Genomic DNA, 114,808 nt, shown 5'->3' on the forward strand with positions numbered 1-114,808 from the left:
AAGTTTTCTTCGATGCGTGCGGCCGAACTCGCTTTCGGAATGACGATGTTCCCGAGCTGTACGTGCCAGCGGATGATGATCTGTGCCGGAGTGCGGCCGTGCTTTTCCGCGAGCGCCCGGATGGCAGGGTCCTCAAGGACCTGTCCACGGCCCAGGGGGCTCCACGCTTCGGTACGGATGCCGAGCTGTCCGTGCAGGGTCCGCAGCCTGGTCTGCTGCAGCCACGGGTGGAGTTCGATCTGGTTGACCGCCGGGACCACTTCGGCGGTTTCCATGAGGGCTTCGAGGTGCGCAGGCAGGAAGTTTGAGACGCCGATGGCCCGTACGCGGCCTTCGCGGTACAGGGTTTCCATGGCTTTGTAGCTTTCGCGGAAGAGGCCACGGGCCGGGCAGGGCCAGTGGATCAGGTAGAGGTCCACGTGGTCCAGGCCGAGGCGGGCCATAGAGTCATCGAAGGCCCGCAGCGTGGCGTCGTAGCCGTGGTGGTCGTTCCACAGTTTGGTGGTGACGAAGATGTCGTTGCGGGAGAGGGCGTGGAACTCTTCCCCGGAGCCTCCGGTGCCGCCGTCTTCCGCCGACGGTGCGAGCGCCCGGCCGATTCCCTTGCCCACGCCGGTCTCGTTGCCGTACATGGCCGCCGTGTCGAAGTGGCGGTACCCGGCGGCTATGGCCGTGGACACCAACCCTGCGGCATCGGCCGGCGGGACCTTGTACAGGCCGAACCCCAGCTGGTCGATCAGGACACCGTTGTTGAGGCTGAGCCGCGGCGAGGGTTTCATAGCAAAGACTCTACCCATGCGCCGCGTTTAACCCATGCACTGTGCTCACCCCGCCTCATCGAAACTCACCAGGCGCCGTGCCGTGGCCTCGTCCACGATCAGGTCCGTGGCCAGGCGGGCCGCGAGCGCCCCGCGCAGGCCGTTGATTTTGGATGCGCCGGAAACCACGCAGATGCGCCGGCGCACCTGGCGCAGCTGCGCGTGGCCGGGGCCCGTGCTCCTTTCGTTCAAGGTGATGCCGTCCGAGGAGCCGTCGGCGCGGAAGAAAACGGTGGCGACGTCGCCCACCACGTCGGAATTGGCGAGCAGGCGGAGGTCGTCCTCGTCCAAGTAGCCGCCGGCATAGACATGGCTGGGGTAGGAGGAATCCACGGAACCAACGCCGAAGATGGCAATGCTCATCCGGTCCTGCAGGTCCAGGACGCGACGCACGCTGCGTTCCTTCCACATGGCGGTCTTGGTGGAGGCGTGGTCGAAGAAGGCTGGAACCGGGAACTGCTCCACCCGTGCCCCGTAAGCGAGGCCGAAACGGCGCATGATGTCGCTCGCGTAGGTGATGCCCGTGGTCTGCATGTTCCCGGCTCCGTTGAGCTGGACCACCACGCTGTCGTGGGTGATTTTCCGCGTGAGGTGGCGGCTGACCGCGCTGATCGTGGCGCCCCAGGCAACGCCGATGATCGCGTTCGAATCCACCAGCGGGCCGATGGTGCGGGCGGCCTGCATTGCCACCCGGTCCAGGGTTTCCGCTTCATTGAGGGTGTCCAGTACGGGCACCACGTGGACGTCCACGTTGTACTGTTCGCGGATCATCCGTTCAAGTTCGGGTGCTGAATCCAAGGGGCTGCGGATCTGGATCTGCACCAATCCGGTGTCCCTGGCGGACGACAGGAGGCGGGACACGGTGGAGCGGGAAGTCCTGAGTTCCCGCGCAATTGCGTCCATGGTGAGGTCCTGCAGGTAGTACATCTGTGCGGCCCGGAGCGCTTCCGAGTGACGTGATCGTGGCATCTCACTTCCGTTCTGCACGTTTGTGCAAATAGCTTGATTTCATTTTCCACCATTTCCAAGAATGGGTGTGCAAGGTGCGCCGAAGTGATACGGCGCACAACCCGAGCGTCACAACCCAGCCCAGGAGAGCCATTTTGGGACACACCACGAATTCCCCTTCCGCAAGCGAACGGGCCTCTGTCGCAGCCCTGCGCAGCCGGCCCCAGGCCAAGGTCCTGATCATCGGCGGCGGCATCAACGGCGTCGGCACTTTCCGGGACCTGGCGCTGCAGGGCGTGGACGTTGCCCTCGTCGAACGCGGTGACTTCTGCCAGGGCGCCAGCGGCGCCTCCTCGCACATGATCCACGGCGGCATCCGCTACCTCGAAAACGGTGAGTTCCGGCTGGTGCGCGAGTCCGTCGTCGAACGCAACCGCCTACTGAAGATCGCACCGCACTACGTCAAGCCGCTGCAGACCACCATCCCGATCTTCAGCACCTTCTCCGGCGTCCTCTCCGCTCCCATCCGCTTCCTCACCCACAAGCAGGGCAAGCCGAAGGAACGCGGCGCCTTCCTCATCAAGCTCGGCCTGAGCCTCTATGACTCTTTCTCCCGCGACGGCGGCACTGTTCCGCGCCACCAGTTCCGCGGCCGGGACGCCGCGCTGGCAGAGCTGCCGGCGCTGGATCCCAAGGTGAAGTACACCGCCACCTACTTCGACGCCTCAGTGCACAACCCCGAGCGCCTCACCCTGGACGTACTGCAGGACGGCGCGAAGGCAGGAGCGGTCAGCGGCCTCGCCGGCGGCTCGGCCCGCGCCAGCAACTATGTCTCCCTCGTGTCCATGTCCGACGGCGAAGCCCGGCTTCGCGACGAACTCACCGGTGAGGAATTCACCTTCCAGGCGGACGTCATCGTGAACACCACCGGCGCGTGGGTGGACCTGACCAACGATGCGCTCGGCCAGCCGAGCACCTTCATGGGCGGCACCAAGGGTTCGCACATCGTCCTGGACCACCCGGAACTGCTGGCCGCCTGCAAGGGCCGCGAAATCTTCTTCGAACACACCGACGGCCGCATCGTGCTGATCTACCCCATGGGCGACCGCGTCCTGGTCGGCACCACCGACGTCAACGCCGACATGGCCGAAGACGCCGTCTGCACCGAAGAGGAAATCGACTACTTCTTCGACCTCGTGGGGCACGTTTTCCCGGCGATCAAGGTCGACCGCAGCCAGATCGTCTACAGCTTCTCCGGCGTCCGTCCGCTGCCGCGGCACGACGACACCCAGCCGGGCTTCGTCTCCCGCGACTACCGCATCGAGCGGAGCGTCCCCGGCGGCCCGGGCTCCGCCGTCGTCCTATCCCTGGTGGGCGGCAAATGGACCACCTTCCGCGCTCTCGCTGAACACCTCAGCAACGACGTCCTCGCCGAACTGAAGATGGAACGCAAGGTCTCGACGGCGAAGCTCGCCATCGGCGGCGGCGCCGGCTTCCCGTCCACCGAGGAAGGGGTCCAGGACTGGATCAAGCGCCACATGTCCCCGGGCTTCGGCGCCGACCGCGTCGCCGGCCTGCTGTCCCGCTACGGCACCCGCGCCGAGGCCGTCCTGGACTACCTGAAGGCCGGCAACGACGAACTCCTGCGCTCCACCCATGAACTGAGCGTGCGCGAAGTCCAGTTCATGGCAGAGCACGAACAGATCGGCCACCTGGTGGACGTGCTGATCCGCCGGACCTCCCTGGCCTTCCGGGGCCTGGTCACCGGAGAACTGCTCAACGAACTGGCCGCCGTGCTCGCCGGCCCGCTCGGCTGGGACGACGCCCGCAAGGCGCAGGAAATCCAGCACGCACAGGAAGTCCTCCGCCGCTTCCACCGCGTCACGGTGCACAGCCTGGTGGCTTAGCACCCCCAAAAGCTGTTCGCCGCCGTCGTGCGGGGAACATGGCCGGGGCGTCCGCCGCTCGCGCGGACGGCCCCGGCGCAAGGCCTGCGGCACCCTGCAGGCCTGACGGCCCCAAGAACCCGCGGGGCCGCACCAAATGAAAATGAGGAGTCAAAGATGTCTCTTGGAACTGTGTTCCTGTCCGAAGTGTTTGGCACAGCCATGCTGACCCTGCTGGGCTGCGGCGTCGTGGCCAATGTGGCCCTGAAAGGCACGAAAGGCAACAACGGCGGGTTCCTGATGGTTACGTGGGGGTGGGGCATCGCCGTGTTCGCGGGCGTGTTCGTCGCCGTCAAGTCCGGCGCCCACCTGAACCCCGCCGTCACCCTCGGCCTGCTCGTCAACGGCAAGGCTGAATATGCCCCCGGCGTCGCCGTCGATTTCGCCTCCACCCTGACCTACTTCGGCGGGGAAATGCTCGGCGCCTTCCTCGGTGCGGTGGTGTGCTGGCTGGCCCACAAGCAGCACTTCGATGCCGAACCGGAAGCCGCCAACAAGCTCGGCGTATTCTCCACCGGCCCCGCCATCCGCTCCACCCCGTGGAACCTCGTCACCGAAATCATCGGCACCTTCGTGCTGGTCTTCGTCATCCTGACCTTCGGCGGCACCCCCTCCGGCCTCGGCCCGCTGGCCGTTGCCCTGCTCGTCGTCGGCATCGGCGTCTCCCTGGGCGGCCCCACCGGCTACGCCATCAACCCGGCACGTGACCTCGGCCCGCGCATCGCCCACGCCATCCTGCCCATCAAGGGCAAGGGCTCCAGCGACTGGGCGTACTCCTGGGTTCCCGTCGTCGGTCCGCTGATCGGCGGCGCCCTCGGCGGCCTCGTCGCACTCTGGGTCCCGATCATCGCCACCGCGGCCCAGTAATCTCCCACACCATCCGTCAGACAGCACCAAAAGGACAAGGACGTCACCGTGAACCAGTACGTAATCGCCATTGACCAGGGAACCACCAGTTCCCGCGCCATCGTCTTCGACCACGCAGGAAACATCGTCTCCACCGGCCAGATGGAGCACGAACAGATCTTCCCGCAGGCCGGCTGGGTGGAGCACAACCCGGTGGAAATCTGGGACAACGTGCGCGAAGTCATTGGCTCCGCCCTCTCCAAGGCGAGCCTGACCCGGCACGACATCGCCGCCGTCGGCATCACCAACCAGCGCGAAACCGCCGTCGTCTGGGACAAGAACACCGGTGAGCCGGTGTACAACGCCATCGTCTGGCAGGACACCCGCACCCAGTCGATCGTCGACGAACTCGCCGCCGACGGGGGAGTGGAACGCTTCAAGCAGAAGGTCGGCCTCCCCCTGGCCACCTACTTCTCCGGCACCAAGATCAAGTGGATCCTGGACAATGTCGAAGGCGCCCGCGCGAAGGCCGAAGCCGGCGACCTCATCTTCGGCAACACCGACGCCTGGGTGCTGTGGAACCTCACCGGCGGCCCGGACGGCGGCGTGCACGCCACCGACGTCACCAACGCCTCGCGCACCATGTTCATGGACCTCGAAACGCTGCAGTGGGACCAGGAGATCCTGGACGCGTTCGGCGTGCCGGCCTCCATGATGCCCGCCATCCTGTCCTCCTCCGAGGTCTACGGGCAGGTCCACAGCTCCCAGCTGCTGCGCGAAGTGCCGGTTGCGGGCATCCTCGGCGACCAGCAGGCAGCCACCTTCGGCCAGGCCGCCTTCCAGCCCGGCGAAGCCAAGAACACCTACGGCACCGGCTGCTTCCTGATCTTCAACACGGGCGAAGAAATCGTCCACTCGAAGAACGGCCTGCTCACCACGCTGGGCTACAAGCTCGGCGACGACAAGCCACACTACGCCCTGGAAGGCTCCATCGCCGTCACCGGTTCCCTGATCCAATGGCTGCGCGACAACCTCGGCATGATCTCCACCGCGCCCGAGGTCGAAACCCTGGCGGCAGCAGTGAAGGACAACGGCGGCGTGTACATCGTCCCGGCCTTCTCCGGGCTCTTCGCTCCCTACTGGCGTGCCGACGCCCGCGGCGCCATCGTGGGCCTCACCCGCTTCGCCAACAAGGGACACATCGCCCGCGCGGCACTGGAGGCCACCGCCTTCCAGACCCGCGAAGTGCTCGACGCCGTCAACGCCGACTCCGGCGTTCCGCTCACCGAGCTGAAGGTCGACGGCGGCATGGTCGCCAACGAGGCCCTCATGCAGTTCCAGGCCGACATCCTGGGGGTGCCCGTCGTCCGCCCGAAGGTCGTGGAAACCACGGCACTCGGCGCAGCCTATGCGGCCGGCCTCGCCGTCGGCTTCTGGAAGGACCTCGGCGAGCTGTCCGCCAACTGGGGCGAGGACAAGCGCTGGGAACCGCAGCTTCCGGCCGAGGAGCAGGAACGCCAGCTGCGACTCTGGAAGAAGGCCGTCACCAAGTCCATGGACTGGGTGGACGAGGACGTTAAGTAGTTCCAGCCTCCGGCCTTCGGGGCCGGTGACTCCCGCCCGCCCGCTTCGCGGTGCCCACCACACCATGGCGGGGAGTCACCGGCCCCTTCGGCTGGTTGCGTAGTACCAGCGCCCGGGCCATGGGATTGGTGCGATAGCGCCCGGGCCATGGGATTGGTGCGATAGAGTGTGTTTATGCGTGCGATCCTTCTGCTTAGCTAGCCGCCCGGTACCGGAGTTACCGAGCGGCCGCCCCTCCTTGTCGAGGGGCTTTTGTGTGTCCGGGGATTTCCCTGGGCTGCAGCAGGAGGCCAAACCGCCAAGGAAGAACAGAAGAGGGCAGCAGTGAGCGTTCACCCGGAAACCGAAACCGGAGCAGCACAGGCAGGCACGGCGAACACCCCCGAAGAGGGTGTCTACAGCTTCGCCGCAATGGAGGCCAAATGGCCGCAGGTGTGGGAAGACCTCAAGGTCTTCACCCCCCTCGACGACGGCTCCCGCGAGCGCCGCTACGTGCTGGACATGTTCCCGTACCCCTCCGGCGACCTGCACATGGGCCACGCCGAAGCGTTCGCCATGGGCGACGTCGTTGCGCGCTACCTCCGCCAGAAGGGCTACGACGTCCTGCACCCCATCGGCTGGGACTCTTTCGGCCTGCCCGCCGAGAACGCCGCCATCAAGCGCAACGCCCACCCCAGTGAGTGGACCTACGCCAACATCGACACCCAGGCGGCCTCCTTCAAGCGCTACGCCATCTCTGCCGACTGGTCGCGCCGCCTGCACACCTCGGACCCCGAGTACTACCGCTGGACCCAGTGGCTGTTCAAGCGCTTCTACGAGCGCGGACTGGCCTACCGCAAGGATTCCCCGGTCAACTGGTGCCCCAAGGACCTCACCGTGCTGGCCAATGAGCAGGTCGTCAACGGCGCCTGTGAACGTTGCGGCACCCCGGTCACCAAGAAGTCCCTGAACCAGTGGTACTTCAAGATCACCGACTACGCCGACCGCCTGCTGGATGACATGTCCCAGCTGCAGGGCCACTGGCCCGAACGCGTGCTGGCCATGCAGCGGAACTGGATCGGCCGCTCCGAAGGCGCCCACGTCCGCTTCGTCATCGAAGCCGCCGGCGAGCGCCCGGAGAAGGAAGTCACGGTCTTCACCACCCGCCCGGACACCCTGTACGGCGCAACCTTCTTCGTCGTCGCCGCGGACGCGCACCTGGCACTGGACCTGGTGACCCCCGAACAGCATGACGAACTGATGGCCTACCGCGAGAAGGTCAAGGCCCTCTCCGAAATCGAACGGCAGTCCACCGAACGCGAAAAGACCGGCGTCTTCACCGGCCGCTACGCCGTGAACCCGTTGAACGGCGAGAAGCTGCCCGTATGGGCCGCCGACTACGTCCTGGCCGACTACGGCACCGGCGCCATCATGGCTGTTCCGGCGCACGACCAGCGCGACCTCGACTTCGCCAAGGCCTTCGACCTGCCGGTCCGCGCCGTGCTGGACACCGACGGCGACGATCCCGCCGAGAGCGGCATCGCCACCTCCGGCGAGGGCACCCTGAAGAACTCCGGCGAACTGGACGGACTCTCCAAGGCCGAAGCCATCCCGGCCGCCATCGCCATCCTCGAAAAGCTGGGCACCGGCGAGAAGTTCGTGAACTTCCGCCTGCGCGACTGGCTGCTCAGCCGCCAGCGCTTCTGGGGCACGCCCATCCCGATCATCCACTGCGCCGAATGCGGTGAAGTCCCGGTCCCCGATGACCAGCTGCCCGTCGTCCTGCCCTCCGACCTGCGCGGCGAAGCCCTGGCCCCCAAGGGCACCTCGCCCCTGGCCGCAGCCGCCGAATGGGTCAACGTCGAATGCCCCAACTGCGGCCGCGCCGCCCAGCGGGACACCGACACCATGGACACCTTCGTGGACTCCTCCTGGTACTTCCTGCGCTTCGTCTCCCCGCACTTCACCGAGGGTCCCTTCGACCCGGCGAAGATCAACGAATGGATGCCGGTAGGTCAGTACGTTGGCGGCGTGGAGCACGCCATCCTGCACCTGCTGTACGCCCGCTTCTTCACCAAGGTGGTCCATGACATGGGCCTGCTGGAAGCCAGCGAGCCGTTCAGCGCCCTGCTGAACCAGGGCCAGGTGCTCAACGGCGGCAAGGCCATGAGCAAGTCCCTCGGCAACGGCGTGGACCTCGGCGAGCAGCTGGACAAGTTCGGTGTGGACGCCGTACGCCTGACCATGGTCTTCGCGTCCCCGCCTGAGGACGACGTCGACTGGGCCGACGTTTCGCCGGCCGGTTCGGCGAAATTCCTGGCCCGCGCCTGGCGCCTGGGCCAGGACGTCAGCAGCGAACCCGGTGTCGACTTCGCCGGCGGTGACCGCGCCCTCCGCACCGTCACCCACCGGACCATCGCCGAGGCTGCGGAACTGTTGGACAACAACAAGTTCAACGTGGTCGTGGCCAAGCTCATGGAACTGGTCAACGCCACCCGCAAGACCATCGACTCCGGTGCCGGCGGCGCGGACCCCGCAGTCCGCGAAGCCACCGAAGCCGTCGCCGTGATCCTGAGCCTCTTCGCCCCGTACACGGCCGAAGACCTCTGGAACCTGCTGGGCCACCCGGCTTCCGTGGCCAACGCCGGCTGGCCGGCACATGACGAATCCCTGCTGGTCCAGGAAACCGTCACCGCCGTCGTCCAGGTGCAGGGCAAGGTCCGCGACCGCCTTGAAGTTTCCCCGGACATCGCCGAGGACGAACTCCGCGAACTGGCCCTGGCCAGCGGGAACGTCCAACGGGCACTCGACGGGCGTGGCATCCGCACAGTGATCGTGCGGGCACCCAAACTGGTGAACATCGTTCCGGCCTAGCCGGAAAGGGCCGCCGGCTTCCGGCCGGCGGCCCTTCGCATCTTCCCGTCCGATGCCCGAGCCCAGGAGGTGGCCTTGCCCGACCGCGAACCGCCCGCATGGTTGTGGCTGAAACAGCGTCTGTCCCGGCTGCGCCAGCCGACGACGGCGGGTCGCGCCTCAGGTGCCCCGGCCGCCGTCGTACGCACCGCCGTCGTGACTGATTCCGCCGCTGCGCTGCCCGCCGACTGGGTGAAGGCTTTTGTCGAGGACGGCCGGCTGGCCGTCGTGCCGATGCCGGTGATGGTGGGCGAGGAGATCTTCGGCGAGGGCGAGGACGACATCATCACCACGCTGGCCCTCGCCCTTGCCGCAGGATCTCCGGTCAAGACGTCGCGGCCGTCGCCGGGACAGTTCGAGCAGGCGTACCTCGCCGCTGCGGCCCGGGGATTCGAATCGGTGGTGTCCATCCACATCTCGGCGGAGCTCTCGGGGACCGTGGAGGCCGCCACGCTCGCGGCCGGCCGGGTTCCGATTCCGGTGGAGGTGCTTGATTCCCGGACGGTCGGGATGGCGCAGGGCATGGGCGTGCAAAGCGCCCTGCTCGCCGCGGCGGACGGCCGTGCGGCTACGGCCGTGCGTGAGTTCGCGGAGGAACGGCTCCAGCGGACCAAGGTGTATTTCTATGTGCCCAGCCTCGAGCAGTTGAGGCGCGGCGGGCGCATTGGCGCCGCAGCCTCGCTGCTGGGCACCATGCTGGCCATCAAACCCATCCTCGCGGTCGACGGCGGCAGGATCGTTCCGCTCGAAAAGGTCCGTTCCGCGGCGAAGGCTATCGCCCGGCTCGAGGAGATCGTGGCCGCTGACGTCGCCGCCCGGCCTTCCGGGGAAGCGCGCTTGGCGGTCCACCACTTCGGAAACCTTTCCGAAGCCCAAGGGCTCGCCACGCGGCTGGCCGCGCTGTGCCCGGACATCCCCGAAGCTCAGCTCAGCGCCCTCCCCGCGGTGCTCGGAGCCCACGCGGGCCTTGGCGTCCTCGCCGTCATCGTGGGGGAGAGCAGCACTCCCGGCGCAGCGGCTGCAGCGTCCTAGCCGCCACTCGTCCTCCACAAGGCCGTGGTAAGGGAGTCTTTCCACATAAGCCGTCCCGCGGACGCCGCGGCGGCCGCTGCGATCCTAGGCTCGGAGGCATGCCGCGCCGGAACCATGACCCGCTAGCCGGCGATGCCGCGCGCGCAGCACGGCACCGGCTGAGGGCGCGGCTGGCACCGGAAGAGCCTGCCGACCAGCCCCTGTTGCCGCAGGCCTCCTTTCCGGAACTGCAGGAGGAGACTTCCGACGCCGGGCGGGCTAACGAGCATGACCGCGGGACGGCCCGGTTCCGCTGGCGGGTGCCGTGGCGCGTACCCGCCTTGTTGCTGGTTCCCGTCGTTCTTCTGGGGCTTTGGCTGGGCTGGCAGGCGTGGTCGGGTACGTGGGCCGGAGGGGAACTGCTGCCCTCGGCGGGAACGGAGGTCGTTGGCACTGCGTCCGATGCAGCTGTGGCTGGCGGGACGCCGTCCGCGGACGCCACGGAAGGGCTCGAGGGCAGCATGGTGGTGCACGTCGCCGGGGCCGTGAAGAAGCCCGGAATCGTCCGGCTTCCCGTGGGCTCCCGTGTCTTTGAAGCGATTGCCGCTGCCGGTGGCGCCGTCGATGGTGCCGCGCTGGACAGTTTGAACCTCGCCGCCGTCATCCAGGACGGCGCCAAGGTCCATGTGCCACGTCCGGGCGAGGCGCCGGCCGCGAATGCCGGCGGAGGGAACGGTTCCTCGGGAACCGGGGCGCCTGGTGGCGGCAGCGCAGCCCATAGCGGGGACGGCGGCAAGGTCAATATCAATTCGGCGTCCGTGGAGGAACTGGATTCCTTGCCCAGGGTGGGCCCCGTGCTTGCCGAACGCATCGTTGCGTGGCGCGAGGAACACGGGCCGTTTGCCGCCGTCGAAGAGCTCGATGCCGTGGACGGCGTTGGACCGAAAATGCTCGAAGCATTGCTTCCCTTGGTGACGGTATGAGCCGCGCGGCAGAAGATCCGGAACGGCGGCTCGACCTGAGGCTCGTACCTGTAGCGGCCGTAACGTGGATTGTGGCATTGGCTGGTACGCGCCTCCCGGCAGTGTGGTCGGCGGCCCTTATGGGGTTTCTTCTGCTCTGTACCGTTCTGCTGCTCTTGGGCGGTGCGAAGCGCCGGGTGCGTCCTTCCCGCGCCTTTCCCCGCAGCCTGACGGCGGGCCTGGCGCTGGCGTGCCTGCTGGGAAGCGCTGTGGCGGCACATACCTTCGCCGTGGCCACGGACCGCTCCGGGCTGGCGCATCTGGGACAGCACGCGGAGGGGGACTCCGTCCTTGTGAACCTCCTGGTGACCGGGGATGCCCGGCAGGCCCGTGCCGGGGCCGGGGGGACGGAGCGCTGGTTGATCGGCGCCGAGTTGCTGGACCTCGCCGTCGACGGCCGGATGTACCGGCCGGGCACACGGCTCCTTGTCGCCGGAGGTTCCGACTGGAAGGATATGCGGGCCGGCCAGCGCGTCCGCGCGGCGGGAAAACTGACGGCGGCAGCTCCCGGGCAAGCCGAGGCCGCCGTGTTCTCGGCCCGCACTCGCCCCTTACCCCCTGTAGACAGTCCCGAGCGCACGGCGGACCGGCACGGCGCTGGAAGAGGCCATGATGACGGCGACTGGGCCGCAGCGATGCGGGAACGCTACCGGAAGGCGGCCGGCGCAGTGGGAGGCGATGCCGCAGGACTGCTGCCTGGGATGGTCATCGGCGACACCGATGGCATGGATGAGGGTTTGCTCGCTGCCATGAGGGACACGGGGACCACGCACCTGACGGCGGTCAGCGGCGCCAATTGCAGCCTGATCCTCGGGATGCTCGTGATGCTGGCGCGATCATTCCGCCTGGGCCGGGCAACGGCGGCCGCCGCCGCACTGGCCGGGCTGGCGGCGTTCGTGTGGCTGGTGGGCCCGGAACCGAGCGTCCTGCGTGCCGCCGTCATGGGTGCGATCGGGCTCATGGCCCTGAGCAACGGCAGGCCGGGTCGCAGCCTTGGTTTTCTCTGCGTGGCCGTTTCTGTGCTCTTGGTCATCGAACCGACGCTGGCTGGAAGCGCCGGCTTCCTGTTGTCGGTGCTCGCAACCTTGGGCATCGTCCTGCTCGCCCGCCCACTCATGGACGGGGCTCCGTCCTGGCTGCCACGGCCGCTTTCGGCGGCCGTCGCCGTCCCGCTCTCGGCCCAGCTGTTCTGCGCACCCGTGCTTGTAGGGATCCAGCCGCAGTTCACCACCTTCTCCTTGCCTGCCAACGTCGTGATGGCGCCCTTCGTCGCCCCGGTCACCATCCTCGGCACCCTGGCCGTTCCCGTGCTCCCGCTGCACGCCGGAGCTGCCTCGCTCCTGATTGCCCCCGCCGCGGTGTGCGGAGGCGCGATCGCCGCCCTGGCGCGCTTCTTCGCCGGGTTGCCCGGCGCGGTACAGCCGTGGCCCGAGGGCCCGTGGGGTGTGTTCACCATGGTCATGGGCTCTGCCGTGACGCTGGTGCTGTTGTGGATCGCAGCGCATCCGCTGAGCTGCGTGGACGCCGTCCTGCGCCTTCACCGCCAGCTCGAGCTGTGGATCGACTGCGTCGCAGCGGCAGCGCGCCACCGCGCCGGACCCGGCTCGGGCCTGCCGGGCAGACGTGGGAGACTGGAACCCTGCACCAAAACCACCGGAAGGAAGCACAGTTGGCTGCTGCTCCGGCCTCCAAGGCCAAGACCCCGTCGGCGAACCAGGCCAGCTGGCGGGACGTCACCCCGGCCGCCGTAGTACTTATCACCGGACCCGAGGAGTACCTGGGCATCCGGGCCATGGACCGCCTCCGTACCCTCGTCCGCGATTCCATGCCCGACGTCGAAGTCACCAAGCTGAACGCCGGCGCCTACGAGGCCGGCACCTTGGCCATGACCGTGACGCCGTCGCTCTTCGGCGAAGGAAAGCTTGTGGAGGTCGAAGGCCTCGAAGCCATGAACGAGGCGTTCCTCGCCGACGCTCTGGCCTACGTGGCGAAGCCCGAGGACGATGTTGTTCTTATCCTCCGCCACAGCGGCGGTACCCGGGGCAAGAAACTGCTCGACGCCGTCAAAGGCGCAGGCTGGCCCGTGGTCGACTGCCAGCCGCTGAAGAAGGACGCGGAGAAAACGGCGTTCGTGGTGGCGGAGTTCAAAGCGGGCGGCCGGCGGATCGACGGCGAGGCCGTCCAGGCCCTCGTCAATGCCGTGGGGGCATCCTTGTCCGAGCTTGCGGCGTCCTGCCGGCAGTTGATCGCAGACGCGACCACGGCCGTCGATGCCGCCATGGTGGAGCGCTACTACGGCGGGCGGGTTGAAGCCACGGCGTTCAAGGTGGCGGACGCGGCCATGGCCGGCAACGCTCCCTTGGCCCTGTCCAGCCTCCGGCACGCCTTGGCCACGGGCGTGGACCCCGTTCCCCTGGTCGCAGCCCTGGCCGCGAAACTGCGGACCCTGGCACGGGTCGCCGGTGCCCAAGGCTCCTCCGCGCAGATCGCCAAACAGCTCGGGATGCAGCCCTGGCTTGTCGAGCAGGCACAGCGGGACGTCCGCCGTTGGACTCCGGAGGGCTTGATCCGCTCCATCCAGGTCACAGCTGAGGCGGACGCCCAGGTGAAGGGCCTCTCGAGGGATCCCGTCTACGCCGTCGAACACGCCGTCACGGTCATCGCCACCTCGGCCCGCGGCCGCTGACCGCCGCCGCGCCCGGCGCGAGCAAAGGCAGCGCTTAAATGCGATGAGGCCGGCCCGAAAGGGCCGGCCTCAATTTCAGCTCAGTCGAACTGGAAAAACCTTAGAGTGCGTTGACCTTCTTGGAGATCGCCGACTTGCGGTTCGCAGCGTTGTTCTTGTGAATAACGCCCTTGCTGACAGCCTTGTCCAGCTTACGGCTGGCAGCAACAAGAGCAGTCGTTGCAGCATCCTTGTCAGCAGACTCAACGGCGGTGTTGACGGCGCGGATGGCCGTCTTCAGCTCAGACTTGACGGCGTTGTTACGCAGGCGAGCCTTCTCGTTGGTGAGGATGCGCTTCTTCTGGGACTTGATATTAGCCACGTGTGTGAACTCTCTTTTTAATGCGGAAATGGTCTAGAGGGTTGTCAGGTTGGCCATCGACTGAGCGGCGTGGGGATGCCTATGGCAGCCAACCATGCATGCCCGTCGACCTGCACGGACATACAGCCATCAATGCTAGCAGAAAGACGGGCCGCACCGCACGGCGGTTCAGCGGTGACGGCGTGGCGCGGATGGCCGGGCCGTCCGCAGCGCATCCGCCACCCGGCGGAACGCCCGGGCGTCCAGCACCGCACCCTCGCGGCGGATGCCCTGCGGGTCCACCCTGATGATCCTGTCCAGCCGCACCTCGCTTGGCCGCCGCCGCGGATCCCAGGCGCCGGATCCGACGTCGACATAATCCTGCGAACGGTGGCTGTTGTCATGGTCCTTGCTGGTCAGCATCAGCCCCAGAAGCCACGGCCCGTCGCTGCCGATCAGCAGCACCGGCCGGTCCTTCCCCTGGCTGTGGTCCTCTTCAAAGGGCACCCAGGACCACACCACCTCGCCGGGGTCGGGCCGCCCGTCCGGCGCGGGGGAGTAGCGCGGCGTCACCGCTCCCTGGAAGTCGCCCGGATAACGCCCGACGCCGGCGCGCGTCAGGGCGGGCCGCTTGGCGGAGATTTTCCCTGGTGCGGTTCCCGGCCGGCGCCGTGCCGCTGTCGGGGCCTTGTTTCCGGAGACCAGGCGGACAAGGAGCCGGAAGGGTGCGGTGAGGATCCTGCCTGCAAGGGAACGCTTCGCTGGTGCCATGCCACCACCGTATCCGGCTCGACAGCGGGGAAGGCGGATGCCGATGCGCGCCGGAGCCATGGTTCGTGGGACACTATGAGTTCAGATATTGCGGTGCATGCCAGGGCGGGGACGTCCGGGCACTATTCCGCGTGAGTGTCGACAGTAAGGACCCTGCGTGTCTCCCATGGCCCGCACCGCCCCGGTGCCTGCCGCAACAGATCCGGCCATCATCCGGAACTTCTGCATCATTGCCCACATCGACCACGGCAAGTCGACCCTGGCCGACCGGATGCTCCAGTTCACCGGTGTGGTGCAGGCACGCGACATGAAGGCCCAGTACCTGGACCGCATGGACATCGAACGTGAGCGCGGCATCACCATCAAGTCCCAGGCCGTCCGCATGCCGTGGGAAGTGGACAACACCGCCTACGCGCTGAACATGATCGACACCCCCGGCCACGTCGACTTCACGTACGAAGTCTCCCGCTCCCTGGCTGCCTGCGAAGGCGCAGTGCTGCTCGTGGACGCCGCGCAGGGCATCGAGGCGCAGACCCTGGCCAACCTCTACCTGGCCATGGAGAACGACCTCACCATCATCCCGGTGCTGAACAAGATCGACCTTCCGGCGGCACAGCCCGAAAAGTACGCCGAAGAACTGGCGAACCTGATCGGCGGCGACCCCGAGGAAGTCCTGAAGGTCTCCGGCAAGACCGGTGTCGGCGTCGAGGCCCTGCTGGACCGCATCGTCCGCGATATTCCGAACCCGGTGGGCGACGCCAACGCTCCGGCCCGTGCCATGATCTTCGACTCCGTCTATGACACTTACCGCGGCGTGGTCACCTACGTCCGCGTTGTGGACGGGCAGCTGACTCCGCGCGAGCGGATCCAGATGATGTCCACCAAGGCCAGCCACGAGCTCCTCGAAATCGGTGTCAGCTCGCCCGAGCCCGTCCCGTCCAAGGGCCTGGGCGTCGGTGAGGTGGGCTACCTCATCACCGGTGTGAAGGACGTGCGCCAGTCCAAGGTGGGTGACACCGTCACCAACCTTGCCCGGCCCGCCACCGAATCCCTGGGCGGCTACCAGGACCCCAAGCCCATGGTGTTCTCCGGCTTGTACCCGCTGGACGGCACGGATTATCCGAACCTGCGCGAAGCCTTGGACAAGCTCAAGCTCAACGACGCCGCGCTGGTCTACGAACCCGAAACTTCCGCAGCCCTGGGCTTCGGTTTCCGCGTGGGCTTCCTGGGCTTGCTGCACCTGGAAATCGTGCGCGAACGCCTTGAGCGCGAATTCAACCTGGACCTGATCTCCACCGCCCCGAACGTGGTCTACGAGGTCACCCTCGAGGACAAGTCCGTGGCCACCGTGACCAACCCCTCGGAATTCCCGTCGGGCAAGATCAATGAAGTGCGCGAACCGATGGTTGCCGCGACCATCCTGGCCCCGAACGAGTTCGTCGGCGCCATCATGGAACTCTGCCAGGGCCGCCGCGGCCAGATGCGCGGCATGGACTACCTGTCCGAGGACCGCGTGGAGATGCGCTACTGGATCCCGCTCGCCGAAATCGTCTTCGACTTCTTCGACCAGCTCAAGTCCAAGACCCGCGGCTACGCTTCGCTGGACTGGAAGGCCGACGGCGAACAGGTGGCCGACCTCGTCAAGGTGGACATCCTGCTCCAAGGCGAACAGGTGGACGCCTTCAGCGCCATCACCCATCGCGACAAGGCCTACGCCTACGGCGTCATGATGACCTCCAAGCTGCGCGAACTCATCCCGAGGCAGCAGTTCGAGGTGCCCATCCAGGCCGCCATCGGTTCCCGCATCATCGCGCGTGAAAACATCCGCGCCATCCGCAAGGACGTGCTTGCCAAGTGCTACGGCGGTGACATAACCCGTAAGCGCAAGCTGCTCGAAAAGCAGAAGGAAGGCAAGAAGCGCATGAAGATGGTGGGCCGCGTCGAGGTCCCGCAGGAAGCCTTCATCGCCGCGCTCACCACCGACGAGTCCAAGGACAAGGCCAAGAAGTAGTGCCAGGCGCCCTTCCCCTCGGCGATCCGGCACCCGCGGACGGCCTGCTGCCCCCGCAGGTGCTGGACGGCGTCGGTTCCCGCCACTTCGGGTTGTACGTCCACATCCCGTTCTGCGCCGTGCGCTGCGGGTACTGCGACTTCAACACCTATACGGCGAAGGAGCTGGGCGGCGGCGCCTCCCAGGACGCCTACGCCGAAACGGCCGTCGCCGAAGTCGACTTCGCGGCACGCGCACTGGAGGCCTCCGGCCTGCCGCCGCGCAGGATCAGCACTGTCTTCTTTGGGGGCGGCACACCCACGCTGCTCCCGGCGGAAGACCTCGCACGGATCCTGGGCGCCGCCGTCGGGCACTGGGGCCTGGAACCCGGAGCGGAAGTCACCACGGAAGCGAACCCGGATTCGGTGACGCCGGAATCCCTCCAATTGCTCGCGGAAGCCGGTTTCACCCGGGTGTCCTTCGGAATGCAGTCGGCCGTGCCGCACGTGCTGAAGGTCCTGGACCGTACCCACAGCCCCGAACGCGTCCCGCAGGCAGTCCAGTGGGCCCGCGAGGCCGGCCTCGACGTCAGCCTCGACCTCATCTACGGCACCCCGGGCGAGTCGATGGACGATTGGCGTACCTCCCTGGAAACCGCCTTGTCCTACGGTCCGGACCACATCAGCGCCTACGCGCTGATCGTCGAGGACGGCACCAAGCTCGCCGCGCAGATGCGGCGCGGCGAAGTTCCCGGAATCGACGACGACGACCATGCCGCCAAGTACGAGCTCGCCGACGAACTCATCACCGCCGCCGGGCTCGCCTGGTATGAGGTCAGCAACTGGTCAAGGACGCCGGAGCACGCCTGCCGTCACAACCTGGCCTACTGGCGCGGCGACGACTGGTGGGGCATCGGTCCCGGCTCACACTCCCATGTGGGCGGTGTGCGCTGGTGGAACGTCAAGCACCCGGTGGCCTACGCGAACCGGCTGGCCGCAGGGGAGTCCCCGGCGGCAGGACGGGAAACCCTCGACGCAGGCACCCGGGAGATGGAACGGATCATGCTGGAGGCCCGCCTGGGCAGCGGACTGGAAGTCGACGCGCTCGACGCCGTCGGGCGGCATGCGGTGGCTGGCCTGATCGCAGACGGGCTGGTTGAGCCCGCGGCGGCGTTCAAGGGACGGCTGGTCCTTACGCTGAAGGGGCGGTTGCTCGCGGACGCGGTGGTCCGGAGGTTGCTGCCGGAGTAGCCTCGGCCGTCGCCCGCCCGCTTGATACGGCTATGTGATCCGACTATTTGATCCAGCGCAGGTTGAAGCGGTAGCGGTGCGGCTGGCCGTGGTTCACGCGGATCCCGGCCGAGACTGCGAAGCAGGTCAGCACGATCCAGATGCCCGTGGCGATGAGGGCAAAGATGTTGCCGATTCCCGGCAGGATCACCAGGATGTTCGCGATCACCGCGGCGATGGTGGGCGGCAGGGTGAAGTTGAGGGCTTCCTTGGATTCCTGCGCAGTGAACGGCCCGCGGTCCTTGAAGATCAGGTAGATCAGCAGGGCCGGAATGCAGCCCAGGATACCGCCGAAGTGGGCCAGCGTTGCCCACTGCCGGTCTTCGCCCGCGGTCAGTGGAAGCGCGTTGGCAGGGACGCCGTGGTACTGGGGACGGCCCTGCGGGGCGTCCATCCCGTCGGGAGCGTTCTCTGCCACTGTTTCTTCCTTAGGAGCTTGGTTCCAGTGATGGTGCTGTCCCAGAATACTGGGTCCGGCGGACTTCCGGAGACACCCCGGCGGCATGGCGTGGGAGGCATCCGGACGCGGGGCCGGGGGAGGCTCAGGGAGCGGTGAGGAAGTCGATGACTTCTTCCACCCTGCCGAGCATGGATGCTTCCAGGTCTGCGTAGCTGCGCACCGCGCCGAGCAGTTTCTGCCAGCCCAGTCCGATGTCCTCCGCGGTGGAGTGCGGCCAGCCGAAGGCTTTCAGGATGCCGGTCTTCCAATCGGTGCCCCGCGGAATGTCCGGCCAGCGTTCAATCCCGAGGGTCTTGGGCCGGATGGCCTGCCAGACGTCGACATAAGGGTGGCCGACGATCAGCACGTTGCCGGCGGCACCCGGAAGGGTCATGGCCTCGGCGGCAATCCGCCATTCCTTGGAGTCGGGGACCAGGTGGTCCACCAGGATGCCGAGCTTGCGTCCCGGGCCGGGGGAGAAGTCCGCGATGGCGGCCTTGAGGTCGTCCACGCCGTGCAGGGGCTCGACGACGATGCCCTCCACCCGGAGGTCGTCACCCCAGACCTTCTCGACGAGTTCGGCGTCGTGCTTGCCTTCCACCCAGATGCGGCTCGCCTTGGCCACCTGTGCGCGCTGGCCGGCCACTTTGACCGAACCGGAGGCCGTGCGTCCGGCGGGTACCGGACCGTTCGCGCGCGGCGCGGGCGGCAGGAGCTTCACCGGCTGCCCGTCGAGCAGGAAGCCGAAGCCGAGCTGGAAGGACTTGGTGCGGCCGTGCCGGTCCTCCAGGGCCACGATGTGCATGCCCCCGGACTTTTCGATGCGTACCACCGCGCCTACCCAGCCGGACTGGACGTCTTCGAGGACCATCCCGCGCTCCGCAGGCACCTCGGGCAGTACCCGTTTGGCCGGAGCCGAAAGCGCCCCGGGGCCCCAGTTGTCGTAGGACACAGCGTCACACCACTTCGTTCTCAAGGGGTTGGTTCCGGCTGCGGAGTGCCGCCGGAAGCCGCAGAAACCGTGTTCGCTGCGGGCGGTACCAATGCTAACAACGGCCCGGCGCATAATAGACTTGTTAGCACTTGGGCATGTTGAGTGCTAAGAGACCGACGGGAGGGCAGGGCATGAGCGAGCCACGCAAGCTGGAAGTGCTGCGTGCCATCGTCGAGGACTACGTGCATTCGCGCGAACCTGTCGGCTCGAAGGCCCTGGTCGAGCGGCATCACCTGGGCGTCTCCAGCGCCACGATCCGCAACGACATGGCCCTGCTCGAGGAAGAAGGGCTGATCGCCGCGCCGCACACCAGCGCCGGCCGCATCCCCACGGACAAGGGCTACCGTCTTTTCGTGGACCGCATCTCCGCGGTGAAGCCGCTCTCTGCCGCCGAACGGCGGGCCATCCATTCCCTGCTGGAGGGCTCCGACGACGTCGAGGATGTCCTGGAGCGCACCGTCCGGCTGCTGTCGCAGCTGACCAACCAGGTCGCCGTCGTGCAGTACCCGCACTCCAGCCGCGCGAAGGTGCGGCATATCGAGTTTGTCCTGCTGGCACCGCGGCAGGTGCTGGTGGTGCTGATCGCGGACAGCGGCAAGGTGGAACAGCGGGTCGTCGACGCCGGAGCGGACGTCAGCGACGAAGACCTCACCGTATTGCGCGGCCGCTTCCTCACGGGCATCTCGGGTGCCCCGCTGGAGAACCTGCCGCAGCTTCTCGCACCGGTGGTGGCCTTGTGCCCGCCGGCTCTCCAAGGGGCCGCCGCCGTGCTTGCGCGGGGCCTGGACAAACTTGCGGAGAGCAGCCGCGACGAACGGATGATGCTGGCCGGAACCGCCAACCTCGCCCGTTCCAACGTGGATTTCCCCTTGAGCATCGGCCCGGTGCTTGAGGCGCTTGAAGAGCAGGTCGTGATGCTGCGACTGCTCTCCGAAATGGCCGAAGATCCGCGCGGGGTCACGGTCAGCATCGGCCGGGAGAATCCCTACGACGGATTGTCCGAAGCGTCCGTGGTCGCTACGGGCTACGGGCCTGGCGCTGCGGCGAAGATCGGCATCATCGGCCCCACCCGCATGGACTATCCCAGCAGCATGGCCGCCGTCCGCGCGGTGGCCCGTTACCTTTCGAGGATCCTGGGCAGCTAGCCCGGAGACCGCAGCAAGAACAGCAGGACAAGAAGGAAGAGATACCGACTTTGAGCAGCCATTACGACGTCCTGGGCGTCTCCCCGGAAGCCACCGGCGAGGAGATCAAGAAGGCGTACCGCAAGCTCGCCCGCAAGCTGCATCCCGACGTCAACCCGGGGGAGGACGTCGCCGAACAGTTCAAGGCCGTGACGCACGCCTATGAGGTCCTGTCCGATCCCCAGAAGCGCCGCGTCTACGACGCCACCGGCAACGAGAACGGCACGGACAACGGCTTCGGCGGCGGCTACGCCGGCCAGGGCTTCGCCTTCCAGGACATCTTCGATACCTTCTTTGGCGGTGGCGGCGGCATGCAGGGCCCGGCCTCACGCACCCGGCGCGGCCAGGACGCCCTGATCAGCGTCCGCGTGGACCTGCGCGACGCCGTCTTCGGCGTGAACAAGAAGCTCGAGGTGGACACCGCTGTCATCTGCCCCAGCTGCGACGGATCCTGCTGCCGCCCGGGTACCCACCCGGAACGCTGCGACATCTGTGGCGGCAGCGGCCAGGTCCAGCGCGCGGTGCGGTCCATCCTGGGCCAGGTCATGACCGCGGCCCCCTGCGGCTCCTGCGAAGGCTTCGGCACGGTCATCAAGGACCCGTGCAACGAGTGCAACGGCCAGGGCCGCATCCGCAGCCGCCGCTCGCTCACCATCAAGGTGCCCGCCGGCGTCGGCACCGGCACCCGCATCCAGCTGTCCGGCCAGGGCGAGGCCGGTCCCGCAGGAGGCCCCTCCGGTGACCTGTACGTCGAGATCCGGGTCAACAGCGACCCCACCTTCACCCGTGAAGGCGATGACCTGCACGCCACCCTGAGCGTCCCGATGACAGCGGCCGCGCTTGGCACGGAGCTCACTTTTGAAACCTTTGACGGTCCGCAGGAAGTGGACGTCAAGTCCGGCACCCAGTCCGGCGAGGTCATCACACTCCGCGGCCTTGGCGTCACGCACCTGCGCGGCTACGGCCGCGGCGACCTCAAGGTGCACTTGCACGTCGAAACCCCGGGCAAGCTCGATGCCGCCCAGGAGGACCTGCTCCGCCAGCTCGCGAAGCTCCGCGGCGAACAGTTCACCGAAGGCAAGCTCGTAGCGAGCGGCGGCATGTTCGCGAAGCTGCGGGACAAGCTCGGCAACCTGTAGCCCCGATAGCCTGTACCAATGAGCAACCCCGTCTTTTTTGCCCCTGCCGGCGCCCTTGACGGACTCGTGCCCGGAAGCGTTTTCGAGCTCGACGGCGTCGAGGCCCGCCATGCCGTGACGGTCAAGCGGCTGGAAGCCGGCGAAGCCGTCGACATCACGGACGGCGCGGGCGTACGCCTCGTCGGCACGGTGCGCCAAGCGGCACAGGGAACCTTAACGGTCGAGGTCGTGGAACTGCGGGACGAGCCCCGTCCCGCAGTGCGGCTCGTGCTGGTCCAGGCCCTCGCCAAGGGCGACCGTGACGAACTCGCCATTGAGACTGCCACCGAGCTTGGTGTTGACGCCGTCATCCCATGGCAGTCGGAGCGCTCCATCGTCCGCTGGAAGGGCGAGCGGGCCGCGAAGGCCCATGCCAAATGGCAGTCCGTGGTGGCAGCGGCCGCGAAGCAGGCCCGCCGCTCATGGATTCCCGAGGTGCGGCCCGCCGTCGACGGTTCCGGACTGGCGAAGGCAGTTGCGGGAGCGGACCTGGCCGTAATCCTGCACGAGGACGCCAAGCGCCCTTTGCGGCAGGCGTTGACCACCTGGCTTGATGGCCTGCCCGACGGCGGCACGCTGTCTGTCGACGACACTGCCCAGGTGCGCGAGGTGCTGTTGATCGTGGGTCCGGAGGGCGGGATCTCACCCCGCGAGGTTACGCGCCTCGCGGATGAGGGCGCCGTGACGGCGCTGCTTGGAACCCATGTGCTGCGTTCCTCGACGGCAGGTCCCGCGGCGGTGGTTTTGGCCAGCGACATCCTCGGCCGCTGGTAGCCGGCCGCTTCAGCCTACGTTGAAGGAGCGGGTGTCCGTGGATCCCGGATCGCCGGCCCGGGCCGGCAACGACACGCGCAGTTCGTAGCGGCCGGCGCCGAGCGCCACGGTGAAGGTGAACGTACCGCCCTGGCCCGCTACTTCGGAGGACGTGGTCTCACCGTCAAGGTAGAGGGCCTTTTCGCTGTTGGCAGCTTCCCGGAAAAGCTGCCACTTCAGCTTGGCGCCCTCGACAGTCGCGCGGCCATTGAACTTGACCGGTCCTGCGCCGAGCGTCAGGTCTTCCTGGGGGTCGATGATCCACACCGGCGCCACCTTGGAGGCATCGCGGACCATGGGTTCACCGAGTTTGACCTGGCCGAAGGCCATGAAGTCCTTATGCCCGTCCACCAGGATCACCACCTGGATCTGCTGGCCGGAATCGATCAGCCCTGAGCTCGCGGCGGCTGCGGTGGCCGTGTACACCAGCTGCTGGACGGCAAGCTGCGCCATGCCGGCGTCGAGGTTCGAGTTGAACGCGTCCCGGGAGATGTCCACCGTCACAACGTTCTTCCCGGATACGGAGGTCGCCAGGTCGGCAGGTTCCTGCCACGGGGTGAAGAAGTCGTGGTCCAAGGGCTTTTCGGTCATCATCGCCCGCAGCGCGGTGGTGATCGGGTTCTCTGTGCCGGGGTTGTCACGGAACTCCCGGTGCAACGCCACAGTGCTGCCGTTGCGCCCGATCCAGTAGACCGGAATCTTGTTCGAAGCCTGGGTTGTCTCCAAGGGAGCGTTGCTGCCGAGGCCGCTGTCAGCGGGCTGCTGTTGCTGTTGCCGTTGTGACTCCGGGGTACCCGCAGTCTGGGGGGTGGGACGGTCTGCGATGCAGCCGTTGAGCAGCAGGGCAGCGGACAGTGCGCAGGCGAACAGGACGGAATGCCTCCGCCTGCCTTCTCCCCGCATGTTCATCGCTGTCCTGGTTCCTTGTCCGCGCCCGGCTTCCCGTGGCTTCCTTGCTGTTGATGCCCGCCCCTGGACAGGCGTCAATGACGCCCTCCAACGGGCTTCATACCCAGCTTGGCACAGCGCAGGATGCCGGAAAGGCGGTTCTACCGGCGGAGGCTGAACTGAAACGGTATTGATACGTGGCCGATACTGAGTTGATACCAAACATGTTTTCCATGAAGGGCCGGCTGTTTGGGACGTCGTCGCGCTGTTGCCGCCCCCGCGCGGGGCTGCTGGCGTAGGATTGGAAACAATTCCGGGGCGGACCCGGGAGCCACACATCCATAGCGGAGGAGCGCAGGCCACACGGCCAACACCATGACAGATTTGAACGGGCGGCCACGGGCTGGCAGCGCCGAGACGGCTCCGGCCGAGTTTCCGCATTCAGTTCCGGGCAGCCGGACGGAGGTAGTCGTCTTCGACAACGCGGATCAGATGGTCCAGTCGCTCGGCAGCCACGATGAAGCGCTGCGGTACATCGAGGAGCAGTTCCCCGGAATCGACTTCCACGTCCGCGGCAACGAACTTTCCTTCAGCGGTCCGCCCGCGGATGTTCCCCGGATCATGCGCCTCCTCGAAGAGGTCCGCGCGCTCGTGGACAAAGGCACGGTCATGACCCCGGAGGCCCTCAAGCAGCTTGTGGCCCTCCTGCGCAGCCAGACCATCCAAAGCCCCGTGGACGTGCTGACCCACAACATCCTTTCCAGCCGTGGCCGGACCATCCGGCCCAAGACGCTGAACCAGAAGAACTATGTGGACGCCATCGATGACAACACGGTGATCTTCGGGATCGGGCCGGCCGGCACGGGCAAGACCTACCTGGCCATGGCCAAGGCCGTCCAGGCGCTTCAGATGAAGGAAGTCACCCGCATCATCCTCACGCGCCCTGCCGTGGAAGCGGGGGAGCGGCTTGGCTTCCTCCCGGGCACGCTCAACGACAAGATCGACCCGTACCTCCGTCCGCTCTACGACGCACTGCACGACATGATGGACCCGGAGTCGATTCCTCGCCTCATGGCCGCCGGCACCATCGAGGTCGCCCCGTTGGCCTATATGCGCGGACGCACCCTCAACGACGCCTTCATCATCCTGGACGAAGCCCAGAACACCACGCCGGAACAGATGAAGATGTTCCTGACACGCCTTGGCTTCGGTTCGAAGATGGTGGTCACCGGCGACGTCACCCAGGTGGACCTGCCCTTCGGCGCGAGCTCCGGTCTCCGGGTGGTCCAGGAAATCCTGGACGGAATCGACGACGTCAACTTCTCGGTCCTCGATGCCGGCGACGTCGTGCGCCACCGCCTCGTGGCGGACATCGTCTCGGCCTACAGCAGCTGGGACGAGAAGCACCGCCAGCCGGAACGGACAACTGACAGCCAGAAGAAGCGGGGAACGCAGCGATGAGCATCGAGGTCAACAACGAATCCGGCGTCCAGGTGGACGAGTCTCAGCTGGTGACGCTGTCCCGCTTCATCTTCGAGCGTCTGTACATCCACCCGCAGGCGGAACTCTCCATTCTGCTGGTGGACGAAGCCGCCATGGAGAAGCTGCACATCGAGCTCATGGATGAGCCCGGTGCCACGGATGTCCTGTCGGTTCCGATGGACGAACTCACCCCGGGCACCCCGGACAAGCCCACTCCGCAGGGCATGCTTGGCGATATCGCGATCTGCCCGCAGGTCGCCGAAGTCCAGGCCCGCAATGCCGGGCACTCCACGCAGGAGGAAATGCTGCTCCTGGCCACCCACGGCATCCTGCATTTGCTGGGCTACGACCACGCCGAGCCTGAGGAGAAGGAAGAGATGTTCTCGCTCCAGCGTGAGCTGCTTTCGGCCTTCCTCGGCAAGGACGCCCCCATGGAGACCATGCAGTGACCTCGCTCATCCTGGTCGGGATGGCGGTTGTCTTCCTCGGCTTCGTCGCGGTCCTCACCGCGGCGGAGGCCGCCTTCAACTTCCTTCCCCGCCACGAGGCGGAGCTGGCCGTCAGCAACGGCAAGGGTGTTGCCCTCCGCCGGATCCTGGCCAAGCCCGTGGCGCATATGCGGGCCCTGCGGTTCTGGCGCGTGTGGTTCGAAATGGCAGCGGCCGTCGCCGTTGCGCTCGTCCTGCACAGCCTTTTGGAGAACATCTGGCTGGCCGGTCTCGCGGCCACGGGCATCATGGCGGTCATCGGTTTCGTCCTGGTGGGCGTCTCACCCCGGCAGCTGGGCCGGGCGCACGCCAGCGGCGTCGCGAAGTTCACGGCACCGCTCATCCGCTTCCTCTGCTGGGTCCTCGGCCCCATACCGGCGTGGCTCGTCTCGCTCGGCAGCGCAGTGGCGCCCGGCGCGCCCGGAGGCGACGAGTTCTTCTTCAGCGAAGAGGAATTCCGCGAACTGGTCGAGCGTGCCAGCGAGTCGGATGTGATTGAAGACGACGAGGCGGAGCTGATCCAGTCGGTCTTCGACCTCGGCGATACCTTGGTCCGTGCTGTCATGGTTCCGCGGACGGACATCGTGAGCATCGAATCCGGATCCGGCCTCGAGGATGCGATGGCGCTGTTCCTGCGTTCGGGCTACTCACGGATTCCGGTCATCGCAGGTGATGCCGACCAGATCCGGGGGATCCTCTACCTCAAGGATGTTGCCGCCGCGCTGCACCGGCCGGACGCCCATCCTGGCACGCACGACGTCGATGCGCTGGCCCGTGAGACCCGCTTTGTTCCCGAGTCCAAGCCGGTGGACGAGCTGCTGAAGGAATTGCAGCAGGAATCCACCCACGTGGCCATCGTGATTGATGAATACGGTGGAACCGCCGGGTTGGTGACACTGGAGGATCTGATCGAGGAAATCGTCGGCGAGATCGTCGACGAGTATGACGCCGGCGTCGAGGACGCCACCGAACTGGGTGACGGCAGCTACCGGGTCAGTTCCCGGATGAGCATCGACGACCTCGGCGAGCTGTTCGACGTCGACCTCGACGACGACGAAGTGGACACCGTCGGCGGCCTGCTCGCCAAAGCCCTCGGCCGGGTGCCGATTGTCGGCAGCGCTGTCGAGGTAGCGGGAATATCGCTGCGGGCCGATAGGCTGGAAGGCCGGCGGAACCGGGTCAGCCACATCATTGCGGCCGCTGTGCCGAAGGAAGACACTGACCTTGACGGGCTTCTGGATGAAGCCGAGACAAAGCAACAGGGAGCACCACGTGAGCAAGCACAGTAAGACCTTCGACACCAGCCAGGACTTCAGCGGCTTCCACGCGGGCTTCTCCGTTCTGGTCGGCCGGCCTAATGCGGGAAAATCCACCCTGACCAACGCGCTGGTAGGCCAGAAGGTGGCTATTACCTCGGCCAAGCCGCAGACCACCCGCCACACCATCCGTGGAATCGTGCACCGCGAAGATGCCCAGCTGGTCCTGGTCGACACCCCCGGGCTGCACCGGCCGCGCACCCTCCTTGGCAAGCGCCTGAACGAACTGGTCGCTGACACGCTTGCGGAAGTCGACGCCATCGGCTTCTGCATTCCGGCGAACGAAAAGATCGGCCCCGGCGACAAATTCATCGCCACGCAGCTGGCCGGCGTCGGACGCAAGCCGATCATCGCCGTCGTGACCAAAACCGACCTCGTCGACAAACAAGCGCTCACTGAGCAGCTCCTCGCCGTGGCGGCGCTCGGGAAGGAAACCCTCGGCGGCGAGGGCTGGGCGGACATCGTTCCGGTGTCGGCCGCCGACGGCTTCCAGGTCAACACCGTCGCCGATGTCCTGATCAGCCACATGCCGGAATCCCCGCCGCTGTACCCGGACGGCGAGCTCACCGATGAACCCGAAGCGGTCATGGTGGCCGAACTGATCCGCGAAGCGGCATTGGAAGGCGTACGCGACGAACTTCCGCACTCGCTCGCCGTCGTGGTGGAGGAAATCGTGCCCCGGGAAGGACGCACCGAGGACAACCCGCTGCTGGACGTGCGCGTCAACCTTTTCGTTGAGCGGCCCTCGCAGAAGGCCATCATCATCGGCAAGGGCGGCAGCCGTTTGCGCGAAGTGGGAACCAACGCCCGCAAGGGGATCGAGGCACTGCTGGGGACCAGGATCTACCTGGACCTGCACGTGAAGGTCGCCAAGGACTGGCAGCGCGATCCGAAGCAGCTGGTGCGGCTCGGTTTCTAGTCCGCCGGGCAAGTTCCCAGATTCGGGCCCTAAAATGTCCCGGGTCCCATGTTCCGACGAAAGGTTGACCGTCTAGTGCGACGTCGTGATGCGCGCGTGCAGGAAATCAGCGGGAGCGCCAAGGCTGCGCCTGCACGCCACGGAGAAAGCGGCGCCCCACGCCACATGCGGATCAGCAGGTATCCGCTGTGGATGAAAGTCAGTGCCGGAGTGATGAGCGTACTGCTGGTCGCCGGCCTGGCCTTCGCGGCGTACTGGTTCATCCGGCTGCAGTTGAATATCAACAAAGCTCCGCTGAACGCCGGCGCCCAGAAGACCGAAGGCAACATCAACGATGCCAAGGACCGCCTGCAGATCCTGATTCTCGGTTCGGATACCCGCGACGGCAAGAATTCCAAGTACGGCAGCGTCAACGACTCCACGGGCTACGGCCACTCCGACGTCATGATGCTCATGGACATCTCCGCGGACAACAAGCGGGTGAGCGTCATCAGCTTCCCGCGCGACCTGCTGGTGGACGTTCCGGAATGCACCGACCAGTCAACCAACAAGACGTTCCCCGCCCGCAGCGGCGAGATGATCAACCAGGCCATGGCAGAGGCCGGCATCGGCTGCGCCGTGGACACGGTGAACAAGCTCACCGGGCTGGAAATCGACCATTTCATGATGGCCGACTTCAACGCCGTCAAGGAGCTCTCCAAGACCGTGGGCGGTGTGTCCGTCTGCGTCAGCGATCCCATCTTCGACCCCGATTCCGGGCTGCGCCTTCCGAAGGGCACCTCCCAGGTGGAGGGCGAGCAGGCGCTTTCCTTCCTGCGGACCCGCCACGCGTTCGGCGACGGCAGCGACCTTGGCCGCATCCAGGCCCAGCAGGGCTTCCTGTCGTCCCTGGCCCGCAAGGTCAAGGACGACGGCACCTTGGGCAACCCGCAGAAACTCCTGACCATCGCGGACGTCATCACCCAGAACCTCACCGTTGACGAAGGCATGGCCAACGTCCAGTCGCTCCTGACGATCTCCTCCAGGCTGAAGGACATCGACCTTTCCAAGGTCGCGTTCATCGCCGCGCCCAACCGGCCTGCCGCCGTGGATCCCAACCGCCTCGAACTGATGCAGCCGCAGGCTTCGCAGCTGTTTGCGGCCCTGCGGGCGAACCTTGACCTCACGACGCCCGGCGCGACGTCAACGCCGAGCCCCTCGCCGACGCCGACGACGGTTCCGGCAGGCGGTCCGTCCGCCTCCGCGACGCCGCCCGGGGGCACCGCCAAGCCTCCGGTCGCTGCACCCACCACGTCTGCGCCGTCGTACGACAAGGCGCTCCAGCCGGTGACCGTGGCCGATGGCTCCGCCGTTCCCGAACACGCCCAGGAGCTGGTAACCGCCCTCGTCAAGGGCGGTTTCACCCAGGCCTCACAGTTTGCCGCCGACCCCGTCACGAAGACCACCGTCTACTACGCCGACGGATTCGAGGACGTGGCGGCCGATGTCGCCAAGCTCTTCGGCATCCCCGCCACCCAGCTGGAAGCATCCACCGCGGTCAACGGCGTGCAGTTGTACCTCGGCTCGGACTTTACCGCCGGCCTGAAGTTCGGGACCGCGTCAGTACCGGACGACGTCGTCAACCAGACGGCGGGCGACGTCAAGTGCCAGACGGCGAACCCCGCCCTGATAGTGCAGCAATAGCGCCAAGCCCACGGGCTTGGTTTGAGGGACGAAACGGCGATGGGCCGGACCTGACGGTCCGGCCCATCGCCGTTTCGGGCTGTGCCGAAGCTACCAGATGGTCACGCGCTCTCCGGGTTCGAGCCACATCCCGTCGCCCTCCACCACGCCGAAGGCCTCGTGGAACTCGCTAAGGTTCCTGACGATGGCGTTGGTGCGGAATTCGTTGGGGGAGTGCGGGTCCGTGGCAACCCTGCGGATGGCCTCCTCCGGCCGGATCACCTGGCGCCAGCCGGCAGCCCAGGACATGAAGAACCGCTGCTGCCAGGTCAGGCCGTCAATCACCGGAGCCTCTGCACCGTCCAGGCTGAGCAGGTACGCCTTGTAGGCGATGCCGAGGCCGCCAAGGTCACCGATGTTCTCGCCGAGCGTGAGTTTGCCGTTGACCTTGTGGTCCGGGGCCTCATGGGGTGCCAGGGCATCGAACTGCGCCACAAGCTTGGCGGTCAGCTTCTCGAACGCTTCGCGGTCCTCGGTGCTCCACCAGTTCCGCAGGGCGCCGCTGCCGTCGAACTGCGAACCCTGATCATCGAAGCCGTGACCGATTTCATGCCCGATGACCGCGCCAATGCCGCCATAGTTCACGGCGTCGTCGGCTTCGGCCGTGAAGAACGGCGGCTGCAGGATCGCTGCCGGGAAGACGATCTCGTTGAGCAGCGGGTGGTAGTAGGCATTGACGGTCTGGGGAGTCATAAGCCACTTATCCAGGTCCACGGGCTTGCCGACCTCGTCGAGGTGCCGGTCGACGTCGGCGTTATGGGCGCGTTCGACGTTGCCGAGGAGATCCCCGGGATCGACTTCCACGGCCGAATAGTCGATCCACTTGTCCGGGAAGCCGATCTTGGGCCGGAAGGCATCCAGCTTCTTCAGCGCCTCGACCTTCGTTTCCTCGCCCATCCAGGGCAGCGCCGTGATGCTCTGCCGGTAGGCCTCGATCAGCCGGGCGACGAGCTCCTGCATTCGGGCTTTGTGCTCGGCGGGGAAGTGCCGCTCCACATAGATCTGCCCCACAGCCTCGCCCAGGGCGGCTTCGACGACGGCGACGCCGCGCTTCCAGCGTTCCTTGTTCTGCGGAGTCCCGCTGAGGGTCGTGCCATAGAACGCGAAGTTGGCGTCCACGAATGCGGCCGAGAGGTATGGTGCGGCGGCGTTGATGACCCGGAGGGCCAGCCATTCACGCCATGCCTGCAACGGTTCGGAGGCAAGGAGTGCCGCGGCGCCTTCGAAGAAGTCCGGGGTGCTGAGCACGAGTTCGCTGTATTTGCTGCCGTCAATGGCTGCTGCCTCGAACCAGGAAGTGAAGGGCGGGAAGAGGGCGGCAGCCTCCTCGATGGTCTTCAGGTTGTAGGTCTTCTGCGGGTCGCGCAGGGTCACCTTGTCCCAGTGGTGGGAAGCAAGCGCCCGCTCCAGGTCGACAACGCGCCCGGCAGCCGCGGCGGCGTCGGGAATTCCGGCCAAGGCGAAAACACTGGCTACATAAGCGGTATAGGCCTCCACGATCGGCGCGAACTTTTCCTCGCGGTAGTAGGACTCGTCCGGCAAGCCGAGACCACCCTGGCCGGCGTACAGCAGTACGCGGTCCGGATTGCCAGCGTCCGGGGCGGGATAGATCGAGAAGAGGCCGCCGACGTCGGCGCGGAAAAGCCTCCCGCTGAGCTCCACCAAGGCGGCGGCGTCAGCCACTGCGAAGACATCGGCGAGGCGGTCACGGATGGGCTCGAAGCCCTTGGCCTCTGCCGTGGTTTCGTCCATGAAGCTGCTGTAGAGGGCGCCGATCTTGCGCTCAATGCCGCTTGCGGAGTCGCCCTTTGCCGCGGCTTCCTCGATGATCGCTTTGACTGCCAGTTCCGAGTTGTCACGCAGGGAGGTGAACGTTCCCTCCAGGGGCCGGTCGTCAGGGATCGTGGTTGAGCTGAGCCAGGCGCCGTTGACATGCCGGTAGAGGTCGTCCTGAGGCCGCACCCCGGCGTCGATGTTGGACAGTGTGATCCCGGACTGTGGCACGGAAACTCCTTCGATGACGCGTGCCGCCGGCGAAGCACCGTGGCCGCGTCTGCATAGTGGACGTTGCTTCAGGTATTGCATTGTCATCATACGCACCCGTGTTACTGTGAAATGGTGCGCGCAGGACTGCTTCTCCTTAGCTGCCGCGGCGAGGCCTCAACAGCGATCATCCGCTAGGCCAACCCTCGCTGCGGAGTTTGCTATGCCCGGCCAATCTTCCTCCAAGAATCAAAGAAAAGGCCCTTAGCCATGCGCAACGCACAAAAGCCCTCCGGTATGCCGATCCACCGCTACGTCCCTTTCCAGGACCAGATCAAGGTGGAGCTGCCGGACCGTACCTGGCCGGACAAGGTCATCACCAAGGCGCCCCGCTGGTGCGCCGTAGACCTGCGTGACGGCAATCAGGCGTTGATCGACCCCATGAGCCCGGCCCGCAAGCTGAAGATGTTCCAGCTGCTGGTGAAGATGGGCTACAAGGAAATCGAGGTCGGCTTCCCCTCGGCGTCCCAGACCGACTTCGACTTCGTCCGCCAGCTGATCGAGGGCGGGCACATCCCGGACGACGTCACCATCCAGGTCCTGACCCAGGCACGCGAGCACCTGATCGAGCGCACCTACGAATCGCTGGTCGGCGCCAAGCAGGCCATCGTGCACCTGTACAACTCCACGTCCGTGCTGCAGCGCCGCGTGGTCTTCAACCAGGACGAAGACGGCATCCTGGACATCGCCCTGCAGGGCGCCCGCCTGTGCAAGAAGTACGAGGAAACCCTCACTGACACGCACATCACCTACGAGTACTCCCCGGAATCCTTCACCGGGACCGAACTCGAGTACGCGGCCCGGGTCTGCAATGCCATCGCAGACATCTTCGAGGCTTCCGCGGACAAGCAGGTCATCATCAACCTGCCGGCCACCGTCGAAATGGCCACCCCCAACGTCTACGCCGATTCCATCGAGTGGATGAGCCGCAACCTGCACCCGCGCGAGGGCATCATCCTGTCCCTGCACCCGCACAACGACCGCGGCACCGGCGTCGCAGCTGCCGAGTTGGGCTATCTGGCGGGCGCAGACCGCATCGAAGGCTGCCTCTTCGGCAACGGCGAGCGCACGGGCAACGTAGACCTGGTCACCTTGGGCCTGAACATGTTCGTCCAGGGCGTCGACCCCATGATCGACTTCTCGGACATCGACGAAGTGCGCCGTACCGTGGAGTACTGCAACCAGCTGCCCGTCCCGGAGCGCGCTCCCTACGGTGGCGACCTGGTCTTCACCGCCTTCTCCGGCTCGCACCAGGACGCCATCAAGAAGGGCTTCGAAGCCCTCGAAAAGGACGCCGCGGCGGCGGGGAAGGCCGTGGCCGACTTCACCTGGCAGGTTCCGTACCTGCCGATCGATCCCAAGGACCTGGGACGCAGCTACGAAGCCGTCATCCGCGTCAACTCGCAGTCGGGCAAGGGCGGAGTGGCCTACCTGCTCAAGAGCGAACACAGCCTGGACCTGCCGCGCCGCGCCCAGATCGAGTTCTCCGGCGTCATCCAGCACCGCACTGACACCATGGGTGGCGAAGTCAGCGGCGCCCAGCTGTGGGCCATGTTCCAGGACGAGTACCTGCCCTCGAGCAGCGAAGACGGACAGTGGGGCCGGTACTCCCTGGGTGCCAGCCGCACGGAAACCGATGAATCCGGTGAACTGACCTTGCACGCCTCCCTGCGCATCGATGGCAAGGAAGTCGAGCGCACGGGCACCGGCAACGGTCCTATCGCGGCGCTGCTGAGCATCCTGCGCGAAGACGGTGTGGACGTCCGCGTGCTCGACTACAGCGAGCACGCCCTCTCCGAAGGCGGCAGCGCCAGTGCCGCAGCGTACGTCGAATGCGCCGTGGGGGAGCGCGTCCTGTGGGGCGTGGGCATCGACCCCAACACCAGCACGGCGGCACTGAAGGCCGTCATCTCGGCCGTAAACCGCGCCGTCCGTTCGGTCCGCGCCTAGCAGCGGCACGTTCATCGGGCCGTGCGGCGGAACATCCTTCCGCCGCACGGCCCTGCCGGGCGCCTTTGCGTCCGTCCCGGTGCGAAGATTAACTGTGGCCAACCCATCCTCCTTTGCAGCACGGTCCTACCGTGACGACGCCGTCGTGCTGCGCACCCACAAGCTGGGCGAGGCGGATCGCATCATCATCCTGCTCACCAAGCACCACGGCCAGGTCCGCGCCGTTGCCAAGGGAGTCCGCCGCACAAGCAGCCGCTTCGGTGCCCGCCTGGAACCCTTCATGGTGGCGGACCTGCAATTGATCTCCGGCCGCACCCTCGACGTCGTCACCCAGGCGGTTGCCAAAGGCGCCTACGGCACGGCGATCGCTTCCGATTACACGAGCTACACCGCGGCGGCCGCCATGGTCGAAACCGCGGAAAAGCTCAGCGATGCCGATGCCGATTCCGGCACCGCCCAATACAACCTGCTGGTGGGGGCACTGGCGTCCCTCAGCCGTTCGGCACATCCTCCCGAGCTGATCCTGGATTCGTACCTGCTGCGCGCCCTGGCCACCGGCGGGTGGGCCCCGAGTTTCACCGATTGTGCGCGTTGCGGCGCACCCGGTCCGCATGACGCCTTTTCCGCGCCCTTGGGCGGCATGGTGTGCGGCGGCTGCCGCCCCCCGGGATCGCCTGCCCCCGCCCCCGAAACTGTTACCTTGTTGGGTGCCCTGCTCACCGGAGACTGGACGACGGCGGACGCCTCCGACAGTGTCCATCGCCGTGAAGCGGCGGGCCTGGTGGCGGGCTACCTGCAGTGGCATCTTGAACGGTCCTTGAAATCCCTTAAACACGTGGAGCGTAGCTGACAGTGGCATTGTCCAAGAAGAATCCGTCGTCCCGCAGGACGAAGCCGGTGCTGGCACCGTATCCTCATCCGTCCGGAGCCGTTCCGCCGGCGATCCCTGCGGAACTTGTCCCGCAGCACGTGGCGATCGTCATGGACGGCAACGGGCGCTGGGCGAACAAGCGTGGCCTTCCGCGGATCGAGGGCCACAAGGCCGGCGAACCGGCCTTGCTGGACGTCATGGCCGGTGCCATCGAGATGGGCATCAAGTACGTCAGCGTCTACGCGTTCTCCACGGAGAACTGGCGCCGCTCGCCCGAAGAAGTCCGCTTCCTCATGGGATTTAACAAGGATGTGCTTCGACGCCAACGCAACCAACTGGACGACTGGGGCGTCCGGATCCGCTGGGCCGGTCGCCGCCCGCGGCTGTGGGGTTCCGTGATCAAGGAACTCGAAGAGGCCGAGGCGTACACCCGGAACAACGACACCTGCACGTTGACCATGTGTGTTAATTACGGCGGCCGGGCCGAGATCGCCGACGCCGTGGCAGCGATCGCCCGCGACGTCGCCGATGGCAGGCTCAAGGCTTCCTCCGTGTCGGAGAAGACCATCCAGCGGTACCTGGATGAGCCGGACCTGCCGGATGTCGATCTGTTCCTGCGAAGCTCGGGGGAGCAGCGCCTCTCCAATTTCCTGCTCTGGCAGTCGGCCTACGCCGAATTCGTCTTCATGGACACGCTCTGGCCGGACGTCGACCGACGGACGCTCTGGGACGCCGTCGAGATTTTCGCCAAACGGGACCGCCGTTACGGCGGCGCAGTGGACGCCGCGGCCCAGGCCTGATTTTTAACCCAGGCGTGCTGGGACGTCACACGGGGTATGACTCCAACCAGAGCACGAGGTCGCGGTAGGCCTGCTGCCGTACTGTCCGGCGTGAAAGAAACACGTCGTGCAAGGCGCCCGGATACCGGAAGACCGCTGTACGGCGGCCCAGGCCGAGGGCACGGCGTGCTGTTTCCTCGACGTCGATCACCGCGTCCACCCGCATGAGCTCAGCACTCCATTCGGTCTGGATCCGGGTGCGTCCGGAGAGCATGACCAGCACGGGCGCGTCGATATCGAGCTTGCGTTCGACGGCGGCGTGCCCGGCCAGGACTGCCTTGCTCCAGCCCGCGCGGATGGGGAAGGAGGCCTTGGGGCGCCACAACGGGTCCAGCGTCCACTCGCCGTGGGCGAGGCTGCTGACGCTCTCCCAGTACGCAGGCATCTCCGGCAGGCGGAACGCCCGCCTGGGATCGGTGCGTGCAAAAGGCTCAACCAGGTGCATCGCGATGCTGCGGATCAGGCTGCTTCCCTGCAGCTCCAACCACGGTGAGTTCAGGATCAGCGTGGCGATCCGGCCCGGGTGCCGGTCCGCCCACAGCGTGGCGATGAGGCCGCCGAGTGAATGGGCCAGCAGGTGGAAGACCGGCGATTCGTCGCTTCCGGTGCGCACGGCAAGGTCGTCCGTGATCGCGGACAGTGCGGCGTCGAGGTCCTCGTCGTACACGGCAAGGTCGGTGGTGTATCCGGGCGTCTGCCATTCGCGAAGGCTGCGTCCGAACTTGCGGAGATCCAGCGCGTAGAAATGGAAACCGGACGCCGCCAGGGTTTCCGCGAGCTCCTGCTGGAAGAAGTAGTCCGCCCAGCCGTGAAGATAGAGGACAACTCGCGGCGCCTTGTTCGGATGGGTCGCTTCCCGACGGATCGCGTGCCTGGTGAGTTCTGCGAAAGCATCCCTGAGCCTGTGCGGCCGCGTGTTCTCCGGCGGGGGAACGGTGTAGCGCACCAGGGTGGCGCAGACCGGCCCTTCGTCGTCATGACCGAGTCCGAGCTCCAGGGACTCGAAGTTGCTGCCAAGGAAGTCCTCCGTCCACAGGGCCTGGCCGGTTTCCGCGCTCATGAGTGGCCCCCTTCGCGGGTACCGGAACCGTCCGGTCCGGCGTCGAGGATCACGCCGCGGATCCAGCGGCCCAACCGGGCATAGGCATCCGCACGCACCGGTGGCGCCGACAGGAAAACGTCATGCAGTCCGCCGTCGACCCGTTCCAGGGTGACGCTCCGGCCCAGGGTCATGGCACGCAAAGCCATGATGTTCACGTCCAGGACCGCGTCCGAGTGCCGCATGGATTCCCTCCAGATCATTCCGTTGGCGCTGGCCCCGGAAAGCAGGACCAGGATGGGTATGTCGATGGCAAGGCCGCGGGCCACCTCGGTATGCCCGCTGAGCACCGCGCTCAGCCAGCCCGCACGCAGCGGAAACGCATACGGGGGCCGGTACTTCTCGTCCACGGACCATTCGCCTTCTGCGTTGCTGCTGATGCTGCGGTAATAGAACCCCCGCTCGGGCAGCCGGAGCACGGTGAGCGGGCGCAGGCGGGCTACCGGCGCGACCATCAACTGGGCGGCCTTGCGCACCAGGGAACTGCCATGCATTTCAAGCCAGGGGCTGTTCAGCACCAGGAACTGCACCATCCCGGGATGGCGGCTGACCCACAGGGCGGCTACGAGGCCGCCGGTCGAGTGGCCCATGAGGGTGAGCGGGAGACCGCCCTCCGGAACCTCGGAACGGATCATCCCGATGGCGGCGGCGACCTCGGCGTCGTAATCATGCAGGTGCTCCACGTAGCCGCCGGTGCTGCCGTCCTGCAGGTTCCGGCCGTGGTTGTGCATGTCCAGTGCATAGAAGCGGAACCCTTGCCGTGACCAGAACGAAGCCAGGTCCACATTGAAGAAATAGTCGCTCCACCCGTGCAGGAAGAGGACCGCACCGTTCACAGCGTTCCGGCCGGATTCGGGAACATGCCGTACGAGGGTGGCCTGCCTGGCCACACCGTCGCTGCCGCGCGCCTCAAAGCTGCAGCTTTCGAATCCGGTGCCGAGGATGTCGCCGTGCCACTCCACGGGTCCAGCTTAGACAGAAGAAGAGGCATTCGGCCCGGCTGCCGGCCGCGGACACGGGGAGGCCGGATGCCGGCTTCGGTTTGGTGGGAGGCCCTGGAGACGGAAAACTAGGGGTATGCGTGTCTACCCCACATTCTTCAAGCTGGCCTTCTCCTGGATGGATGCCGAAAAGGCCCACAAGATCGGTTTCCGGGCGATCCGGCTTGCCCACTCCTGCGGCGCCGGCCAGATCCTTGGCAAGCTGACGGCCCCGCACCCCTCCCTCCGGACCGAGGCCCTTGGCCTGAGCTTCCCGTCGCCCTTCGGCCTCGCCGCCGGTTTCGACAAGGAAGGCCACGGCATCGAGGCCCTCACCGAGCTCGGCTTCGGACACGTCGAGGTGGGAACCATCACGGGCCAGGCCCAGCCCGGCAATGACAAGCCCCGCCTGTTCCGCCTGGTCGAGGACCGGGCCGTCGTCAACCGCATGGGATTCAACAACGACGGCGCCGCCGCCGTGGCTCCGCGCCTGAAGGCCGCACGCGCGGGCCTGCAGAAAGCCCATCCGGGCGTCCGTCCGGTCATCGGCGTCAACATCGGCAAGACCAAGGTGGTTGAGCTGGAGGACGCGGTGGAAGACTACCTCGTCAGTGCACGCAGCCTGGCTCCGGCCGCGGATTACCTGGTGGTGAACGTGAGCTCGCCGAACACCCCCGGGCTTCGCCTGCTGCAGAATGTCGACACGCTTCGTCCGCTGCTCAGCGCCGTGGGGGAGGCCGCAGACCAAGCGGCCGGCCGCCACGTTCCGCTGTTGGTCAAGATCGCTCCGGACCTCAGCGATGAGGACATCGACGACGTCGCCCGGCTCGCCCTCGACCTCGGACTGGACGGGATCATCGCAACCAACACCACCATCGGCCGCGAAGGCCTCACTTCGGATCCGGGCAAGGTGGAGGCCTGTGGCGCCGGCGGGCTCTCGGGTGCGCCGCTGAAGCAGCGGTCGCTCGAGGTACTCAAGCGGCTCAAAGCCGCCGTCGGGGAGCGGCTGGTGCTGATCGCCGTCGGCGGTGTGGAAACTGCGGCGGACGTCCAGGAACGCCTGGACGCCGGCGCCACCCTCGTACAGGGCTACACGGCCTTCCTTTACGAAGGGCCGTTCTGGGCCGCCCGCATCAATAAGGGCCTGGCCAAGGCCCGGCGCTAAAAGCTCCGATACGCAAAGAAGGACCCCGGAACTCATGTTCCGGGGTCCTTCTACGTCTTGGCGGCTCCGCGCTAGGACGGGTACTCGCCGCGGCTGACCAGCGGCTTCGGCAGGCGCAGCTTGCGGAACTGCAGGGAGCGCATGCTGCCGTACCAGACCGTGCCACGTTCGATCTCGCCGAACTTCGCGGCGAGGGCCTTGCGAAGCTTGCGGGAGAGGATGAAGACGTCCACGAAGACGGCCAGGAACATGACCCAGAACGCCACGAGCACGTAGGTCAGCGCGTCGCTGGACTGCGGAATGATGAAGGAAACCACCACGAAGGCCAGGGCACCGAACATCAGGTACTCGCCGAGGTTGAAACGGGCGTCGACGAAGTCGCGGGCGAAACGCTTCTGCGGACCCTTGTCGCGCAACGGCAGGTATCGTTCGTCACCGGTGTCCAGGGCCTGGCGCATGCGCAGCCGCTGCTCCTGGATGGCGGCCCGCTCGGCTTCCTTCGAAGCCTTCCGGTCCGTCGGGACCAACGGGCGCTTGCGGGCGGCCTCCTGGTCCTTGCGCTTGGGTGTGGGCGCGCCCTTGCCCGGTCCCTTGGCCGCGGCATCGGCGGCAAGCTGATCTACTGAGTCCTGAGCGCTGGGCTCTTCCTTTTTACGTCCAAACACCAGTACAGAATACCGGTCTGCGAGTGACCGGGGCGACACCGCGCTGCGCGAGGCTGCCCGGGCGTCCGGTACCGCCGTCGGCTACCCGGCGGTAGTGTTTTCGCCATGACTTCCCTTCACGCGGAGACCCCGCAGAACCAGTCCGGCACATCCGGCGCCGTTGACGCCGCCGCCCTGAAGGCCGCCGTCGACGCGTCCTTCGAGCAAACGCTGGAACGACTCAAGGCACTCGTCGCCATCCCCGGCATCGCCTGGAGCAGCTTCGACCCCGCAGAACTGGACCGCAGCGCAGAAGCCGTCGCCTCGCTTGTCCGTGAAGCCGGCTTCGCCGACGCACAGATCCTGCGCTGCGACAAGGAGGATGGAACGCCGGGCGGCCCCGCCGTCGTGGCCAGCCGTCCCGCGGCGCCGGGCAAGGCGACCATCCTGCTGTACGCCCACCACGATGTGCAGCCTCCAGGGGACCGCGCGCTGTGGGATTCGGAGCCCTTTGCCGCCGAAGAACGCGACGGCCGCCTGTACGGCCGCGGTGCCGCGGACGACAAAGCCGGCATCATGGCCCACCTCGCTGCGTTCGCGGCCGTGAGCGAGGTCCTCGGCGACAGCTTCGGACTGGGCGTCACCCTCTTCTTCGAAGGCGAGGAGGAAGCCGGTTCGCCCACCTTCCGGACCTTCCTGGAAACCCATCGGGAGCTCCTGCGGGCCGATGTGATCGTGGTGGCCGACTCGAGCAACTGGAAGGTCGGCGTGCCCGCCTTGACCACCAGCCTGCGCGGCCTGGTGGACGGCACCTTCGAGGTCCGCGTGCTCGACCACGCCGTGCACTCCGGCATGTTCGGCGGCCCGGTCCTGGATGCGCCCACCGTCCTTGCGCGGCTGATCGCCACGCTGCATGACGACACCGGGAACGTCGCCGTGCCCGGCCTGCTCGCCAAGGACGAAGTGCAGGTGGACCTGGACGAGGCCCAGTTCCGTGCCGATGCCTCAGTGCTCGACGGCGTCCGGCTGGCCGGGAGCGGCAGCATCGCTTCGCGTTTGTGGACCAAGCCGGCGCTCTCGATCATCGGCATCGACGCCCCTGCAGTCGACGTCGCATCGAACACGCTGCTTCCTGCCGCCCGTGCGAAGTTCAGCCTGCGGTTGGCCCCGGGCCAGGATCCGGAAGCCGCCATGGCCGCCGTCGAAAGCCATCTCACCGCCAACGTGCCGTTCGGCGCGAAACTCACTTTCACGCCGGGGGAGCGGGGCAGCGCCTTCGCCACGGATACTTCCTCGGCCTCGGCCCGGATCGCCATGTGGGCACTTGGTGAGGCATGGGGTGTTCCCGCGGTGGAGATGGGGATCGGCGGCTCGATTCCCTTCATTGCAGACCTCACCGAGGTGTACCCGGACGTGCAGATCCTCGTCACAGGAGTCGAGGATCCGGACTCCCGCGCACACAGCGCCAATGAATCCCTGCACATCGAGGACTTCCGGCGCGCTGTGCTTGCGGAGGCCCTGATGCTGGCGCAGCTGGATTCCACCGGCCTGGGCGGCTGACGGGAACAAGCGAAGGCGCCCGCTGGTTACGGTTGGAGTTATAGCTATGCGTCCATGCGACGTAGCATTGAGCTGTAACCCGAATGCAAGTGGGTAAGGGCATGCGGCGCCCCCGCGCCGCATGCCGCAAGCGTCATAGTTAGGTAGGCCAATGAGCACCGCAACAAACGAAAACACCACCGCAACCAGCGGGGAACTTCCTGTGCACGGCGTGAATCTCACCGACGTCGCTGCCGGCAAGGTCCGCAGCCTCCTCGAACAGGAAGGCCGCACCGACCTGCGCCTGCGCGTGGCAGTCCAGCCGGGCGGCTGCTCGGGCCTGATCTACCAGCTTTACTTCGACGAGCGCCTGCTCGACGGCGACTCCGTCCGCGACTACGACGGCGTTGAGGTCGTCGTGGACAAGATGAGCGTGCCGTACCTTGACGGTGCCAGCATCGACTTCGAAGACACCATTTCGAAGCAGGGCTTCACGATCGACAACCCCAACGCCGGCGGCTCCTGCGCCTGCGGCGATTCGTTCCACTAAGCAGGGGAGCGGCCGCTACGTGGCAGTGCGGAGGACAGCCTTGCAGCTGTTCCGACGCACTGCCGCGCCATGTCAGCGAAAACCCCTGCATAGCGGTAAGCTCTACATCGGGTAGTAAAACTTAGTGTGCCCGGCGTGCCTTTGGCCTGCCGGGCTGCAGCAACAAGAGGAAGGGCCGTCTGTGAGTTCGCAGAACCGAACCGGCAGCCGACGCACAAAGATCACTTCGATCACTGGCTTGGCACTAGCCGGCGCGTTGGTTTTGACCGGATGTTCGTCAGAGGTTGAGAAGGGTTGGCTCCCCACTGAACGGGGCACCACCAACCACACCGACCGCATCATGGACCTCTGGGTCAACTCATGGATCGCGGCCCTCGCGGTCGGCATCATCACCTGGGGCCTGCTGGTCTGGTGCATCATTGCCTACCGCCGCCGCAAGGGCACCGTCGGGTTCCCGCGCCAGCTCAGCTACAACCTCCCCCTGGAGGTCTTCTACCTGACGATCCCGCTGTTCATGATCCTGGTGTTCTTCTACTTCACCGACCGTGACCAGCAGGCCATCGATGACCGCTCCAAGCCGGCAGACGTCGTCGTCGACGTCCGCGGCAAGCAGTGGGCCTGGGACTTCAACTACAAGAAGGGCTCCGTGGTCAGCGAAGACCTGCACGAAGCCGGTGTCCAGGCACACCTCACGGGCAACACCATCGACAAGGAGAAGCTGCCCACCCTGTACCTGCCGGTCGGCAAGTCCGTCGATCTGGAGCTCAACGCCCGCGACGTCATCCACTCCTTCTGGGTCCCCGCCTTCCTGCAGAAGCGCGACATGATCCCGGGCAAGACCAACTACATCCGGTTGACCCCCACCAAGGAGGGCACCTACGACGGCAAGTGCGCCGAACTCTGCGGTGAATACCACTCCGAGATGCTCTTCCGCGTCAAGGTTGTCTCCGAGGCCGAATTCAAGGCCCACATGGAGAAGCTGCGCCAGGAGGGCAACACGGGCCTTCTCGACGAGAAGTACGACCGCAACCCGAACCTGAACGAAATTAAGTAAGGGAAGCGACGTGTCTACCTACACCCAACCTGCCGGAGTCCTCGAGGCTCCCGTCGTTCCGAAATCCAAGGGACGCATCGTCGTCAACTGGATCACCTCCACGGACCACAAGACCATCGGGTACATGTACCTGATTGCCTCCTTCGTGTTCTTCTGCCTCGGCGGCGTCATGGCGCTGCTGATCCGCGCAGAGCTCTTCGAGCCGGGCATGCAGATCCTGCAGACCAAGGAGCAGTACAACCAGCTGTTCACCATGCACGGCACGGTGATGCTGCTGATGTTCGCAACCCCGCTCTTCGCGGGCTTCGCGAACGTCATCATGCCGCTCCAGATCGGTGCTCCCGACGTCGCCTTCCCGCGACTGAACGCCCTGGCCTTCTGGTTCTTCCTCTTCGGATCCACCATCGCCGTCTCCGGCTTCATCACCCCGCAGGGTGCCGCCTCCTTCGGCTGGTTCGCCTACGCGCCGCTGTCGAACACCACCTTCAGCCCCGGCGTCGGCGGTGACCTCTGGGTCTTCGGCCTCGGCCTCTCCGGCTTCGGCACCATCCTCGGTGCGGTCAACTTCATCACCACGATCATCTGCATGCGTGCCCCGGGCATGACCATGTGGCGCATGCCGATCTTCACCTGGAACACCCTCGTCACGGCCATCCTGGTCCTGATGGCGTTCCCGCCGCTGGCAGCCGCCCTGTTCGCGCTCGGTGCCGACCGCCGCTTCGGTGCACACATCTTCGATCCGGAAAACGGCGGTGCCGTCCTCTGGCAGCACCTCTTCTGGTTCTTCGGCCACCCTGAGGTGTACATCATCGCCCTGCCGTTCTTCGGCATCGTTTCCGAGATCTTCCCGGTCTTCAGCCGCAAACCGATCTTCGGTTACAAGGGCCTGGTCTACGCGACCATCGCCATCGCCGCCCTCTCGGTCACCGTGTGGGCCCACCACATGTACGTCACCGGCTCGGTCCTGCTGCCGTTCTTCGCCTTCATGACGATGCTCATCGCAGTGCCCACCGGCGTGAAGTTCTTCAACTGGATCGGTACCCTCTGGCAGGGTTCCATCACCTTCGAGACTCCGATGCTCTGGAGCATCGGCTTCCTGGTGACCTTCCTCTTCGGCGGCCTGACCGGCATCATCCTGTCCTCCCCGCCGCTGGACTTCCACGTCTCCGACTCCTACTTCGTGGTGGCACACTTCCACTACGTGGTGTTCGGTACCGTCGTGTTCGCCATGTTCGCAGGCTTCTACTTCTGGTGGCCCAAGTGGACCGGCAAGATGCTCAACGAACGCCTCGGCAAGATCCACTTCTGGCTCCTGTTCCTCGGCTTCCACGGCACCTTCCTCATCCAGCACTGGCTCGGCGTCGAGGGCATGCCCCGCCGTTACGCCGACTACCTGGTGGAAGACAACTTCACGTGGATGAACCAGTTCTCCACGATCTCCTCCTTCGTCCTGGGCGCCTCCCTGCTGCCGTTCTTCTGGAACGTGTACATCACCTGGCGCAGCGACAAGAAGGTGGAAGTGGACGATCCGTGGGGCTTCGGCGCCTCCCTGGAGTGGGCAACTTCCTGCCCGCCGCCGCGCCACAACTTCACCTCGCTCCCGCGTATCCGTTCGGAACGTCCGGCTCTCGATCTGCACCACCCGGAGCTGTCGCAGGCCCACACGGTCCAGTCCCCGGAACCCGCAGCTGAACTGCTGGGCAACGCTGATCAGAAGGACGTCCGCTAGTGAAAATCGAATCGTGGCTCTTCGGAGCCGGAGTCTTCTTCTTCGTCCCCGTCTCGCTTGCCTACGGCTTCCTGACCAACTGGTCAGAGTGGGTCGGCATCCTGGGCATCCTCCTGGTCGGCGGCCTCGCCGGCATGATCGGCGCGTACCTGGGCTTCACCGGCAAGCGGATCGGCCTGCGTCCTGAGGACCGCCCCGACGCCGAAATCCATGAGGGTGCCGGCGAGCAGGGCCACTTCAGCCCGTGGAGCTGGTGGCCGCTGGTCCTCGGCCTCGCCTGCGCCGGTGGCTTCCTCGGCCTGGCGGTCGGCTTCTGGATTGTGTTCGTCGCGGCCGGCCTGGCGCTCGTCGCCCTGGTTGGCTGGGTGTTTGAATACAGCCGCGGCGACCACGCCCACTAAGTAACCGCAGTACGACGACGGCGGCCCTCACCGAAAGGTGAGGGCCGCCGTCGTCGTATTGTCCGCCGTGCCCGTGGTGCGGCATATAAGCCTAGCGGGCGTCAGGAGCCTCCAGGAGCGCCGCGAGGGCTGCCAGCGCGTCATCGACCTCCTTCAGGGTCCGGTCGGACGGCAGAGCGTCGACAGTGACGTCGAGGACCACTTCGCAACCGTGGGCGAAGTCTTCGGTCATGACCTCGAGCAAAGAGCGGGCGTCGACGGCGGCATGGCCGGGTTTGCGGATGGTGACCGGAAGTCCCGTTGCTGTCACCGCCCGGACGAACACGGCAGCCGCACGTGCATGAAGGCCGATCTCCGCGGCGACTGTTGCTTTGTGCTCGGGCAAACCGGCTCCTTTGCTCTGGCGGTGCAGGCCCGCCCGGTGAAAATGATCCTTAAAAGCTTAACGCAGCGTAGCCCGTCCCAAGGCCCGGCAGGGGCGCCACAGCTGGCAAGTCGCCTACGCTTGTCTTATGGAAATTCCCGCTTACGCATCACCGGTGTGCTGTGCCCGCTGATGCGTCGAAGATCGCCGGCGAAATCGATCGCAGCAGCGGCGTTCCCATCTATGTCCAGCTGCGGGAGATCCTGCGCGCCTTCATTACCGATTCATGCCGCCCTGGCGCCGCCCTTCCATCCGAACGCGATCTGTCGGAGAGGTTCGGCCTTGCCCGCATGACCGTACGACAGGCCATCGACGCGCTGGTGGGGGAGGAGATTATCGAGCGGGTTGTTGGCTTGGGCACGTTCGTACGAAAGCCGAAACTGGACCTCCAGGTGAAACTGACCTCGTACAGCGAGGAAATGCAGCGCCGTGGCATGGTCCCTGCGGCGAAGGTGCTCAGCTTCGAACAGATCGCCGCCAGCGCTTTCCTTGCCCGCGAACTCCAGCTCGAGGAGGGCACGCCTGTGGTGCGCTTCCGCCGCCTTCTGCTGGCCGACAACGAGCCCATGAGCGTGGACGAGAACTTCATCCCGGCCCACCGCGTCCCGGGCTTCCTGGACGAAGCTCCGCCCACCTCGCTCTACAACGTCCTGAGTGAACGGTACGGCCTGGTGATGGAGTGGGGCGAGGACATGATCGAGGCGACCGCCGCCTCGCCCTCAACCGCCCGCCTGCTGAATGTCGATGTCGGTTCGCCCCTGCTGAAGATCCAGCGCCACGCTTTTGTGGCCAGGGCGATGGTGGACTACTCGGTGTCCTACTACCGGGCCGACCGGTACAAGCTGTGGGTGCCGCTGCAGCGACCAGGCGTGCGGCCCACGAGGGGCCAGCGGACCGGTTACTGAACCGCCTTCGCGGCCTGGCCACCGGCAACTGCTTCCAGACATAAGAAGGGCCCCGTCCATGCGGACGGGGCCCTTCTTTGCAAGCCGTCTTAGTGGCTCAGGCTCTTCTGTTCAGTGCCTTCGATTGCTTCGTGGTGGCCGTGCGAGTGCGCGGCTTCCACTTCGGCGGGCGTTGCCGGGGCAACGCGGTCCTCGAAGAACCACTTGGAGAGCGCGGCGCGGCGCTTTTCCTTGCGGGTGACCACGCCATGCTCGTTCGGCTGGGCCGGGATCGGGGCGGGGGACTCGAAGCCAACCAGCTTGTACTGCTTGTACTCGTCCAGCGGAGCGTGGACCTCGATGAATTCGCCGTGCGGCAGGCGAACGATGCGTCCCGTTTCGCGGCCGTGCAGCGAGATCTCGCGGTCCTTGCGCTGAAGAGCGAGGGCCACGCGCTTCGTGACAACGAAAGCGATGATCGGGCCGACAAAGAACAGCGCACGCAGCCAGTAGGTCACGTCGTTCAGGGAGACCATGAAGTGGGTGGCGATGAGGTCGGAACCTGCAGCGGCCCACATGACGCAGTACCAGGTGAAGCCGGCGACGCCGATCGCGGTGCGGGTCGGGGCGTTGCGCGGACGGTCCAGGACGTGGTGTTCGCGGTTGTCCTTGGTGATCCAGCGTTCGATCCACGGGTAGGTGAACAGGACCGTGAAGATGATGCCTGCGGGCACGAGTGCCGGGAGCAGGACGTTCAGGGTCAGTGTCTGGCCGAAGATGACGTACTCGAAGTGGAAGTCGTTGACCACGCCGGGCATGAGGCGCAGGGCGCCGTCGACGAAGCCGATGTACCAGTCAGGCTGGGTACCGGCGGACACCGGGGAGGGGTCGTACGGGCCGTAGTTCCAGATCGGGTTGATCGTGAAGGCCGCGGCCATCAGGGCGATCACACCGAAGACGATGAAGAAGAAGCCACCGGCCTTGGCCGCGTAAACCGGGCCGAGCGGGTAACCGACAACGTTGCCGTCGTTACGGCCGGGACCGGGGTACTGGGTGTGCTTGTGGACCACAACCATGAACAGGTGGATCACGATCATCAGGAGGATGAGTGCCGGAACCAGCAGGATGTGCAGCACGTACAGGCGGCCGATGATGGCCGTACCCGGGAATTCACCGCCGAAGAGGAAGAACGAGATGTACGTTCCGACCACCGGGATGGACTTGATCACGCCGTCGATGATGCGCAGGCCGTTGCCGGACAGCAGGTCATCGGGGAGGGAGTAGCCGGTGAAGCCGGCAGCCATGGCGAGGATCAGCAGGACGCCGCCGACAACCCAGTTCATTTCACGGGGCTTGCGGAAAGCGCCGGTGAAGAACACGCGCAGCATGTGGACACCAAGGGAGGCCACGAAGAGCAGGGCTGCCCAGTGGTGTACCTGGCGCATGAACAGACCGCCGCGGACATCGAAGGAGATGTTCAGCGAGGAGTTGTAGGCCACGGACATTTCGACGTTGTACAGCGGGGTGTAGGAACCCTGGTAATGGGTTTCCGCCATGGACGGGTCGAAGAAGAATGTCAGGAAGGTACCCGACATCAGGAGGATGACGAAGGAATACAGCGCCACCTCACCGAACATGAAGGACCAGTGGTCGGGGAAGACCTTCCGGCCGAACTCACGCAGGATTCCGGAACCGCCGACGCGCTCGTCAACGAAGTCCGTAAAGCGGCCTACTTTGGTCTTGGCGACGAAGGGGGCTTCAGCTGTTGATGCGGCGCTCATGCTCGTCACGCTCCCAGTAACTCGGTCCTACAGGTTCTTTGAAGTCGCTCGTGGCGACGAGGTAGCCCTCAGCGTCAACTGCGATAGGCAGCTGGGGGAGCGGGCGGCTGGCCGGGCCGAAGATGACCTTGCATTCCTGGGTCAGGTCGAAGGTCGACTGGTGGCAGGGGCACAGCAGGTGGTGGGTCTGCTGCTCGTAGAGGGCAACAGGGCAACCGACGTGGGTGCAGATCTTGGAGTAGGCAACGATGCCGTTGTAGCTCCAGTCCTCGCGTCCCGGGGTGATCTTCAGGGAGTCCGGGTTCAGGCGCATGAGCAGGACGACGGCCTTGGCCTTTTCGTTCAGCTTGCCTTCGTGGAGCTCGTTGAGGCCTTCCGGGATGACGTGGAATGCCGAGCCGATGGTGACGTCCGATGCCTTGATCGGGGTGCCGTCGGGATCACGGGTGAGGCGCTTGAGCTTGCCGTCCTTCGGGGCCCACATGGTGTGTGCGAGCTTGTCGTCCGGACGGGGACCGAGGTCACCGAAGACAGCGATGGCCGGCAGCGGAGCCAGTGCAACAGCACCCAGGAGGGTGTTGCGGATCAGCGGACGGCGCTTGATGCCGGTTTCCTCGACGATGTCGTCCACGATGCGTACCGCAGCCTGGCGGTCTTCCTCGGTGCGGATTGCGTGGCGCTCTTCGGAGACCTCGTGGTCCGGCATGAGGGCCTTGGCCCAGTGGACAATGCCCGTACCGATGCCGAGCATCGCGAAGGCGGTGCCCAGGCCCAGCAGCAGGTTCTGGTTGCGGATCGTGGCGATCGTGGAGTCGACGCCGAGATCGATGGCGAAATACGCGCCAAGGAAGATCAAGGTGCCGACAATGGAAACGCCAAACAGAATGGCTACCTGACGCTCGGCTCGCTTCGCGGCCTTCGGGTCCGTGTCAGCCAGGCGCAAACGATGCGGAGGAAGTCCAGGATCCTGGAACTTCTCCACGTCATTCTGACCAGCCGTAGCTACGGTGCCCGAGTGGTTCGGACTGCCGTCACTATGGTTGCCCATAATTCGCCTCATCCTTCTCTCGTTGTCCCGGCATGTGCCGGGGGGATTTTCAATTCAAAGCTGCTGCGCGCACGCAGCAGAAGTTCCTGGACGCGCCGCTTAGGACGTGCGGGAGGTGAGCCAGATGGTGAACGCGATGATCACACCGAGGCCTGCGACCCACACGAAGAGGCCTTCGGCAACCGGGCCAAGCGAACCGAGGTCGGCGCCGCCCGGCGAGCCGTTGGCTTCGATCTTCTTCAGGAAGGAGATGATGTCGCGCTTGCCCTCGGGGGAGATGTTGGCGTCGTTGAAGACGGGCATGTTCTGCGGGCCGGTGACCATGGCTTCGTAGATGTGCTTGCCGCTGACGTCGGCCAGGGCCGGGGCGAACTTGCCGCGGGTCAGGGCGCCGCCTGCTGCTGCGGCGTTGTGGCACATTGCGCAGTTGACGCGGAAGAGCTCGCCGCCTTCGGCAGCGTTGCCCTTTTCGTCGAGCAGGTGCTCTTCGGGGATGGCCGGGCCGGCGCCGAGGGAGGCGACGTAGGCGGAAAGCTGGTGCGTCTGGTCTTCGTTGAACTGCAGCGGCTTCTTCTGGGCCTGGGGGCCGTTCATCTGCATGGGCATACGGCCGGTGCCAACCTGGAAGTCAACCGCAGCTGCACCAACACCGACCAGCGAGGGGCCGTCCTTGGTGCCGCTGGCGCCCATGCCGTGGCAGGTGGCGCAGTTGGCCTCGAACAGCTTCTTACCCTCTTCGGTGTCGCTTGCACTGAAGGTCGTGGTTTCTGCCTTGGCCTGGTTGACCGTCGTGGCGACGGCGTACAGCCCACCAGTGAGGAGGAGGCCCATCAGCAGCAGCGCAATGGCTGCCAGTGGGTGACGTCGCTTCTGCGAGAGTGCCTTCACGTGGTGGTTCCTTAATTCGATCCTGCGTCGGCTCGGGGAGCCGCTTCTTTGTTGTTCAGGTCCTTGGGCGGCAAGGACCAAGCCTTGCTACTTGAGGACGTAGATGACCAGGAAGAGGCCGATCCACACAACGTCCACGAAGTGCCAGTAGTAGGAGGTGACAATCGCCGAAGTGGCTTCGAAGTGCCCGAACTTCTTGGCGGCAAAGGCGCGGCCGATGATGAAGAGGAAGGCGATGAGGCCGCCGATGACGTGCAGGCCGTGGAAGCCGGTGGTCATGTAGAAGGCGGAGCCGTAGGCGTTGGAAGACAGGGAGACGTGCTCGGAGACGAGCATGGCGTATTCCATGGTCTGACCGGCGACGAAGAACGCGCCCATAAGGAAGGTGAGGACGAACCATTCGTTCATGCCCCAGCGGCTGATCTGGAAAACTCCGCCACGGCGGCGCGGCTCGAGGCGTTCCGCGGCGAAAACACCCATCTGGCAGGTAAAGGAGCTTGCTACCAGGACGATGGTGTTCACGAGCGCAAACGGGAAGTTGAGCTTGGCGGTCTCTTCAGCCCACATCTCTCCGGAAGTGGAGCGCAGGGTGAAGTACATGGCAAAGAGGCCGGCGAAGAACATCAACTCACTGGACAGCCAAACAACGGTTCCAACAGAAACCAGATTGGGGCGGTTCAGCGTCGGGTGCGCCGGGGTACTGGGGGCATGGGTCGCAGATGTCACAAGGACATTATGTCTGTAAAAGTCCTGAGTTCCCAACGCGAACCGCCTTTTGGGAGCACTTTTTCTACAAACACGCGAAATCGCGCGGAAAAGTTCCCGCCGTCTTTCACATTGGTCATCGGCCGGTCCCGCTCGCTAGCATCAAGTGGTGACTTCACCGGCATCCGCGCAGCAGGCAAGCAACTCCTGGCCAGGCCTCATTTCCGCCCTGATCAGGAAACAGGATCTCTCTTTGGAGAACACGGCGTGGGCGATGAACACGATCATGTCCGGGGAGGCGACTCCGGCGCAGATCGCCGGCTTCCTCGTTGCCTTGCGCGCCAAGGGCGAAACCGTGGAGGAAGTGACCGGCCTGGTCGAGGCGATGCTCGCCAATGCCAATCCCGTGTCGATTCCGGGGGAGAAGCTGGACATCGTCGGCACCGGTGGTGACCAACTTAACACCGTCAACATTTCGACGATGGCTGCGCTTGTTGCGGCCGGCGCCGGGGCGAGGGTCGTCAAGCACGGCAACCGCGCGGCGTCGTCCTCTTCCGGCTCGGCGGACGTGCTGGAAGCGCTCGGCGTCCGCCTTGACCTGCCGATCGACCGTGTGGCGCGCAACGCCGAAGAGGCGGGCATCACCTTCTGCTTCGCCCAGGTCTTCCACCCGTCCTTCCGGCACACCGCGGTACCCCGCAAGGAACTGGGCATCCCCACCGCCTTCAACTTCCTCGGCCCCATGACCAACCCTGCCCGCGTTCAGGCGTCCGCGGTGGGCGTCGCGAACGCCGCGATGGCTCCGCTGGTGGCCGGCGTGCTCGCGCGGCGGGGGAGCAGGGGGCTCGTCTTCCGCGGTGAGGACGGCCTCGATGAATTGACGACGACGGGCCCCTCCACCGTATGGGAGATCCGCGACGGCGAGGTCCGCGAACAGAGCTTCTCCCCCCTTGAGCTGGGAATCGCGGTCTCGACCGTGGACGAACTGAAGGGCGGCGACGCGAAGGCGAATGCCGCCGTCGTACGCGATGTCCTGGGAGGTGCGCCGGGCCCCGTGCGGGACGCCGTGCTGCTCAACGCCGCCGCCGGCCTGGTGGCGTTCGCCGAAACGGCGGAAGGAAGCCTGGTCGAGCGGATGGCCGATGCCTATAAGCGGGCCGGCGAATCGATCGATTCCGGCGCGGCCGCGAAGGTCCTGGAGACTTGGATCGGGCTCAGCCAGGGCTAAGCCCGATCCCGGGAGCTACTGTTCGAAACCGAGGGAGAACGCGGCGTCGAGGTCGTGCTGCGAGTATGCGCGGAAGGCGATGTGCGTGGTGGTGTGCACCACCGCCGGAACCTTCGACAGGCGGTCGGCGATGACATCGGCAAGTTCTTCGTGCTTGGCCACGCGTGCCACCGCGATAAGGTCCCACTCACCGGTGACGGAGTAGACCTCACTGATGCCCTGGATCGCGGAAATCTCCTCGGCTGTCTCCGGGATGCGGGAAGCGTCGGTCTTGATCAGGACAAAGGCAGTGATCACTGGTGGGCCTTTCCTCGGGATTGCTGCGGGCAGCTGACGGTCGTTGCAAGCCTACTGGCCGCCTACCGCTTCGTGGAACTCCGCAGCCGCAAAGCCAGCGCCCACAGGAGCCGGTAGCCGAGCAGGAAAACGGCCAGCGTGATCAGTGCGACGATGACGAACGCGGGGGCGGCGGTATGTCCGCTGGCGAGGCGCAGCAGCATGCCGCCGGCAACCGCCGCAATCCATACGACGACGCCGGCCGGCCATGCTGCCAGCGGGGCACGCCATGCGCGGGCTACCAGCCAGCCCGCGGCGGCTCCCGCGAGGAACGGCCAGGCGGTTTCGAGGACTCCTGCCAAGGATTCGCCGCGCTGATGGGTGTCGCGGCCGATTGCCGCGAAGAGCAGGACCAGTGCTGCATCCAGGACGGCGGCAGCGATGACGGGCACGGGAAAGGCGCGGGAATCGGAAACCATGCCCCGACACTATCCCCGGCCCTGTGCCCTCGCCGAATTCCGGAATGCCTTGAAGCCGGCGGGCCAAGGAGGCACCATGGCTGCAGACATGAGGGGAGCACGCATGAAACTGGTCCAGATCGCGCAACGTGCCGTGGATCTTGAGCGGGCAACGGCCTTCTACTCCCGCTTGCTGGGCCAGGAACCAGCCGCACGTTTCGATCCTCCGGGACTGGTGTTCTTCGATCTCGGCGGGGTCAGGCTCCTGCTTGAACGCGGCGCGCCATCCGCCCTGCTTTACCTCGAGCAGCCGGCACTGGCAGAGACCGTCGCCCGGCTCGAGGCCGACGGGGTCCGGATAATTTCCGGGCCGCAGCTGGTCTTCACCCATCCGGACGCAACCCTCGGCCCCGCAGGCACGGAGGAATGGATGGCGTTCATCGAGGACAGCGAAGGCAATACCGTGGCGCTTGTGGCGCATATGCAGCCGGCGGGGGATTGAACCGTTGTCACGGAGGGCCGCGCCGACTAGCCTCGGTGCGGGGGCTCAAAGAGCCGCCCTCGAATGGGAGGGATTCACAGTCATGCAGAAGATTTCCACCTGCCTATGGTTCGACGGCCGGGCCGAAGAAGCGGCCGAGTTCTATGCCGGGATCTTCCCGGATTCAACCATCGGAGCCACCATGCCCGGCCCGGACGGCAAGGCGCTCACCGTCGAGTTCACCCTGGAAGGCCGGGAATTCCTCGGGCTGAACGGCGGGCCGCAGTTCAATTTCACGGAGGCCGTATCCTTCATGATCAACTGCGACACCCAGGAAGAGGTTGACCGCTACTGGGATGCGTTGACCGCGGGGGGCGAAGAGAGCCAGTGCGGTTGGCTCAAGGACAAGTTCGGTGTTTCCTGGCAGGTTGTACCGACGGCCCTCCCGGGCTTGTTGTCCGGTCCCGACCCGGAGGGTTCGCAGCGGGCAATGGAGGCCATGCTCAAGATGCAGAAGCTGGACATCAACGTCCTGCAGAACGCCTACGACGGTAACTGATACAGACCACAGATCCGGCAAGACCAACGAACAAGGAGAAGCATCCACATGGCAACACGTCTCAACCCGTACCTTTCGTTCCGCGACAACGCCCGGGACGCGATCACCTTCTACGAGTCGGTGTTCGGCGGGGAGCTCACGATCAGCACTTTTGGCGATTTCCAGGCAAGCCAAGACCCGGCGGAGGCCGACAAGGTCATGCACGCGATGCTGGTATCGGACAACGGGCTCGTGCTGATGGCGTCGGATACTCCGAACGGGATGTCCTACAACCCCGGCGATAACATCTCCGTTTCCTTGAGCGGAGAGAGCAGCGACGAGGCCGAGCTGCGGGGCTACTGGGAGAAGCTGTCCGACGGCGGCACGGTCGCCATGCCGCTCGCCCCGGCACCCTGGGGCGACATCTTCGGCATGTGCACGGACAAGTTCGGCATCGCATGGCTCGTGAACATTGCGGGAGAGCAGCAGGCCGCAGGCTAGTTCCCAAGGAAGCGCAAGGCCCGTTTCGCGGCACCCGGCCACCGCAGGCCGGGTGCCGCTTTTTCGTCTGCCGATGAAACGAATCAAGTAAGCGTTGACGTAACGCGTATCACGTTCTATGGTTGCTAATGAATCGATTCAAAAACGCGCTGAAGGCACCGTTCCGAGAAGCCTGCACCAGCGATCCAGCTTTCCAAGCCGCCCGGAATGGACGAGTTCCGGCCCCCTTGCCAAAGACGACGAAGGATGAGCCAATGAGCACTATGCCTCCAGGGGATGTCCGCCCCAGTATCGATGAGACCGTTGACCACAGAGATCCGAAGAAGGCCGCGCTCAGTGGCTGGATCGGCAGCGCGTTGGAGTACTACGACTTCGCGCTGTACTCCCTGGCCGCGACCCTGATTTTTCCCACGGTCTTCTTCCCCTCCGAAAACCCGACCGTTGCGATCATCGCTTCACTCGCTACCTACGCCGTGGGCTACGTGTCCCGTCCCGTGGGTGCCGTAGTCCTCGGGGCTTACGGCGACAAGCGGGGCCGTAAACACGTCCTCGTGTTCGCGATGCTCCTCATGGGCTTTGCAACGTTCGCGGTAGGCCTGCTGCCCACCTACGGCCAGGTGGGCCTGCTCGCACCGGCGCTGCTGGTCGGACTGCGCTTGATCCAAGGCTTCGCGGTGGCCGGTGAACTCGGCGGTGCCAGCGCCATGATCGTCGAGCACGCACCGGATGCACGACGCGGATTCTTTGCCAGCTTCAGCCTCCAGGGCACCCAAGTCGGTTCCATCCTGGCCACAGGCGTCCTCCTTCCGTTGGCCGCGCTGCTTCCGGCAGAGCAGTTCCAGGCCTGGGGCTGGCGTATTCCGTTCCTGCTCAGTGCCTTCGTGATCCTGGCCGGCTACTACATCCGCCGCCGTGTGCAGGAGCCCCCGGCATACCTGGCCCAGGCCACCGACGCTCCCGTGAAGCAACGCTTCCCGTTCTTCGAACTGCTCCGCTCGCACCCGTGGGTGCTCGTCCGCTGCATCATCATGACCTTCACGAACGTCATCGGCATGGCGACACTCGTCTTCGGCGTCTCCTACGCCACCCAGAAGGGGTACGGCATCGGCTTCTCAAGCAGTGACTTCCTTTGGGTTTCGCTGTTGGCCAACGTGGCTGCCGTCCTGACGATTCCGTTCTTCGGCGCATTGTCCGACAAGATCGGGCGGAAGACCCTCATGGTGGCAGGTGGCCTCGGCGGCGGACTGCTGGCCGGGGGATACCTCTGGGCGGTTGAACAGCGGAGCCTGGTGTTGGTTTTCGTAGCGGTGGTCCTGGTCCAGGGCATCCTGTTCCAAATGTGGAACGCAACCTTTGCCACCTTCTTCCAGGAGCAGTTCCCGATGCGGATCCGGGTCACCGGCTTCGCGGTCGCCCAGAACATCGGCCTGATGATCGCGTCCTTCTTCCCGAGCATCTTCACCGCCATCGCGCCCCCCGGCACCGCCAACGTTCCGCTCGTGATCGGCACGGCCACACTGGGCATCTGCCTGGCCGCGGTGCTCGCTACCGCGCTTTCCTCCGACACCAAGGGAAAGTCGCTCGAAGACCTCGAAACCGGCAAGGGCCGCTCTGTCCGGCTCTAGGGCCCGGACCGGAACTAAGACAATCACGCGAAAGAGGGAGAACGGCGATGGCCGAACCGAACGAAGCAAACCAGGCAGCATGGCCGGTGAAGCACAGCCCGCTCCTGCGGGCCCCTGAACGCTTCATCGCCAGGGATGAGCTTCACGGGCTGGTGCACCGCCTGACCGACAACCTGGTGAACATCAAGGACGAAACGGGAGAGTTCCTGCTTCGGCTGGACGACGGGCGCGTCATCGACACCAAAGGCTGGGCAGGCTGGGAGTGGACCCACGGCGTCGGGCTGTACGGCATGTGGCAGTACTACGACCAGACCGGCGACCAGGCTGTCCGGGACATCATCGACTCATGGTTCACGGCCAGGTTCGCCGAAGGCACCACCAAGAACGTCAACACCATGGCCCCCTTCCTCACTCTGGCCTACCGGTACGAGGAAACCCAGGACCGCACGCTCCTGCCGTGGCTGGATTCCTGGGCCGAATGGGCCATGAACGCGATGCCGCGCACGCCCAGGGGCGGCATGCAGCACATCACGCTCGCCGAGGAAAACCACCACCAGTTATGGGACGACACCCTGATGATGACGGTGCTGCCATTGGCCAAGATCGGCTTGCTCCTCGGCCGGAAGAACTACGTGGACGAGGCAACGTTCCAGTTCCTGACCCACGTGGCCTATCTCATGGACCGCGAAACGGGGCTGTGGTTCCACGGCTGGTCGTTCGAGGGAAACCATAATTTCGCCAAGGCCCGTTGGGCGCGGGGAAACTCGTGGCTGACCATGGTCATCCCGGACTTCCTCGAGCTGCTCGACCTGCCGGCGTCCGACCCGGTGCGGCGCTTCCTTGTCGAAGTGCTCGAGGCACAGGTTTCCGCCCTCGCAGGGTTGCAGGATTCGAGCGGCCTCTGGCACACGCTCCTCGATGACCCTTCCTCGTACCTCGAAGCCTCGGCGACGGCCGGGTTCACCTACGGAATCCTGAAGGCAGTACGGAAAGGCTACCTCGGCGCGCACCACGCCGGAGTGGCCGAGCAAGCCGTGCGGGCAGTCGTCTCGAACATTTCCGACGACGGCGAACTGCAGCAGGTCTCGTTCGGCACCGGCATGGGCCCGGACCTGGATTTCTACCGCCGGATTCCGCTCACCTCGATGCCTTACGGGCAAGCCATGGCGATCCTTTGCCTGGCGGAGTATTTGCGGAGCTACTACTGAGCCGCGTGGGCGGCACTTTGGATACCCACCTATTTTGGAGGAACATACACATGGTTTCCGAGCTGTTCCGGCTTGACGGAAAAGTTGCCGTAGTGACGGGCTCATCGAGGGGGCTGGGCCAAGCGGCCGCCGTGGCGCTGGCCGAAGCCGGGGCTGACCTTGCCCTCGTCAACCGCGGCAGCGCGAGCGACACTGCAGAGCAGGTGAAAGCTGCCGGCAGGCGGGTCCAGCTCATCGAGCTGGACCTGGGCGCTGCGACCCCGGCAGAGCTCGATTCGACCATTCAGTCGGTGGTGGACACCCTCGGCCGGGTCGACGTCCTGGTCAATAACGCCGGCATCATCCGCCGGGCGCCGTTGCTGGAACATTCGTCAACGGACTGGGACGACGTCCTGTCCACGAACCTGGACGCAGTGTTCCATCTTTCGCAGGCTGTGGCGAAGCGGTATGCCGCCCAAGGCGGGGGCAAGATCATCAACATTGCCTCGATGCTGTCCTTCCAGGGCGGCGTGTTCGTCCCGGGCTATGCCGCGAGCAAACACGCCGTGGCCGGCCTGACAAAGGCCTTCGCCAACGAACTCGCCGTCCGCGGAATCAACGTGAACGCCATCGCGCCCGGCTATATGGCAACCGACAACACCGCTGCCCTCAGGGCGGATGATGCCCGCCAAAAGGCAATCCTGGAACGCATACCCGCCGGACGGTGGGGCACTCCGGACGACCTCAAGGGGGCCCTTGTCTTCCTTGCGTCCTCCGCGTCCGACTACGTCAACGGGGCCATTCTCCCCGTGGACGGCGGCTGGCTCGTCCGCTGAGCCGCCAATACCGCACGAACCAACACCTACCCCTGACCTGGAGACACGACATGCAGCAGCGTTTCGCCACCAACCCGGACCAGCTTCCCGGCTTCGATAGCAAGGAGCTTCGTTCCCGCTACCTCGTCGAAGACATCTTCGTGCCGGGTGAAGTGACCGCCGTCTATACGCACCATGACAGGATCGTCCTCGGTGGGGCGGTGCCTGCAGGCAAGGAGCTTCCCCTCCCTGCCTTCGAGGAGCTGCGCTCCGACTACTTCCTGGCCAACCGGGAAATCGGCATCATCAATATCGGCGGCACCGGAACGGTGACGGCCGGCGATGACACCTTCACCCTGCCCCATGGGGCGTGCCTGTATGTCGGACGCGGCACGCGGAACGTCGTCTTTGCCGACGCCGCAGGCCAGGAGGGCGCGCAGTTTTATCTTTTCAGCGCTCCCGCGCACACCACATATGAGACCCAGCTGGTCCTGAAGGGGGAGGGTACGGTGCGCGAACTCGGTGATCAGCTCACCAGCAACCGGCGCAGCCTGAACCAGTACATCCACGAAAAGGGAATCCGCTCCTGCCAGATCGTCATGGGCGTCACGGAGCTGCATCCCGGATCGATGTGGAACACCATGCCGGCCCACACCCACGACCGGCGCACTGAATGCTATCTCTACTTCGACGTCCCCCAGGATGCCCGGGTCATCCACCTGATGGGCCGGCCGGAGGAGACCCGGCACCTGCTGGTGGCTGACCGGCAGGCGGTGATCTCGCCGTCGTGGTCGCTCCACTCGGGCGTGGGCACCGCCGCGTATTCATTCATCTGGGCGATGGCGGGGGAGAACCAGTCCTTTGACGACATGGACGCCGTTCCCGTCACCGCGCTGAGTTGAGCCGGCCGTGGAACGGGTGTGCTTCCGCCTTCAGGTAAAGCCGGCGCTCATCGAGGAATACACGAAACGGCATGCCGAAGTCTGGCCGGACATGCTGCAGGCGCTGGGGGACAGCGGCTGGCGCAACTATTCGCTCTTCCTCGGCGGCGACGGCCTGTTGATCGGCTATTTCGAAGCCGAGGATCCCGCGCAGGCGCGCCGGCTCATGGCCGAAACCGAGGTGAATTCACGGTGGCAGGCCGAAATGTCCCGCTTCTTCGAAGGGCTGGATGGCGCCCCCGACGAAGGGTTCGTCCAGCTTCCGGAGGTCTTCAACCTGGAAACACAGTTGCTCCGCTTGCCCCCGCAGCAGGCTACGGCCGGCTGACGGACTCCAGGACTCCGGTGCTGGCCCGCCCCACGAGTTCGGGCTTGAACACCACGTGCTCGCGACCGGCTTCCGGGTCCTCAAGTTCTTGTGCCAAAAGCCGGATCGCGGTCCGTCCGATCTCTTCGGCCGGCTGGCGGATTGAGGACAGGGGCACCACCGCGGATCGCGCGAAAGCGATGTCGTCATAGCCGATCAGGGCCACGTCATCGGGGATGCGCAGTGAGTTCATCAACAGGATCGACTGCATCATTCCGGTGGCCAGGAGGTCGTTGGCGCAGAAGATTCCGTCCGGCAGGGAGTGGCGGGGGCGTTTGAGCAACTCGTCGCCCACGCTCCGGCCGGCGAGTACGTCCAGCTCCGGCGTCGGGAGGAATTCGAGCGTCGCCCCCGGGTGTTCAGCGACTGCCTTTTCTGCACCGCGCAGGCGGTCGGCCACTTGCTGAACGTGCTTGCCGCCGCCAACGAAAGCAAGGCGGGAACGTCCAGCTTGGAGAAGATGCGAAGCGGCGAGGTAACCACCGTGCACGTCGTCGACGGACACGGAACTGTAGAGCTCCGGGTCGCCTTCCCGGTCGACAAGCACGACGGCGACGCCGCGCGCCTTAAGCTCGGAGACCCGCGAGGACAGATCGCCGACAGGCGTGATCAGCAGGCCTTGGACACGCTGTTCCTCGAACAGGTCGATATACCGGGATTCACGCTCGGGGTCGTGGCGGCTGCTGGCGAAAACCACCGAATTACCGGCCTCGGCCGCGGCGTCTTCGGCACCCCGCGCCAGCGAGGCGAAGAAAGGGTTGGCGGCGTCTAGCATAACGAGGCCGATTGTCCTGCTGCGGCCTGCGCGGAGCTGCCGGGCGGCGTCGTTGCGGACGAAGCCGAGTTCGGCGATGGCGCGGAGGACGCGTTCCTTGGTGCGCGGGCTGACACGTTCCGGATGGTTCAGCACATGGGACACCGTGCCCACCGCCACGCCAGCCCGGTCGGCGACGTCCTTCACACTTGCAGAGCGCATCCTGCCTCCTGAAACCGCCGATATGACCCTTGACACGTTACTAGAAAGACCCTAAATTTGAAACGAATAAATGAAACGATTCAAAACAGCCTTGGACGTTTCGCCGGAGAAGTATCCGCCAGTGGATTTGGAGTTCACCCATGACAACGATGTCCAGCATCCTGCCCCGCTTGGAAGGGCTCGCCATTGAAGTGCCGTCCTGGGCCTATGGGAACTCGGGAACCAGGTTCAAGGTATTCGGCACGCCGGGTACTCCGCGCACCATCCACGAAAAGTTGGCCGATGCCGCCAAGGTCCATGAGCTGACCGGCCTCGCGCCGGCTGTGGCCCTGCATATCCCGTGGGACAAGGTGGATGATTACAACGCCCTGCGTGGCTACGCGGGGGAGCTCGGCCTCCGGCTCGGCACTGTCAACAGCAACACCTTCCAGGATGAGGAATACAAGTTCGGCTCCCTCACCTCCAGTAACAATGCGGTGCGCCGCCGCGCGGTCGACCATCACCTTGAGTGCATCGACATCATGCACGCCACGGGGTCCCGCGACCTGAAAATCTGGCTGGCGGACGGCACGAATTACCCGGGCCAGGACGATATGCGGGGCAGGCAGGACCGCCTTGCTGAGTCCCTGCAGGAGATTTACGCGGCACTGGGAGAAGAGCAGCGCCTTGTCCTGGAGTACAAGTTCTTCGAGCCGGCCTTCTACCACACCGACGTTCCGGACTGGGGAACGTCCTACGCTCAGACTTTGGCTCTGGGGGAGAAGGCCTTCGTGTGCCTGGACACCGGACACCACGCCCCGGGCACCAACATCGAGTTCATCGTCATGCAGTTGCTGCGCCTGGGGAAGCTGGGCTCGTTCGACTTCAACTCGCGCTTCTACGCCGACGACGATCTGATTGTTGGCGCAGCTGACCCGTTCCAGCTGTTCCGCATCATGCACGAAGTAATCCGCGGCGGGGCGCTGGCGCAGGATTCGGAGGTGGCGTTGATGCTGGACCAGTGCCACAACCTGGAAGAAAAGATCCCAGGCCAGATCCGGTCCGTGCTGAACGTCCAGGAGATGGCGGCACGGGCACTGCTGATAGACACCACCGCCCTTGCTGAAGCCCAGGCAGCAGGCGATGTGCTGGCCGCCAACGGCATCTTCAACGATGCCTTCTACACCGACGTCCGTCCGGCGCTTGCCGAATGGCGTGAATCCCGCGGCCTGCCCGCGGACCCGCTCGCTGCCTTCAAGGCAAGCGGTTACCAGAAAAAGATCAATGAGGACCGCGCAGGCGGCCGGCAATCCGGATGGGGTGCATAAGAGGATGGCGAACAAGACTGTTGACGAGCTGATTGCCCGTTCCAACCGCCTGGGCGCGGACAAGCGGAACACGAACTTCGCGGGCGGCAACACTTCGGCCAAGGGCACGGAAAAGGATCCGGTCACAGGCCAGGACGTGGAACTGCTGTGGGTCAAGGGCTCCGGCGGCGACCTGGGCACGCTGACCGCGCAGAACCTGGCGGTACTGCGTTTGGACCGCTTGCGGGCGCTCAAGGAGGTTTATCCGGGCGTCGAAGGTGAAGATGAGATGGTGGCTGCCTTCGACTACTGCCTGCATGGAAAAGGCGGCGCGGCCCCGTCCATCGATACCGCCATGCACGGGCTCGTGGACGCGGTGCACGTGGACCACCTGCACCCGGACTCCGGTATTGCGATCGCGACGGCGGCGGACGGCGAGGCCCTGACCGCCAAGATCTTCGGGGACCAGGTGGCTTGGGTTCCGTGGCGGAGGCCCGGGTTCCAGCTCGGCCTGGACATCGCGGCGATCAAGGAAGCCAATCCCCAAGCCATTGGTACGATCCTGGGCGGGCACGGCATCACCGCGTGGGGCGCCACCAGCGAGGAGGCCGAAGCCAACTCCCTGCGGATCATTGAGCAGGCCGCAGCGTACATCGCGGACAACGGCAAGCCCGAGCCCTTCGGCGCCAGGCTCCCCGGTTACGCCGCCCTCCCGGAGCCCGAACGCCGCGCGAAGGCGGCCGCCCTGGCACCGGTGATCCGCGGCTTGGCATCCACGGACATGGTCCAGGTGGGGCACTTCAGCGATGACGCCGTCGTCCTTGAATTCCTGGAAGGTGCGCAGCATCCGCGGCTGGCCGCCCTCGGAACGTCCTGCCCGGACCACTTCCTGCGGACCAAAGTCAGGCCGTTGCTCCTGGACCTCCCGGCGGATGCCGACATCGAGGAGTGCATCTCACGCCTGAAGGAACGGCACGCGGAATACCGTAAGGACTACCAGGCGTACTACGACCGCCACGCGGACGCGGACAGTCCGGCCATCCGCGGCGCCGATCCGGCGATCGTGCTGGTTCCCGGCGTCGGGATGTTCTCCTTCGGCAAGGACAAGCAGACCGCGCGGGTGGCGGGGGAGTTCTACCTCAACGCGATCAACGTGATGCGCGGCGCCGAGGCGGTCTCCAGCTACGCCCCGATCGAGGAAGCGGAGAAATTCCGCATCGAATACTGGGCGCTTGAGGAAGCCAAGCTTGCACGGATGCCCAAGCCCAAGTCCCACGCGGGCAGGATCGCGCTGGTGACCGGTGCGGCGTCCGGCATCGGTAAGGCGATCGCCACCCGTCTGGCCGCCGACGGCGCATGCGTCGTGATCGCCGACCTCAACCTGGAAAACGCCCGCGCCGTAGCCACGGAACTGGGCGGTGCTGACGTCGCCATCGGCGTCCAGGCCGACGTGACGGACGAAGCGCAGGTCCACGCCGCCATCAACGAGGCGGTGCTGGCTTTCGGTGGCGTGGACCTGGTGGTCAACAACGCCGGCCTGTCCATCTCCAGGCCGTTGCTGGAAACCAGCGAAAAGGACTGGGACCTGCAGCACAACGTCATGGCGAAGGGCTCCTTCCTGGTTTCCAAGGCCGCCGCGAAGGCCATGATCGACCAGGGGCTTGGCGGGGACATCATCTACATCTCCTCCAAGAACTCCGTGTTCGCGGGGCCGAACAACATCGCCTACTCCGCCACCAAGGCCGACCAGGCCCACCAGGTGCGGCTCCTTGCTGCGGAACTGGGCGAACACGGCATCCGCGTCAACGGCATCAACCCCGACGGCGTCGTGCGCGGCTCCGGCATCTTCGCGGGCGGCTGGGGCGCCAAGCGCGCCGCGGTCTACGGCGTTGACGAAGAAAAGCTCGGCGAGTTCTACGCCCAGCGCACCCTGCTCAAGCGCGAAGTCCTGCCCGAACACGTCGCCAACGCCGCGGCCGTCCTCACGGGCAGCGAGCTGTCCCACACGACCGGCCTGCACATCCCGGTGGACGCCGGCGTCGCGGCCGCGTTCCTGCGGTGAGCAGCCACATTCCCGGCGACGGCAGCGGTGCGGTCTTCGCCGCCGTCGACATCGGGGCGTCGTCAGGCCGCGTCATGCTGGGCCGCGTGTCCGCCACAGGCGTCTCGCTGGAGACCGTTCACCGCTTTCCGAACGGTGTGGTGGAGCTCGACGGCGGTCTCCGCTGGGATTTCGGCTTCCTTTTCGATGAGGTGCTCAAGGGCCTGGCCGATGCAGCGTCCGTCGCGGCGGCGGCCGGCGAGCGCATCGCAAGCATCGGGATCGACACCTGGGCCGTGGACTACGGATTGCTCGAGGACTCCGGCGGGCTTGTCTCTATGCCGTACAGCTACCGGGACAGCCGCGGCAGCACCGCCGTCGAACGGGTTCACGCGCTAGTGGACGAACGCAGGCTGTACGGGATCACGGGACTGCAGTTCCTGCCGTTCAATACCCTCTACCAGCTGGCTTCCGAGCCCTCGCTCGATGGCGTGCAGGCGCTCTTGATACCCGACCTGATCGCGTTCATGCTCACGGGCGAGCGCCGCACTGAGGCCACGAACGCGTCGACCACCGGGCTCTTCGATGCGGTCGCAGGGGAGTGGGCCACCGGGCTGATGGATGAGCTTGGCCTTCCCCCGGCGATCTTTCCTCCGCTGGTCGAACCCGGGGACACCATCGGTACACTCCTGCCGGATGTGGCGGCACGCATCGGCCTGCCGGCTTCAGCTCCCGTGGTCGCGGTGGGTTCCCACGACACCGCATCCGCTGTGGCTGCGGTTCCTGCCGTGGAGGATGGGTTCGCCTACATCTCCTCGGGGACTTGGTCCCTGGTAGGCGTCGAACTGGACCGGCCGGTGCTGGACGAGGCCAGCCGCGCTGCCAATTTCACCAACGAACGCGGCGTTGACGGGACAGTCCGATACCTGAGGAACGTCGGCGGGCTGTGGCTGCTGAGCGAATGCCAGCGGGCCTGGGCCGGCGATGGCCACGAAGTGCAGCTCGGAACGCTGCTTGACGAGGCGGCGGCCCTGCCCCCGGGCGGTCCCGTGATCGACGCCGACGACCCCGCCTTCACACCGCCGGGCGGCATGCCGGAGCGGATCCGGGAAGCAGTACGCCGGGCGGGCGGTCAAGCGCCCGAGGCGCCGGCCGCCGTCGTGCGTTGCATCCTGGACAGCCTTGCGGCCGGATACGCCCGGACACTCCGGCGGGCCGCCGAACTGGCCGGGAAGCGGATCAAGGTGGTGCACGTCGTGGGCGGCGGTTCGCAGAATTCCCTCCTGTGCCAGCTCACGGCGGATGCGTGCGGGCTTCCCGTGGTGGCCGGACCGGTGGAGGCAACGGCGCAAGGCAATATCCTCATCCAGGCGCGGGCTGCCGGCGCGGTTTCGGGAAGCCTTGAGCAACTCCGCCGCTTCACCGCCCCGCAGCAGGCCGCGGTTCGCTACGAACCGCGTGCCACGGCGGCCGGGATGCGGCCCTATGCCGACCCGGCGGCTCCGGCCCCGGTCTCAGTCCCAGTCCCGACTGGATCGTAATCGTACGCCGGCATGCCGTCGATGCTGCGCCGGTTCTTTCCAACGCGGTAGGCGGCACTGCCGTCGTCGCCCTTACGCTCAAAGAACGGACCGAGCAGCTCGCGGTGGCCTTCGAAGGACATGAGTGGAACGCCCCAGCCGCACGAATCGGAGACGCGCTCGACGTCGACGACGATCACCGCCCGGGTGCCTGGCTGCTGTTCGAAGCGCGCGGCCAGTTGTGTGAACCCGTCGTCGTAGCGGGTGACGGTCCTGCCGCGTCCGTGCAGCCGGACGATATTGGGCGGCCCGTCAAAAGCACAGAACATGACGGTGATCCGACCGTTTTCGCGCAGGTGCGCAATGGTTTCGCTGCCGCTTCCTGTCACGTCGAGCCAGGCGAAGGTGCGCTCATCCAGGACGGCGAAGGTACCGGGAAGGCCGCGGGGTGAAACGTTGACGTGGCCTCCTGCGGACAGGGGAGCGGTTGCCACGAAGAACAGCGGTTGGCGTTCAATGAAGGTGCGCAGTTTTTGGTTGATGGATTCGTGGACTTTGCCCATGGGCCGACTCTGCCACCGCGTCGGGCGCCCGGCAAATGCCGTTCACGGTTCGGATAGTTGCCTCTCGACATGCGCCGGGTGAAATGTCAGGCTGGGCAAAGTTGCCCCACGACGATGCGGAGGACGGATCATGCAGGACCTGACGGCGGCCGCCAGCGAGACCGGATACGCGCCGGTCAATGGCCTTCAGATGTACTACGAGATCCACGGACGGGAGGGTGACGGCGGTGTTCCGCTGTTGCTCCTGCATGGCGGCCTTTTTGATATCGTCCAGCAGTTCGGAGCGCTGATCCCGGGCCTGGCTGCCGGGCGCCGCGTGATCGCCGCGGACTTCCAGGGACATGGCCGAACCAACGACATTGACCGGCCGCTTGGCACTGCGGACCTGGCGTCCGACGTGCTTGGCCTGCTGCAACATCTTCGGGTTGCCAAGGTCGATGTATTCGGCTTCAGCATTGGCGGCGCCGTAGCCTTGCACCTCGCGGTCAAGCATCCTGAACTGGTCCGCAGGCTCATCGTCTCCTCGGTGTCCTTCCGGCCCGAAGGCGACCGGGGCGGGAACGCCGAGGCGATGGCGGAAATGTCTGTCGACATGATTGCCGGAACGCCGATGGAGGAACGCTACCTTGCTGTGTCGCCGCACCCCGACCGGGAACATCTCCAGGGCCTGTTGGACAAGCTCGTGCGGTACGGCGACGGTGAAAGCGGCTGGAGCGACGACGAGATCCGGGGGATTTCCGCACCGACCCTTTATACGGTGGGTGACTGCGATATGGTCCGGCTGGACCACGCCGTGAAATTCCTTCAGTTGCGCGGGGGAGACGTGAACGGCGATTTCGAGGGTGTTCCGGCCTCACAGCTGGCCGTTTTCCCCGGGACGACGCACTTCAACGGGCTAGCACGGACAGAACTGGTGCACGAGGTGGTGACCGGATTCCTCGACGCAGGGGAGTAGGGGGGTCCTGTGGGACGATGGCGGCGTGGCGCAGCGCAACGTTCTTACCTTGGAACCGCAGGGTCCTGAATTCGTAGCATCGGTGTTTGCCGGTTATTCCAAGACGCGGAAAAGGGCGGAATGTCGTCGGTTGGACATCGTCATTGACGGCCGGCCACTTCGGTACTTATGGCGGGACTGGGAACAACCCGAATGGGACATGGAAGTTCCTGTTCCTGACCTCATCACGATGATGTCACCGTCTTCGCGCAAGGCAGCTTCCACCCAACTGGATCAACTCCGGGGCCCGGATGCGGGTGACGCACCCAAGAGGGTTGAACTGTTCTTTTGCCCGGCCTGCTTCGACATTTCCGACGGCATCCTGAGCGTCGAAGTTGCGCGTACGGCTGATGCTGTCACTTGGCGCGCCTTCGGCTGGAAGGACGAGGAACAGGACGGCGACGCGGACGCCCTGATCACGAACGCGACAGAACTCGTGTTTGATGCTGTCGCCTATGACGCGGTACTTGGCTCGGCTCAAGCGGCGTTCCGCCTTGGCTTCGGCTGGAGGCGAAAGCGCTAGGTATGATCGCTGCGGTATTGGGGCGGTTTGTTAGTCGCCGGCGGCCAACATCGCTCTGAGTTCTTCAGCGCGCGAAGTGAGTTTTTGACGCTGGTCGCGGGTGAATCGTCTGGCTTGGGCGTCGAGGACAACCCGGCTGGCAAGCTCGCCAACACCCAAGAGCTGAGCTACTCGACGGATTGCTTCGTCCACGTCCTCTGAATCTTCGATGGCCTGGAAAACTTCTTCCCGTCGGGCAATCGCCTGTACCAAGGCGTCCAGGATCACGAGTTCTTCTCTCATGTGCCGTTCCTGGTCCTCCATACGGCGATTCTTGCACGACGGAGGTCGTGGGCGCAGACGCCGTGTGGAACGGCCGCCGCGGAGCGCGGAGGAGTAGCTTCAGTGAAGAGTTTCAACTTTACTTTACATAATGTAGATTATCGGCACTTTAGGAACGCTTTGGCGAGGGTTCACCTGAGAAGATCTCTCGGTGAACCATTGACCTCAAAGCAATGCTCCGCAGCGTTGTCGCCGACGCGTTCGACGACGCCTTTACCGTGACGCACGCCGGTTCCGGCAAGGAACTGTGGCTGTTTCGCAGGCTTCCGCCTACATCAGACGCACGGCGGTGATCCGCGCTAGCTACGGGTCGACGTCGCCATTCCCGAGTTGGGCGTCCAGGCCGCGCTTTTCGACTACGACGACGAACCGTACATGGGTGCCATGCTACGGAATCCCCGTCCCACCATGCGCGCCCGCCTCCAAGGCGGACGCCGACGAGCTTCGCGGGAGTACTGCAATTTACTTGACATAACTCTGTGCGCGCACTGCCTTACGCGTTCCCAAGCCGTTCCAGCGCCCTTCCAGGATCCACGCCAGCGTCGGCCGCTGCGAGCAGCAACAAGGACCGGCATTCCTCAAGGCACGCGGAGCAGGCGGCAAGGTGCGCCCGGAGACCCGGAATCGAGTCGGGCGCCTCGGCCAGCAGCATCTCGACATAGCCGTCGACCGCCTCGAAGCATTCGTCGCAGGACATCCAGGGCTCGGCCGAGAAAGTCAGCCGGCCCAATAGCTCCTGTGTTGTGACGCGACGTGCTGGAGTCATGGGATCACCCTCGAAGTTGGTTCGCCAAGGAAGCCAGCCTGCGTGAGGTACCGCCGCAGCCGCCCCCGGGCGTCGTGAAGTGTTTTGTACAACGCGTTGCGGCTTGTTCCCAGCCGGTCGGCGAGGACGTCGATGGGGACATCGTCGATGAGCAACGCAATCAGCACCCGGCGCTGGTGTGGTGTGAGCGCCTTCTCCAAGCCTTCCCGAATAGCGACGGAAAGCTCGGCGCCCTCCGCCTCCTCCTCTGGCACCAAACCGTGCCCTGGCTGTTCGGGTACGGACGCAAGATCCACGTCCCAATGGCGCCACATGCTCCGCCGAACTTCAACAGCCGCGTAGAGAATGCCGAACTTGTACGCCCAGGTGGAGAACTTGCTGCGGCCCTGGAACGTGGACAGTTTGCCCAATACCGCCACCATGGCCTCATCGGCGGCCTGGTTGATCAACTCGTCAACGCGGACCACACCGATAGTCGGCAGCCGGCCGTACATTTGCAGGACCTGGTGGCGGACCGCTTTCAGCAAGAGACCGTGCAGCTTGGCAAGAGCCGCTTCATGACCCGGACCGGTGGTGCTGAGCAGTACGACCCAGTCCGTGTCGCAGGGCGCCACGGCCGGGGCCCGCGGCCCCGCGAGTCCCGGTCCGTCAACGCCAGCTGTCGGGATCACCGTAAGACCCCATGTCGCCCACGGGCCCGGCAATGCGGACCGCAAGTTCCGGCGGGCATCCCTTGTCCACCAGATTCAGCAGCTCGTGGATATCCACGCCCCTCGAGGCCGCCATGCGTGCTGCGAGCGGTGTGGGAAAGCCGGCCTCCCGGAGAAGGCGCTGGCGCCAGGCCACAATGGCGCTCCATTCGTCCCGGGGTCTCCCGGACCCGGCCTGTGCCGGGAATTCCTGTTGGATGCTCATACCCCATTAGTGTCCGCCCGGCTGCCTGTCTTACCCGGAAATTGTCCAATCCGGAACCACAGCCTCAGACCCCCACATAGTCGGCCAGATGCTGGCCGGTCAGACCGGCCCGGGCGGCCACCAGCTCAGCTGGCGTGCCCTCGAAAACGATGCGGCCGCCGTCGTGCCCGGCGCCGGGACCGATGTCGATGATCCAGTCGGCATGCGCCATGACGGCCTGATGGTGCTCGATCACGATGACCGACTTGCCGGAGTCCACCAGACGGTCCAGCAGGCCAAGGAGCTGTTCGACGTCGGCCAGATGCAGGCCGGTGGTCGGTTCGTCGAGGATGTAGACGTCCCCCTTCTCCCCCATCTGCGATGCCAGCTTGAGGCGCTGCCGCTCACCGCCGGACAGCGTGGTGAGCGGCTGGCCGAGTGCCAGGTACCCAAGGCCGACGTCGGCCAGCCGCCGCAGGATCGCATGCGCTGCCGGAATCTTGGCGTCGCCCGCCGAGAAGAACTCTTCTGCGGCGCTCACCGACATGCCGAGGACTTCGCTGATGTTTCGGCCGCCGAGCGTGTACTCGAGGACTGCCGCCTGGAAACCTTTGCCCTCACAGTCTTCGCATGGCGTCGACACGGTGTCCATGAAGCCCAGCTCGGTGTAGATCACACCGGCGCCCTTGCACTCCGGGCAGGCGCCCTCGGAGTTTGCACTGAACAGGGCCGGCTTCACGCCGTTGGCCTTGGCAAACGCTTTGCGGATCGGTTCGAGCAGCCCGGTGTACGTGGCCGGGTTGCTGCGGCGGGAGCCCTTGATGGCGGACTGGTCGATCGCCACCACGCCTTCGCGTCCGGCCACCGAACCGTGGATCAGCGAACTCTTCCCGGACCCGGCCACGCCCGTGACGACCACCAGCGAACCCAGCGGGATGTCGACGTCGACGTCCTTGAGGTTGTGCGCCGAAGCTCCGCGGACCTCCAGCTTGCCCTTGGGCTGGCGGAACGTTTCCTTGATCCGCGAGCGATCGTCCAGGTGGCGTCCGGTGAGTGTGCCGCTCCCCCGCAGCCCTTCCACCGTGCCCTCGTAGCAGATGGTTCCGCCGGCGGTACCGGCGCCCGGGCCGAGGTCGACGACGTGGTCGGCGACGGCGATCGCCTCCGGCTTGTGCTCCACCACCAGGACGGTGTTGCCTTTATCGCGCAGGCGCAGGAGGAGCTTGTTCATGCGCTGGATATCGTGCGGGTGCAGGCCGATGGTCGGCTCGTCGAACACATAGGTGACATCCGTCAGCGAAGAACCGAGGTGACGGATCATCTTCACGCGCTGGGCTTCGCCGCCGGAGAGCGTTCCGGAAGGACGGTCGAGGGACAGGTAGCCAAGGCCGATCTCAACGAAGGAATCGAACAGGTGCAACAGATTCGCTTTCAGGGGGCCGACGGACGGCGCGTCGAGGTCGCGGATCCATTGCGCCACATCGGTAATCTGCATGGCACAGACCTCTGCGATGTTCAGTCCGTTGATCTTCGAAGAACGTGCTGCTTCGTTGAGCCGCGTACCGTCGCAGGCAGGGCAGGCAGCAAACACGGCAGCCCGCTCCACGAAAGCACGGATGTGTGGCTGCAGGGAATCCGGGTCCTTGCTGAACATGGACTTCCGGATCTTCGGGATCAGGCCTTCGTAGGTGACGTTGATGCCCTTGGCCTTGATCTTGACCGGCTCCTTGTAGAGGAGATCGTCCAGTTCCTGCTTGCTGTAATCCTTGAGGGGCTTGGCCGGGTCCACGAAGCCTGACTCGATGAACGTCGCCACCATCCAGCCGTCCGCGGTATAGCCCGGCACCAGGATGGCCCCCTCTGCCAGGGACTTGTTTTCGTCGTAGATCGCGGTGAGGTCGAGGTCCGAGACAGTCCCCCGGCCTTCGCACTCGGGGCACATGCCGCCGTGGTAAACGGCGTCCCTAACGATGGTCTTCTCACCCTTGGCGTCCGTCATGACACCGCTTGCCTTGCGGGTGGGGATGTTGAAGGAGAACGCGACAGCGGGTCCGATGTAGGGCTGGCCCAGGCGGCTGAACAGCACCCGGAGCATGGCGTTGGCGTCGGTCACCGTGCCTACGGTGGATCGGGCGTTGGCGCCCATGCGTTCCTGGTCCACGATGATCGCCGTGGTCAGGCCCTCCAGGACATCGACGTCCGGCCGTGCCAGCGACGGCATGAAGCCCTGGATAAAGGTGCTGTACGTTTCGTTGATCATCCGCTGGGATTCGGCGGCGATCGTGCCGAACACCAAGGAGCTCTTGCCGGAGCCGGAAACCCCGGTGAATGCGGTCAGCCGGCGCTTGGGAATCTCCAGGCTGACGTCCTTGAGGTTGTTTTCGCGGGCGCCCTGCACCTTGATCAGCTCGTGGCTGTCTGCAAGCGGCACCGAAGGATCCCGGGTCTCGGTTCCCGTGGCAATGCTCATCGTCTCTCCGTCCGTGAATCGGAGGCCCGTTTGCGGAATCCCCCATGGCCATGCGTCGCTTGACCCAGCGTAGAACAGCCGGGCTCCGCGGTCACGAACCACACTAGACCGGGCCGGCCGCGGCCGCTTCTCCGATCCTGCTCCGCGGCCCCGCCATTGTCTTAAGCGGCCCCGGCGCCAACAATGAAGCATGTCGGTCTACGTGAATTCCCTCGAGACAGCCGTACCGCCAACCATCCTGGTGCAACCCCAGGCACGCGATGTATTCGCCGCCCAGCCCGGCCTCACCCGCCTCGGATCACGACTTGTCAGGACGTGTTTCGACTCCGCCGCCATCGACACCCGGCACACCGCCGTCGCCGAGCTCACCCTGGGCGGCGGCCCGGACCGCCGGGACTTCTACGACCCGGACAGCGGCGAAGTCCTGAACCCGAGCACCAAAGTCCGCAACGACCTCTTTTTCACCGAAGCGACCAAACTGTTCATCGACGCCGGACAGGCCGCCGTCGACAATTGCCCGGGCGTGCAGCCCGAAGACATTACGCACGTCATCACGGTGTCCTGTACCGGATTCTTCAACCCGGGACCCGACTACAAAGTGGTCCGTGCCCTTGGGCTGAGCCCGGCTGTTCAGCGCTACCACCTGGGTTTCATGGGCTGCTATGCGGCGTTCCCCGCCTTGCGGGCCGCGAGGCAGTTCTGCGTGGCGGACCCTGATGCGGTGGTGCTGGTGATCTGTGTGGAGCTGTGCTCCCTTCATGTCCGCACCTCCAACGATCCGGACACCATCATGGGTTCGGCGATCTTCGGCGACGGCGCCGCAGCCGCCGTCGTCAGCTCCCGGACTCCGGAGGGTCCGGACGCCGCGCTGCGCCTGGACCATTTCGAAACGGTCCTGACGCCGGTGGGCGAGGAAGCGATGGCCTGGAACATCGGAGACCAGGGCTTCGAAATGGTGCTCGGCAGCTACGTGCCACACATCATTGAGGAGCACATCACCGGGGCACTGGAACCGCTGCTGGCCCGCGAAGACGGACTGTCAGGCAAGCCCTACAGCGACATCCCGCACTGGGCCATCCACCCGGGCGGCCGGAGCATCCTGGACAAGGTCGAGGCGAAGCTTGACCTCCGCGAGGAACAGCTCCGGCCCGCCCGGGACGTCCTGCGCGACTTCGGCAACATGAGCAGCGCCACCGTGCTTTTCGTCCTGAAACACATCCTGGGCCAGCCCGCCGCAGAGGCGGAGGAACGGATCTGCTCCATGGCCTTCGGCCCCGGCCTGACGGTGGAGACCGGCCTGTTCACCAAGGTCCCTCCCCCACGGCCATGACCGCGTTCCTGCGGGAAAGGGCGGCAGGCCTCCTAGAGGAAATGGACCGTCCGGACTGCGACCCGGCCCGCCTTCGCAACAGCTATGCACGCTTTTCGCTGGTGAACCGACTGGTGGCCGGCTGGGGCCGGAGCTACCGCCGCCGGGTCAAGCCGCTGCTTGCCGGTGGCAGGTCGCTGACCATGCTGGACATCGGCTGTGGCGGGGGCGATGTCCTCCGCCGCCTGGCACGCGCCTCCGCGCGGGACGGCTTCAGGCTGGAGGCCACCGGTGCGGATCCGGATGCCCGGGCCCACGCCTTCGCGCAGTCCCGCAAAGCGGTCCGCGGCGTACGGTACCGGCGGGCGTTCAGTTCGGAGCTGCTGGACAACGGTGAGCGGTTCGACGTCGTCATCTCCAACCACGTGCTGCATCACCTGGGCGGGGAGGAACTGCAAGCGGTGCTCGCCGATTCGGAGCAGCTCGCCCGGCGGCTCGTCCTGCACAACGATCTTCGCCGCAGCGCTCTTGCCTACGTCCTCTTCCTGCTTTTCTTTTGGCCCTTGGGCATCGGCTCCTATATCCACACGGACGGGCTGGCCTCAATCAGGCGCAGCTACACTGCGCGCGAGCTCCGGGCCATTGCGCCGCCCGGTTGGCAGGTGGAGCGGAACGGCCCCTGGCACCTCCTGCTGGTGTACCGCCCCAACGGAGGCCGCCGCAGTGATTGATGCGGCGATTGTCGGCGCCGGGCCGGTGGGACTCCTCATGGCGGCGCTCATGCGCGGCCGGGGACTCGACGTCGCCGTCTTCGAAAAGCGCCCTGAACCCGGCACTCAGAGCAGGGCCATCGGCATCCATCCCCCTGCGCTGGCCGTTCTTGACACCGTCGGCGCGGCGGGCCCCCTGATCCGCAGCGGGGTCTGTATCCGTCGCGGCAGCGCCTATAGCTCCGGACGCAAGGTGGCCTCGCTCGACTTTGCCGTGCCGGGAACCGAGTACCCGTTCATCCTCGCCGTGCCGCAGCACCGGACGCTGGATGTGCTGGAAGAGCGCCTCGAGGCGTGCGGCCCGGGTACGCTGCACCGCGGCGTCGGGATCTCCGAAGTGGTGCCCGACGGCGGCGGCTGGCTCCTGCGCGGCAAGCGCACCACGCGCGCGGGGCCGGCTGAGCCGTTCGAGGCCGGATGCCGTCTGTTGATTGCGGCGGACGGCGCGCATTCAGGATTGCGGGCGGCCCTTGGCGTCACCCCCCGGGTCCACGACTATCCAGACCACTACCTGATGGGAGACTTCCGCGACGATACCCCTTTCGCGGAGGAAGCCGTGCTGTTCCTGGAGGCCCCGGGAATCGTGGAATGCTTCCCCCTGCCCGGCGGCGTGCGCCGTTGGGTGGCGTGGTCCGGTCCGCCGGAGGCCCAGGCAAGCGCCGAGGGACTGGCGGGAATCCTCCGGCGCCGGACCGGCCATGAGGTGGACCCGTCGAGCAACACGATGCTCAGCACTTTCGGCGTTCGCTCCAGCCTCGTGCCCGCCATGGTCCACGGATCCGCGGCATTGTTGGGGGACGCGGCCCACGAGCTGAGTCCGATCGGCGGCCAGGGAATGAACCTGGGCTGGCTCGATGCCGCGGCGCTGGCACCGTTGCTGGAACGGATGCTGCAGTCGCGCAAGCGCCCGGACGCCATGCTGGACCGGGACCTCGCGGCCTTTGAACAATCCCGCCTGCGCATCGCCCGTAAAGCCAGCCGCCAGGCCGGGATCAACATGGCTCTCGGACGGCCGCTCTCGCCGCCGCTGCTTAGGTGGAGGAACATCCTGATCGGCCGGGCCATGCGGCATGGGGCCGTGGCTGCCTTCGTGGCGCGGCGGTTCACCATGCACTAGCCGGCGGCGGGGACCTCCGGGACCTCAACCGTCACTTGCTCAGGATCGGTGAAGTAGCAGTCATAGCTGTCCTGGCTGCGGATCCGGCCGTTGTCCACCTCGAAAACAGCGGTGGTGCGGGCCCGGATGGTGTCACCCGCGTCCCAGTGCGGCAGGTCGAGCAGGAGGGTGGCAGACCAGTTGATCTCCAGGACCACCCGGTTTCCCTCGGAGGTGGTGCGCACGATCTCGAAGTGCTGGTCCTTGACTACGTCCTTGCTCTGGTCCGCGCCGGACAGGGTGGCCTGCAGATCCCGGATGCCGCCCTTCACGGACAGGACGTGTGGCCACTCCGTGAGCCTGAAATCGTCGGCGAGGAAGGGCCGGATCTCTGCCGCACCACCGCCGCGCTCCACGGCACGGATGAAGCCCAATACGCAGTCCAAGGGAGTCAGTTCAGTCATTTTTCGAGCCTAATCCATACGGGGCCGGCTATAGGCTCAAGCCATGGACTTCAGCATTCGCCCGCTCTCCCCTGCTCCGCCGACGCCGTCCGGCCCGCAGGAAATCCAGGCCCTGGTCGAATCGATCCTCGAGCAGGACGCATTGCCCCCGATCGTGCAGGCCGGACACCCGGTGCTGCGCCAGTACGCGGCTCCCTACGATGGGCAGCTGGACGACGCCACCCTCCTGCGCCTGATCGACCTGATGCGCAGGACCATGCACGAGGCTCCCGGCGTCGGCCTGGCGGCGCCACAGATCGGTATCCCGCTGCAGCTGGCCGTGCTCGAAGACCGCTTTGACGTCGATCCGGCGGCGGCCGCCACACGGGAACGTGTTCCGTTGGATTTCCTCGCCATCCTCAATCCGGCGTATTCGGCGCTGGGGCCCGACACGGCGTCTTTTTACGAGGGCTGCCTGTCCGTGCGCGGTTACCAGGCCGTGGTGACCCGTCACCGCGCAGTTGCCTTGGAATACCTCGAGCCGGACGGCACACCGGCCAGGGCTGAGTTCAGCGGCTGGCAGGCACGCATCGTCCAGCACGAAACCGACCATCTCCACGGTGCCCTCTACCTGGACCGTGCCGAAACCAGGTCATTGGCAGGAAACGAGGAATACATGGCCCGCTGGGCCCAGCCAGGGATCGACCGGGCCGCAGCCGCCTTGGGCTTCCCGCGGAGCTAGGCTCCCTCCGCGGCGGCCCGGTTCCTGGTGGTCGGCAGTTTCTCGGCCCACCACGCCAGGATCTGTTCGAAGCGCTGCTTCCTGTGGTGCGGAGTGCCCGAACGTGAGAGTTCGTGGTCTTCGCCGGGGAACAGGAGAAGTGCCGTCTCCACGCCTTGGGACTTCAGCGCGGCGAAGTACCGTTGTCCCTGCTCCACCGGGCAGCGGAGATCGTTTTCACTGTGGATCACCAGGGTCGGAGTGCGGACCTTCGACACCACGGCCATGGGGCTTTGGGCCAGCATCTGCTCCATGGTTCCTCCGGTGTATTCACCGCCGAAGAACCATCCGATATCGGACGAACCCGTGAAACTCACCGGATCCAGGAACCCCCGCTCAACGATCGCGGCCTTGAAGCGGTGATCGTGGGCGATGGTCCACGCCGTGAGGTAGCCGCCATAGGAGCCGCCCATGATGCCCACGGCTTCCGGATCCAAGGCGGGGAACGCGGCCAGAGCGCCGTCCAGGAACGCCAGGACGTCAGCCATGTCCACCGTTCCCATCGCTTCCTTGATGGCCGCGCCGTGTTCCTGCCCGTATCCGGCAGAGCCTCGCGGATTGCACATCAGCACCGCGTAACCGGCCTCGGCGTAAACCTGTGCCTCGTCAAAGAAGGATCCGCTGTACTGGGCAAAGGGGCCGCCGTGGATGTTCAGGAGGACCGGGTGCGGACCTGGCCCCTCCGGCGCGACAAGCCATCCGTGCACCGGGTAACCGTCGTCTCCTGTCGCAATGAACTCGCGGGGTTCGCGCACCGTGGTCTCGTTCCGGAGGCGGGCGGAGAAATCGCTGAGCATCCGCAGCTCGCCGCGTTCCAGCACCCCCACGTCACCCTGGCTCGCGGCATCGGCGAAGGACACAGCGATGACTTCTCCGGCAGCCGCTGCGCCAAGGACCACCCGCTCGCCGTGCAGCAGGACCTCGCTGCCGCCGTCGGCCGTCCACTTCAGCAACTCGACGCTGCCGCGGTGCGAGTTCAAGGCAAGCACGCTGTCCGGGCCGGCCGGCTCAAGGCTGCCGGAAAGGTCCTGGGTTTCTGCGTCGCTGAGGATACGGGCGTCACCGCCGTCCGTGGGCATGACGTACAGCGCCGTATTGCGGGCAACGAAATCGAGGCCCCGCTCCCCCAGTTCCTGGGCCGTGAAGAACAGCTGCTTGCCGTTGCGGGATTCCCGCACGGCGTGGATGGACTGTGGCGCGTTTCCGCTGCGGACGAGCACGGCCTCCCCGCCAGCGGCGGGCACCTTGTAGATGCCCGAGGCGATGTCGTCGTCATGGTTGTCGTGCTCGGCGGCGAGGAAATACACGCTCCGGCCGTCACTGCTGAAGACAGCGCCGCTGTGGTCGGACCCGCCGTCGCTGAGCTGGACCGCCGTCGGGAGGCCGCGCGATGCATCTTCGGAGCCCTTGGCGGCCTTGGCTGCTTGGGCGCGGCCCACCGGCTCCACAGCCGGTTCGCCGCCGAGTTCCGGAACGTCGACCACGAAAATCCGGCCCGGCCTGTCCAAGGTGTAGCCGAGGCCGTTCATCCGGTATTGATTACTGCGGACCAGGCGGGCGTCTTCGCTTCCGGACCCGACGCCGTCGACCGTCCCGTATCGCCCTTCCTCCGGCACCCGCGAGGTGAAGACGATCCGCGCGGAGTCCGGGGCCCAGGAAAATTCGCTGACGCCGAGCTTCCGGTCCGTAATCGCCTGGGGTTCGCCGCCTGCGGCCTCGACAATGTGCAACTGCGGTTTGCCGTCCGGGGTGGCGCGGAGGAATGCCAGCACCTTTCCGTCCGGCGAGAAGGCCGGGGCGGTGTCACGGAACCCGCGGGTAATCCGGCGCGGCGTCTGCGAAGAATCGAAAGGTACGCTCCAGAGCTGGCCGACATACGCGTCGGCGTCGAAGTCCGGTCGCGTCACGGACACCACGGCCCGTGAGGCGTCCGGGTGGACGGCGGGCGCGGAGACGGAATTCAGCAAGGGCAACTGTTCGGCTTTCACGCAGGTGAGCCTAGTGCCTGGCAGCTTGTCCGCCGTCGCAGCCACTCCGGCGGCCGTAGGATTGACCCTATGCTTTCCGACGCCGTCCGTGCCCTGCGCTGCCCCGTCTGCCAGGACGCACTCGGGCTGGAAGGAACTTCCCCGGCCGAAGGTGCCCCGTCACGCCGATCGCTTCGCTGCCCGGCCGGCCACAGCTTCGATGCCGCCAAGCAGGGGTACTTCAACCTGCTCACCGGAAAGGGCACCGCATTTGAAGCCGACTCCCCGGCAATGGCCGCGGCCCGCCACGACTTCCTTGCGGCGGGTCACTATGCGGAACTGTCGTCCCTGCTCGTAGACCTGGCGGCGCCCGCACTGCAGGCGCCGGACGCCGTCGTCCTCGATTCCGGCACCGGCACCGGCAACTACCTGAGGGCTGTCCTCGACCACACCCCCACGGCATCGGTCGGCATCGATATCTCGAAGTTCGCCCTGCGCCGCGCCGCGCGGCTGAACCCGGACACCATCAACCTTGTCTGGGATGTCTGGCGCCCCTTGCCCCTCGGCACGCACACCGTCGACCTCGTCACCGTTGTTTTCGCCCCACGGAACCCGGCCGAATTTGCCCGCGTACTCCGGCCCGGCGGCCGCGCCATCGTGGTGACACCACGGCCGGGACACCTCGCAGAGATCGCCGGACTGACCGGAATGCTCCGCATCGAGGAAGGCAAGGAGGAACGGCTGGCCGAATCCATGGGAGGCCATTTCACCCTCGCCGGCCAAGAGGCACTCGACATCCGGCTCACGCTGGACGAGGCAACCGCCGCGGACCTCGCCTTCATGGGGCCGGCCGGGCACCACCTCGACCGCGGACAACTGCTGGCTTCGCTTGCGGGAACAGGTGCCGTGGAGACCACGGCAAAATTTGCGATCAGCGTTTTCAGCACGCCTGCGGCGGCTTCCTGAGGGTGTTCCTGACGGCAGTGCGCACCGCGGGCTAGGATGGAAAAACAGCGGGCGACACGCCGATGCTCCCTCCTCGGGATGCGGAGCACGGCGGGTCCGGACAAGGGGGAACGATGTTTGAATGGCTCGGCGACAACTGGTGGGCACTTTGGCTCACGGTTTTCCTCGCCTTCGCGGTGATCGAGATGCTCACCCTCGATCTCTTCTTCATCATGCTCGGTGGTGGCGCCCTGGCTGCCTTGGTGTCGCACCTTGCCGGCGCCGACTTCTGGCTCCAGATTGTCATCTTCTGCGTGGTGTCGCTGCTGATGATCGTTTTCGTCCGGCCCGTGGCCATGAAGCACCTGCGCAAAGGTCCTGCGGACCAGCTCAGCAACGTTGACCGCCTGATCGGCCAGTCGGCCGTCGTCATGGAATCGGTCAGCGCCGCAGGCGGGCTCGTGAAAATCGGCGGAGACGTGTGGAGTGCCCGCAGCACGGGCGGCACCATCGCCGCCGGCGAGAGCGTCCGGGTCACCCGGATTGACGGCGCGACGGCGGTCGTCTCGCCGGGCATTGAAGCCTGACCGCCCGGCACCCAAGCAACACCTCACTACGGAACTGCATCAGAACGCAATTTGGGGAATGAAGGAGATGTATGGATGGCTTGGGAGGGACTGCAGCCGCAATCGTGCTGATAGTCCTCATAGTCTTTGTAATCATTGTGCTGGTCCGCTCTGTCAGGATCATCCCGCAGGCGCGGGCCGGCGTCGTCGAACGTCTGGGAAAGTACCAGCGCACGCTTAATCCGGGCCTGACCATCCTGATTCCTTTCGTGGACAGGCTGCTGCCGCTCCTGGACCTGCGCGAACAGGTGGTGTCGTTCCCGCCGCAGCCGGTCATCACCGAGGACAACCTGGTGGTGTCGATCGACACCGTGGTCTACTTCCAGGTGACGGATCCGCGCGCGGCGACGTACGAAATCGCCAATTACATCCAGGCAGTGGAACAGCTGACCACTACCACGCTGCGCAACGTCGTCGGCGGCCTGAACCTGGAAGAGGCACTGACCTCGCGCGACCAGATCAACGGCCAGCTGCGTGGTGTACTGGATGAAGCTACGGGCCGTTGGGGCATCCGGGTCTCGCGCGTGGAGCTCAAGGCGATCGATCCGCCGCACAGCATCCAAGACTCGATGGAAAAGCAGATGCGTGCCGAGCGCGACCGCCGCGCAGCCATCCTCACCGCCGAAGGCACCAAGCAGTCGCAGATCCTCACCGCCGAAGGTGAGCGCCAGTCCGCGATCCTGAAGGCAGAGGGTGACGCGAAGGCTGCCATCCTCCGGGCGGACGGTGAAGCCCAGGCCATCCAGAAGGTCTTCGACGCCATCCACAAGGGCAATCCGGACCAGAAGCTGCTGGCGTACCAGTACCTGCAGACCCTGCCGAAGCTGGCCGAGGGAACGTCCAACAAGCTCTGGATCATTCCGAGCGAGGTGGGCGAAGCCCTCAAGGGCATCGGCGGCGCCCTTGGTGGCACGGCTGATGCGAACGGCGTCGCCGGACTTTTCGCCACCAAAGCGGAAGCGGGAGCCACGCAGCCTTCGGCTGCACCCGCGGAACGGCCCCAGGAACCTACGCCCTAAGGCGCAGTGAGCAGGAAGGGCCGGTCACGCAAGTGGCCGGCCCTTCGCCGTACCGCGTATAATGGTGTATTTGTCCGAGCGGTTCAACCCCGTACGGAACATTTGAGCTTGGTCAAGCGTTGCATTTAGAGGTGCAAGGCGTGCACACAGTAGCCCGGATGCGGTGTTCGAAACACCGTCCGGCTAGCGCGGAAGCAATTCCGCGAACAGATAGAGGGAGTAAAGATGAGCGATCGCAGCCTCCGCGGCATGCGCCTTGGTGCGCAGAGCATGGAAACCGAATCCGGTGTGGAGCCGGCACCGCGCCAGCGGGTTGAATACCGCTGCGCAGATGGCGAGCAGGTCTTCGTGACGTTCTCGTCCGAGGCCGAAATCCCTCCCGTCTGGGTTTCCAAGACCGGCAAGGAAGCACTGCTCGTCGACGGTGAGCGTCCCGTCGACAACAACGAAAAGGCCGTGCGCACCCACTGGGACATGCTGCTGGAACGCCGTACCATTCCCGAGCTGGAGCAGATCCTTGAGGACCGCTTGAACATCCTGCGCGAACGCCGCGGAGAGCGCCGCTCGGCGTAACGCGAAGGCAACCGCAAAAGGCAGGGCCCGCACCACACGATGCGGGCCCTGCCTTTTAAGTGTTGTGCAGACTATCTGCTGAGGGCGGGCGTCAGACGCGCCCGGCCGCCTTCTCCTGCTTGCCGGTGAGCTTCGCCCAACGGGCAGCGAGGCCCCACTTCGTGACATTGATCATGGCCTCCACCACGATGTTGCCGCTCATCTTGGAGGCACCCAGCTCGCGCTCCACGAAAGTGATGGGGCATTCGACGATCTTCAGGCCGAGCTTGGCCACACGCCAGGCCAGGTCCACCTGGAAGCCGTAGCCCACCGATTCAACCTCGTCCAGCTTGAGTGCTTCAAGGGTGCTGCGACGGAACGCCCGATAGCCTCCGGTGACGTCCTTGATCTTGACGCCCAGCATGATGCGGGCATACGTGCTGCCGATGCGGGAGATCGCCTGGCGGTACAGCGGCCAGTTGACGACGCTGCCGCCCGGTACCCAGCGCGAGCCCATCGCCAGGTCGGCGCCTTCTTCGACGGCCGTCAGGAGCAGGGGCAATTGTTCGGGCTTGTGGGAGCCGTCGGCGTCCATTTCCACCAAGACGTCGTAGCCGGCGGCCATGCCCCATTTGAAGCCCGCAATGTAGGCGGCACCCAGGCCTTCCTTCCCCTTGCGGTGCAGGACGTGGACCTGCTTGTCCTCGGCCGCGATGCTGTCGGCGAGCTGTCCCGTGCCGTCAGGGCTGTTGTCGTCAACGACGAGGACATCGGAACCGGGCACGGCTGCCCGGAGCCGGCCCAGGGTCTTGGGCAGCGATTCCAGCTCGTTGTACGTGGGGATGATCGTCAGGACACGCAAGAAGAGGCCTTTCCTTGATGGAGCGGTCGATGTGCCGGGTCAGCCGCACGGCTGGGGCTCTGGCGCAACTCTCCATTATAGAACGGACCTCGGGGCGGATTGACCGCGGGCAGGTCCACGCACACAGGACCAGTGCCTTCCGGACTGAAGCGCCGGCCGGACTGTTTTCTGCGTCGGTGGACCTGCCCGTTGATGAGTGCCACAGCCACGGCGCCTTTCCGCCTTGGGCGGCGGGGATTCCGGATGTGGCCAGGAAGCCCGCACACGCACCGCGACCCCCTGTTGACGATAAATGCTACGGACTTCACAACATCTGTCAAGGCGGGCCTGAACTGGACTTTTCGCTGTTTTCCCTGTTCAGGAGGGGTTTATGCGAAAAACATTCCTTTGGACGGTTCAGGCTCGCAGCGATTCGGCGGCGAAGAGTTCCTGGCCGTCCCGCACTGTCTGCAAGCAGACGGGGTCGCTCCCTGTATCCAGTGCGGGAAGCAGCGGCGTGCGGGCGCGCGGATCGGTGCTCCAGGACTGGACGCGGCTGTCCGCTACCTGGACCATCAGCTCTTCGACCTCCCACACTGCAAAACTGGCCGGCGCGCCGGGTACCAGTTGGCCCAACAACGGATTGCGTGCTTTGCTGGCCCGCCATCCGGCCCGGGTGTGGCCCAGGAAGGCCGCGCGGGCGGAGATCCGTTCAGCGGGGTTGTTGTGCTCAAGGCAGGCCCGGACGCTTGCCCACGGGCGCAGCGGCGTCACGGGACTGTCACTTCCGAAAGCCAGGGGGACGCCGGCGGAATAGCAGGAGGCGAAGGGGTTCATCGTCTTGCTCCGGGCACCGAGGCGTTGCTCGTACATGCCTCCATCAGTGCCCCATTCGGCGTCGAAGACGGGCTGTGCGCTGACAGTCACGGCGTGCTTCGCCAGGCGCGAGATGGCATGGGCGTCCGCCATTTCGACATGTTCGAAGCGGTGGCCGGCAGCCCGGACGCGCTGCTCCCCCACCTCAGCGGCCGCGATGTCGAGCGCATCCAGCGCAGCCGCGAGTCCGGCGTCGCCGATCACGTGGAAGCCGGCCTGCAGGCCGAGCGAGGAGCAGGCGGCGAGGTGGCGGGCGGCATCGTCCACGGAGAGGTAAAGGTTGCCGCGGTGACCCGGGGCGTCGGAATAGTCCTCTTTGAGGGCCGCAGTCCTCGATCCCAGGGATCCGTCGATGTTCAGGTCGCCGGCCAGGCCGAGGACCGGAATGCCCAGCTCGTCGAGGATGGAACGCGCTTCCGTCTCGGAGGCGGCCAGCTGGCCCCAGTATGGCAGGATTTCCGGCAAAGCCGTTCCTGAGGAATTCCATGACACGGAACTGCGGAGGTCGTCCATGCCGCAGATGTGCGGGGCGGCCATTTCGGCCATGGCTACATAGCCGTTGGCGGCAGCCTCCCGGAGGGCAGCCTCCTGGTAGCGGCGGCGCTCCGACTCCGGAAGCCGGCGTGCGGCGAGGCGCGCGGCCGTGTGGGCTTCGCGGACCACGTGGGCGGTGCCGTTCCAGCCGTCCACCCCGTTGAGACCCGCGTCAGCGGCCAGTGCGTCCGAGACAAGGGCCGAGTGCACGTCGATCCTGGAGAGGTAGACCCGGCGCCCTCCTGCGGCGTTTCCGAGCTCCTCAAGCCCCGGCAAGTCCGGAACATTCCACGCGGACTCGTCCCAGCCGTGACCGAGGACCGGATCGCCTGGGGCGAGGGAAGCAGCTGCGGCGGCAACGGCGTCGAGCAGTTCCGTGGCGGAACGGACACCCTCGAGCCGGAGACCGGCAGCAGCGATGCCGGTCTCGGTGAGGCGCACATGGGAATCGACGAAGCCCGGCGCCAGCAGCGCTCCACGGAGATCGATGATCTCCATTGAAGAATCGGCAATCGAGGACGCCGCCTGTTCCGAACCGATCCAGGCGACCGTCCCGCCGTCCACCACCATGGCGGTGGCGAAAGGATCGGCCGCCGAATAGACGGAACCGTTGCGGTACATCGTGACCTTGCGGCCGGGCATGCCGGAATCGTTCATGGCTGTCTCCTAAAGGGAAGGAATGCGGTGCTTAAGCGACGTTCGAGTAGGCCACGACACCGCGCCGGACCAGGTCGATGGCTTCGCGGCAGATCCGCGTGAGGCGGGGTTCCAAGCCCGGCACCTTGGCCAACTGGTCCAACAGGTCCACCACCTGTTTGGCCCAGCGGACGAAGTCGCCCGCGGCGAGGTCGGTGCCGTTGAGGACTTCCTGGAGGTGGCGGCCCTTGGCCCACTTGAACATGGGCCAGACCAGCCCGAGCTCCGGCTCCGCGGTGAGCGGAAGCTTGTTCTGCTCCTCAAGGTCCTCCAGGCGGGACCACTCCCTGATGACGATATCCACCGATTCCTCGAGGGACACGGAGGGCATGCGAGGCCGGAGGCCCCGATCTTCGCGTTTGGCCTGGTACACGAGGGTGCTGGCAAAAGCAGCGAGCTCCGCGGCGTCGAGGTCGGCGATCGCACCCTGCCGCAGCGCCTGGGAAATGAGCAGGTCCTTCTCGCCGTAAATCCGGCGCAGCCGCTGCCCGTCAGCACTGATGGCAAGGTGCCCGCCGCCCTGCGCCTCAAGGTAGCCGTAGGCAGACAACACGTCGCAGACGCGGTCGAAGGTCTTGGCGATCGTGTTGGTGCGGCCCTGAATCTGGCGGACCAAGCCGTCCGTCTCCTGGCGGAGCTTCCACCAGCGTTCTGACCAGCGGGCGTGGTCTTCGCGTTCACTGCAGCCGTGGCAGGGGTGTGCCCGCAGCGCCTTGCGCAGTGCGGTGATCTTCCGTTCCTGGTCTGCCGCGTTGCGGTTCCGCCCGAAATCCTCGTTGCGGGCGGCGCGCGCCGGCGGGCGGCCTTCCCGGATGGCGTCCCGCAAGGCGGACGCAAGGTCACGGCGGGACTTGGGCACTTTGGAATTGAAGGACTTGGGAATCCGGATCCATGACTCGGCACCGACCGGACCGTCGACGTCGTAGCTGCTCAGCCGGCGCAGCTGCCCGTCTTCAGTGAGGACGGCCGGCCGCGGCTCCCGCGCCTGGCTGTCCGCGCTGAGCACGACGGCGTAGCCCGGGATCCGGCCGCCTGTCACCTTCACGACGTCGCCGGGCATGAGCCGGTTCAGTGAATCCTGCGTGAGGGACTTGCGTGCGCGGGCGCTGCTGCGTGAAGCAGCCTTCTCGGCGTCACTGAGTTCGCGGCGAAGGGCTGCGTATTCCGTGAAGTCGCCCAGGTGGCAGGTCATGGCCTTGGCGTATCCGGCCAGGGACTCCTCCCGCGAACGCACCTGCCGGGCCAAGCCCACCACCGAGCGGTCAGCCTGGAACTGCGCGAAGGAGGACTCCAGGATTTCGCGTGCCCGGGCCCGGCCGAACTGGGCAATCAGATTGATGCTCATGTTGTAGGTGGGCCGGAAGCTTGAATTCAGCGGATAGGTGCGGCGGGACGCCAGGCCGGCCACCGCCGCCGGATCCGTACCCGGCTGCCACAGCACCACTGCATGGCCTTCGACGTCGATCCCCCGCCGCCCGGCACGACCGGTCAGCTGCGTGTACTCCCCCGCAGTGATGTTGACGTGGGCTTCGCCGTTGAACTTGTCCAGCTTCTCCAGGACCACGCAGCGCGCCGGCATGTTGACCCCGAGCGCCAGCGTTTCCGTGGCGAACACGGCCTTGACCAGGCCTTCCGCGAAGAGGTTCTCCACCACCTCCTTGAAGGTGGGCAGGAGCCCGGCGTGGTGGGCGGCCAGGCCGCGGAGCAAGCCGTCGCGCCAGCCCCAGAACCCCAGGACGTCGAGGTCTTCAGCGGGGATGTCACGGGCAGCTTCGTCCACGCGCTCGGCGATGATCCGCTGTTCGCGTTCGGTGGTAAGCCACAAGCCTGCCGCGGCGCACTGGGCCACGGCGGCGTCGCATCCGGCGCGGGAAAAGATGAAGGTGATGGCGGGCAACAGGTCCTGCCGGTCCAGGCTGGCGATGACCTGCGGGCGGCTGGCTTTGCGTACAGGGCTGCGCTGGGCGTCGCCGCCGCGTTCGTCCCGCTGCCGTTCCTGCCGGCGCCGGCTCCTGCCGCCATGGCCGAAACGCCCCCGGAAATTCATTTGGCTCTCGGTGCGCGCCATAGACAGCAGTTCGGGATTCACCTCAAAGCCCGACGCCGGGGCCGCGCCTTTCTTCCGCCCGCGCTCTTCGGGGCGCGTGCCGCCGTCGTCGGGACTTTCGTTCTCGCCTTCCGGGGAGGTGGCGATCTCATCGAAGGTGGTGTCCCCGGCGAAAAGGTCAACGATTTCGCGGCCGACCATGACGTGCTGCCAGAGCGGCACCGGGCGGTGTTCGGAGACGATCACGTCAGTGTCGCCTCGCACGGTGTCCAACCAGGCGCCGAATTCCTCCGCATTGGAGACGGTTGCGCTCAGCGAGGCCAGCTGGACCTCGCTTGGCAGGTGGATGATGACTTCTTCCCAGACGGCGCCGCGGAAGCGGTCTGCCAGGTAGTGCACCTCATCCATCACCACGTAGCCGAGGTCGCCCAGGGTGTCCGAGTCTGCGTAGAGCATGTTGCGGAGGACCTCGGTGGTCATCACCACGACGGGGGCCTCGCCGTTGATGGTCGTATCGCCGGTCAGCAGTCCGACGTTCGATGCGCCGTACTTGGCCGCGAGCTCGGAGAACTTCTGGTTGCTGAGGGCCTTGATGGGAGTGGTGTAGAACGCCTTCAGGCCCCGTTCAAGCGCCAGGTAGACGGCGAACTCGCCCACGATGGTCTTGCCGGCGCCGGTGGGTGCCGCGACCAGCACTCCCCTGCCTTCCTGGAGGGAACGGCACGCTTCGCGCTGGAAGTCGTCGAGTTCGAATTCCAGGGTCTGGCTGAAGGAACCCAGATAGCTCTTAGCATCGGACGAGCGCTGCGCCGCCGCCCTGTATCGCTCCGATGGCGACGCGGACTCAGGGTGGTTGGACATGGTCTAAGCCTAGCTTGCGAGGGGCCCCGGCCGTGGGCCCACGGCGGCGGGGCCCGGATCGAGCGAAGCGAGATTTGGGGGCCGGCGGGGACTTGCGAGGTTGGGGAGCAAGCTGGGCGCTAGTCCCCATCGCCACCCTGGCCGGGACGCTAGAGCTTGTCCAGGTCCGAGGCCGAGGTGGCCGTATCCGCAGTGGCTTCCGTCTCCTCGGCGAGCTTCGCCTGACGGCGGGCGCGGCGTTTGTCGTTGACGATGCACAGGCCGATTGCTGCGAAGAACAGGATGAGCATGGGCACGGCAAGGTAGAACATGCTCATGGCATCAGCGCCGGGGGCAGCCATGGCGGCGAAAAGACACACCAGGAAAACGGTAATGCGCCAGCTCTTGATCAGCTGCTGGCCCTTGATGATGCCTGCAAGGTTCAAGCCGACCAGGACCACCGGAACCAGGAAGGCGATGCCGAAGGCGAGCAACAGCCGCAGCACGAACGCCAGGTAGACATCCGCGCTGATGAAGTTTGAACCACCGTCCGGGGTGAACTCGGTAAGAACGCGGACCGCGTTGGGCAGCACGAGCCATGCGAGCAGCACGCCACCCACGAACAACGGAACCGCTGCGGCCACGAAGGAAAGCGCCATGCGGCGTTCCTTCTTGTGCAGGCCCGGCACGATGAAAGCCCACAACTGGTAGATCCACACCGGGCTGGCAATGATGACGCCCAGGAAGATCGAGACCTGGACCATGAGGTCGAACGAGCTCGCGACGCCGTCAAAGTTCAGCGTCGCGGCCCGGCCTTCCTTCTCGTTCAGGTCCTTGATGGGCTTGATGAGCGCGGCCAGCAGCGGCTGGTAGACAATGAAGCCCACCACAGTGCCGGCGATCACCGCAAGGGCAGCCTTGAAGAGCCTGTTCTTGAGCTCTTTGAGGTGATCGAGCAGGGCCATGCGCCCTTCAGGGTTGGCCTTACGGCCCTTCACTTGCACCACTCGTCAAACGCGGTTGCTCGGCGGGAGGTCGGAATCCCCGCCGTTCTTGCCGTTCTGTTCCGGGTGGCCGACCACTTTGCCTTCCACCGGATCGTCGCCATCGGCCGCTTCGGACTTTCCGTCCTTCTTCATTTCGCGGACCTCGGACTTGAAAATACGCATCGACTGGCCGATGCTGCGCGCCATGGACGGCAGCTTGGGTGCTGCGAAAAGCACCAGGGCCAAGACGACGATGATGACAATGTGCCAGCCTTCGAGCCTCATGTTGGGGAAGTCCTTTCGTTGGAATACATCCTACGTCTAACTGATTTCGATGTCGTGCAGAGACTGGGGTTGTCCGCGTTCCGCTTTGCGCTTGACGCGCCTCTGCCGACGCAACTCCTGGCGGGAGGCCTTGGCCGCGAAGTAATCATGACGCATCTGTTCCGGCGAGGCAAAAATGGCGGAACCGGGCACCGGAAGGTGCCTCCCGCCGTCGTCCTCCGCGGTTTCCGGGGCTTCCGGGAGCCTCCCGAATTTGGCTCCTGCTTCCGAAAGTTCACGCAAAGTTGCCATGGCCTTCCGGAAGAGCCGGATGCCGATCAGCACGTAGAAGAGCAGCGACACTGAAATCAGCGCCACCCACAACAGGATCCATGACCACCAAGGCATATTAAGAGTCTATCCAGCCCTCAGTCGCGGTACTGCGCGAGTGCGGACCGGATCCATTCCGCCGAGGCCTCCGCCAGTCCGGCAGGCTGGACGATCCGTGCGGCGCCGCCGTGCTGGGCGATGAACATGGGCAGCCAGTCCACGCTTCCGAAACGGACCTCCGCGAGGAGGCCGCCGCCGGGCAGCTCCGCGGTGCGTTCGGCATAGTAGTCGTCAGCCAGGTGGGCACCTTGCGCCGTCAGCTCCAGGATCACCACGACGTCCTCGTCACTGGGCGTGTAGAGCTTCACCGGCACGGAAGTATCGGCGCTGGCGGGAGTGGACACGGGCTTTCCATTCGGCGCGACATCCTCGATGCGGTCCAGCCGGAAGTTCCGGATCCCGGCCTTGGCATGGCAGTACGCCTCGAAGTACCAGGTGCTGTCCTGCGAATACAGCCGTAGGGGGTCCACGTTCCGTTCGGACACCGCGTCACGTTGCGGAGAGAAGTACCGGAGGGCCAGCTGCTGCCCGTCCTTGATCGCTGCGGTGATGGTCTCGAAGAACGCCGCCTCCGCCGGTTCCACAGGAGGAGCGGCCAGAGACGCCGCCGCCCGCCCGGCCTCCCCCGCCGCACCGGCGAGCTTGACCGTCACTGATTCCAGCGCATTGGCTTGTTCCTCGCCGGAGAGTCCTGCCTGGGCAGGAAGGTTGCCCAGCGTGGCCAGGCCGGTCAGCAGTGCCGAGGCTTCTTCTTCGCTGAAGCGGACCGGGCGGTTCAGTTCCAGGTGCTCGTGAATGTAGACGTGCTCGTCTTCCCAGTCGATGTCGAAGAGATCGTCCGGGTAGCCTTCCGGCAGGCCCGAGCAGATCAGGATCTGCAGGTCGGCAACGAGTTCTTTCCGGCTGACGCCGAAGCGCTCCGCAACCTCCTGGATGGGGAGTCCTTGGTTGTGAACCAGGAACGGGACCAATTGCAGCATCCGGCTGAGCTGGTCTTCGGACGTCCGTTTACGGGTGCGGCCGCCGGATTGCGCCGGGAAATCCACGGGCACGGCCGGACGGGACAGTGCCGCTTCCGCGGCTTCCAGGCGGCGTACGACGGCGGTGCTCAGGTCCCCGGGGGCCAGAACCTTCACGCGTGGACCATAGGAGGCGAGTTCCTCGGCGAAGAGCTCGCTGTCCCTGAACGGGACGGAGATGACGTCCCGGCCCTGTGCGGGCTCATGGCCCCGGCCTGCTTCGCTGCCCTGGGGCGCAGGCACGGCTCGCCTGCGCAGGCCAAGGAGCTTGCCTGCTGCGACCTCGAGCAACGCGTCCTGGATGGGCAGTTCCTCAAGGCCGTCCAGTTCGCGGCGGGCGTCAAAGCCCGCAGGCAGTTCATAACTGCCTTTCGGGTCCAGCTCAACCGAGGTGGTCATCCGGGACAGCCGGAAGAAGCGCTTCGCTCCACGGGCCTGGTCAAACCCCACCAGGTACCACTGACCGAAGCGGCTGCCGAGCCCCCATGGCTCCACCCGCCGTCGTTCTTCCGCCCCGGTGCTCGCGGCGCGGTAGCCGAAGCTGACCGGCTGGCGGGCGTTCAGGGCGTTGACGATTGCTTCGAAGGATTTGCCCGCTGGCTTGATCCTGGGCTGCACCCCGGCCGGAAGCTCCACCTCGCCGAGGTCTCCGGCGGCCTGGAGCTTCCGCAGCGCACTCGCCGCCGCTCCGCCCAGCGCCGCCCGTTCCCAGAGAGTCGCGGCCAGCACCAGCACGGTGGCTTCTGCGGGCGTCAGGTGGACATCGGGCAGGCGGTTGGATTCCTTGCCGATCCGGTAGCGCGTGGTGGTGGGATCATCTGCGGAGAAGCCGGCCTCTGCGATGGTTTCGATCTCGAAGCCGAAATTCCGCAGGTCCACCTTGTCCCGTTCGAACATCCGGCCGAACGCCGCGTCAGAGCTGTCCTCGTCGTGATAGACCTTCTCCCGCAGCACGGCACGGGACAGCCCGTACTTCGTGTTGAGGAGGGCCAGGAGGAGGTTCAGCAGGCGTTCGGTACGTGATGCGGACACGGATGCAACGTTACTAAAGTCCCGTGGTTAACGAAGAAGGCGCGTCAGCCGCCGGACAATGCCGGCCGCTGACGCGCCCCTTGCAGCCGTTGCTAGCGGACGGCGAGCAGGTCCACGACGAAGATCAGGGCTTCGTTCGGCTTGATCGCTCCACCGGCTCCGCGGGAACCGTAGGCCAGCTCGGAGGGGATTTCGAGGCGGCGGCGGCCGCCGACCTTCATGCCCATGAGGCCCTGGTCCCAGCCCTGGATGACTTGGCCGACGCCGACACGGAAGTCGAGCGGGGCGCCGCGGTTCCAGGAGGCGTCGAATTCTTCGCCGGTGGACCAGGCCACGCCGACGTAGTGCGTGGAGACGGTGTCGCCGGGCTTGACCTCGGCGCCGTTGCCCACGATCAGGTCGGTGATGACGAGTTCGCTGGGAACGTCACCTTCCGGGAAGTCGATCTCCGGCTTGGTGCGGTCGTAATCGCGCTGTCCAAATGACATGTTGCTCCTCAGTGTGTTCTTGGAGTGATGTGGTTCTTGGTTTGGTGGCTGGCTGTTGCCGGGCTACTGGGCGCCGAGGATGTCGACGACGAAGACGAGGTCACCCTTGGCATCACCCTGTCCGGAATCGCCGTAGGCCAGGTCTTTCGGAATCACGAGCAGCACGCGGGAGCCTACGGTCTTACCGGCAAGGCCCTTGGTCCAGCCCTTGATGACGTTGCTGAGCGGGAAAGTCGCCACGCCCTTGTGCCCGAAGCTGTCATCGAAGCTGGAGTCGAACTTCTTTCCGCCGGCCAAGGTGACGCCGACGTAGTTGACGGTCAGCGTGTCGCTCTCCTTCACCACGGCGCCCTTGCCCTTGATCAGGTCCTGGGCAATGAGTTCCTTGGGGGCCTTGACGCCCTCTACGGAAATCTCCGGAATGCCTTTGTCATTCACCTTGACCGTGGGCAGGCCTGCGGGCGGGGTTACGGCGTCGCCCTCGGGCTTGTCGAGGACCTTCGGCGCATCCTTGACAGAGAGGAGCTTGAACACGACCAGCTGGCTGGAGCCGGCTTCCGCCCCTTCGCTTGCGGCCTTGCCCGGGGCGGCGAAAGCCACCTGGGAACCGACCTTTGCGCCGACCACGACGTTGTAGATCAGGGAACTGCCCTGCTTGAGTTCATCGTTGAGTTCGATCGGCTGCGGGCCGGACGGATAGGTGTCTTCGAGGGTCTTGCCGGTCTTTCCGTCCACCGCCACATAGGACATCTCGACGATCTGTCCGGCGCGGATGCGGTCTCCGTTACCTTCGGTGACGGCCTTGACCGTGGGTTCGGTGACTTCGAAGGGCTTGGGGAAATCCAGGCCCGGTGCCTTCTTGTCGCCGTTGTCGGTGATCTTCAGGGTGTCGAACTTTGCCACGTCCCCGGCAGACTGGCTGCTCGGTTCGGGGGCGGCGGAGTTGCCGCCGCCGCAGGCGGTGAGCAGCAGGAGGAGGCCAGGGACCAGTATTGCTAGGAGTCGGCGCACAAGCGGAACTTTCGTCAGGGGCTCTGGGACACGTGCCGGCACTGTGGCCGGGCACGCTTGAGTTGACCTGGAAATGGCCAGATTCCAGAGTAGCGGCAAAAGCTGGGAGTCAGCTCATTGAATCCAGCAATGCGTCCACCCGTTCATCGACGCTCCGGAAGGGGTCCTTGCAGAGGATCGTCTGGTGGGCGCGGTCGTTGAGCTTCAAGTGCACCCAGTCCACGGTGTAGTCGCGGCCGAGTTCCTGTGCCCGGCGGACGAAATCACCGCGCAGCTTGGCACGCGTGCTTTGCGGCGGCATATCCACGGCGTCCTTGATGTCGGTCTCCGCCAGCAGTCTCTTGGCTGCGCCGCGCGACTGCAGCAGGTAGAACAAGCCCCGTTGCCGGGAAATGTCGTGGTATGTGAGGTCCAGTTGCGCGATGCGCGGCGAATCGAGGCCGATGCCGTTCTTGGCCATGTAGCCGTCCATCAGTTTCTTCTTGATGGCCCAGTCCACTTCGGTGTCGATGGAGGAGGTGTTTCCGCTTTCGATGGCGTCGAGCGTGCGTTCCCACAGGTCGAGGATCACAGGGACGTGGGGATTATGCGCGCCGTTGGCCTCCACGAATTCCGTGACCTTGTCGAGGTACTCACGCTGGATTTCGAGTGCTGTCAGCTGGCGTCCGTTAGCGAGCCGGATGAGGGCCTGGCCGCTGAGGTCATGGGAGATCTCCCGGATGCTCCGGATCGGGTTTTCCATGCGCATGTCCCGCATGATGACTCCGGCCTCGATCATCCGCAACAGCAGGTCCACGGTGCCGACCTTCAGCAGCGCAGTGGTTTCGGACATGTTGGAGTCGCCCACGATCACGTGCAGCCGGCGGAAGAACTCGGCGTCCGCATGCGGCTCGTCGCGGGTGTTGATGATTGGCCGCGACCGTGTGGTCGCGGACGATACTCCCTCCCAGATGTGGTCGGCACGCTGCGAGAAGGCGAAGGTGGCTCCGTGTGGCGTCTTGAGGACCTTGCCTGCTCCGGCGATCAGCTGCCGGGTCACGAGGAACGGGATGAGGATTTCGGCAAGCCGGGAAAATTCCCCGCGCCGCGGGATCAGGTAGTTCTCATGGCTCCCGTAAGAGTTGCCCGCGGAGTCCGTGTTGTTCTTGAAAAGGTAGACCGTTCCGTTGAAACCTTCGGCAGCCAGCCGCCCCTGGGCTTCGTCGACCAGGTCATCGAGGATCAGCTCCCCCGCCCGGTCGTGGGCGATGAGCTGGGCAAGGTCGTCGCATTCGGCCGTCGCGTACTCGGGGTGGGACCCGACGTCGAGATAGAGCCGCGAACCGTTGGTGAGGAAGACGTTGGAGGAGCGGCCCCAGCTCACGACCTTCCGGAACAGGTAGCGGGCCACCTCCTCCGGTGCCAAGGGCCGCGAATCGGGGCTCGAGTAGGAGATCCCGAACTCGGTTTCGATGCCGAATATGCGCTTGTCCATCTCAGGCCTCCCCTTCCAGCAGCTGCGTAATGTCGTCGGACGAGAGCCGTCGGAAGGCCCGGCGGGAACCGCGGGCGCTCTCGGAATTGCGGTCCAGCACGGCTGCCTCGACGGCCGTTCCCGGAAGGGCATCGGTTTCCTTGTCCGCTGCAAGGGCCTTTACGGCCAGGCGGAGCGTGGCCGCGAGGCTGAGCTCGGCACTCCAACCGGCCTCGAGCGCTTCGGAGACCTGCTCAGCCAGGCCACCCATGGCCACGAATCCGTTGACGTCGGCAATGGAACCGTCGAAAGTCAGCCGGTACAGGTGGTCGGACGCCTGGTCCCGGCCCACTTCTGCCACGGCCAGCTCGACCTCGAAAGGCTTCTGCTCGGCAGTGAAGACCGCACCCAGGCTTTGCGCGTACACGCTGGCCAGGCCGCGGGCCGTGACGTCCTCGCGGTCGTAGGAGTAACCGCGGACATCGGCGTAGCGCACGCCGGCCTGCCGCAAGCTTTCGAATTCGTTGTATTTGCCGACGGCGGCGAACGCGATCTTGTCGTAGATCTCGCCGAGCTTGTGCAGGGACGGCGAGGGGTTCTCGGCAACGAGGGCGATCCCGTCGGCGCAGCTGATCACCACCACCGAACGGCCACGGGCGATGCCTTTCCGCGCGAAATCCGCGCGGTCCTTCATCAGTTGCTCAGGCGAAACGTAGAACTGCTGGGTCATGTCAGGCCTCCCGTCCTTCGATGGTGCGGGAGCTGGCAATCCGGCCCGCGACTTCGGCGAGTTCCCGTTCGGACACCCTGCGGGCGCCCGCGCGGTTCACGGTGTACACCACCGGCCACAGCTGCCTGACCGGATCCGGACCGCCCGTGGCGGAGTCGTCGTCGGCCGCGTCGTAAAGGGCCTCGACGGCGACCGCAACGGCTTCGCTCTCGGACAGGTTGGGGCGCCACAGCTTCTTGAGCGCGCCACGCGCGAACACCGAACCGGAGCCGACTGAGTGGTGCTCCTGCTCCTCGTAGCGGCCGCCGGTGACGTCGTAGGAAAACAGCCGCCCCACCTGGGCCACCTGGTCGAAACCGGCAAACAGCGGAACCACCGCCATGCCCTGCATCGCCATCGGCAGGTTGCTGCGGATCATGGCGCCTAAGCGGTTCGCCTTGCCGTCCAGGCTGAGCAGGGTGCCTTCGATCTTCTCGTAGTGCTCCAGTTCCACCTGGAAGAGCTTGGTGATGTCGATGGCCAGGCCTGCGGTACCCGCGATGCCCAGCACCGAGTAGCTATCGGCCGGGAAAACCTTTTCGATGTGCCGGCTGGCGATGATGTTGCCCATCGTGGCCCGCCGGTCTCCCGCCATCAGGACACCGCCCGGATACGCCAGGGCAACGATGGTGGTGGCATGCGGGGCTTGTGGAAGCTGCCCCGCAGGAAGCGCCTGGCTGCCGGGCAGGAGTTCAGGTCTTGAGCGCTGCAGATACTCGGTGAATGACGACGTTGCCTGGGAGGCCGGGAAGCCGGCCGTTAGCTCGTGCACTGCTGCGCTCCTTCGACGGTGACATCCGGGCCCGGCGCGGACCGGGCGGTTGGCGGGGGCCTTTCGTTATTGGCCGCCCTTTTGGACGAAAGCCCTGACGAATTCTTCGGCGTTGGATTCAAGCACGCCGTCGATTTCGTCGAGCAGGTCATCCACGCCCTGCGTCGCTGCGGACGCCTGGGCTTCCGGCACGGCGGGAGGTGCCTCGGGTACCTCGTCCTCGATCTCGGTATCGCGGGACTGCGGCTGTTGTTGTTCCTGGGCTGCCATGACCCTTCTCCATTCTCTTTGCCCCGTGGCGGCTGCTCCTGATGGAACAGCCGGGGACTCCCTGTATTGCCATACTGCCACGCTGCGGGCGGTCCCGCCGCTGTTTTCCGGCGGGTGTTTCCCAGCGTGCCGGGGGCCTCTGCAACAGGCCTCCGTTCAGGCCTTTGGCCCCGGCGGCGGACCGAGCAGTTCGCCAAGGAACGCCGCGGCAGTGTCGTGTTTGCGGAAGAGCTCGCCGGTGAGCGACTCGGTGCCCCGCAACGGCTCCCGTGTGGGCACCCGTTGCAGTTTCCCGATGCCGGGTACGTCGAAAATCACCGAGTCCCAGCTGGCCCCGACCACCTGCTTGCCGAAAGTCGACACGCATTTTCCGCGGAAATAGGCGCGCGTATCGGAAGGTGGCTCGACGACGGCGCGTGCGATGGCGGCGTCGTCCACTAACCGCTGCATCCGCTCGCGGGCGAGCATCCTGTAGTACAGCCCCTTCTCGGGCCTGATATCGGACCACTGCAGGTCCACGAGTCCCAGGCGCGCGTCACCCCATTCAAGGTTGTCGCGGTTCCGGTAGCCGTCAAGCAGCGCCCGCTTTGCGATCCATTCCACGGACGACGCGGCCGCCGACGGGTCGCTGCCCAGCTGCGTCAGGACCAATTCCCAGCGTTCCAGGACCTCCCTGGTGTGGCCGTCCCCGCTGTGCGCATCGGAGACGCCGGTTTCCAGCGCGAGCTTCGCCGCGGCTTCGTAATACATCCATTGGATGTCGAGCGCGGTGACCCGCCTGCCGTCCAGCAGGCGCAAGGTGCCGCTCAGCGACGTGTCATGGCTGACGTCCTGGAGCGCCGCCACGGGCTCGTGGACTTCGATCCGTGGTGCCTGGCCGGCTTCGATCAGGCTCAACACCATGGCCGTGGTGCCGAACTTGAGGTAGTTGGATACCTGGCTGAGGTTGGCGTCGCCGATGATGACATGCAGGCGACGGTATTTGTCCGCGGTGGCATGCGGTTCGTCGCGGGTGTTGATGATCGGCCGGCGAATGGTTGTTTCCAGGCCGACTTCGGCCTCAAAGAAGTCCGCACGCTGGCTGATCTGGTAGCCGGGCCGTGATCCGTCCTGGCCCAGGCCCACCCGGCCCGCACCGCAGATGACCTGCCTGGTGACGAAGAACGGCGTGAGTCCGCGGACAATATCGCCGAAAGGCACCGAACGCGGCATCAGGTAGTTTTCGTGCGAGCCGTAGGACACCGACTTGTTGTCCGTGTTGTTCTTGTACAGGTTGATGGGCGGAAGCTCGGGATCTGAAGCCAGCTTCCGAACGGCACCCAGGGCCACAAGGTCTCCGGCGGCATCCCAGGTGACGGCGGCACGCGGGTTGGTCACTTCGGGGCTCGAGTACTCCGGATGCGCGTGGTCCACGTAGAGCCGCGCGCCGTTGCCGAGCACCATGTTCATCAACAGCGAGCCGGTTTCGTCCTGCCCATCCGCTTCAAGGTCCTGCCGGCCGTACGCCAAGGCGACGGCCTCGGCGTCGAGCACCGGCGGCTGGTCGGTCAGTTGGCTGGGATCCGCCTGGCTGCGTTCCAGGGTCCAACCGCGCGCGTCGTGGAGCGGTTCCTCATCGGTGTAGTCCCAACGGGTCTCCGCTCCCCCGGCCGTCTTCTGCCGCGTGATCTGGGCGTACGCCTGGATGACGCGTGCCGACATCATGGTGGCGTTGGCGCCCGGTGCCGAGGGTGCGTGGATCCCGTACTCGGTTTCGGACCCCATGACCCGCATGGCCCCGCCGGCCGGCAGTTCCGTGCCGGCGAGGGCCTCGCTTCCCGGCGTCACAGGTACTGGCCGGTGTTCGGAGTCGTCTCGATCGACTTCCCGGGCTCCTGGCCGGCCTTGCCCTGGACAATGGTGCGGATATAAGTGATGCGTTCGCCCTTCTTCCCGGAGATCCGTGCCCAGTCATCCGGGTTGGTGGTGTTGGGCATGTCCTCGTGCTCGCGGAATTCGTCGACGACGGCGCGCAGCAGGTGGTCGATCCGCAGGCCCTTCTGGTTGTTCGTCAGGAGGTCCTTGATGGCGTACTTCTTGGCCCGGTCCACCACGTTCTGGATGACGGCGCCCGAGTTGAAGTCCTTGAAGTACAGCATCTCGGTGTCGCCGTTGGCGTACGTGACCTCGAGGTACTCGTTGGACTTCTCGGTGGAGTACATGGCCTCGACCGTGCGCTGGATCATCGCGTCCACGGTGGACTGAACGTCGCCGTGGTGTTCGGCGAGGTCGTTCGGATGGAACGGCAGGTCCGTGGTGATGTACTTGGCGAAGATGTCCGCCGCGGCCTCGGCGTCCGGGCGCTGGATCTTCACCTTCACGTCCAGGCGTCCCGGGCGCAGGATGGCGGGGTCGATCATGTCTTCACGGTTGGAGGCGCCGATGACGATCACGTTGTCCAGCCGTTCTACGCCGTCGATCTCACTCAGCAACTGCGGCACGATGGTGGTTTCGACGTCGGAGGACACGCCGGTGCCGCGGGTGCGGAACAGTGAGTCCATCTCGTCGAAGAAAACCACCACGGGGCTGCCGTCCGAGGCCTTCTCGCGGGCCCGGGCAAAGATCAGCCGGATGTGCCGTTCGGTTTCGCCGACATACTTGTCCAGCAGTTCCGGGCCCTTGATGTTGAGGAAGTAGCTCTTCAGGTCCGAATTGCCGGCGCGCTCAGTGGCTCGCTCCGCGAGGGAGTGGGCCACCGCCTTGGCAATAAGCGTCTTGCCGCAGCCGGGCGGGCCGTACAGCAGGATGCCCTTGGGAGCCTTCAGCCCGTGCTCGCGGTAGAGGTCCGGGTGCAGGAAGGGAAGTTCGACGGCGTCCCGGATCTGTTCGATCTGCGGACCCAGGCCACCGATGTCTTCGTAGGTGATGTCCGGGACTTCCTCCAGGACGAGGTTTTCGACTTCGGCGCGCGGCACCTTCTCGAGGACATAGCCGGTACGGGAGTCCAGGGACAGTGCATCCCCGACCCGCAGGGACTCACGCTGCAGGGCGCCGGACAGCCGGACCACCCGTTCCTCGTCGGCCCGGCCGACCACCAAGGCGCGGTCATGGCCCAGCATTTCCTTCAGGGTGACCAGTTCACCGGCCCGTTCGTAGCCAAGAGCCATGACCACCATCAGGGCCTCGTTCAGCAGGACTTCCTGCCCCACAGCAAGCTGGTTGAGGTTGACCAGGGGGCTGATGCCGACGCGCATCTTCCGGCCTGCGTTGAAGATGTCCACGGACTCTTCGGTGGCTGCCTGGCCGGAATTGCCGGCGTTTGCCTGCCGGCGCGGGTTGATCTGCAGCACGGTGCCGAAGCTGTACGGCGGCTGGCCGTCCTGCTCCAAGGCGCTCTTCAGTCGGACAATTTCCGCCTTGGCGGTCTCCAGCATGGTGACGAGCTTGCTGTTGTTCTGGGTTGCCGCCGCAAGCTGCCTGTCAATGTGCCGGAGCTTGTCTCGAAGGATGTTGATCTGCCGCTCGGCGACCGTCAGATCGCCTTCGCCTTGCTTCGGTCCGACTGCGGACAGTCCCCGTTCCACTGCGCCTTCCGCTTTTGCGGAGGACTCTTCCGGTGTCAGTCCGAAATCGTTGTTCGTGGTATCCACGAAGCATCAGCCCCTTCCTGCGTCTATAAATAGACCTTAGCCCCGAAACGGGCCGGGAAGGCTCTGACATCCGGAATGCGGACCAGTTTGTGATCTTGGCTAGCCCTCCCGGGCAGGCGCATCCTTGACGTTGGTGCCGGCGATGGCGTCCCGTGCGGCGCGGCGGAGCTTCTTGTCCGATACGGCGCGTTCGCCCACGGCTCCGGGGGTCCAGGCGTTCAGGTCTTCCTCGCTGAATTCGGTCTTCGAGGGGCGCCGCTTCAAGGAAATTCCGGTGACGCCGTCGGCCAGCCTGCGGGTGACGAGCAGGAAGCCGGTGTGGGCCACCATGCGGTGGTCCGGACGCACGGCGAGGCCTTCGAGGTGCCAGCCCCGGACCATGGATTCCCAGGCGTCGGGCTCCGTGAAGCGTCCGTCGGCACGGATGGCCTCGGCAGTGCGGGAAAGCTGCGTCACGGTGGCGACGTAGTTGATCCAGACACCACCCGGGGCCAGGACGGTGGCAACGGCGTCGAGGCATTCCCACGGCGCAAGCATGTCCAGCACCACGCGGTCCACCGAACCGGGCTCCTCGCTGCGGACAACTTCTTCCTGGAAGTCGCCCAGGGAAATCTTCCAGGCGGGGTGCGGGCCGCCGAAGATGGTTTCGACGTTGCCGCGGGCAATATCGGCGAATTCCTGGCGGCGTTCGAAGGAGTGCAGGTAGCCGGCGTCGCCCACCGCGCGCAGCAGCGAAATGGAGAGTGCGCCGGAACCCACGCCGGCCTCGACCACGCGGGCACCCGGGAAGATATCGGCCATGGTGACAATCTGGCCGGCATCCTTGGGATACACCACCGCAGCGCCGCGCGGCATGGAGAGCACGAAGTCCGACAGCAGCGGACGCAGCGTCTGGTACTGCTGGCCGATATTGTTCTCCACCACCGAGCCGTCCACCTTGCCGATGATCTCGTCATGGTTCAGGTAGCCGCGATGCGTGTGGAACGCACCGCCCTCTTCGAGGGTGATGGTGTTCATCCGGCCGCGTTCATCCGTGAGCTGCACACGCTCTCCCACACGGAACGGCCCGCGCCGGCGCGCGGCTCCCGTCGCCTGGCGTGCAGAAGTGTCCGCGCCGTTCTCCACAGTGCTGTTGCTGGCGGCGGTTTCGCTGCTCATGGATGTATTCCTCGCTCTTGTCAGGCTGGGCCGTGGACAGCAGCCGCGGTGCGCGGCGACGTCCGGTGTGATTCATGGGCCGGCAGGTAACTCTACCGGGAAGGCGTCAGGCGCGCCCGTTCCGCCGGGGATCTTTGCCTGTAATGGCCCTCACCACCGTCTGCTGCCGCAGCAGCCCGGTGACGGTTCCGGCATCGTCGATCACCGCGTATTCCCCGCCGTCCAGGCGGGCCAGGTACTGGATGAGTTCCTGGCCGCCGGCGCTCCACGGAACATAGGCGCCGGGCGCGAGGGCAGCAGCCACCGCCGTGACCGGCGTCGACTCCTGCTGCGCGTGCGGCACCGCCACCGCCGAAGAAGGAACCACCCAGGCGCGGGGGCGCCGCTCGGCATCCTGGACGACGACGGCGGGACGGCCTTCCGGTGACAGCCGCAAGGCATCTGCCACGCTGGCAGTATCCGGGATGCCGATGGCGGGCTCGGCCAGGGCGCCCGCGTTGACCAACCGCAGGCGGCTGCGCATGGCCGCGTGGTTGATGGCCGCCGACGCGCCCATCCAGAGGAAGCCGCAGACGAGGAGGGTGACGATGGCCAGCTGGAAATCCGGTGAGCCGCCGCGCAGCCATGGCAGCACGATGAACCACAGGACCAGCGCCACGACGATGATGCGGCCGGACCAGCCGGCGGCGATGGTGCCCTTTTCCTGGCTGCCCGTCACTTTCCAGACGGCCGATTCGACCAGGCGGCCGCCGTCCAGGGGCAGGCCCGGAAGGACATTGAAAATGCCGATCAGGAAGTTCGACCACATGAAGATGTTGGCCAGGAGCTCCGCCACTCCCGAAAAGACCTGGCCCGTGACGAGGGGCCACGCCGCCGCCGCGAGGACGATGTTCGCAAAGGGGCCGGCCAGGGCAACGACCACCGACCGCCCCGGAGAGGCAGTAAAGCTTTCGAACTGGGTGTGGCCGCCCCACAGGTTCAGCACGATCTTTTCCGTCGGCCAGCCGAAGACCCGGGCCGTCAGGGCGTGGGCAAGTTCGTGGACCAGCACGGAAAGCGCCAGCAGCAGCGCGTAGGCGAAGGCAACAAAGTAGGCGCCCATTCCCAGCCCGGGAGTGCTGAACTGCAGGGCCGGACCCTGCGTGATGACAGTGAAGGCCGCAATGAGGAACCAGGAATAGGCCAGGTAGACCGGAACTCCCGCGATCCTCCCCAAGGGGATGCCTTCCCTGCCGCTTCCCTGTGCACTGTGACCCTGTGCGTTGTGGTGTGCGGGTCCGCCGCCGGCCACTTAGTTCGCTCCCTCGAGCAGCACGCCTGCCGCGGCGACTCCGCTTGCCGCACGGGCGCGGTCCAGGACCAGCTGTTCGAGCTCGGCGACCGTGCGGCCGGCCAGGGTGCTCCACGTCGTGCGGCGGATGTCATCAGGCAAAGGCACCTGGTGCGGGATTCCCACGGTGACCACGCCGGAGGCGAGGGCCGCAGCGACGCCGGGAACCGAGTCCTCAAAGGCAACACAGTGGTCGATGGTCAGCTCCGGATCGCTGAGGCGCAGGCGCTCGACGGCGGTCAGGTACGCCTCCGGATGCGGTTTACCCTGGCTGACGGTGTCCCCTGTAACCAGGAACTCGAAATAGGGCTTGGGGAGCGCGGCCACGACTTCCCGGGCCAAGGGGCCTTCGGACATGGTCACAAGGGCACAGCGGACCCCGGCGCCATGGAGCTCGTCGAGGAGTTCGCGCGCTCCGGGCCGCCACGGAACATCTTCCTTGATCCTTTCGATCACGCGGGCGCTCAACGTATCGATGATCTCGCGCTTTTCCAGCCGCACGCCGGCGTCCTGCAGGATTCCGGCGGAGTGCATCAGGGACTGCCCCACGAGCTGCATGGCCTGCTCATGGGACCAACTCCCGCCGTGGGCTTCCACGAGGTCGTGCTCGGCGGCGATCCAATACGGCTCGGTGTCCACCAAGGTGCCATCCATATCCCAGAGGGCGGCTTTCAGGGAGGGCTGGGAAAGGGAGGCATACATATGGCCAAGTCTACGTGCCCGTCCGGGAGCGCCCGGAACACGGCGGCGTGTGAAGCCATGCACAGCCGGGGTGCTTCGACGTAGGGTGAGGGAATGAACAGTTTGGACGGAGCCCGCGACGGACAGGACGCCCCCCGCGAAGCCGAGCACCTCCTGCAGCCGGCGCAGGAAGGCAAACGGATCACCGTGATGCTTGCCGCGTTTGAAGGCTGGAACGACGCCGGTGAAGCGGCGAGCGATGCTTTGCGCTACCTGAACAAGCTGTGGCAGGGCAAGAAGGTGGCCACGGTGGATGCCGACGACTACTACGATTTCCAGTTCACCCGGCCCACCGTGCGCCGGACCGCCTCCGGCGAACGCCGGGTCAAGTGGCCGTCCACCCGCCTCTACCGGGCGAGTGTTCCGGACAGCAACGTGGACGTCGTGGTGGTGCTGGGCACCGAACCCTCCTACCGGTGGCGCGCGTACACCGCGGAGTTGCTTGTGCATGCCGAAACGCTCAAAGTCGACTACGTGGTGCTGCTTGGCGCGTTGCTCGCCGATGTCCCGCACAGCAGGCCTATCCCCGTCAGCACCACCACCGAGGACAATGCGCTGCGCCAGCGGCTGAACCTGGAGGCCAGCCAGTACGAAGGTCCCGTGGGCATCGTCGGGGTACTGGCCGAGTTCGCCATGCTGGCCGGCATCCCCACGGTGTCCTTGTGGGCGGCGGTTCCGCACTATGTTTCGCAGGCGCCTTCTCCAAAGGCCCAGTTGGCCATCCTGCACAAGGTCGAGGACCTGTTGCAATTGCCCCTGGATACCCAGTCGCTGGCAGAGGACGCCGAGGCTTGGGAGCGGGGCGTCAACGAACTCGCCACCGATGATCCCGAGATCGCCGCCTACGTCCGGCAGCTGGAGGAAGCCAAGGACACCGCCGACCTCCCGGAAGCCACAGGCGAATCGATCGCCAAGGAGTTTGAGCGGTACCTTAAGCGGCGCGGCAAAGGAAAAGGCTAGCCGGGCGGGCCCTGGACAGCGCAGGGGTACAGCCAAACACAGGTACAGCAAAGCCCTCCCGGATCTTCCGGGAGGGCTTTTGCGCGGTTCCCTAGAGTTCAACTCCGAGCAGCGCGTCGACGGCATCGCCGAACAACGCGGCGTCCGTTTCCGAAACATCCGCGCTGCCGGCGGCCACGGCCGCCTTGGCCCAGCCGTCGACGGCGGCGAGTGCAGCCGGTGCGTTAAGGTCGTTTGCGAGTTCCGCGCGCATGCGGCCGAGGAGTGCCGCAACGGTCCCGGCCGGGGCGAGGTCGCGGGCTGCGCGCCACAGCGCGAGGCGCTCCTTCGCGGCCTCAAAGGCCTCAGTGGTCCAGGACCAATCCGCACGGTAGTGGTTGGCGAGGATGGCCAGGCGGATGGCCGCGGCTTCCTCCCCGGCTGCGCGCAGCTTGGAGACGAGCACGAGGTTGCCGAGGGACTTGCTCATCTTCTCGCCGTCGAGGCCTACCATGCCGGCGTGAGCGTAGTGCCGGGCCAGCGGGACCCCGGCGATGGACCATGCGTGGCCGGCGCCCATCTCGTGGTGCGGGAAGACAAGGTCCGATCCGCCGCCCTGCACCGTGAAGGGCGCAGGCAGGTATTCGCGCGCGATGACGGTACATTCGATGTGCCATCCGGGGCGCCCCTCCCCCAGGCTGGCGCCGGGCCAGCTGGGTTCGCCGTCGCGGGCCACCCGCCAAAGGAGCGGATCGAGGACGTTGCGCTTGCCCGGGCGTGCGGGGTCGCCGCCGCGCTCGGCGAACAACGGAAGCATCTCTGCCTCGCTCAGGCCGGAAACGTCGCCGAGCCGCCAGGCGTCCTCGCTGTCCGAACGCTTTCCGGCTTCGTCGACGTCGTAGTAGACATCGCCGTCGGGCTCGCCGTTGCTGCCGTCCACGCGGTAGGCGAGGCCGTCCGCAATCAGCTTCTCGATGGCGGGAACGATCAGCGGGATCGCTTCGACGGCGCCGATGTAGTGGTCCGGGGCGAGGACGTTCAGGGCCGTCATGTCGCTGTGGAACAGCTCGATCTGGCTGGCGGCGAGTTCGCGCCAGTCCACCCCCGTGGCGTTGGCGCGCTCAAGCAGGGGGTCGTCGATGTCGGTGACATTCTGCACGTACGCCACGCGCTGTCCGCCGTCGCGCCAGGCGCGGTTCAGGAGGTCGAAGGCGACGTAGCTTGAGGCATGGCCCATGTGGGTGGCGTCATAGGGCGTAATGCCGCAGACGTACAGGGATTGCTCCGCCCGTGCCGGAATCTCGACGACGGCGTCCCTGGCGGTGTCGAACAGCCGCAGTTGGGGCATGGTGCCGGGAAGCTCGGGTACAGGGCGGGAGGTCCACGATTTCACAGCCTCCACGATAGTGCTAGGCGCTGATGACATTGAAACCGAGAAGCAGGTAGAGGGCCAGGCCCAGGAGGATCCGGTACCAGACGAACAGGCGGTAGCTGCGGGTGGAGACGAACTTCAGGAACCAGCCGATGATCACGTAGCCCACCACGAAGGCGATGACGGTGGCCAGTGCCGTTTCGGGAAGCCCGTAGGGGCCGCTGATGCCGTCCTTGCTGACCACCTTGTACAGCTGGTAGAGCCCGCTGCCGAACACTGCCGGAATGGCCAGGAGAAAGGAGTAGCGCGCCGCTGCTTCGCGGGTGTAGCCCATGAGCAGGCCCGCCGTGATGGTGCCGCCCGAGCGCGATACTCCGGGAATCAGGGCAAGGGCCTGGGCGAAGCCGTACAGGATGCCGTGCTTGTAGCTGAGCTGTGTGAGGTCACGTTCCTGCCTGCCCGTGGCATCGGCCACGGCCAGGATCATGCCGAAGACGATCAGCATGGTGGCCACGATCCACATGCTGCGGAACACCGATTCGATCTGGTCCTGGAACAGCAGCCCCAGCAGGACGATCGGCAGGCTGCCCAGGATCACCAGCCAGCCCATGCGGGCGTCCGGATCGTCCCGGCCCACCGTGCCGCGCAGCGAGCCGAACCAGGCCTTGATGATCCGGACGATGTCGCGCCAGAAAAAGACCACGACGGCGGTCTCCGTGCCCAGCTGCGTGATCGCCGTGAAGGCGGCGCCCGGGTCGGCCGCATTGGGCAGGAAAGCGCCGACGATCCGAAGATGCGCGCTCGAGGAAATCGGGAGGAATTCGGTGAGTCCCTGCACCAGGCCGAGAAGGGCTGCTTCTATCCAGTTCACGTGAATAGACCCTACGTCATGATGTCTGCGAACTGCCCGTAAGCTAGCACCATGCAGCAGCGTTATGTCGGCAACAGCGGCCTCAGGGCTTCGGTCCTTTCCTTGGGCACCATGTCCTGGGCCCAGGAGACCGATGAGCATGACGCCATGGAACTGCTCCACGCTTTCGTCAGTGCCGGGGGCACCGTGGTGGACACGGCTGCCTCCTATTCCGGCGGTGAGGCCGAAGCGATGCTTGGCTCCATGCTGGGCGATGTGGTGTCCCGCTCCGAACTGGTCATTTCGAGCAAGGCCGGAGCATCGAGCCGGGACGGACGGCAGCGGCCGGACGCTTCCCGCGGTGCGATGCTTTCCACCCTGGACGCCAGCCTCGCGCGGCTGGGCACCGACTACCTCGATATCTGGTTCGTGCAGTGCTGGGACGGCAATGTCCCGCTGGAGGAAACCCTCTCTGCCCTGGAACTCGCACTGCGCAGCGGACGCGCCCGCTACGTGGGCATCTCCAACTTCAACGGCTGGCAAAGCGCCAAGGCCGCGGCGATCGCCGGCTTCCCGATCGTGGCCAACCAGTCCGAGTACTCCCTCCTGAACCGCAGCGCGGAAGCGGAGCTCCTTCCCGCCGTCGAGGACGCAGGGCTCGGGCTCATGGCGTGGGCGCCGCTGGGCCGCGGCGTGCTGAGCGGGAAGTACCGCGGCCACATCCCCGCGGATTCGCGGGCAGCCGGAGACCGCCTGGCCGGCTATGTGGGCAAGTACCTGGAGGCGCGCGACTCACGCGTGGTCGAGGCCGTCCATATGGCCGCAAAGGGACTGGGCCGCACCGCGCTGGATGTTTCCCTGGCGTGGCTGCTGAACCGGCCGGGCGTGGCGAGTGCCGTGATCGGCCCGAGGAATGCCGTGCAGCTGAAGGAACTCCTTGATGCCAAGCCGACGCCACTGCCCGCCGAAATCGCGCGGGCGCTGGAGGATGTCTCCGCTTAGCGCGGAGGCGGGCAACTGCTACTGGTCGAGGATTTCCAGCTCGTCTTCGTCGAGCAGCTCATCCTCTTCGTCGTCGCCGTCGTCCTCTTCGTCGAAGACCTGCAGTGGCGTGACTTCCGCGTAAGCCTCGTACAGTGCGTCTTCGTAGACTTCAAAAGCGTCCGCCACGGCGAAAAACGCCGCCTCGACGGTGGGATCGCCTTCGCCCCGGCGGGCGGCAGCGGCAACGAGATGCTCCTCCAAAGCGGCAGTCAATGACTGAAGCGCGACACGCGGATCGATGCTCATGACTTCACGTTAGCCCGAAAAGGACGAAAATGGAGAGGGATGAGGGAACAAATTCTCGGCAGTTCCGTGGAACGCCAAAGGGACAATGCAAGGCAGTACGAATACCTGGTACTGACAGTGGCACCGGACGATTCCCTGCCTGAGGCCCGACGCAGGCTCGTCGAACATTCCGAGTATGGCAAGTGGGAACTCGAACGCAGCGTGCTGTACATGGGCGGCGGACGCCGCTATTGGATGCGGCGCAAGGTGTTCACCGTCCAACGCACTGTCTGATCGCCCGCACTGTCTGATCACCCGGACGGACAGGCCTTGCGTTCCGGCTCAACGTTCCAGCGGCCCCAGCCAGGCGCTGGCTACGGTGTTGTGCGCCGATTCCTCGTTTGACGGGTGGAAGATTCCGGCCAGCACATCCCGGTACAGCCGCTCCAACTCCCCTCTCCTGAAGTAGCTGGATCCGCCGGATACCCGGATCGCCGCGTCCACCACAGTCCGCGCAGTCTCCGTCGCCCGGAGCTTCAGCCCTACCAGTTTCGCGAACCAGAGGTTTCCGTGCTCGGCACCGGCGTCCACGTCACGTGCAAGACCGGCCAACTGAGCCTGGACCGTATCCAACGCCATGGCGGCATCAGCGATCTTCCAGCGGATATCGGGATCCTGCGCGAAACTCCGGCCTCCGAATTTCGCGGAGGTGCGCCGCTTCACCGCGTCGAGCGCCAGCTCGAAGGCACGCTCCGCGAGACCGGTGTAAACCGAGGCCAGGAGCGTTTCGAAGCAGGCGAAGATGGCGAAGATCAGCGGATCCTGGTTGGGGCCGACGGGCAGCTTCCGCACAATGCGTTCCGGCGGCACCACAGCGCCCTCCAGCACGGTGGAATTCGATTGGCTGGCCCGCATTCCGAGGGTGTCCCAGTCCTCCACCGTCGAATGCCCCGGGGCCGCGCGGTCGAGGAATCCGAAGACCAGCTCGCCGTCGCGGCCGAGGGTCGTCGTGTCCTTGCCGAAGGTCCCCAGGCGCGTCCATGCCGGCGAGAGGCTCGTAAAGATCTTCCGGCCAGTGAAGCTGTAGCCACCGTCCGCAAGGGGCTCGGCAACGGTGCGTGAATCGAAAAGCATCGAATCGTTGCCGGCCTCGGAGATCGCGAATGCGAAGACCTCTCCTTCGCCAGCTTCCTTGAGGATGAAGGACAGCGATCCATCGCCCCTTTCCTGCAGGACGCGCGCGACGCCGGTCCACACCAGGTGCATGTTCACCCCGAGCGCGGTGGCGGGCGCTGCCCCGGCCAGCCTCCGCTGCAGGATGGCAACCTCCGCGAGCCCCAGGCCGCGGCCGCCGTCGGACTCGGGCACGAAAAGCTTCAGGTACCCGGCTTCTGCAAGCTCCCGGAGGTCTTCATGGAAGAAGGCATTGTCCCGGTCGTAGCCGGCCGCCCGGGAGCGGATCCGCTCCAGGAGTTCATCCGGCAGGATTTCCGCGGCGTCCACGGCTGCCTCCTAGTAGTTGCTGAGGAGCCTGTTCAGCACGCGCGTGCCGAACTTGAGCGACTCGGCCGGGACACGCTCGTCCACGCCGTGGAACATGCCGGTGAAGTCGAGCTCATCCGGGAGCATGAGCGGCGCGAAGCCGTATCCGGTGATGCCGATCTTGCTTAGCGACTTGTTGTCCGTGCCGCCGGAGAGGGTGTACGGAAGGACCTTCGCGCCCGGGTCTTCGGCATGCAGGGCGTCGATCATGGAGTCCACCAGGTTGCCGGCGAACGGCACTTCGAGGGAGACGTCCTTGTTGACGTAGCTGACCTCCACCCCATCGCCGGCGAGCTGCTTGATGGTTTCGAAGACCAGCTCCTGCTGGCCTGGCAGCGTGCGGCAATCGACCAGGGCCTCAGCGGATTCCGGAATGACGTTGTGCTTGTAGCCTGAGCGCAGCAGCGTGGGGTTGGAGGTGTTCTGCAGGGTGGCCCCGACGAAGCGTGCCACGGTGCCGAGCTCCTTGAGCAGGATGTCCGGGTTGTCGGCATCGAATTCGACGCCGGTCAGCTCGGTGACGCCGTCCAGGAACTGCCGTGTGGTGGGCGTCAGTTCGATCGGCCATTGGTATTCGCCGATCCGCGTGACGGCGGCTGCCAGGCGGGTAATGGCGTTGTCCGTGTTGATCTGCGAACCATGGCCTGCGCGTCCGTGGGCCACGAGGCGGAGCCAGGAGATGCCCTTTTCCGCAGTCTGGAGCAGGTAGGTACGCTGGCCACCGATGGTGGCGGAGAAGCCGCCCACCTCGGAGATGGCTCCAGTGGCGCCGTCGAACAGTTCGCGACGGTGCTCGACGGCGTAGCGGGCGCCGTACGTGCCGCCGGCTTCTTCGTCGGCGAAGAAGGCGAACACGATGTCGCGCTTGGGTTTGCGGCCGGTGCGGGCAAAGTCACGCATGACCGAGAGGATCATGGCGTCCATGTCCTTCATGTCCACGGCGCCGCGGCCCCAGATCAGCCCGTCCTTGAGTTCGCCGCTGAACGGATCGACCGACCATTGGTCACGGAGGGCCGGAACGACGTCCAGGTGGCCGTGCACCACCAGCGCGTCTGCGGAAGGGTCTTCGCCTGCCATGCGGGTGACCACATTCGCGCGGCCGGGAGCAGATTCGAAGATCTCGACGTCGAGGCCCACTTCGCTGATCAGGGCGGCGGTGTATTCGGCGGCTGCCCGCTCTCCCGGGCCCGAGTCGTCGCCGAAGTTGGAGGAGTCGATGCGGATAAGTTCCTGGCAGATCCGTACAACTTCGTCTTCGGGGCGGATCTCAGGCATGGAACTCTCCTCGCTGGGCTCGGTGCGATGTCACGGTGTTCAGTTCCGCGCACCGACAGCCGGGCGCGGCACTTCCCAGCCTACCCACCCGGCAGCAGCTGCGGCGCCAGTCGGGTAGTTTAACGACAAATGAGGCCCGGATTCAGGACGTGAATCCGGGCCTCATGATTGTGCGCGGAGGGGGACTTGAACCCCCACCCCCTTTCGAGGACTAGCACCTCAAGCTAGCGCGTCTGCCATTCCGCCACCCGCGCAGGTGGTGTCCGGAGCCTTTTCGACGCCTTGCGGCGCCTCGTTTTCCTCCGAAGCAGCGAGAAAAACTCTAACATGCATCCGCGGGATTTAAAAATCGGGCGCCCGGCCCGACGCACCGCGAAAACGCAGGGCCGGGCGGGTGCGCCGGCGCGGCACGGCAACCCCGACGGCGGTTACGGCAGTGCCGCGACCGTCCCCGTGAAGTGCCGCCGGCCGCTGCGCGGATTCCACCCGGTGAAGTCGGAGCGCGACCATTGTCCGGATTCACCACGCGCAGTATTGATCTCCAGCGCGACCCGGGCAGGCAGGAACACGGGCGCTTCGAAATTCACGTCCCAGCTGAAGGCATCGCTGCGGACCGGACCAACCTCGGCAAGGGCTCGGGAGGCCAGGTACATGCCGTGCGCGATCGAGCGCTTCAAGCCCAGGGCCTTGGCCGAGAGGACGCTCAGATGGATCGGGTTGAAGTCGCCGGAGACGCCCGCATAGTTCCGCCCGGTTTCCACCCCAAGGTTCCAGACCGCGGTGGGATCCGGCGGGCTGAACAAGGCATCGTCGCGGCCGCTCCGGCCGCCGTTCTTGTCGACTCCGGGGAGAAAGAAGCCCTTGGCCAAGTACGCGGACACGCCCCGCCAGAGCAGGCTGCCGTCGTTGCCGCGGACTTCGGCAACGAGGTCCACGAGGCTTCCGGCGCGATGGCCGCGAAGGTTCTCCACCCACGCGGTAATGGCCATGGCCTCGGAGAAATGGACCGCCCGGTACTGCTCCACATGGTTTTCGAGATGGATCATGCCGAGCAGCGGAAGCGGAAAATCGTCACGGTTCAGCACACTCATCGCCACAGGGAACGCCAAAGCGTGGATGAAGCCGGCGGGAAGGTGGTCGCCTGCGCTTTCCCCGAGAAGGTGCTGGAAAGCGGTCAGCTTGTCGACGTCGGCGGTCACGTCCCGCAGTTCGTGCCGGGCCGCGGGTAACGCCCCGTCCGGGCGCGTTCCTGAGAAGCGCCTCCGGGCCGCCGTCGCGGCGGCGTTCAGGTACAGCATGGACAGGGCCGGCGCTTCGGGCAGGAGGACCGTTTCGCCGCTGCTTCCTTCGAGCCCGCCCGTCATGCGCCCACCAGGTTCTGTCCGCAGACGCGCAGCACGTCACCGGAGATTCCGCCCGCAGCGTCCGAGGCAAGGAAGGCGATGGCTTCGGCCACGTCACCGGGGGCTCCACCCTGTTGGAGGGAGTTCAGCCTCCGTGCCACCTCACGCGTGACGAACGGGATGCGAGCCGTCATTTCGGTTTCGATGAAGCCGGGAGCGACGGCGTTGATCGCCCCGCCGCGGGCTTCGAGCAAGGGTGCGCTGGCGCGCACCATGCCGATCACCCCACCCTTCGACGCGGCGTAATTGCTTTGGCCGCGGTTGCCTGCGATGCCGCTGGTGGAAGCGACTGAAACGATGCGGGGCGCCACCGGCAGTTCGGAGGATGCCAGGATCGCGTCATTGATCCGCAATTGCGATGCGATGTTGACGGCAATGACGGAACGCCAGCGACCCTCGTCCATGTTGGCCAGCAACTTATCCCGGGTAATCCCGGCGTTGTGGACCAGGATGTCCAGGCTGCCGTGCCGTTCCAGGGCGTGGCGGATGATCCGCTCCCCCGCGTCAGGGACGGTGATGTCCAGCTGCAGGGCGGTACCTTTGACCTCGTTGGCGACCTCAGCGAGGTGGTCGCCCGCGGCGGGGACGTCGACGGCGACAATCGTGGCGCCGTCGCGATGCAGCGTCCTGGCGATCGCGGCACCAATGCCCCGCGCCGCGCCGGTGACGACCGCAACCTTTCCCGCGAGGGGCTTCTCCGGGTCTCCGGGCAGCCGGCCCGAGGCCGATGTCACGGACAGGAACTGGCCGTCCACAAAAGCCGAACGGCCAGAGAGGAAGAAGCGCAGGGCACCCAGGGTTCCCGGACTCTGCGGGGCGGCCCCGCTGCCGAGCAGGATGCCGTTGGCGGTGGCGCCGTCGCGCAGTTCCTTGGCCAACGAGCGGACCAGGCCGTCGATCCCTTGCCGGGCCGCGGCTTCGGCGGGATCGGTGGCGGACTCCGCAGTCCGCGACACGCTGATGATCCGGCCGCCCGCCGCGAGGTCCCGCACGGAACGCGCCGCCGTCAGCACTGGCACCTCCAGGTCTTCCGGGGTCCGGACTTCGTCCAGCACGAGCACGATCGCTCCCAGTTTCTCCTTCGGAAGGGCGTTGCGCCGGACGTCCAGGCCCCAGGAGACAAGCTCGGCGGCGAGCGCCTCGGCGCCCTGCCCCTTGCTTTCGCCGTTTTGCCCCAGGACGAGCACGGGCCCGGGAATCAATGGGTCTCCGGCCTTGTAGCGGCGGAGCTCCACCGGGCGGGGCAGGCCGAGCTTGCCGGCGAGGTCGCGGCCGAAACCGCGGCTGACGAACTGTGTGTACTTGTCGCTCATGCCTGCGCACCTTCCGCCGTCGTGTACGCCTCAAGGATTGCCACAACGCCCTGTCCGCCTGCCGCGCAGATGGAAATCAGGCCACGCGCGGGGCGGCCGTCCACACTTCCGCGCTCATGGAGCATCTTGGCCAGCGAGGCCACAATGCGGCCGCCGGTCGCGGCGAAGGGGTGGCCTGCTGCGAGGGACGAGCCGTTGACGTTGAGCTTGCTCCGGTCGATGGAGCCGAAGGCGCCCTCGAGGCCGAGGCGCTCGCGGCCGAATTCTTCGTCCTCCCAGGCGGCGAGGGTGCTCAGGACCGTCCCGGCAAAGGCTTCGTGGATTTCGAAGAAGTCGATGTCCTCCAGTGTCAGTCCGTTGCGCGCCAGCAGGCGGGGTACCGCAAATGCCGGCGCCATGAGGAGGCCGTCCTTGCCATGGACGAAGTCGACGGCGGCGGCTTCGCCGTCGACGACGACAGCAAGCTTGGGAAGCCCGCGCTCGTCCGCCCATTCCTCGGTTCCGAGCAGCACGGTGGCGGCGCCGTCGGTGAGCGGCGTGGAGTTGCCTGCGGTCATGGTCGCTTCGGTACCGAGGTTCCTGCCGAAGACCGGCTTGAGCGTGGCCAACTTCTCCATGGAGGTGTCCGGGCGCAGGTTCGAATCCCGGTTCAAGCCGCGGTACGGCGTCACGAGGTCGTCGAAGAAACCCCGGTCGTAGGCTGCCGCCAGGTTGCGGTGGCTGTTGTACGCGAGTTCGTCCTGGGCCTCGCGGCTGATCTTCCACTGTGCGGTGGTGAGGGCCTGGTGCTCGCCCATGGACAGGCCGGTCCGCGGTTCGCCGGTACCGGGAGCATCCGGAGCGATGTCTTTGGGACGCAGGCGCGAGAGCACCTTCAGCCGGGCGGGCAGGGTCTTGGCGCGGTTCAGGTCCAGGAGCACTTCGCGCAGGCCCTCGCTGACGGCGATCGGGGCGTCCGAGGCCGAGTCCACGCCACCCGCCACGGCCGAGTCGATCTGGCCCAGCTTGATCTTGTTGGACAGGCCAAGCACGGTTTCCAAGCCGGTGGCGCAGGCCTGCTGCAAATCGTAGGCCGGAGTCTCGGGGGCCAGTGCCGAGCCGAGCACGGCTTCACGCGTGAGGTTGAAGTCGCGGGAATGCTTCAGGACAGCCCCGGCGGCGACTTCGCCGATGCGCTCCCCCTGAAGTCCGAAGCGCGCAATCAGGCCATCAAGGGCTGCTGTGAGCATGTCCTGGTTGGAGGACCTGGTGTAGGCGCCTCCGCTGCGGGCGAACGGGATCCTGTTGCCGCCGATTACTACGGCCTTGCGCACGGCTGCGTGCTGCCGCGCGTCCTTTGCCTGGTTCTCTTCCGATGGCAGTGCTGCTTCGGGCATGCGTAGCTCCTTCGCTCGTTCGGGTTACTGATACCCAGCGTACCTGATACGCTGAGTATCGTGAACAGCGTCACAGCATCGAAGCAACAGGCCCAGGCGGCCGCCGCCGTGCCGGCCGCCATGGATCCGGCCGTACCCGCCGTGGACGGCCGCGCGGCCCGCTGGCAGAACCACCGCGAGGAACGCCGGCGCGAACTGATCAAGGCGGCACGCAAGGCGGTCCACTCCCTTGGCCGCGATGCGTCCATGGAGGACATCGCTGCGGCGGCGGGCACGTCCAAGCCCGTGTTTTACCGGTATTTCGGGGACAAGGCCGGTTTGCAGCAGGCCATGGGCGAGGTGGTCCTGGCCCAGATGCAACGCAAGATGAAGGAAGCTGTCGCCTCGGCGGCCACGGCCCGGGAAGGCCTGTACGCGATGGTCTCGGCCTACCTGCAGATGGCTGAGTCAAGCCCGAATGTCTACGCGTTCGTGACCCGGCTTCCCTACAGCGAAGCCGGGCAGCAGGACGCCATCGCCGTATCCGGCGCCTTGGGGCACTTCTTCGAATCGATCAGCGGCATGATGGCCGAGCCCATGCGCGAGCACCTCGGGCCCGGCGCCGAGGCGCTGATCGATTACTGGCCGACGGCGGCAATCGGCATGGTGCGCAACGCCGGCGAGTTGTGGCTCAGCACCCCCGACTCCCCCGCCAAACCCGACCAACAAACCATGGCTGCCCGCATCACCGACTGGCTGTGCGTCGGAATCGCTCCCGACGGCAAAGCCTCCAGGAACCAGCAATGACCCACCGATTGGAAACCACGAAGGAATCACATGACTGAAGTAGTGGACCGCACCGCATCCGGCACCAAGCCCGCCGGATCAGGCGCAGAGAACCCGGCCGTCGACGTCGCCGCGCTGGGCGAGCTCCTCCTCGGGCGCTGGGCAGATGTCCGGCGCACCGCCCGCGAACTGGCCGGCCGCCCCGAGGTACACAAGATCGAAGGCCTCACCCACACCGAGCACCGCAAGCGCGTTTTCGCACAGCTCGGCTATTTGGTCGACAACAACGCCGTGCACCGGGCCTTCCCGACGCGCTTGGGCGGTTCCGACGATCACGGCGGGAATATCGCCGGCTTCGAAGAACTCGTGACCGCCGATCCGTCCCTGCAGATCAAGGCCGGCGTCCAGTGGGGCCTTTTTGGCTCGGCCGTGCTTCATCTGGGAACCGCCGAACACCACGACAAGTGGCTTCCCGGCATCATGAGCCTGGAGATCCCGGGTTGCTTCGCCATGACGGAAACCGGCCACGGCTCGGATGTCGCCAGCATCGCCACCACCGCCAGCTATGACGAAGCCACCCAGGAGTTCGTCATCAACACCCCGTTCCGTGCGGCCTGGAAGGATTACATCGGCAACGCAGCCAATGACGGGCTTGCCGCCGTCGTCTTTGCCCAGCTGGTGACCCGCAACGTGAACCACGGCGTTCACGCCTTCTACGTTCCGCTGCGCGACCCGCAAAGCAAGGAATTCCTGCCCGGCATCGGCGGGGAGGACGACGGCGTCAAGGGCGGACTGAACGGCATCGACAACGGCCGGCTCCACTTCAGCAACGTCCGCATCCCGCGGACGAACCTGCTGAACCGCTACGGCGACGTGGCTCCCGACGGCGGGTACAGTTCGCCGATCGCCAGCCCTGGTCGCCGCTTCTTCACGATGCTCGGTACGCTGGTCCAGGGCCGCGTCTCGCTGGACGGTGCCGCAGTCGCCGCCAGCAAGGTGGCGCTGAAAACGGCCATCCAGTACGCCACGGAGCGCCGCCAGTTCAACTCCTCCTCGCCGGTCGAGGAAGAAGTGCTGCTCGACTACCAGCGGCACCAGCGGCGGCTTTTCACCCGGCTC

Annotated in this window: 108 protein-coding genes and 1 tRNA gene (2 of these 109 only partly in view); 55 read left to right on the forward strand and 54 right to left on the reverse strand. The window is 65.9% G+C overall.

Features of this window, described 5'->3' with window-relative positions; all coding sequences use genetic code 11:
• Together BIU82_RS10280 and BIU82_RS10285 are read right to left on the reverse strand one after the other, a co-directional pair.
• Positions 1-779, reverse strand: the 5' portion of a protein-coding gene (locus tag BIU82_RS10280) for an aldo/keto reductase (protein WP_070349376.1). Its footprint begins 100 nt before the window's first position; only the first 779 of its 879 coding nucleotides appear in the window; the start codon lies at positions 777-779; its stop codon lies off the left edge, out of view.
• 45 nt (positions 780-824) lie between these two features.
• Positions 825-1,787, reverse strand: a complete 963-nt coding sequence (locus BIU82_RS10285) for a sugar-binding domain-containing protein (protein WP_070349377.1) — start codon at positions 1,785-1,787, stop codon at positions 825-827.
• Positions 1,788-1,921: 134 nt separating this feature from the next.
• Here BIU82_RS10285 and BIU82_RS10290 point away from each other — a divergent pair, with 134 nt between their 5' ends.
• The 8 genes from BIU82_RS10290 (at position 1,922) to holA (ending at position 13,753) form a co-directional block, all read left to right on the forward strand.
• The gene (locus BIU82_RS10290) at positions 1,922-3,673 is read left to right on the forward strand and encodes a glycerol-3-phosphate dehydrogenase/oxidase (RefSeq protein ID WP_070349378.1); all 1,752 of its coding nucleotides are present in this window, start codon (positions 1,922-1,924) and stop codon (positions 3,671-3,673) included.
• A gap of 156 nt (positions 3,674-3,829) precedes the next feature.
• Positions 3,830-4,579: an MIP/aquaporin family protein gene (locus BIU82_RS10295; protein ID WP_070349379.1), complete on the forward strand. Its 750-nt coding sequence runs from the start codon at positions 3,830-3,832 to the stop codon at positions 4,577-4,579.
• 48 nt (positions 4,580-4,627) lie between these two features.
• Positions 4,628-6,142 (forward strand): glycerol kinase GlpK, encoded by a 1,515-nt coding sequence (gene glpK, locus BIU82_RS10300; protein WP_070349380.1) that lies wholly within the window; start codon positions 4,628-4,630, stop codon positions 6,140-6,142.
• A gap of 324 nt (positions 6,143-6,466) precedes the next feature.
• A complete protein-coding gene (leuS, locus tag BIU82_RS10305) occupies positions 6,467-8,995 on the forward strand; it encodes a leucine--tRNA ligase (RefSeq protein ID WP_070349381.1) in 2,529 nt (842 codons plus the stop codon).
• A gap of 75 nt (positions 8,996-9,070) precedes the next feature.
• Entirely contained in the window at positions 9,071-10,066 is a 996-nt protein-coding gene (locus tag BIU82_RS10310) for a DegV family protein (RefSeq protein WP_070349382.1), read from the forward strand.
• A 98-nt stretch (positions 10,067-10,164) separates the two neighbouring features.
• Positions 10,165-11,028 (forward strand): ComEA family DNA-binding protein, encoded by an 864-nt coding sequence (locus BIU82_RS10315; protein WP_070349383.1) that lies wholly within the window; start codon positions 10,165-10,167, stop codon positions 11,026-11,028.
• A 119-nt stretch (positions 11,029-11,147) separates the two neighbouring features.
• Positions 11,148-12,818: a ComEC/Rec2 family competence protein gene (locus BIU82_RS10320; protein WP_171906530.1), complete on the forward strand. Its 1,671-nt coding sequence runs from the start codon at positions 11,148-11,150 to the stop codon at positions 12,816-12,818.
• Positions 12,737-13,753 (forward strand): DNA polymerase III subunit delta, encoded by a 1,017-nt coding sequence (holA, locus tag BIU82_RS10325; protein ID WP_070349385.1) that lies wholly within the window; start codon positions 12,737-12,739, stop codon positions 13,751-13,753. Before BIU82_RS10320 ends, holA begins: the two co-directional genes overlap by 82 nt.
• Before the next feature lie 100 nt (positions 13,754-13,853).
• Here the strand turns inward: holA and rpsT are convergent, their stop codons facing one another.
• The gene (rpsT, locus tag BIU82_RS10330) at positions 13,854-14,114 is read right to left on the reverse strand and encodes a 30S ribosomal protein S20 (RefSeq protein WP_070349386.1); all 261 of its coding nucleotides are present in this window, start codon (positions 14,112-14,114) and stop codon (positions 13,854-13,856) included.
• A 168-nt stretch (positions 14,115-14,282) separates the two neighbouring features.
• The gene (locus tag BIU82_RS10335; RefSeq protein ID WP_070349387.1) at positions 14,283-14,864 is read right to left on the reverse strand and encodes a type II toxin-antitoxin system PemK/MazF family toxin; all 582 of its coding nucleotides are present in this window, start codon (positions 14,862-14,864) and stop codon (positions 14,283-14,285) included.
• A 157-nt stretch (positions 14,865-15,021) separates the two neighbouring features.
• Here BIU82_RS10335 and lepA point away from each other — a divergent pair, with 157 nt between their 5' ends.
• A complete protein-coding gene (gene lepA, locus BIU82_RS10340; protein WP_171906531.1) occupies positions 15,022-16,875 on the forward strand; it encodes a translation elongation factor 4 in 1,854 nt (617 codons plus the stop codon).
• Positions 16,875-18,104, forward strand: a complete 1,230-nt coding sequence (hemW, locus tag BIU82_RS10345; RefSeq protein WP_070349389.1) for a radical SAM family heme chaperone HemW — start codon at positions 16,875-16,877, stop codon at positions 18,102-18,104. Before lepA ends, hemW begins: the two co-directional genes overlap by 1 nt.
• A 43-nt stretch (positions 18,105-18,147) precedes the next feature.
• On the opposite strand, the gene BIU82_RS10350 is transcribed toward hemW, so the two are convergent.
• Both BIU82_RS10350 and BIU82_RS10355 read right to left on the reverse strand, forming a co-directional pair.
• The gene (locus BIU82_RS10350; RefSeq protein ID WP_070349390.1) at positions 18,148-18,561 is read right to left on the reverse strand and encodes a DUF4870 domain-containing protein; all 414 of its coding nucleotides are present in this window, start codon (positions 18,559-18,561) and stop codon (positions 18,148-18,150) included.
• A 124-nt stretch (positions 18,562-18,685) separates the two neighbouring features.
• Positions 18,686-19,534 carry a DUF3097 domain-containing protein gene (locus BIU82_RS10355; RefSeq protein ID WP_070349391.1) on the reverse strand — a complete coding sequence of 283 codons (849 nt, stop codon included), beginning with the start codon at positions 19,532-19,534 and terminating at the stop codon, positions 18,686-18,688.
• Positions 19,535-19,707: 173 nt separating this feature from the next.
• On the opposite strand from BIU82_RS10355, the gene hrcA reads away from it, so the two are divergent.
• From hrcA to BIU82_RS10370, 3 genes are read left to right on the forward strand one after another with little or no spacing between them, the layout of a single operon-like run.
• Positions 19,708-20,721 (forward strand): heat-inducible transcriptional repressor HrcA, encoded by a 1,014-nt coding sequence (hrcA, locus tag BIU82_RS10360; RefSeq protein WP_070349392.1) that lies wholly within the window; start codon positions 19,708-19,710, stop codon positions 20,719-20,721.
• A gap of 50 nt (positions 20,722-20,771) precedes the next feature.
• Positions 20,772-21,899, forward strand: a complete 1,128-nt coding sequence (gene dnaJ, locus BIU82_RS10365; RefSeq protein ID WP_070349393.1) for a molecular chaperone DnaJ — start codon at positions 20,772-20,774, stop codon at positions 21,897-21,899.
• Between the two features lie 18 nt (positions 21,900-21,917).
• Positions 21,918-22,712, forward strand: coding sequence for a 16S rRNA (uracil(1498)-N(3))-methyltransferase (locus tag BIU82_RS10370; protein ID WP_070349394.1), 795 nt, complete (start codon positions 21,918-21,920; stop codon positions 22,710-22,712).
• 9 nt (positions 22,713-22,721) lie between these two features.
• On the opposite strand, the gene BIU82_RS10375 is transcribed toward BIU82_RS10370, so the two are convergent.
• On the reverse strand, positions 22,722-23,660 hold the full coding sequence (locus BIU82_RS10375) for a GerMN domain-containing protein (RefSeq protein WP_070349395.1): 939 nt from the start codon (positions 23,658-23,660) through the stop codon (positions 22,722-22,724).
• A gap of 354 nt (positions 23,661-24,014) precedes the next feature.
• On the opposite strand from BIU82_RS10375, the gene BIU82_RS10380 reads away from it, so the two are divergent.
• From BIU82_RS10380 to BIU82_RS10400, 5 genes are all read left to right on the forward strand, one after another.
• Positions 24,015-25,100, forward strand: coding sequence for a PhoH family protein (locus tag BIU82_RS10380; RefSeq protein WP_070349396.1), 1,086 nt, complete (start codon positions 24,015-24,017; stop codon positions 25,098-25,100).
• Positions 25,097-25,570 (forward strand): rRNA maturation RNase YbeY, encoded by a 474-nt coding sequence (ybeY, locus tag BIU82_RS10385; protein ID WP_070349397.1) that lies wholly within the window; start codon positions 25,097-25,099, stop codon positions 25,568-25,570. Before BIU82_RS10380 ends, ybeY begins: the two co-directional genes overlap by 4 nt.
• Complete coding sequence (locus tag BIU82_RS10390; RefSeq protein ID WP_070349398.1) at positions 25,567-26,898, forward strand: CNNM domain-containing protein; 1,332 nt, start codon at positions 25,567-25,569, stop codon at positions 26,896-26,898. Before ybeY ends, BIU82_RS10390 begins: the two co-directional genes overlap by 4 nt.
• A complete protein-coding gene (era, locus tag BIU82_RS10395; RefSeq protein ID WP_070349399.1) occupies positions 26,882-27,844 on the forward strand; it encodes a GTPase Era in 963 nt (320 codons plus the stop codon). Before BIU82_RS10390 ends, era begins: the two co-directional genes overlap by 17 nt.
• Positions 27,845-27,919: 75 nt before the next feature.
• Positions 27,920-29,527 (forward strand): LCP family protein, encoded by a 1,608-nt coding sequence (locus BIU82_RS10400; RefSeq protein ID WP_070349400.1) that lies wholly within the window; start codon positions 27,920-27,922, stop codon positions 29,525-29,527.
• Positions 29,528-29,617: 90 nt separating this feature from the next.
• Here the strand turns inward: BIU82_RS10400 and BIU82_RS10405 are convergent, their stop codons facing one another.
• Positions 29,618-31,570: a M13-type metalloendopeptidase gene (locus BIU82_RS10405; protein WP_070349401.1), complete on the reverse strand. Its 1,953-nt coding sequence runs from the start codon at positions 31,568-31,570 to the stop codon at positions 29,618-29,620.
• A 249-nt stretch (positions 31,571-31,819) separates the two neighbouring features.
• On the opposite strand from BIU82_RS10405, the gene leuA reads away from it, so the two are divergent.
• The 3 genes from leuA to BIU82_RS10420 all read left to right on the forward strand — a co-directional run bounded on the left by leuA (position 31,820) and on the right by BIU82_RS10420 (position 35,230).
• Positions 31,820-33,559, forward strand: a complete 1,740-nt coding sequence (gene leuA, locus BIU82_RS10410) for a 2-isopropylmalate synthase (protein WP_070349402.1) — start codon at positions 31,820-31,822, stop codon at positions 33,557-33,559.
• A 94-nt stretch (positions 33,560-33,653) separates the two neighbouring features.
• The gene (gene recO / locus BIU82_RS10415; RefSeq protein WP_139146578.1) at positions 33,654-34,409 is read left to right on the forward strand and encodes a DNA repair protein RecO; all 756 of its coding nucleotides are present in this window, start codon (positions 33,654-33,656) and stop codon (positions 34,407-34,409) included.
• A 2-nt stretch (positions 34,410-34,411) separates the two neighbouring features.
• Positions 34,412-35,230 (forward strand): isoprenyl transferase, encoded by an 819-nt coding sequence (locus tag BIU82_RS10420; protein ID WP_070349404.1) that lies wholly within the window; start codon positions 34,412-34,414, stop codon positions 35,228-35,230.
• Positions 35,231-35,255: 25 nt separating this feature from the next.
• Here BIU82_RS10420 and BIU82_RS10425 read toward each other — a convergent pair whose 3' ends face one another.
• Both BIU82_RS10425 and BIU82_RS10430 read right to left on the reverse strand, forming a co-directional pair.
• Positions 35,256-36,329 (reverse strand): alpha/beta hydrolase, encoded by a 1,074-nt coding sequence (locus tag BIU82_RS10425; RefSeq protein WP_070349405.1) that lies wholly within the window; start codon positions 36,327-36,329, stop codon positions 35,256-35,258.
• Positions 36,326-37,330 carry an alpha/beta hydrolase gene (locus BIU82_RS10430; protein WP_070349406.1) on the reverse strand — a complete coding sequence of 335 codons (1,005 nt, stop codon included), beginning with the start codon at positions 37,328-37,330 and terminating at the stop codon, positions 36,326-36,328. The genes BIU82_RS10425 and BIU82_RS10430 overlap by 4 nt, the downstream gene beginning before the upstream one ends.
• 115 nt (positions 37,331-37,445) lie before the next feature.
• On the opposite strand from BIU82_RS10430, the gene BIU82_RS10435 reads away from it, so the two are divergent.
• Positions 37,446-38,513: a quinone-dependent dihydroorotate dehydrogenase gene (locus tag BIU82_RS10435; protein WP_070349407.1), complete on the forward strand. Its 1,068-nt coding sequence runs from the start codon at positions 37,446-37,448 to the stop codon at positions 38,511-38,513.
• Positions 38,514-38,584: 71 nt separating this feature from the next.
• Here the strand turns inward: BIU82_RS10435 and BIU82_RS10440 are convergent, their stop codons facing one another.
• Entirely contained in the window at positions 38,585-39,178 is a 594-nt protein-coding gene (locus tag BIU82_RS10440) for a DUF3043 domain-containing protein (RefSeq protein WP_070349408.1), read from the reverse strand.
• 105 nt (positions 39,179-39,283) lie between these two features.
• On the opposite strand from BIU82_RS10440, the gene BIU82_RS10445 reads away from it, so the two are divergent.
• From BIU82_RS10445 to BIU82_RS10465, 5 genes are all read left to right on the forward strand, one after another.
• A complete protein-coding gene (locus tag BIU82_RS10445; protein ID WP_070349409.1) occupies positions 39,284-40,717 on the forward strand; it encodes a dipeptidase in 1,434 nt (477 codons plus the stop codon).
• Positions 40,718-40,868: 151 nt separating this feature from the next.
• Positions 40,869-41,246 carry an iron-sulfur cluster assembly accessory protein gene (locus BIU82_RS10450; protein ID WP_070349410.1) on the forward strand — a complete coding sequence of 126 codons (378 nt, stop codon included), beginning with the start codon at positions 40,869-40,871 and terminating at the stop codon, positions 41,244-41,246.
• A gap of 181 nt (positions 41,247-41,427) precedes the next feature.
• Positions 41,428-42,300 carry a cytochrome c oxidase subunit II gene (gene coxB / locus BIU82_RS10455; RefSeq protein ID WP_070349411.1) on the forward strand — a complete coding sequence of 291 codons (873 nt, stop codon included), beginning with the start codon at positions 41,428-41,430 and terminating at the stop codon, positions 42,298-42,300.
• Between the two features lie 10 nt (positions 42,301-42,310).
• Positions 42,311-44,029, forward strand: a complete 1,719-nt coding sequence (gene ctaD, locus BIU82_RS10460) for a cytochrome c oxidase subunit I (protein WP_070349412.1) — start codon at positions 42,311-42,313, stop codon at positions 44,027-44,029.
• Positions 44,029-44,430, forward strand: coding sequence for a cytochrome c oxidase subunit 4 (locus BIU82_RS10465; RefSeq protein WP_070349413.1), 402 nt, complete (start codon positions 44,029-44,031; stop codon positions 44,428-44,430). The genes ctaD and BIU82_RS10465 overlap by 1 nt, the downstream gene beginning before the upstream one ends.
• A gap of 91 nt (positions 44,431-44,521) precedes the next feature.
• Here the strand turns inward: BIU82_RS10465 and BIU82_RS10470 are convergent, their stop codons facing one another.
• Complete coding sequence (locus tag BIU82_RS10470; RefSeq protein WP_070349414.1) at positions 44,522-44,815, reverse strand: HPr family phosphocarrier protein; 294 nt, start codon at positions 44,813-44,815, stop codon at positions 44,522-44,524.
• 161 nt (positions 44,816-44,976) lie between these two features.
• On the opposite strand from BIU82_RS10470, the gene BIU82_RS10475 reads away from it, so the two are divergent.
• Positions 44,977-45,759, forward strand: a complete 783-nt coding sequence (locus BIU82_RS10475; RefSeq protein WP_070349415.1) for a GntR family transcriptional regulator — start codon at positions 44,977-44,979, stop codon at positions 45,757-45,759.
• Positions 45,760-45,848: 89 nt separating this feature from the next.
• Here the strand turns inward: BIU82_RS10475 and BIU82_RS10480 are convergent, their stop codons facing one another.
• The 4 genes from BIU82_RS10480 to BIU82_RS10495 all read right to left on the reverse strand — a co-directional run bounded on the left by BIU82_RS10480 (position 45,849) and on the right by BIU82_RS10495 (position 50,181).
• Complete coding sequence (locus tag BIU82_RS10480) at positions 45,849-47,519, reverse strand: cytochrome bc complex cytochrome b subunit (protein ID WP_070349416.1); 1,671 nt, start codon at positions 47,517-47,519, stop codon at positions 45,849-45,851.
• Positions 47,497-48,567, reverse strand: a complete 1,071-nt coding sequence (locus tag BIU82_RS10485) for a Rieske 2Fe-2S domain-containing protein (protein WP_070349417.1) — start codon at positions 48,565-48,567, stop codon at positions 47,497-47,499. The genes BIU82_RS10480 and BIU82_RS10485 overlap by 23 nt, the downstream gene beginning before the upstream one ends.
• Positions 48,568-48,666: 99 nt before the next feature.
• Complete coding sequence (locus BIU82_RS10490) at positions 48,667-49,455, reverse strand: c-type cytochrome (RefSeq protein ID WP_070349418.1); 789 nt, start codon at positions 49,453-49,455, stop codon at positions 48,667-48,669.
• An 87-nt stretch (positions 49,456-49,542) separates the two neighbouring features.
• Positions 49,543-50,181, reverse strand: coding sequence for a heme-copper oxidase subunit III (locus BIU82_RS10495; RefSeq protein ID WP_083292284.1), 639 nt, complete (start codon positions 50,179-50,181; stop codon positions 49,543-49,545).
• A gap of 148 nt (positions 50,182-50,329) precedes the next feature.
• On the opposite strand from BIU82_RS10495, the gene trpD reads away from it, so the two are divergent.
• Entirely contained in the window at positions 50,330-51,388 is a 1,059-nt protein-coding gene (gene trpD, locus BIU82_RS10500; RefSeq protein ID WP_070349635.1) for an anthranilate phosphoribosyltransferase, read from the forward strand.
• A 15-nt stretch (positions 51,389-51,403) separates the two neighbouring features.
• Here trpD and BIU82_RS10505 read toward each other — a convergent pair whose 3' ends face one another.
• Positions 51,404-51,685, reverse strand: a complete 282-nt coding sequence (locus BIU82_RS10505) for an Lrp/AsnC ligand binding domain-containing protein (RefSeq protein ID WP_070349420.1) — start codon at positions 51,683-51,685, stop codon at positions 51,404-51,406.
• 62 nt (positions 51,686-51,747) lie between these two features.
• Positions 51,748-52,143, reverse strand: a complete 396-nt coding sequence (locus tag BIU82_RS10510; RefSeq protein WP_070349421.1) for a DUF3054 domain-containing protein — start codon at positions 52,141-52,143, stop codon at positions 51,748-51,750.
• Between the two features lie 103 nt (positions 52,144-52,246).
• Here BIU82_RS10510 and BIU82_RS10515 point away from each other — a divergent pair, with 103 nt between their 5' ends.
• The 8 genes from BIU82_RS10515 (at position 52,247) to BIU82_RS10550 (ending at position 58,538) form a co-directional block, all read left to right on the forward strand.
• Positions 52,247-52,624 (forward strand): VOC family protein, encoded by a 378-nt coding sequence (locus tag BIU82_RS10515; protein WP_070349422.1) that lies wholly within the window; start codon positions 52,247-52,249, stop codon positions 52,622-52,624.
• A gap of 82 nt (positions 52,625-52,706) precedes the next feature.
• Entirely contained in the window at positions 52,707-53,162 is a 456-nt protein-coding gene (locus tag BIU82_RS10520; RefSeq protein ID WP_070349423.1) for a VOC family protein, read from the forward strand.
• Between the two features lie 48 nt (positions 53,163-53,210).
• A complete protein-coding gene (locus BIU82_RS10525) occupies positions 53,211-53,642 on the forward strand; it encodes a VOC family protein (protein ID WP_070349424.1) in 432 nt (143 codons plus the stop codon).
• 254 nt (positions 53,643-53,896) lie between these two features.
• A complete protein-coding gene (locus BIU82_RS10530) occupies positions 53,897-55,267 on the forward strand; it encodes an MFS transporter (RefSeq protein ID WP_070349425.1) in 1,371 nt (456 codons plus the stop codon).
• Positions 55,268-55,314: 47 nt separating this feature from the next.
• Positions 55,315-56,475, forward strand: a complete 1,161-nt coding sequence (locus BIU82_RS10535) for a glycoside hydrolase family 88 protein (RefSeq protein WP_070349426.1) — start codon at positions 55,315-55,317, stop codon at positions 56,473-56,475.
• A gap of 50 nt (positions 56,476-56,525) precedes the next feature.
• Positions 56,526-57,290, forward strand: coding sequence for a 2-dehydro-3-deoxy-D-gluconate 5-dehydrogenase KduD (gene kduD / locus BIU82_RS10540; RefSeq protein WP_070349427.1), 765 nt, complete (start codon positions 56,526-56,528; stop codon positions 57,288-57,290).
• A gap of 50 nt (positions 57,291-57,340) precedes the next feature.
• Complete coding sequence (kduI, locus tag BIU82_RS10545) at positions 57,341-58,171, forward strand: 5-dehydro-4-deoxy-D-glucuronate isomerase (RefSeq protein ID WP_070349428.1); 831 nt, start codon at positions 57,341-57,343, stop codon at positions 58,169-58,171.
• 7 nt (positions 58,172-58,178) lie between these two features.
• Positions 58,179-58,538, forward strand: a complete 360-nt coding sequence (locus BIU82_RS10550) for an L-rhamnose mutarotase (RefSeq protein WP_070349429.1) — start codon at positions 58,179-58,181, stop codon at positions 58,536-58,538.
• Here the strand turns inward: BIU82_RS10550 and BIU82_RS10555 are convergent.
• Complete coding sequence (locus BIU82_RS10555; RefSeq protein WP_070349430.1) at positions 58,525-59,553, reverse strand: LacI family DNA-binding transcriptional regulator; 1,029 nt, start codon at positions 59,551-59,553, stop codon at positions 58,525-58,527. The two genes, BIU82_RS10550 and BIU82_RS10555, sit on opposite strands and share 14 nt — an antisense overlap.
• A gap of 140 nt (positions 59,554-59,693) precedes the next feature.
• Here BIU82_RS10555 and rhaI point away from each other — a divergent pair, with 140 nt between their 5' ends.
• The 3 genes from rhaI to BIU82_RS10570 are packed head-to-tail and all read left to right on the forward strand — an operon-like array spanning position 59,694 to position 64,421.
• Positions 59,694-60,860 (forward strand): L-rhamnose isomerase, encoded by a 1,167-nt coding sequence (rhaI, locus tag BIU82_RS10560; RefSeq protein WP_070349431.1) that lies wholly within the window; start codon positions 59,694-59,696, stop codon positions 60,858-60,860.
• A 4-nt stretch (positions 60,861-60,864) separates the two neighbouring features.
• Positions 60,865-62,901, forward strand: coding sequence for a bifunctional rhamnulose-1-phosphate aldolase/short-chain dehydrogenase (locus BIU82_RS10565; protein ID WP_070349636.1), 2,037 nt, complete (start codon positions 60,865-60,867; stop codon positions 62,899-62,901).
• A complete protein-coding gene (locus tag BIU82_RS10570) occupies positions 62,898-64,421 on the forward strand; it encodes a rhamnulokinase family protein (RefSeq protein WP_083292285.1) in 1,524 nt (507 codons plus the stop codon). The genes BIU82_RS10565 and BIU82_RS10570 overlap by 4 nt, the downstream gene beginning before the upstream one ends.
• Here BIU82_RS10570 and BIU82_RS10575 read toward each other — a convergent pair.
• Positions 64,364-64,963 carry a pyridoxamine 5'-phosphate oxidase family protein gene (locus tag BIU82_RS10575; protein ID WP_070349432.1) on the reverse strand — a complete coding sequence of 200 codons (600 nt, stop codon included), beginning with the start codon at positions 64,961-64,963 and terminating at the stop codon, positions 64,364-64,366. The two genes, BIU82_RS10570 and BIU82_RS10575, sit on opposite strands and share 58 nt — an antisense overlap.
• A gap of 130 nt (positions 64,964-65,093) precedes the next feature.
• Between BIU82_RS10575 and BIU82_RS10580 the strand changes: the two genes are divergently transcribed.
• Together BIU82_RS10580 and BIU82_RS10585 are read left to right on the forward strand one after the other, a co-directional pair.
• Positions 65,094-65,918, forward strand: a complete 825-nt coding sequence (locus BIU82_RS10580; protein WP_070349433.1) for an alpha/beta hydrolase — start codon at positions 65,094-65,096, stop codon at positions 65,916-65,918.
• Positions 65,919-65,943: 25 nt separating this feature from the next.
• Positions 65,944-66,480 (forward strand): hypothetical protein, encoded by a 537-nt coding sequence (locus BIU82_RS10585; protein ID WP_139146579.1) that lies wholly within the window; start codon positions 65,944-65,946, stop codon positions 66,478-66,480.
• 30 nt (positions 66,481-66,510) lie between these two features.
• Here BIU82_RS10585 and BIU82_RS10590 read toward each other — a convergent pair whose 3' ends face one another.
• The 5 genes from BIU82_RS10590 to BIU82_RS10610 all read right to left on the reverse strand — a co-directional run bounded on the left by BIU82_RS10590 (position 66,511) and on the right by BIU82_RS10610 (position 70,931).
• Positions 66,511-66,783, reverse strand: a complete 273-nt coding sequence (locus BIU82_RS10590) for a DNA gyrase subunit A (protein ID WP_070349435.1) — start codon at positions 66,781-66,783, stop codon at positions 66,511-66,513.
• 511 nt (positions 66,784-67,294) lie between these two features.
• The gene (locus tag BIU82_RS10595) at positions 67,295-67,567 is read right to left on the reverse strand and encodes a hypothetical protein (protein ID WP_139146580.1); all 273 of its coding nucleotides are present in this window, start codon (positions 67,565-67,567) and stop codon (positions 67,295-67,297) included.
• The gene (locus BIU82_RS10600) at positions 67,564-68,181 is read right to left on the reverse strand and encodes a sigma-70 family RNA polymerase sigma factor (protein ID WP_070349437.1); all 618 of its coding nucleotides are present in this window, start codon (positions 68,179-68,181) and stop codon (positions 67,564-67,566) included. The genes BIU82_RS10595 and BIU82_RS10600 overlap by 4 nt, the downstream gene beginning before the upstream one ends.
• Positions 68,182-68,215: 34 nt before the next feature.
• The gene (locus BIU82_RS10605) at positions 68,216-68,482 is read right to left on the reverse strand and encodes a hypothetical protein (RefSeq protein WP_070349438.1); all 267 of its coding nucleotides are present in this window, start codon (positions 68,480-68,482) and stop codon (positions 68,216-68,218) included.
• 64 nt (positions 68,483-68,546) lie between these two features.
• Positions 68,547-70,931 (reverse strand): excinuclease ABC subunit UvrA, encoded by a 2,385-nt coding sequence (locus BIU82_RS10610; protein ID WP_070349439.1) that lies wholly within the window; start codon positions 70,929-70,931, stop codon positions 68,547-68,549.
• Positions 70,932-71,121: 190 nt separating this feature from the next.
• Between BIU82_RS10610 and BIU82_RS10615 the strand changes: the two genes are divergently transcribed.
• Genes BIU82_RS10615 through BIU82_RS10625 form a run of 3 tightly spaced genes read left to right on the forward strand, consistent with a single transcriptional unit; the run spans position 71,122 to position 74,127 of the window.
• On the forward strand, positions 71,122-72,261 hold the full coding sequence (locus BIU82_RS10615) for a type III polyketide synthase (protein ID WP_070349440.1): 1,140 nt from the start codon (positions 71,122-71,124) through the stop codon (positions 72,259-72,261).
• A complete protein-coding gene (locus tag BIU82_RS10620; protein ID WP_070349441.1) occupies positions 72,258-72,971 on the forward strand; it encodes a class I SAM-dependent methyltransferase in 714 nt (237 codons plus the stop codon). The genes BIU82_RS10615 and BIU82_RS10620 overlap by 4 nt, the downstream gene beginning before the upstream one ends.
• Positions 72,964-74,127 carry an NAD(P)/FAD-dependent oxidoreductase gene (locus tag BIU82_RS10625; protein WP_070349442.1) on the forward strand — a complete coding sequence of 388 codons (1,164 nt, stop codon included), beginning with the start codon at positions 72,964-72,966 and terminating at the stop codon, positions 74,125-74,127. The genes BIU82_RS10620 and BIU82_RS10625 overlap by 8 nt, the downstream gene beginning before the upstream one ends.
• Here the strand turns inward: BIU82_RS10625 and BIU82_RS10630 are convergent.
• A complete protein-coding gene (locus BIU82_RS10630) occupies positions 74,124-74,570 on the reverse strand; it encodes a nuclear transport factor 2 family protein (RefSeq protein WP_070349443.1) in 447 nt (148 codons plus the stop codon). The two genes, BIU82_RS10625 and BIU82_RS10630, sit on opposite strands and share 4 nt — an antisense overlap.
• A 43-nt stretch (positions 74,571-74,613) precedes the next feature.
• Here BIU82_RS10630 and BIU82_RS10635 point away from each other — a divergent pair, with 43 nt between their 5' ends.
• Positions 74,614-75,291, forward strand: a complete 678-nt coding sequence (locus BIU82_RS10635) for a peptide deformylase (protein WP_070349444.1) — start codon at positions 74,614-74,616, stop codon at positions 75,289-75,291.
• Here the strand turns inward: BIU82_RS10635 and BIU82_RS10640 are convergent.
• Entirely contained in the window at positions 75,288-77,318 is a 2,031-nt protein-coding gene (locus BIU82_RS10640; protein ID WP_070349445.1) for a S9 family peptidase, read from the reverse strand. The two genes, BIU82_RS10635 and BIU82_RS10640, sit on opposite strands and share 4 nt — an antisense overlap.
• Positions 77,319-77,387: 69 nt before the next feature.
• Between BIU82_RS10640 and BIU82_RS10645 the strand changes: the two genes are divergently transcribed.
• From BIU82_RS10645 to BIU82_RS10660, 4 genes are all read left to right on the forward strand, one after another.
• Positions 77,388-78,263: a putative RNA methyltransferase gene (locus BIU82_RS10645; RefSeq protein WP_070349446.1), complete on the forward strand. Its 876-nt coding sequence runs from the start codon at positions 77,388-77,390 to the stop codon at positions 78,261-78,263.
• Between the two features lie 113 nt (positions 78,264-78,376).
• Positions 78,377-78,829 (forward strand): NfeD family protein, encoded by a 453-nt coding sequence (locus BIU82_RS10650; protein ID WP_070349447.1) that lies wholly within the window; start codon positions 78,377-78,379, stop codon positions 78,827-78,829.
• Positions 78,830-78,900: 71 nt separating this feature from the next.
• On the forward strand, positions 78,901-79,887 hold the full coding sequence (locus BIU82_RS10655; protein WP_070349448.1) for an SPFH domain-containing protein: 987 nt from the start codon (positions 78,901-78,903) through the stop codon (positions 79,885-79,887).
• Positions 79,888-80,112: 225 nt separating this feature from the next.
• Positions 80,113-80,460, forward strand: coding sequence for an RNA polymerase-binding protein RbpA (locus BIU82_RS10660; protein ID WP_070349449.1), 348 nt, complete (start codon positions 80,113-80,115; stop codon positions 80,458-80,460).
• Positions 80,461-80,551: 91 nt separating this feature from the next.
• Here BIU82_RS10660 and BIU82_RS10665 read toward each other — a convergent pair whose 3' ends face one another.
• From BIU82_RS10665 to BIU82_RS10750, 18 genes are all read right to left on the reverse strand, one after another.
• Positions 80,552-81,301, reverse strand: coding sequence for a polyprenol monophosphomannose synthase (locus BIU82_RS10665; protein ID WP_070349450.1), 750 nt, complete (start codon positions 81,299-81,301; stop codon positions 80,552-80,554).
• A 396-nt stretch (positions 81,302-81,697) separates the two neighbouring features.
• Entirely contained in the window at positions 81,698-83,347 is a 1,650-nt protein-coding gene (locus BIU82_RS10670; RefSeq protein WP_070349451.1) for an amidohydrolase family protein, read from the reverse strand.
• A gap of 31 nt (positions 83,348-83,378) precedes the next feature.
• Positions 83,379-86,294 (reverse strand): DEAD/DEAH box helicase, encoded by a 2,916-nt coding sequence (locus BIU82_RS10675; RefSeq protein ID WP_070349452.1) that lies wholly within the window; start codon positions 86,292-86,294, stop codon positions 83,379-83,381.
• Positions 86,295-86,443: 149 nt separating this feature from the next.
• Positions 86,444-87,238: a twin-arginine translocase subunit TatC gene (gene tatC / locus BIU82_RS10680; RefSeq protein WP_070349453.1), complete on the reverse strand. Its 795-nt coding sequence runs from the start codon at positions 87,236-87,238 to the stop codon at positions 86,444-86,446.
• Positions 87,239-87,283: 45 nt separating this feature from the next.
• On the reverse strand, positions 87,284-87,544 hold the full coding sequence (tatA, locus tag BIU82_RS10685) for a Sec-independent protein translocase subunit TatA (protein WP_070349454.1): 261 nt from the start codon (positions 87,542-87,544) through the stop codon (positions 87,284-87,286).
• A gap of 36 nt (positions 87,545-87,580) precedes the next feature.
• Positions 87,581-87,931 carry a hypothetical protein gene (locus BIU82_RS10690; RefSeq protein ID WP_070349455.1) on the reverse strand — a complete coding sequence of 117 codons (351 nt, stop codon included), beginning with the start codon at positions 87,929-87,931 and terminating at the stop codon, positions 87,581-87,583.
• A gap of 20 nt (positions 87,932-87,951) precedes the next feature.
• Positions 87,952-89,964, reverse strand: coding sequence for a WYL domain-containing protein (locus BIU82_RS10695; RefSeq protein ID WP_070349456.1), 2,013 nt, complete (start codon positions 89,962-89,964; stop codon positions 87,952-87,954).
• A 92-nt stretch (positions 89,965-90,056) separates the two neighbouring features.
• Entirely contained in the window at positions 90,057-90,452 is a 396-nt protein-coding gene (locus BIU82_RS10700) for an FKBP-type peptidyl-prolyl cis-trans isomerase (RefSeq protein WP_070349457.1), read from the reverse strand.
• Between the two features lie 63 nt (positions 90,453-90,515).
• The gene (locus BIU82_RS10705; RefSeq protein ID WP_070349458.1) at positions 90,516-91,463 is read right to left on the reverse strand and encodes an FKBP-type peptidyl-prolyl cis-trans isomerase; all 948 of its coding nucleotides are present in this window, start codon (positions 91,461-91,463) and stop codon (positions 90,516-90,518) included.
• Positions 91,464-91,572: 109 nt separating this feature from the next.
• Positions 91,573-92,937, reverse strand: a complete 1,365-nt coding sequence (gene pafA / locus BIU82_RS10710) for a Pup--protein ligase (protein WP_070349459.1) — start codon at positions 92,935-92,937, stop codon at positions 91,573-91,575.
• A gap of 1 nt (position 92,938) precedes the next feature.
• Entirely contained in the window at positions 92,939-93,646 is a 708-nt protein-coding gene (gene prcA, locus BIU82_RS10715; RefSeq protein ID WP_070349460.1) for a proteasome subunit alpha, read from the reverse strand.
• 1 nt (position 93,647) lies between these two features.
• Entirely contained in the window at positions 93,648-94,457 is an 810-nt protein-coding gene (gene prcB, locus BIU82_RS10720; RefSeq protein ID WP_070349461.1) for a proteasome subunit beta, read from the reverse strand.
• Between the two features lie 66 nt (positions 94,458-94,523).
• Entirely contained in the window at positions 94,524-94,727 is a 204-nt protein-coding gene (locus BIU82_RS10725) for a ubiquitin-like protein Pup (RefSeq protein ID WP_070349462.1), read from the reverse strand.
• A 156-nt stretch (positions 94,728-94,883) separates the two neighbouring features.
• Positions 94,884-96,500 (reverse strand): depupylase/deamidase Dop, encoded by a 1,617-nt coding sequence (gene dop, locus BIU82_RS10730; RefSeq protein ID WP_070349638.1) that lies wholly within the window; start codon positions 96,498-96,500, stop codon positions 94,884-94,886.
• 50 nt (positions 96,501-96,550) lie between these two features.
• Complete coding sequence (gene arc, locus BIU82_RS10735) at positions 96,551-98,356, reverse strand: proteasome ATPase (RefSeq protein ID WP_171906533.1); 1,806 nt, start codon at positions 98,354-98,356, stop codon at positions 96,551-96,553.
• Between the two features lie 99 nt (positions 98,357-98,455).
• Complete coding sequence (locus tag BIU82_RS10740) at positions 98,456-99,514, reverse strand: tRNA (adenine-N1)-methyltransferase (RefSeq protein WP_070349463.1); 1,059 nt, start codon at positions 99,512-99,514, stop codon at positions 98,456-98,458.
• A gap of 106 nt (positions 99,515-99,620) precedes the next feature.
• Positions 99,621-100,730, reverse strand: coding sequence for a site-2 protease family protein (locus tag BIU82_RS10745; RefSeq protein ID WP_253182745.1), 1,110 nt, complete (start codon positions 100,728-100,730; stop codon positions 99,621-99,623).
• 75 nt (positions 100,731-100,805) lie between these two features.
• Complete coding sequence (locus BIU82_RS10750; protein WP_083292286.1) at positions 100,806-101,546, reverse strand: HAD family phosphatase; 741 nt, start codon at positions 101,544-101,546, stop codon at positions 100,806-100,808.
• Positions 101,547-101,639: 93 nt separating this feature from the next.
• Between BIU82_RS10750 and BIU82_RS10755 the strand changes: the two genes are divergently transcribed.
• A complete protein-coding gene (locus BIU82_RS10755; protein WP_070349466.1) occupies positions 101,640-102,545 on the forward strand; it encodes a PAC2 family protein in 906 nt (301 codons plus the stop codon).
• Between the two features lie 91 nt (positions 102,546-102,636).
• On the opposite strand, the gene mshC is transcribed toward BIU82_RS10755, so the two are convergent.
• Together mshC and BIU82_RS10765 are read right to left on the reverse strand one after the other, a co-directional pair.
• Positions 102,637-103,917: a cysteine--1-D-myo-inosityl 2-amino-2-deoxy-alpha-D-glucopyranoside ligase gene (gene mshC / locus BIU82_RS10760; RefSeq protein ID WP_070349467.1), complete on the reverse strand. Its 1,281-nt coding sequence runs from the start codon at positions 103,915-103,917 to the stop codon at positions 102,637-102,639.
• 16 nt (positions 103,918-103,933) lie between these two features.
• Entirely contained in the window at positions 103,934-104,767 is an 834-nt protein-coding gene (locus BIU82_RS10765) for an undecaprenyl-diphosphate phosphatase (protein ID WP_070349468.1), read from the reverse strand.
• Between the two features lie 51 nt (positions 104,768-104,818).
• On the opposite strand from BIU82_RS10765, the gene BIU82_RS10770 reads away from it, so the two are divergent.
• Complete coding sequence (locus BIU82_RS10770; RefSeq protein ID WP_070349469.1) at positions 104,819-105,748, forward strand: aldo/keto reductase; 930 nt, start codon at positions 104,819-104,821, stop codon at positions 105,746-105,748.
• 18 nt (positions 105,749-105,766) lie between these two features.
• Here the strand turns inward: BIU82_RS10770 and BIU82_RS10775 are convergent, their stop codons facing one another.
• Positions 105,767-106,036 (reverse strand): hypothetical protein, encoded by a 270-nt coding sequence (locus BIU82_RS10775; RefSeq protein ID WP_070349470.1) that lies wholly within the window; start codon positions 106,034-106,036, stop codon positions 105,767-105,769.
• 39 nt (positions 106,037-106,075) lie between these two features.
• On the opposite strand from BIU82_RS10775, the gene BIU82_RS10780 reads away from it, so the two are divergent.
• Positions 106,076-106,309 carry a DUF5703 family protein gene (locus BIU82_RS10780; RefSeq protein ID WP_070349471.1) on the forward strand — a complete coding sequence of 78 codons (234 nt, stop codon included), beginning with the start codon at positions 106,076-106,078 and terminating at the stop codon, positions 106,307-106,309.
• A gap of 48 nt (positions 106,310-106,357) precedes the next feature.
• On the opposite strand, the gene BIU82_RS10785 is transcribed toward BIU82_RS10780, so the two are convergent.
• The 6 genes from BIU82_RS10785 to BIU82_RS10810 form a co-directional block, all read right to left on the reverse strand.
• Positions 106,358-107,518, reverse strand: a complete 1,161-nt coding sequence (locus tag BIU82_RS10785; protein ID WP_070349472.1) for an acyl-CoA dehydrogenase family protein — start codon at positions 107,516-107,518, stop codon at positions 106,358-106,360.
• A 9-nt stretch (positions 107,519-107,527) separates the two neighbouring features.
• Complete coding sequence (locus BIU82_RS10790) at positions 107,528-108,832, reverse strand: M20/M25/M40 family metallo-hydrolase (RefSeq protein WP_070349473.1); 1,305 nt, start codon at positions 108,830-108,832, stop codon at positions 107,528-107,530.
• A gap of 171 nt (positions 108,833-109,003) precedes the next feature.
• Positions 109,004-109,086, reverse strand: a tRNA-Leu gene (locus BIU82_RS10795).
• Positions 109,087-109,260: 174 nt separating this feature from the next.
• Entirely contained in the window at positions 109,261-110,196 is a 936-nt protein-coding gene (locus BIU82_RS10800) for a MaoC/PaaZ C-terminal domain-containing protein (protein ID WP_070349474.1), read from the reverse strand.
• The gene (locus BIU82_RS10805; RefSeq protein ID WP_070349475.1) at positions 110,193-111,548 is read right to left on the reverse strand and encodes a 3-oxoacyl-ACP reductase; all 1,356 of its coding nucleotides are present in this window, start codon (positions 111,546-111,548) and stop codon (positions 110,193-110,195) included. Before BIU82_RS10805 ends, BIU82_RS10800 begins: the two co-directional genes overlap by 4 nt.
• Entirely contained in the window at positions 111,545-112,924 is a 1,380-nt protein-coding gene (locus BIU82_RS10810) for an acetyl-CoA C-acetyltransferase (protein WP_070349476.1), read from the reverse strand. Before BIU82_RS10810 ends, BIU82_RS10805 begins: the two co-directional genes overlap by 4 nt.
• A 120-nt stretch (positions 112,925-113,044) precedes the next feature.
• Between BIU82_RS10810 and BIU82_RS10815 the strand changes: the two genes are divergently transcribed.
• Positions 113,045-113,710, forward strand: coding sequence for a TetR/AcrR family transcriptional regulator (locus BIU82_RS10815; RefSeq protein ID WP_070349639.1), 666 nt, complete (start codon positions 113,045-113,047; stop codon positions 113,708-113,710).
• 30 nt (positions 113,711-113,740) lie between these two features.
• Positions 113,741-114,808: the 5' portion of an acyl-CoA dehydrogenase gene (locus BIU82_RS10820; protein ID WP_070349477.1), read on the forward strand. The gene runs 1,008 nt beyond the window's last position; the window shows 1,068 of its 2,076 coding nt (coding positions 1-1,068); it begins with the start codon at positions 113,741-113,743; its stop codon lies beyond the right edge, outside the window.

Origin of the sequence: Arthrobacter sp. SW1, from assembly GCF_001766675.1 — a bacterium.
Classification (GTDB): Bacteria; Actinomycetota; Actinomycetes; order Actinomycetales; family Micrococcaceae; genus Arthrobacter.

Bases quoted from the DNA above. Each gene is read 5' to 3' on its own strand.
- BIU82_RS10285 (WP_070349377.1), bottom strand. From the start codon at position 1,787: ATGCCACGATCACGTCACTCGGAAGCGCTCCGGGCCGCACAGATGTAC.
- BIU82_RS10295 (WP_070349379.1), top strand. From the start codon at position 3,830: ATGTCTCTTGGAACTGTGTTCCTGTCCGAAGTGTTTGGCACAGCCATG.
- BIU82_RS10315 (WP_070349383.1), top strand. From the start codon at position 10,165: ATGCCGCGCCGGAACCATGACCCGCTAGCCGGCGATGCCGCGCGCGCA.
- BIU82_RS10320 (WP_171906530.1), top strand. From the start codon at position 11,148: ATGGGGTTTCTTCTGCTCTGTACCGTTCTGCTGCTCTTGGGCGGTGCG.
- BIU82_RS10335 (WP_070349387.1), bottom strand. From the start codon at position 14,864: ATGGCACCAGCGAAGCGTTCCCTTGCAGGCAGGATCCTCACCGCACCC.
- hrcA (WP_070349392.1), top strand. From the start codon at position 19,708: ATGAGCGAGCCACGCAAGCTGGAAGTGCTGCGTGCCATCGTCGAGGAC.
- BIU82_RS10370 (WP_070349394.1), top strand. From the start codon at position 21,918: ATGAGCAACCCCGTCTTTTTTGCCCCTGCCGGCGCCCTTGACGGACTC.
- BIU82_RS10375 (WP_070349395.1), bottom strand. From the start codon at position 23,660: ATGAACATGCGGGGAGAAGGCAGGCGGAGGCATTCCGTCCTGTTCGCC.
- BIU82_RS10380 (WP_070349396.1), top strand. From the start codon at position 24,015: ATGACAGATTTGAACGGGCGGCCACGGGCTGGCAGCGCCGAGACGGCT.
- ybeY (WP_070349397.1), top strand. From the start codon at position 25,097: ATGAGCATCGAGGTCAACAACGAATCCGGCGTCCAGGTGGACGAGTCT.
- leuA (WP_070349402.1), top strand. From the start codon at position 31,820: ATGCGCAACGCACAAAAGCCCTCCGGTATGCCGATCCACCGCTACGTC.
- BIU82_RS10425 (WP_070349405.1), bottom strand. From the start codon at position 36,329: ATGAGCGCGGAAACCGGCCAGGCCCTGTGGACGGAGGACTTCCTTGGC.
- BIU82_RS10435 (WP_070349407.1), top strand. From the start codon at position 37,446: ATGCGTGTCTACCCCACATTCTTCAAGCTGGCCTTCTCCTGGATGGAT.
- BIU82_RS10445 (WP_070349409.1), top strand. From the start codon at position 39,284: ATGACTTCCCTTCACGCGGAGACCCCGCAGAACCAGTCCGGCACATCC.
- BIU82_RS10450 (WP_070349410.1), top strand. From the start codon at position 40,869: ATGAGCACCGCAACAAACGAAAACACCACCGCAACCAGCGGGGAACTT.
- BIU82_RS10480 (WP_070349416.1), bottom strand. From the start codon at position 47,519: ATGAGCGCCGCATCAACAGCTGAAGCCCCCTTCGTCGCCAAGACCAAA.
- BIU82_RS10485 (WP_070349417.1), bottom strand. From the start codon at position 48,567: ATGGGCAACCATAGTGACGGCAGTCCGAACCACTCGGGCACCGTAGCT.
- BIU82_RS10510 (WP_070349421.1), bottom strand. From the start codon at position 52,143: ATGGTTTCCGATTCCCGCGCCTTTCCCGTGCCCGTCATCGCTGCCGCC.
- BIU82_RS10515 (WP_070349422.1), top strand. From the start codon at position 52,247: ATGAAACTGGTCCAGATCGCGCAACGTGCCGTGGATCTTGAGCGGGCA.
- BIU82_RS10520 (WP_070349423.1), top strand. From the start codon at position 52,707: ATGCAGAAGATTTCCACCTGCCTATGGTTCGACGGCCGGGCCGAAGAA.
- BIU82_RS10525 (WP_070349424.1), top strand. From the start codon at position 53,211: ATGGCAACACGTCTCAACCCGTACCTTTCGTTCCGCGACAACGCCCGG.
- BIU82_RS10530 (WP_070349425.1), top strand. From the start codon at position 53,897: ATGAGCACTATGCCTCCAGGGGATGTCCGCCCCAGTATCGATGAGACC.
- BIU82_RS10535 (WP_070349426.1), top strand. From the start codon at position 55,315: ATGGCCGAACCGAACGAAGCAAACCAGGCAGCATGGCCGGTGAAGCAC.
- kduD (WP_070349427.1), top strand. From the start codon at position 56,526: ATGGTTTCCGAGCTGTTCCGGCTTGACGGAAAAGTTGCCGTAGTGACG.
- kduI (WP_070349428.1), top strand. From the start codon at position 57,341: ATGCAGCAGCGTTTCGCCACCAACCCGGACCAGCTTCCCGGCTTCGAT.
- BIU82_RS10555 (WP_070349430.1), bottom strand. From the start codon at position 59,553: ATGCGCTCTGCAAGTGTGAAGGACGTCGCCGACCGGGCTGGCGTGGCG.
- rhaI (WP_070349431.1), top strand. From the start codon at position 59,694: ATGACAACGATGTCCAGCATCCTGCCCCGCTTGGAAGGGCTCGCCATT.
- BIU82_RS10565 (WP_070349636.1), top strand. From the start codon at position 60,865: ATGGCGAACAAGACTGTTGACGAGCTGATTGCCCGTTCCAACCGCCTG.
- BIU82_RS10575 (WP_070349432.1), bottom strand. From the start codon at position 64,963: ATGGGCAAAGTCCACGAATCCATCAACCAAAAACTGCGCACCTTCATT.
- BIU82_RS10580 (WP_070349433.1), top strand. From the start codon at position 65,094: ATGCAGGACCTGACGGCGGCCGCCAGCGAGACCGGATACGCGCCGGTC.
- BIU82_RS10590 (WP_070349435.1), bottom strand. From the start codon at position 66,783: ATGGAGGACCAGGAACGGCACATGAGAGAAGAACTCGTGATCCTGGAC.
- BIU82_RS10595 (WP_139146580.1), bottom strand. From the start codon at position 67,567: ATGACTCCAGCACGTCGCGTCACAACACAGGAGCTATTGGGCCGGCTG.
- BIU82_RS10605 (WP_070349438.1), bottom strand. From the start codon at position 68,482: ATGAGCATCCAACAGGAATTCCCGGCACAGGCCGGGTCCGGGAGACCC.
- BIU82_RS10610 (WP_070349439.1), bottom strand. From the start codon at position 70,931: ATGAGCATTGCCACGGGAACCGAGACCCGGGATCCTTCGGTGCCGCTT.
- BIU82_RS10615 (WP_070349440.1), top strand. From the start codon at position 71,122: ATGTCGGTCTACGTGAATTCCCTCGAGACAGCCGTACCGCCAACCATC.
- BIU82_RS10620 (WP_070349441.1), top strand. From the start codon at position 72,258: ATGACCGCGTTCCTGCGGGAAAGGGCGGCAGGCCTCCTAGAGGAAATG.
- BIU82_RS10630 (WP_070349443.1), bottom strand. From the start codon at position 74,570: ATGACTGAACTGACTCCCTTGGACTGCGTATTGGGCTTCATCCGTGCC.
- BIU82_RS10635 (WP_070349444.1), top strand. From the start codon at position 74,614: ATGGACTTCAGCATTCGCCCGCTCTCCCCTGCTCCGCCGACGCCGTCC.
- BIU82_RS10645 (WP_070349446.1), top strand. From the start codon at position 77,388: ATGCTTTCCGACGCCGTCCGTGCCCTGCGCTGCCCCGTCTGCCAGGAC.
- BIU82_RS10650 (WP_070349447.1), top strand. From the start codon at position 78,377: ATGTTTGAATGGCTCGGCGACAACTGGTGGGCACTTTGGCTCACGGTT.
- BIU82_RS10655 (WP_070349448.1), top strand. From the start codon at position 78,901: ATGGATGGCTTGGGAGGGACTGCAGCCGCAATCGTGCTGATAGTCCTC.
- BIU82_RS10660 (WP_070349449.1), top strand. From the start codon at position 80,113: ATGAGCGATCGCAGCCTCCGCGGCATGCGCCTTGGTGCGCAGAGCATG.
- BIU82_RS10670 (WP_070349451.1), bottom strand. From the start codon at position 83,347: ATGAACGATTCCGGCATGCCCGGCCGCAAGGTCACGATGTACCGCAAC.
- BIU82_RS10675 (WP_070349452.1), bottom strand. From the start codon at position 86,294: ATGTCCAACCACCCTGAGTCCGCGTCGCCATCGGAGCGATACAGGGCG.
- tatC (WP_070349453.1), bottom strand. From the start codon at position 87,238: ATGGCCCTGCTCGATCACCTCAAAGAGCTCAAGAACAGGCTCTTCAAG.
- tatA (WP_070349454.1), bottom strand. From the start codon at position 87,544: ATGAGGCTCGAAGGCTGGCACATTGTCATCATCGTCGTCTTGGCCCTG.
- BIU82_RS10690 (WP_070349455.1), bottom strand. From the start codon at position 87,931: ATGCCTTGGTGGTCATGGATCCTGTTGTGGGTGGCGCTGATTTCAGTG.
- BIU82_RS10700 (WP_070349457.1), bottom strand. From the start codon at position 90,452: ATGTCATTTGGACAGCGCGATTACGACCGCACCAAGCCGGAGATCGAC.
- pafA (WP_070349459.1), bottom strand. From the start codon at position 92,937: ATGGACAAGCGCATATTCGGCATCGAAACCGAGTTCGGGATCTCCTAC.
- prcA (WP_070349460.1), bottom strand. From the start codon at position 93,646: ATGACCCAGCAGTTCTACGTTTCGCCTGAGCAACTGATGAAGGACCGC.
- BIU82_RS10725 (WP_070349462.1), bottom strand. From the start codon at position 94,727: ATGGCAGCCCAGGAACAACAACAGCCGCAGTCCCGCGATACCGAGATC.
- dop (WP_070349638.1), bottom strand. From the start codon at position 96,500: ATGCGGGTCATGGGGTCCGAAACCGAGTACGGGATCCACGCACCCTCG.
- BIU82_RS10740 (WP_070349463.1), bottom strand. From the start codon at position 99,514: ATGAGCAGCGAAACCGCCGCCAGCAACAGCACTGTGGAGAACGGCGCG.
- BIU82_RS10750 (WP_083292286.1), bottom strand. From the start codon at position 101,546: ATGTATGCCTCCCTTTCCCAGCCCTCCCTGAAAGCCGCCCTCTGGGAT.
- BIU82_RS10755 (WP_070349466.1), top strand. From the start codon at position 101,640: ATGAACAGTTTGGACGGAGCCCGCGACGGACAGGACGCCCCCCGCGAA.
- BIU82_RS10770 (WP_070349469.1), top strand. From the start codon at position 104,819: ATGCAGCAGCGTTATGTCGGCAACAGCGGCCTCAGGGCTTCGGTCCTT.
- BIU82_RS10775 (WP_070349470.1), bottom strand. From the start codon at position 106,036: ATGAGCATCGATCCGCGTGTCGCGCTTCAGTCATTGACTGCCGCTTTG.
- BIU82_RS10780 (WP_070349471.1), top strand. From the start codon at position 106,076: ATGAGGGAACAAATTCTCGGCAGTTCCGTGGAACGCCAAAGGGACAAT.
- BIU82_RS10790 (WP_070349473.1), bottom strand. From the start codon at position 108,832: ATGCCTGAGATCCGCCCCGAAGACGAAGTTGTACGGATCTGCCAGGAA.
- BIU82_RS10800 (WP_070349474.1), bottom strand. From the start codon at position 110,196: ATGACGGGCGGGCTCGAAGGAAGCAGCGGCGAAACGGTCCTCCTGCCC.
- BIU82_RS10805 (WP_070349475.1), bottom strand. From the start codon at position 111,548: ATGAGCGACAAGTACACACAGTTCGTCAGCCGCGGTTTCGGCCGCGAC.
- BIU82_RS10810 (WP_070349476.1), bottom strand. From the start codon at position 112,924: ATGCCCGAAGCAGCACTGCCATCGGAAGAGAACCAGGCAAAGGACGCG.
- BIU82_RS10815 (WP_070349639.1), top strand. From the start codon at position 113,045: ATGGATCCGGCCGTACCCGCCGTGGACGGCCGCGCGGCCCGCTGGCAG.